Genomic DNA, 87,430 nt, shown 5'->3' on the forward strand with positions numbered 1-87,430 from the left:
GGCTGTTGAGGCTTTACCGGGAAGGCCTCTTGCCGAGCATGGCTCGGCACTACGCCTGGCTCCCTCCCTTTGGCCGCAGGCCAAGGGGAGGGCTGGGGAGGGGTTGGCTGTTGAGGCTTTACCGGGAAGGCCTCTTGCCGAGCATGGCTCGGCACTACGCTTTGCTCCCTCCCTTTGGCCGCAGGCCAAGGGGAGGGTTGGGGAGGGGTTGGCTGTTGAGGCTTGACCGGGAAGGCCTCTGCCGAGCATGGCTCGGCACTACAAGCCCCTCTCCCGTTTACGGGAGAGGGGTTGGGGTGAGGGCGGCTTTCGGGCTTTACCGGGAAGGCCTCTGCCGAGCATGGCTCGGCACTACAGGGGGATTTTCGCTTCGATGTTGCGCCGCAGAATGCGCTGGGCGAAATGCTCATGCTTTACTTGGATCGATCTAAATTTTCGGCAATGTGATGCGGGGGAAGCAGAAGGGGCTGCGAAGGGCGCGCCTTTGTCTGCCGCAACTCACTGAAAACATTGCTGCAAGCACGCTTTGCATGGCCCGTTGTTCGGTACTCGCACCCACCAGCCGCTGTCGTGACGGCTGTCGGGGCAGGTGCCGGGGCCGCCCGTTTTTGCTGATGCCTGGCATCTCTCCCCATCCCGTTCCCGGATGGGCTGGACATCAGCGGCCCGGCTGGTCCGGGCCACCCTATGCCGCAATGCCATCCACGCCACACCGACCGACCCAAGGATCCAACGCATGAGCCGATCGCCGACCTTCGCACCTCCCCGCCGCCTGCTGGCAACGGCAGCCTGCCTGCTGGCGCTGGGCGTCGCACCGCTGCTGCAGGCCGCACCCTCGGCTGCGCTGGAACGCGAGGTCAATACCTTCATCGGCAGCAAGGACGACGGCAACACCTTCCCGGGCGCATCGGCGCCGTTCGGCCTGATCCAGGTCAGCCCGATCGGCAGCCACTACTCCGGCTGGCGCTATGACGACGAGAAGATCCGCGGCTTCGGTCATTCCTTCATCTCCGGCGCAGGTTGCTGGGAGCAGGGCGGGCAGGTCTCGGTGTTGCCGGTCACCGGCAGCATCGGTCCCGGTGGTGATTTCGATACCAAGGACCCCAAGCGCTTCGACCACAAGAACTACGCCTCGGCGTACAGCCACGATGGCGAAGTCGGCCAGGCTGGCTACTACAAGGTCCGGCTGACCGATTACCGTGGCATCGACGTGGAAACCACCGCGCTGACCCGCGCCGCCGCCGAGCGCTATACCTTCAGCGCGGGCGTCAGCGAAGGCCAGGTGCTGGTCAATGTGGCCCAGGCCAACGAGCGCCATTCGGTGATCGGCAGCGTCATCGACGTGGTCGGCGACCGCGCGGTGGAAGGCAAGCTGGTCACCAAGAGTTTCTGTGGCGGCCACCAGTACACCACCTGGTTCCGCATCGAGTTCGATCGGCCGTTCAAGGCCCATGGCACCTGGGGTGAGGAAGGCGGCCTGCCCGGCGCACGCCACAGCATGGAAGGCGAAGCCAAGCCCAATGGCGCGTGGTTGAGCTTTGATCTGGCCGGCGGCCGCAGCGTCACCGCTACCAGTGCGATCTCGCATGTGGATGCCGAAGGCGCACGCAACAACCTGCGCAGCGATGGCATGCAGGGCGGCAAGCTGCTGAGCTTCGATCGCATGCGCGCGCTGTCGCAGGCGCAGTGGCGCGAACAACTGGGCAGCGTCAAGGTAGAAGGCGCAAGCGCCGATGATCGCACCGTGCTGTACACCGCGCTCTACCATGCGCTGCTGCAGCCGATGACCGGCAGTGATGCTGACGGTCGTTATCGCGGCTATGACGATGTCATCCATCGCGCCGATGGTTGGACCTACTACGAGTACTTCTCGCTGTGGGATACCTACCGCACGCAGAACCAGTGGCTGGCACTGACCCGCCCGGAAGTCGCGCGCGATATCGGCCGCAGCCTGCTGGCCATCAACGAACAGGGTGGCTGGTTGCCGCGCTGGGGCTATGCCAACTTCGAAACCAATGTGATGACCGGCGACCCGGTGACGCCGTTCATGGTCGACCTGTGGCGCTTCGGCGCGCTGAAGGGGCGCGAGGCGGAAGCCTGGGGCGCGCTGCGCCGCAATGCCTTCGAGATGCCGCCGATCAATTCGCGTATGGCCGGCCGTTCCGGCAATGCCAGCTATCTCGCCAATGGTTATGTGGCCTATGACCGTGCTTTCCCCTCCAAGGGCATGGACGTTGATCCGCACCACGGCGGCTCGGCAACGCTGGAATATGCCCTAGCCGATTGCGCGCTGGCGCAGATGGCCGATGGCCTCGGCCACGCCGACGATGCAGCGACGCTGCGCGCACGCGGTGGCAACTGGCACAAGGTATGGGATGCGGATGTACGCGATGCGGAAACCGGCTTCACCGGCTTCCCGCGTCCGCGTGACGAGAACGGCAAGTGGTATACGCCGGCCAACGGCCAGTACAGCCCGCGCTCGCAGCATGGCTTCCACGAAGGCACGGGTTGGCAATACCAGTGGCTGGTGCAGCAGGACGTGCCCGGCATGTTGCAGGCGATGCATGGTCGCGAGCAGGCCGGCAAGCGTCTGGATGCGTTCTTCGCCTATGACGCGCTGCTGCAGTCACCGCTGACCGCTGCCCGCAAGGAATGGGTGGTTGGTCCGTACAGCTATTACAACCAGTACCGCTACAACCCGAACAACGAGCCTGACCTGCATTCGCCGTGGATGTATACGCTGATCGGCCAGCCGTGGAAGACCGCCACCGTGGTCCGCGCCGCGCAGCAGCTGTTCACCAATGCGCCCAATGGCGTCACCGGCAATGATGACCTTGGCACGATGTCGGCCTGGTACCTGTTCAGTGCGCTGGGCCTGTACCCGGCAGTGCCGGGCAGTGGCCAGTTCCTGCTGCATGCGCCGCGCTACAGCAAGGCAGAGATCACCCTGGGCAATGGCCGCACGCTGCGCCTGCAGGCACCGGGCGCCGATCCGCGCAGCCTGCAGTACATCCAGAGCGTGCAGGTTGATGGCAAGCCGCAGCCGGCGGTGTGGCTGGACTGGCAGCGCCTGCAGCAGGGCGGCGATGTGCGCTTCACCCTGGGTGCGCAGGCACCGGAGCAGGGTTGGGGCACCGCACAGGCCGACCTGCCGGTGTCGTACTGCGCCACCCCGGGCAGCGCCCAGCCGTGAGCACGGGCAGCGCCAAGACCGGGAAGAAGGGCACGGGCAGCGCAAGCGCTGGCCGTGATCCTTTAGGCTTGGCGCATCCCGGAACCGCAGCGGAAATGATGAAAGACACTTCTACCGGCGCCAAGGGCGCACGCAAGGCCGGCCAACGCGCGGTCACCGTCACCGACATCGCACAGGCGGTGGGCGTGTCGCGGGCGACTGTGTCGCTGGTGCTGCGCGGCAGCCCCCTGGTCAATGTCGACACCCGCGCCAAGGTCGAGGCGGAACTGCGCAAGCAGCGTTATGTGTATAACCGCACCGCTGCAAACCTGCGCCGGCGTACCTCGTCGTCGATCGCGCTGGTGATCAATGATCTGTCCAACCCGTTCTTCGCCGAGTTTGCCTCCGGCGTGGACGAGGCCTTGGGTGGCAAGGGCTTCGTGACCCTGCTCGGCAGCACCGGCGAATCGCCGCAGCGCCAGCAGGCGGTGTTGAGCACGCTGATGGAGCACACGCCGACCGGCTTCATCCTGTCGCCGGCTGAAGGCAGCGATGCCGAAGAGCTGCGGCATGTATTGGGTGCGCATGCCAACGTGCTGTTGTTCAACCGTGAACTGGTCGGCGCAGACTGGGACTTCCTCACCTTGGACAACCAGCACGGCGCGTACATGGCGACCCGTCACCTGATCGAACGCGGTCATCGTGATATCGCGTTCTTTGGCGGGCATGGGGAATCCAGTTCCTGCGCGCAGCGCCGCCTCGGCTACCAGCAGGCCTTGAGCGAAGCCGGCTTGCCCTTCCATGCGGACTGGTTGATCGAGTCCGCACCCAATCGTCTGGAAGCGGCTGCACGTACCGGCGAATTGTTCGAAGGCGCACAGCGCCCCAGCGCGGCGGTCTGCTACAACGACACGGTTGCACTGGGCCTGATGCTGGGCCTGACTTCGCGTGGCATACGCCCGGGCGGCGACTTTGCCGTTACCGGCTTCGACGATATCTCCGAGGCCGCGGTCGCGGTACCGCCGTTGACCACGCTGACCGCTGATCCGCGCGAACGTGGCCGGCAGGCTGCAGCCCTGTTGCTGCAGCGCCTGGACAACCCGGATGCGGCACCGATGCGCACGGTCGCACCGGTGCACCTGCGGATCCGCGAGAGCAGTGCAGCAAGACCAAGCTGACTCCTCAACCCCATTTCCCGATTACCGTATCCAGGCAGCCCACATGCACATACCAACATCGCCGTCATCCACATCAAGCCAGTCGGCGCCCGTCGTCAATACACGTGTGGCCTTGGCGGTGGCGACCACCATCTTCTTCATGTGGGGCTTTCTTACCTGTCTCAATGACATCCTGATCCCGCACCTGAAATCGGTGTTCGAGCTGAACTACACCCAGGCGATGCTGGTGCAGTTCACCTTCTTTGGCGCCTACTTCCTGATGTCGCTGCCGGCCGGTCGTCTGGTGGCGAAACTGGGCTACAAGCAAGGCATTGTGGCGGGACTGGTGATCGCCGGCATCGGCGCACTCGGCTTCTGGCCGGCGGCGGAGCTGCGTGTTTACGGCGCCTTCCTTGCGGCTCTGTTCGTACTGGCGACCGGCATCACCGTGTTGCAGGTGGCCGCCAATCCCTATGTTGCGCTGCTTGGCCCGGAACGCACCAGCTCCAGCCGTCTGACGCTGGCGCAGGCCTTGAATTCACTGGGTACGGCGATCGCACCGATCTTCGGCGGCATGCTGATCCTCGGCAACACGGTCAAGAGCGCCGACGAGCTCAAGGCATTGCCGCTGGCCGAGCAGGTGGCCTACCGCGCGCAGGAAGCGCAGTCGGTACAGGGGCCGTATCTCGGCCTGGCAGTGGCCCTGTTCCTGCTGGCGCTTTTCGTGTTCCTGTTCCGTCTGCCGGCGCTGAGTGAGAACAGCGAGCAGGCCGACAGCGCACGCCACAGCTATGGCGATGCGCTGCGCCACAAGCACCTGCTGTTCGGCGTGCTGGGCATCTTCTTCTACGTGGGCGCCGAGGTCTCGATCGGCAGTTTCCTGGTCAACTACCTGTCGCTGCCCAATATCGGCGGCTTCAGTGAACAGCAGGCCACGCACTATGTGTCGCTGTACTGGACCATGGCGATGATCGGCCGCTTTGCCGGTTCGCTGCTGCTGGTACGCTTCTCGCCGCGCAAGTTGCTGGCGTTGTTTGCGCTGATCAACGTGGGCTTGCTGGCACTGACCATGGGCACCGAAGGTCACGTGGCCTTGTATTCGGTGGTGGCGATCGGCCTGTTCAACTCGATCATGTTCCCGACCATCTTCGCGCTCGGCATCGAGCGCCTGGGGCCGTTGACCAACAAGGCCTCCAGCCTGTTGATCATGGCCATTGTGGGCGGCGCGGTGGTGCCGTTCCTGCAGGGCGTGCTGGCCGACCGCATCGGTGTGCACCATTCATTCGTACTGCCGTTGCTGTGCTACGGCTACATCATTTTCTACGGGCTGGTCGGTTCGCGTACCAGCACCGGCGTTACCCAACAGGACTAAGGCCAGATGGGCAAGATTGTTTGTTTCGGCGAGATTTTGATCGATCTACTAGCGCAGCCGCCGGCCTCGGCGGACACCCCGCGCGCGTTCCTGCAGTACGCCGGCGGCGCCCCTGCCAACGTCGCCGTGGCTGCTGCCCAGCTGGGGGCGAGCAGCCATTTCGCCGGCATGCTGGGCCGCGACATGTTTGGCGACTTCCTGCTGGAGAGCCTGCAGCAGGCCGGGGTCGAGACCGACTGCATCGTGCGCACCGACGCAGCCAAGACCGCGCTGGCCTTTGTCGCGTTGGACGCACATGGCGAGCGCAGCTTCAGCTTCTACCGGCCGCCGGCGGCGGATCTGCTGTTCCGCGCCGAACACTACCTGCCGGCCTGCTTTGATGGCACGGCCTGCTTCCATGTCTGCTCCAACAGCCTGACCGAAGCGGATATTGCCGCGGCCACGTTCGAGGGCATGCAGCGTGCTCGCGCCGCTGGCGCCGTGGTCAGCCTGGATCTGAACCTGCGCCCTGCGCTGTGGCCGGCGGGTGTCGATCCCTCACCGCGGCTGTGGCAGGCGCTGGAACGCGCCGACCTCATCAAACTCTCGCGAGAGGAACTCGATTATCTCGCCGCGCCACTGGGCGCCGATGGCGATGCGCAGGTGCTGCGTCGTCTGCTGGCCGCGCAGGCGCGCTGGGTGATCGTCACCGACGGAGCGGGCGTCCTGCGCTGGTATACCCGGCATGGGGAGGGCGAGGTGCCGAGCTTCCGTGTGCATGCGGTGGATACCACCGCTGCGGGTGATGCGTTTGTCGGCGGCGTACTGGTCGGGCTGGTCGAGCGCGGTGGTGCAGGCGCGGGTTTCGCCGCGTTCTGCCAGACCCCGAACGCAATCAATGGCACGCTGCGCTTTGCCGCAGCGGTGGGCGCATTGGCGGTGACCCGCAAGGGCGCCTTTGCGGCAATGCCAAGCTTGAACGAAGTGCAGCATCTGCTGCAGCAACAGGAAGCCCTCGCATGACCACCACGCCCGATTTCCGCTCCCCAGCCTTCCTGCGCGCGCATATCGCCGACACGATGGCCTTCTACCATCCGCATTGCATCGATCCCGATGGCGGCTTCTTCCATTACTACCGCGACGACGGCAGCATCTACGACCGCAGCCATCGCCACCTGGTCAGCAGCACCCGCTTCGTCTTCAACTATGCGATGGCCTACCGCGAGTACGGCACCGCCGAGTATCTGGATGCGGTGAGGCATGGCGTGCGTTACCTGCGCGAGGTGCATCGCAATCCGGCCACCGGCGGCTACGCCTGGACCTTGCGCGATGGCAAGGTCGAGGACGACATGAACCACTGCTACGGCGTGGCCTTCGTGCTGCTGGCCTATAGCTGCGCGCTGAAGGCCGGCATCGAGCAGGGCCGTGAATGGATGGACGAGACCTGGCAGCTGCTGGAGCGCCACTTCTGGGAGCCGCAGCACGGCCTGTACCGCGACGAAGCCGACGCCAACTGGAACTTCACCGGTTACCGCGGCCAGAACGCCAACATGCATATGTGCGAAGCCATGCTGGCCGCGTTCGAGGCCAGCGGCGAACAACGCTACCTGCAACGCGCACTGCAGCTTGCCGACAACATGACCCGCCGGCAGGCGGCCAAGGCCGGCGGCCTGGTCTGGGAGCATTACGACACCGATTGGAACATCGATTGGGACTACAACCTGGACAATCCCAAGCACCTGTTCCGTCCCTGGGGTTTCCAGCCCGGTCATCAGACCGAGTGGGCCAAGCTGCTGATGATCCTCGACCGTCATGTCGATGCCGATTGGCTGGTGCCCACGGCAAAGCACCTGTTCGATACCGCGGTAACCCGTTCCTGGGATGCGCTGCGTGGCGGCCTGTATTACGGCTTTGCACCGGAATCGCGTCGCCAGCCCAACATGGACGGTGCGGCGATTGGCGGTGACAGCTTTGTCTGCGACGACGACAAGTACTTCTGGGTGCAGGCCGAGTCGCTGGCCGCCGCCGCGCTGCTGGCCAAGCGCACCGGCGATGCCGGCTACTGGGAGTGGTACGAGCGGCTGTGGGCGTACTCATGGCAGTACTTCGTTGATCATCGCTACGGCGCGTGGTTCCGCATCCTCGATGCCGACAACCGCAAGTACGACGACGAGAAGAGCCCGGCCGGCAAGACCGATTACCACACCATGGGTGCCTGCCACGAAGTGTTGAATGTGGTGCGCGAGGTCTGACGAATACTGTTCGTGCAGTGCTCGCAATAATCCAGTCGTCATCCCCGCGAAGGCGGGGATCGCTCTGGCTCCAGGCTCCAGTAGTTGAATTCAGAGCAAGAACAGCTTTTGTTTTTTGGTTTGTCGGCCGTTGCTACTCGGTTTAAAAAAGCGGAAGCAGCACCAGGGAGGAGATGGCATGCAGCAAGCGCATACGAAGTTTGGATCGATACAAATTCTCGCTCAACGCGCATGCCGTGGCCTGTTGCTGTGCGCGTTGTCGCTGGCGTCCAGCGCAGCCGTGGCCGCACCATTGCAGGCCCAATGGAGCTTCCGTCTGCTGCCCGGTGATGCGCAGCTGCAGGCGCATCCGGGCATGGATGCATGGAAACCGGCCACGGTGCCGGGCAGCGTGCATACCGACCTGATGGCGGCTGGCCTGATTGCAGATCCCTACGTGGGCGCTGCGGAAGCGGGGCTGCAATGGATTGGGCTGGGCGACTGGGAATACCGCGCCCGCTTCGACGTGGATGCCGCAACCCTGGCGCGTCCGCACGCGGAACTGCGCTTCGATGGCCTGGACACCTTCGCCGAGGTCCGCCTCAACGGCGAGCCGCTGCTGAAGGCCGACAATGCGCACCGCACCTGGCGTGCCCGCGTCGATGGCCGCCTGCGCGCGCAGGGCAATGAACTGCAGATCGTATTCCGCTCGCCGATCCGCACCTTGCTGCCGCAGGTACAGGCGATGCCGCACAAGATTGCCGGCAACTATCCTTCGCCCTACGGCGATGAGCCCAGGGACGCGATGGTCGGCAACTTCGTACGCAAGCCCGCCTACCACTTCGGTTGGGACTGGGGCCCGCGCTATGTCACCGCCGGTGTCTGGCGACAGGTGCACCTGGACAGTTGGGATCAGCAGCGCATCACCGATCTGGCCGTGCGCACCGAGGCGCTGGATGCGGACCAGGCCCGCTTGAATGTGATGTTGCAGGTGGAGCAGGCCGATAGCGCCGCCACCGGTCAGGTCGTCATTGATGTGCGTGACCCGGACGGCAAGCCGGTGGCGCAGATCACCCGCGCTATCGCCTTGAAGCCCGGTGAAAACAGGGTGTCGCTGCCGCTGCAGATCGACAAGCCGCGCCGCTGGTGGCCGGTGGGTTATGGCGCGCAGGATCGCTACACCGTGCAGGCGCGCCTGGGTGAGGGCAAGCAGGAGGCCTTGCAGTCCAGCATCCGTATCGGCCTGCGCAGCGTGCAGCTGCAGCGTGACGAGGACAAGGACGGTGGGCAGGGCTTCGGCTTCGTCATCAATGGCGTGCCGGTGTTCGCCAAGGGCGCAAACGTGATTCCGTTTGATGCCTTCCCGGCACGGGTCACGCGCGAGCGCCTGCGCCGCGACCTGCAGGCCGCACGCGATGCCAACATGAACATGCTGCGCAATTGGGGCGGCGGTTACTACGAAGACGATGACTTCTTCGACATCGCCGACGAACTCGGCCTGCTGGTCTGGCAGGACTTCATGTTCGGCGGCGGCATGCAGCCCGGCTATGACCCCGCGTTCCGCGCCAATGTGGTGGCCGAGGCACGAGACAACATCCGTCGCCTGCGCCACCACCCCAGCATCGTGCTGTGGTGTGGCAACAACGAGGAAGAAACCGCGTGGAAGGATTGGGGCCACGGCAAGACCTTGAAGGAGGCCGACCCGGTGTTTGCCGCGAAGGTCTGGCAGGGTTATGTGGACCTGTTCGGCACGGACCTGCGCAAGGTCGTTGCCGAGGAAAGCCTGGGCGTGCCGTACTGGTCCAGCTCGCCCAGCAATGACCTGGACAGCAAGGCCAACGACTCGCGCCGCGGTGACAAGCATTACTGGGAAGTCTGGGGCAACCCGGCGCTGCCGCCGACGGCTTACCTGAAGGAAACCCCGCGCTTCATGTCCGAGTACGGCCTGCAGGCCTGGCCGCAGCTGTCGACCATCAACGTTTTCGCCACGCCGGAAGAGCAGCAGGTGGATGGGCCGGTGATCCAGGCCCACCAGAAGTTCCTGGCTGGCAAGGGCAATGAGCGCTTGCTGCATTACATCGAGATGGAATTCGGTACGCCGCGGTCATTCCCCGACTTCGTTTACCTGAGCCAGATGATGCAGGCCGAGGGTATTGAGCTGGCGGCACTGCACCACCGTGCCTCGCGTCCGTACACGATGGGCTCGCTGTACTGGCAGCTCAACGATGTGTGGCCGGGCGCGTCCTGGTCCAGCCTGGATTACTACGGCAACTGGAAGGCGCTGAATTTCCACGCACGCCGCTTCTTCGCCGAGGTGGCGGTGGCGGCGCTGCGCGATGAAGGCAGTACCCGGTTCAGTCTGCTCAACGACGGTCGTGCAGAAGTGCAGGGGCAGTGGCGTGTGCGCGTGCTGGATTTCGATGGGCGGGAGTTGCAGCAGCAGCGCAGGCCGATCAGCTTGCCCGCACTGTCGGCCACCGAGGCTGCACGCTTCAGCGACGCCGAGCTGCTGCAGGGCGCAGACCCCAGTCGCAGCGTCGCCGTATTCGAACTGCTGCGCGGTGACGCAGTAGTGGCACAGCGCCTGGTCTACTTCGTTGCCGCCAAACAGCAAGCCTTGCAGCCGGCACAGCTGCACAGCGCGCTGCGTGCCGAAGGTGACCACTACGTGCTGGAGCTGCGCGCCGACACGCTGGTGCGTGGCATCTGGATCGGCTTTGACAAGGCCAACGCCAGCGTCGAGGACAACGCCTTCGATCTGCTGCCCGGCCAGACCCGCACGCTGCTCGTGCGCAGCACCGCACCGCTTTCCACCCTGCGCACAGCCCTGCACCTGCAGACGCTGGGCGACACCCTGCAGTCCCGTCCCGTTGCATCGCAAGACAACGCTTCCGTCGAGAGGATCCACTGATGACCCGTTCCCTGCGTACCGCCCCCCTGGTCGCCGCGCTGATGCTGGCGCTCTCCGCCTGCAGCCAGCAGGCCGCCGCTCCCGCCACCACTCCGGCTGCACCGGCCACAGCTGCTGCTCCGGCCGATGCCGCCCTGCCGGCTGTCGATGACGCCGAAGCCGCACGCATGGCCGAGCAGGTCCGTGAAGCCACCCGCCACGCCTGGCAGGGTTACATGCAGTACGCCAAGGGCCATGACGACCTGAAGCCGCTCAGCGGCCAGCCGCGTGACTGGTATCCCAAGCCGCTGCTGATGTCGCCGGTCGATGCCCTGGACACGCTCCTGCTGCTCGGCCTGGACAAGGAAGCCAACGAAGCGCGCGAGCTGATCGTCACCCAGCTGTCCTTCGACCAGGACATCGACGTGCAGAACTTCGAGGTCACCATCCGTCTGCTCGGTGGCCTGCTGTCGGCCTACCAGATGACCAACGATGAGCGCCTGCTCAAGCTCGCCGATGACCTGGGCACACGCCTGTCGCCGGTGTTCGACAGCCCGACCGGCCTGCCGTACACCCACGTCAACCTGCATACCGGCAAGACCAGCGGCAAGGTCAGCAACCCGGCCGAAACCGGCACGCTGCTGCTGGAGTTCGGCACCCTGGCCAAGCTCACCGGCAAGCAGGCGTACTACGACAAGGCCAAGCGTGCGCTGGTGGAAACCCACAAGCGCCGCTCCAAGATCGGCCTGGTCGGCCTGAACATCAACGTCGAAACCGGCGAGTGGACCAACAAGGACGCCTCGATTGCCGGTGGCATCGACTCGTACTACGAGTACCTGCTCAAGTGCTGGAAGCTGTTCGGCGACGAAGACTGCAAGAAGATGTGGGACGAGAGCATCGGCCCGATCAACCAGTACCTGGCCGATGAATCGCGCGAAGGCGAGCTGTGGTACGGCCACGCCGACATGGATACCGGCGCCCGCACCTCCACCACCTATGGCGCGCTGGATGCGTTCATGCCGGGCCTGCTGGCTCTGGGCGGTGACCTGGATCGCGCCAAGCGCCTGCAGGAATCCAACCTGAAGATGTGGCGCCTGCACGACATCGAACCGGAGTCGCTGGACTACGCCAAGATGGAAGTGCGCTCGCCGGGTTACGCCCTGCGCCCGGAGATCGTCGAGTCCGCGTACTACCTGCACCACTACACCGGTGACGCACGCTACCGCGGCATGGGCAAGCAATTCTTCGATGACTTCGTGCGCTACACCCGCACCGATCATGGCTTCGCCGCGCTGAAGGATGTTCGCAGCAAGGAGAAGGACGACTCGATGGAGAGCTTCCTGTTCGCCGAGACGTTCAAGTACTACTACCTGCTGTTCGCCCCGGCCAAGACCCTGGACTTCGACGGCATCGTCTTCAACACCGAAGCCCACCCGCTGCGTCGTACCTGGTAAAGCCAAGCAGTTGCAACGCTTGAGCCCCTCTCCCGCACGCGGGAGAGGGGTTGGGGTGAGGGCAGCTTGTGCCCTTGGACTTCCTCCCCTTGGTTGCCAATGTGGAAAGGCTGGGCGTTGCCAGACTGCCCTAACCAGCTTAAGCGCCTGCCCCCATCACAAGCCAACCGTAAGAGCACGCTAAACTCCGCCACAACGGAGACCATGGCGGGGGCCGATGGAGCTGTCTTCCATCCTGATCATCGACGACGACGCAGCTTCGCTGGCGAGGCTGGTCAGGCTCGTGTCCGAATTACTGACGGACCAACAGACACGCATTCACACCGCCGACAGCCTCGGCAGTGCCATTGCACTCCTGCAAGCCCATCAGTTCGACCTCGCCCTGGTCGACATGCAACTACCCGACGGCACCGGCATCGAACTTGTCGGTTGGATGCAGCAGCATGTGCCGCAACTGCAAGCAGTGATCGTGTCCGCGTTTGCGGAGGAAGAGAGCATCTTCGCCGCATTGCGCGCCGGCGCCGCAGGCTACCTGCTCAAGGACCGGGAGGACATCGAGCTGACGGTTGCACTGCGCAGCCTGCAACGCGGCGGCGCGCCGATCGACCCGATGATCGCGCGGCGCATTCTGTCCTTGCTGCCCGTTGTGCAGGCACCGGTTGCTGCACCAGCTACGCCAAGCGTGCACCTGTCCGAGCGCGAACTTGGCATTCTCAACCATGTCGCGCAAGGCTATGGCAATCGCGAGATCGCCGAGTTGCTGGGGCTCTCCCGGCTGACCATAGAGGCGCACACCCGCAATATCTATCGCAAGCTTGCGGTAGGTTCGCGGACCGCTGCGGTATACGAAGCCCGTGCGATGGGATTGCTGCCTTGATCCGCTGGCTGCTGCTGGTGCTGTTGTCGGCGTGCGCGGCCCTCGCCCATGCACAGGAAGCGGAGGTCATCCGCATTGCCCATGCAGAGGCGGTGCGCGCGGACTGGCAGTCGCCCGCAGCGCCCGTGCAAGGCTGGGTGCAGGTGCCATTGGCTGACCAGTGGCAGACCCGCTGGCCGGATCATGATGGCGTGGTCTGGTATCGACTGCGCTGGCAGCAGGGGGACGCGGACCAGCCCACTGGATTGCTGTTGGACTACACCTGCATGGCTGCCGCGGTCTACCTCAATGGCAGCCTGATTGATCGCGATCCCTCGCTGGTCGAACCGCTATCACGCAGCTGGCATGTGCCGCGCTATTTCCTGTTGCAGTCGCCGTTGCTGAAACAGGGCGAGAACGAACTGCTGGTGCGCGTGTCTGGCCTGGCGGCCTACCAACCTTCGCTGGGGGTGGTGGATGTAGGCGACCCGCAGGCCTTGCAGGCACGCTTCCGCAAGGAGGTTTTCGTCCGCCATGACCTGCAGGTGCTGGATAGTGCGATTGGTTTCGTGCTGGCGGCAGTGATCGGCATGTTCTGGCTGCTGCGGCGCAAGGAGTCGATGTATGGCTGGTATGCGTTGAGCGCGGTGTTCGGACGCCTGTACGACAGTAATTTTTTTGCCAGCAGCCCGTGGCCGTTCCCTACCACCGATGGCTGGCAAGCCTTCATTGGTGCCTGCTACGTGGCCGGCGCTGCTGCCCATACTGTCTTCCTGCTGCGGTTCTGCGAGCGGCGCTGGCCGCGTTTGGAGCGCGTGTTGCTGGCCATTGCAGTGCTGGTGATGGCGGGTGCCTTGCTGTGGCCGCAATGGATGGGGCCGAACCGCAACCTCTACCTGGTGCCGACCATTGCCTTCCTGTACGCGGTGTCGTTTACCTTCATGGGCTATGCGTTGCGCAGTGGCCGGCGTGATTACCAGGTGCTGGCGTTGTGCATCATCCTGCCGATCGCGGTCTCGCTGCATGACCTTGGCGTGTACATGGGTTGGTATGGTGGCGTCAGCTACCTGGGTTCGTTCACCTCACCGCTGATGCTGCTCGGCATGGGCTTCGTGCTGGCGTACCGCTTCGCCAACACCATGCAGCGGGTGGAAGGCTTCAATGCCGAGCTGCGCAATGAGGTGCAGCTGGCCACCACGCAGTTGGCGGACAACCTGCAACAGCAGCATGCCTTGGAACTGGCCCATAGCCGCGCCGGTGAGCGTCTGCAGCTGGTGCGTGACCTGCACGACGGTTTCGGCGGCACCTTGGTAGGCGCCATCGCCCGCCTGGAACAGGCGCCGGAGGACATGCCGCGGCAGGAGGTCATCGGCGTGCTACGCGAAATGCGAGATGACCTGCGCCTGGTGATCGACAGCACCGCCCGCGAACAGGCGGATCTGGCCGAGCTGCTGGCGCCGCTGCGCCACCGTACCAGTGGCTTGCTGGATGCGGTGGACATCCAGGCCCACTGGCACCTGCAGGACATCGATGGCATCGAGCTGGGTGCCAGCCGCAGCCTTGACCTGTTGCGGCTGCTGCAGGAAGGCCTGACCAATGTGTTCAAGCACAGCCACGCGCAGCGCGTGGACGTCTATCTGCGCAGGCAAGGCGACCAGCTGCAATTGCATATCGACGACGACGGCGTTGGTCTGGCGCAGGGCGCTGACGGCGTGGTTGCGGTGCGTACAGGGGCAGGGTTGGCCAGCATGCGGTTGCGCGCCCGTAGGCTCGGTGGTGAGCTGCAGGTATCACCTGCTGACAACGGCACGGGTACCCGGCTGGCACTGGTGCTGCCGCTGATGGCGTGACCGTCCTACGGTACGCCGACTACCTGATTTCGTGGATGCGCGATTGGCGGGCCCGGCATTAGCTTTCTCCCTTGCTGATTCGGGGGATTCCACAATGAACCGTCATGTCGTTACCAAGGCTGGGCCGCTGGCGGCGGCTGCCATGCTTGCTTTGCTGCCATTGTTGCCGGCGCAGGCCGCTGAAGTGGTTGGCGGCACGTCGCCGACGGCGCCCTGCACCCAGGACACCGCCACCGGTGCCATCGCCTGTCAGGACGGCAGCCGGGTGGGCAGCGACGGCCCTGCAGGCCCGAACATGCTGGGCTGGAGCACCTCCGCTGGCGGGCTGGGCAATGCCACTGGCAACACCGCTTTCGGGCAAGGCAGTTCCGCCGGCTTGGGCGGCCAGGGCTCAAATGGCACCGCCGGGGGGACCGGCGGAATCGGTGGCAATGGAGGGACCTACAACCTGGCGTTCGGCACCAACAGCAGTGCGGGCAACGGAGGCAGGGCCGGTCAGGGCAGCGCCGGTGGCACGGGTGGCAATGGTGGCGCCGGCGGCAATTACAACATCGCGTTGGGCAATGGCAGCCAGGCCGGCAATGGTGGCAACGGCAACGATATGTGCTGTGGTTTCCCGGCCCCCACGGGTGCTGCGGGCACGGACAACAACGTCGCCATTGGCAGGAACGCGGTAGCTGCCGGTGGTGGCTCGGTTGCGCTGGGCGCCGGCAGCAGCGATGAAGGTGCCGCCAACGTGGTCTCGGTGGGTTCGGCAAGCCTGAAAAGGCGCATAAGCAACGTGGCTGCTGGCATCAACGGCAGCGATGCGGTCAATCTCACCCAACTGGGTGCGTTGGCAGCTGCGCTTGGTGGTAACGCGAGCTACGTTGGCGGCACCTTCACCGCTCCAGGCTACATCGTCCAGAACATCAGTTATCAACAAGTAGGGGCCGCACTGGGAGCGTTGGACAGCGCGCTGTCCACGCAGAACAGCAGCTTGGCTGCGATCGCTGCCAGCGGTGATGCGGCGACCCTGGTCTCTGCAATGCAGTACACCGACCAGCAATTGGCCGGCGGCCAGGCCGTCGCCCTGCAAGCAGCACAAGCCCATGCCGATGCAGGTGATACGGCAACCCTGGCGGCAGCCTCGGGCTATACCGACACCCGCGTGGCTGCGGTGCGCGCGGAAGTGAATGCCGGCGACAGTGCAACCCTGGCATCGGCCAACCAGTACACCGATACGGCGACAGCGCAGTCGCTTGGCAGCGCGCGGGCGTATACCGATGCAGCCGTTGCTGCGTTCAGCGATGACTTCACCCGTTTCAACGATGGGGTGAATCGACGCCTGCATGATCAGGACCGGCGCATCGATCGGATGGGGGCGATGACATCGGCGATGACCAACATGGCAATGAATGCAGCCGGTGGGCAAAGCGCGCGTGGTCGGGTTGCGGTGGGTGCGGGTTTCCAGGGCGGCGAACAGGCGTTGTCGGTTGGCTATGGCGTGCGCTTGGGGGCGCGTGGTTCATTCTCGTTGGGCGGCGCCTTCGGTGGCGGGGAAAAATCCGCAGGCCTTGGTTTTGGCCTCGATCTTTGATGCCGGCGCAGGCGGATGGACGGCTGCGCCTCATCGCTTGTGCGCGACGCACGAGGCGGGGAAACCAGCGACCGGTCTGGCATGTCCCGGCAGGCCGTGACACGGCCTGCGACGAGAACCTGCTGCAGCCGATGGATTTTCCACGACGCCTGCATCCGCAACCTGATTGAAGGGACCGCCGGCAGCGAGGCGTGGTGTGTGACCGTGCGCGAACAACTGGCCATGCAGTCGCTATTGCAGCGTTGAGTAGACCGGTTCCAGCACAACTGGGGGCGGGGCCGGCCGCCGATTTAAACCTTTTCAATGCTTCCTGCATCCAAACCGGAAGTGGGAGTGCACAGCGCCCCGCTGCGACAAACTCCTGCCGCCCACAACCGGAACCAGACAATGCAATTTGCCGCACCACGCGTCCTGCTGTGCCTGCTAGCCGTGCTTCTCTTCCATTCTCCATCCGCACTCGCTGCAACGCGCGACGCTGCAGATGAGGCGGCGCGCCGCTTCATCGCGGTGACGATGAAGGAGCGCGGTATTCCCGGCATGCAGGTGGCGGTGGTCAAGGACGGCCGCGTGGTGTTCTCCGAAGCGCATGGCCTGGCCAACGTGGAGAACAAGGTGGTGGCGACATCGAGCACCCTGTTTCCGATCAACTCGGCGACAAAGGCGTTTACCGGGGTGGCGATCATGCAACTGGTCGAGGCGGGGAAGGTGGATCTCGATGCTCCGGTATCCACCTACCTGCAGCAGCTGCCGGCCGCATGGCAAGGCATCCGCGTACGCCAGTTGCTTGCGCACACCTCCGGCCTGCCGGACATCGTCGATGCGGATGGACTTGTAGGCGGTGGCTCCGAAGCACAGGCCTGGCAAGTGGTGGAGCAGCAGCCGATGCAGGCGCTGCCCGGCGCGCAGTTCGTCTACAACCAGACCAACTATGGCTTGCTGGCCAGGATCATCATCCAGCGCAGTGGCAAAGCCTACGAGGACTATCTGGCCGCTGGTCAGTTCGAGCCGTTGGGAATGCGCCACATCACGTTCGGCGACAGCTACGATCTGGTGCCGAATGCGGCAACGATCTACAGCTATTTCCCGCGCAGCAGCGATGCGGCCGATGCACCGCCACGGCTGTCGCACTGGTTTTATGACATGCCGCATGGTCTATGGGCCGGCGGCGGCATCCAGGCCAGCGCAGGTGATCTGGCGCAATGGTTGGCTGCCTTGCTGCAGTATCGCCTGTTGAGCGCGGACAGCCTTGCACGCATGTGGACGCCTGAGCGTTTGAACGATGGCAGTGTCGGTGCCTGGTCAGCAGGTTGGCCGGTGTCCGAAGCGCAGGGGCGGCGCCAGATCAGCAGCTTCGGAGGCGCACGCGCGGCGTTGCTGGTTTACCCGGATGAAGACTTGGCGGTCGTGGTGTTGACCAACCTGGTCGGTGCCAACCCACAGCAGTTCACCGCACAGATCGCCGATTTTTACAGATAGCAGCGTAGTGCCGAGCCATGCTCGGCAGGGGCCTTCCAAGCAAAACCAACGTAGTGCCGAGCCATGCTCGGCAGGTGCTTTCCAAGCAAAACCAACGTAGTGCCGAGCCATGCTCGGCAGGTGCTTTCCAAGCAAAACCAACGTAGTGCCGAGCCATGCTCGGCAGGGGCCTTCCAAGCAAAACCAACGTAGTGCCGAGCCATGCTCGGCAAGAGGCTTCACCGGTAATGCCTCAGCCGAACATGGTTCGGCTCTGCAGGCTCCTACAGCCCTCAGTACAGATCCATCGGGTCGACATCCAGCGACCAGCGCACACGCCGCGCCTGCGGCAAGCCATAGGCCTGCAACATCAGTCCGTCCAGCGCTGCATGCAGCGGTCGCCGCTGATCGGCCGACAGCAGCAACTGCGTGCGTTGGAAACCGGCGCGTCGCGGCATTGGTGCCGGCATGGGTCCAAAGCGTTCGACATCGTTTTGCTTTGGAAGCAGGTGCTTGAGCGCGGCAAGGAATTCATTGGCCTGCTCCACCTGTTTGGCTTCGGCCCGCAGCAGGGCCATGTGCGCGAACGGCGGAAATCCGGCCGCTTCGCGTTGCAGCAATTCGGCATCGGCAAAGGCGTGGTAGCCGCCGTTGACCAGGGTGTGCAGCAAGGCATTGTCCGGGTGATGGGTCTGCAGCCAGACCTCGCCGGGGCGTTCGGCGCGACCAGCGCGTCCGGCAACCTGGATCAACTGTTGTGCCAGCTTTTCGCTGGCGCGGAAGTCGGCAGAAAAAAGGCCTTCATCAATGCCAACCACAACCACCAGGGTCAGCTTCGGCAGGTCGTGTCCCTTGGCCAGGATCTGTGTGCCAACCAGGATACCGGGTTGGTCGCCCAGCGTTGCCAGCGTCTGTTCCAGTGCATCGCGGCGACTGGTGGTGCTGCGGTCGATGCGCAGCACCGGGTAGTCCGGGAACAACTGCAGCAGCCGTTCTTCCAGGCGCTCGGTGCCAATACCCTGCGGTTGCAGCGCCAGGCTGGCGCAGTCGGGGCAGGCCAATGGTACCGGTTGGCGGGCGCCGCAGTGGTGGCACTGCAGGCGGCGACCGCCCCCATGCACGGTCATCGGTGTCTTGTGCAGCGGCGTGCTGCAGCGTTTGCATGGCGCGGTCCAGCCGCAGTCATGGCAGAGCAGCACCGGCGCATAACCGCGACGGTTCTTGAACACCAACACCTGGCTGCCGGCCTTCAGGTGCTGCTCGATGCCGACCAGCACTTCCGGTGACAGACCATCCTGCAGCGGCCGCTTGCGCACGTCGAACACGCGTACGCCCGGCGGCTTGGCATCACCGGCACGCTGTTGCAGGCGCAGGTGCGTGTAGCGACCGCTGCGTGCGTTGTGCAGGGATTCCAATGATGGCGTTGCACTGCCCAGCACCACCGGCACGTTCAAGGCCTTGCCACGCACCATGGCGAAATCGCGTGCGTGGTAACGGATGCCATCCTGCTGTTTGTAGCTGCCGTCGTGCTCCTCGTCGATGACGATCAGGCCGGCCTGCGGCAGTGGTGTGAAAATCGCCGAGCGGGTGCCGACGATCACCTGTGCTTCGCCGCGTGAGGCAGCTGCCCAGACGCGTGCACGTTCGTTGTCGTTCAAACCCGAATGCAATGCATGCACCGGAATGCCCAGGCGGCTGCGGAAACGCTGCAGGGTCTGCGGGGTCAGGCCGATTTCAGGCACCAGCACCAGCGCCTGCTTGCCTTGCTGCAGGCAGTGGCAGATCGCCTGCAGGTAGACCTCGGTCTTGCCACTGCCGGTGACGCCATCGAGCAGGAAGGGCTGGAAGCCATCGGCCGCCTGCAAGGCGTCGATGGCCAGCTGCTGTTGCGGGTTGGGTTGCGGGCCGGGTTGGATCCGGGCCTGCGGGATTACCGCCGCGACTTCGATGCGCTGCGCATGTTCGCGCTTGAGCAGCGCGCGCGCGGCGCTGCGCCAGTCTTCCAGCTGTGCGTCGAGCAGGTCTTCATTGATCGCACCGCCGAGCAGCAGCGTGGCCAACCGGTGCGGACGGGTGCCGCTGCGCAGGCGCCCGTAGCCGGCGTGACCGGCTTCGGTCAGCTGCCAGGCCCAGCCATGGGTGTCGGGCAGTGGTTCGCCGCGGCGCAATGGGGCTGGCAGTGCGGTGGCGATCACCTCGCCCAGTGGCGCGTGGGTGTAGCGGGCCAGCCAGCGCAGCGACGTGCTGAGCTCGCCCTGCAGCACGGGGGCCTCATCCAGCCATTGCAGGGCCGGCCTCAGCGCAGCCGGATCATCGACCTGGCCAATGGCCTCGACCACCCCTATCAGTTCGCGCGGGCCGAACGGCACCCGCAACCGACGTCCCACATCGCTGGCCTGGGGCACAGCGCTGCCAACGGGCGGCAGGTAGTCGAACAGCTGCGGCAACGGGACCGGCAGGGCGAGGCGCAGGGTGGGGCAGGCAGGCATGGGCCAAGTTTAGCGGTAGCGGCGGGTTTGGCTGCCGCCATTCACCTGCATCCAGACCCTGTGAAGTCCTGCATAAATGCGGCGTAAACGCTGGCTGCGCATGAAGATTTATTGTTATCCACATTTCCTGTGGATAACTCTGTGGGTGAGCAATGTGCTCCACGCGTGCACGGCGATGGATCAAGCCTTTGGGTCAACTTGGTCAAAAAATAGCCACATCAATTATCTGTTTAAAATCAACAGGTTATCCGTGAAACAAAAAAGAAATACAGTCTCACGGCGGCTTGCATGCTGGCCTTGTCATGGCGTATTGACGCTGTGCACAAGTTGTTGCAGAGGCTTGCAAAATCGGTCCGGTAGTGCCTCGGGGCGTCGGCAGCCGGGTGTGCGCTGGGTATCATCACGGCATGACGGAGTTCACATGATGGCTGCACCAGCCCCTCTCTCGCCGGCCGCAGCCAATGCTCTGTCCGCCTTTTTACGCGGCGTGGAACGTCGTGCTCTGGTCGTTGCTGAATTGCAGGCCGGTGATGTCACCGTCGGAGAACGCGCGGTGGCAGTGGCCATGCGGGCCTTTGTCGGGCCTGCCTCGCAACTGTTGATGGTGGAATGGCCGGCCCGTTTCTGGGGCCTGCTGTGCAGCACCCCGCAATTGTTGAAGCCTGCCGGCCCAGGTAACTGGGCGCCGGAGGTGGCGCACCTGGCCACGCTGGCAGCGGGTGAGCGCCTGGCCTTGCTGCTGCGGATTGGTGCCGGTCTGGATGAAGCGGCGGCCTCGGCCGTGCTGGGTGTGGATGCGGAGGCTTACCGGCAAGCCCTGGCGGGAGCCTGCCCGCTGGATGCTGGTGGCCGTCCGGATGCCGCCAGCTGGCGCGCCTTGGCCGAGCAGGTGCAGGCACGGATCCGCGACCTGTCACCACCGCGCCTGCAGCAGCTGGAGCAGCTGCGCGAATCGGTCATTACCGGTGCAATGCCGTCGCCGTCGGTACCTGCCGCTGCGGCTGCCAGCACTGCGCGCAAGGAGGACGGGCGCCGTCGCAAACCCGCAGGGCGACGCAAGCAGGCCCGTCCGTGGACGCTGCGCACCTGGCTGCTGCTATGCCTGCCGCTGCTGTTGCTGGCGATGGTGGCATTGTGGTGGTGGCGTTCGCATACGGTGGTGGGCGCTGATCCGGGCAGTGGCGGTGGTCTTGTCGACAACGGCCCGGTGCAGGTGGAACCGCTGCCCGACGACAGCACCCCGGCGGGGCCGGGCGAGGATCCGCATGCCGCTGCCGATGCGGCGATGCTGGCCGATCCCGCCCTGGCGCTGGCCCGCGACGCGGATTTCTATGCCTGGTATGCCGCTGGTGGTCCGATGCCGGTGGATGAATCGCAGCCGCAGCCGAGCCGGCCGGAACCGGCCGGCGCAGCGTTGGAGACGAGCGATGCCGATGAATAAGTGGGGCTGGGCCGGTCTGCTCCTGGCCGTCGTATTGCCGCTGCATGCCGCCGCGCCGACCGCATTGCCGGGCCTGCCGGCGGGCACCAGTGCAGCCACGCCGCACAACAGCTGGGCAGCGATGAGCGTGGCGCAGAAGCGTGAGCTTCGTAGCCGCTACGCCGCCTGGCAGACGCTGCCGGCCGCCGAACAACAGCGCATCCGCCAGGCCGCGGCCGCGCTCGCTGCACAGCCGAATGCACAGCGGCAGGCGCTGCGTGCGCGCTACATGAGCATTGACCAGATGCATCGCGATGGCTGGTTGCTGGGACCGCAGCTGGGGGTGTTGTACCCACGCCTGCAGCCCTTGTTTGGCTACCTGCCCGCGGCCGAACGCGAGCCGGTGATCGCGCTGCTGCGAGAGCTTGATGCCTCACAGCTGGAGCAGTTGAGCCTGATCTCACAGCGCACCCCGCCGCAGCAGCGCGACGAACTGCGGACCCAACTGCTGGCATTGGCACCGGCGCAGCGCGATGCCTGGCTGCGCGAGAAGGTAGGCCGCTGACGCCCCCGCCGTGGCGCCTCGCATCCGCTGTTCATCCGCGGTGCGGGGCTGCAACACCGTTGCCACGCTAGAATGGGCGGCCCGCGACCCGGCATCTGTGCGCTTCCTGCGCCGGCCGCAGTCCGCGTCTGTTGCTCTTATGTCCATGTCTCCCGCTACGCCGCGCTTCCTGCAGGAAGTGCGGACGACCGGTCTGCTCGCCCTGCCGCTGGTGCTGGGCCACGTTTCCACCGGTCTGATCGCCTTTGTCGACAACACCATCGCCGGCCACCACGGCACCGATACCTTTGCTGCGGTCAGTATTGGTACGGCGCTGCTATGGCTGCCGATGCTGGTGCCGATCGGCACCTTGATCTCGCTCACCGCCTCGGTGTCGCAGCTGCACGGCGCTGGCCGTGACCGTGAGATCGGCCCCTTGTTCCGCCAGGCGCTGTGGTTGGGTGTAGGCCTGAGCGCGCTGATGTTTCTGTTCCTCAGCGTGGTGCCGGCCTTCCTGCCGGCATTCGGTATCGCCCCCGAGATCGTGCCGGGTGCCACCGACTTCCTGCATGCCATCCGCTGGGGCGTACCGGCGCTGACCCTGTACTTCTGCATGCGCTACCTCAGTGAAGGCATGCATTGGACCCTGCCGACCATGCTGATCGGCTTCGGTGGCCTGCTGGTGCTCGGGCCGCTGGGCTATGCGCTGTGCAACGGCAAGTTCGGCTTCCCCGAGCTGGGAGCCGCCGGCCTGGGTATCGCCTCCTCGGTGACCATGTGGGTGCAGGCGCTGGCCTTCGCCACCTACCTGTGGACCACCAAGCGCTTCGCCCACCTGCAGCTGTTCAGTCATTTCGAACTGCCGCGTCCGCGCGCGATCTGGGACCTGCTGCGTACCGGCCTGCCGATCGGCATCACCGTGCTGATGGAAGGCGGTCTGTTCATCATCACCGCGCTGTTGATTGGCCGTATCGGTGCCACCGAGGCCAGCGCCCACCAGATCGCGATCAACGTGGCGCAGCTGTGCTTCATGATCCCTATGGGCGTGGCCGAGGCCACTACCGTGCGCGTCGGCCATGCGGTCGGCAGCAATGATCCGCTCGGCGTGCGCCGCGCCACCTGGGCCGGCTACGCCATCGTGCTGGTGACCCAGCTGGTGTCGATCACCGCCTTGTTGCTGGGCCATGACGCGGTGGTGGGGCTGTATACCGATGACCTTGCGGTGGCCGCTTTGGCCTCCACCTTGTTGTTGTATGCGGCCACCTTCCAGATCCCCGATGGCATCCAGGTGCTGTCAGCGGGTGCCCTGCGCGGACTCAAGGACACCCGCGTGCCGATGTTCATCGCCATGTTCGCCTACTGGGGCGTGGGCATGCCGCTGGGCGCCGGACTGGGCCTTGGCCTGGGCTGGGGCCCGCAGGGCATGTGGATCGGCCTGATCATGGGCTTGACCGTGGCGGCGGTGCTGTTGGGCTGGCGGCTGCGGGTCAGCAGCGGCCGTCTGATCCGCCAGGCCGCCCCCTGACTTAAAGGCCATGCCGGCTGCGTCCGGTTATGCGTATCCTGACTTGCAACCAGCCCCAATCGGAGCGTCCATGAATCCCCCCCCTGTGCCACGCCGCAATCCCGTTGCCAGCTTCTTCATCGGCATCTGGGACGTGATGAACTTCACCCGTCGGTTGATCCTCAACCTGCTGTTCTTCGGCTTGCTGTTCCTGATCCTGATCGGCTTGATGGTTGCCGTGGGCAAGGGTGCTTCGTCGACGACGGTGCTGCAGGAAGGCACCACCCTAGTGATCGCGCCGGAAGGCCGTCTGGTCGAGCAGTACAGCACCGACCCGCTCAGCCGCGCGCTGGGCAAGGCACTGGGTGAAACCAATGCCGAAGAGCTGCAGCTGCGCGATCTGATCCGCGCCATCGAAGCGGCCAAGGACGACAAGAAGATCAACCGCGTGGTGCTGCAGCTGGACAAGCTGCAGCCCAGTGGTTTCGCTTCGATGCGTGAAGTGACCGCCGCGTTGCAGGATCTGCGTGCGGCCAACAAGCAGGTCGTGGCCTTCAGCGAAAACATGGGCCAGTCGCAGTACCTGCTGGCCGCGCAGGCCGATGAGGTCTACCTCGACCCGATGGGCGGCCTGTTGCTGGAAGGCCTGGGTCGCTATCGCCAGTACTTCCGCAGTGGCCTGCAGGACAAGCTGGGCGTGGACGTGCACCTGTTCAAGGTGGGCGAGTTCAAGTCCGCGGCTGAGCCCTATGTGCTCGACGCCGCCTCGCCGCAGGCCAAGGAAGCCGACCTGTTCTGGATGAACGACGTGTGGCAGCGCTACCTGGGCGACATCGCCAAGGCACGCAAGCTCGACGCCGCGCAGCTGGCCGCCGGCATCGACACCCTGCCCGAAGGCATTGCCGCCGCCGAAGGTGACCTGGCCCGCTTCGCCCTGCAGCAGAAGCTGGTGGACGGTCTGAAGACCCGCGAGGAAGTGGACGCACTGCTCACCGAGCGCGGCGTGGCCGATGGCGATGCTGACGGTGGCTACCGCCAGATTGGCCTGGGCGACTACCTGACCCAACTCGACGCACGCCGCTCGCCGATGGACTCGCGTCCGCAGGTAGCCGTGGTGGTGGCCGAAGGTGAGATCTCCGGTGGTGACCTGCCGGCTGGCCGTATCGGTGGCGTCTCGACCTCGGCGCTGCTGCGCGAGGCACGCGACGACGACGACGTGAAGGCGGTCGTGCTGCGCGTGGACTCGCCGGGTGGCGAAGTGTTCGCCTCCGAGCAGATCCGCCGTGAAGTGGACGCGCTCAAGGCCGTCGGCAAGCCGGTGGTGGTGTCGATGGGTGACATGGCTGCATCCGGTGGTTACTGGATCAGCATGAACGCCGACCGCATCTATGCCGACGAATCCACCATCACCGGCTCGATCGGCATCTTCGGCATGATCCCGAACTTTGCCCGCAGCCTGGACAAGATCGGCGTGCACACTGACGGTGTCGGCACCACCCGTTTTGCGGGTGCGTTCGACGTGACCCGGCCGATGGACCCCGCCGTTGGCCAGGTGATCCAGTCGGTGATCAACAAGGGCTATGCCGATTTCACCGGCAAGGTGGCAGCGGCACGCAACAAGCCGGTTGAAGCGGTGGATGAAGTCGCACGCGGCCGGGTGTGGAGCGGTGCGCAGGCCAAGGAGCGCGGTCTGGTGGATGCCTTCGGTGGTTTGAAGGCGGCCGTTGCCTTTGCGGCAGAGCGCGCCAAGCTTGGTGAAAGCGACAAGTTCCGCGTGCGCTACATCGAGAAGGCTGCGACCCCGTTCGCGCAGTTCATGACCGGCTTTGCCGGCAGCCGCGCAGGCGCCTGGATGTTGGCCGACTCGGGCATTGCGCGCATGCTGATTGCCAAGCAGATGCCGGAGCTGGACACCCAGCTGCGCTTCGTCGAGGACGCAGTGAAGGACCGCAATGGCGCACCGGTGAAGTCGCTGGCGTACTGCTTCTGCGGTTTGTAAGCGCGCCTGCGTGATGTGCAACAACAACGCCGCCCAAGGGCGGCGTTGTTGTTTGTCATGTAGTGCCGAGCCATGCTCGGCAGAGGCTTTCCCGGGAAGCCCCAATGCCGAGCATGGCTCGGCACTACAGGGATCTTTGCGGTAAAGCCCCTGCCGAGCATGGCTCGGCACTACAGGTGACGCGCGCTACTTGGCGGTCTCGGTGCCGCCAATTGCCGCATCCAACTCGGCCTGCTGCGCCTTGCTGGCCTGCTCGGCCGCTGCTGCGGTGGCTTTGGCCTGATCTAGGTCCTTCTTCATCGCATCACGCAGAGCGGTGGCCTGCGGGTCAGGACGGCGCTCGGTATCCGGCGCTTGTGGCTTGCACGCTGCCAGGGCAAGCAGCAATGGCAGGATCAACAGGGAAAAGCGCTTCATCGGCATGCTCCGCTGGGCTCAGGCAGCTATCCTAGCCCCATCTTCCCGCAGCGTCCTTTCATGGGCGCCGCCCCCGCATCGATGAGGAAACACAATGAACCCGCAGCGTTGGCGCCTGGATGGGCAAACCGCCTTGGTCACCGGTGCCAGTGCCGGCATTGGCCTGGCTATCGCAGGGGAACTGCTGGGTTTCGGTGCCGATGTGCTGATCGTCGGGCGCGACAGCGATGCGCTGGAAACCGCACGCGATGAGCTGGCTGATGCGTTTCCCGAGCGCGCCATCCACGCCCTGTCAGCCGATGTCAGCGATGACCAGGATCGGCAGGAGATCCTCGATTGGGTCGAAGACCACAGTGATGGCCTGAACATCCTGGTCAACAACGCCGGCGGCAACATCACCAAGCCGGCAATCGAATACTCCGAGGACGAGTGGCGCGGGATCTTCGAGACCAACCTGTTCTCGGCCTTCGAGCTGTGCCGCTATGCGCACCCGCTGCTCACCCGGCATGCCTCCTCGGCCATCGTCAACGTCGGCAGCGTCTCCGGCATCACCCACGTGCGCAGTGGCGTGGTCTACGGCATGACCAAGGCGGCGATGCAGCAGATGACCCGCAACCTGGCCTGCGAGTGGGCCGAGGATGGCATCCGCGTCAACGCGGTGGCGCCGTGGTACATCCGCACCCGGCGTACTTCCGGGCCGTTGTCCGATGCCGACTACTACGATGAAGTGATCGCGCGCACGCCGATGCGGCGCATCGGTGAACCGGAAGAGGTGGCCGCTGCGGTGGGCTTCCTGTGCCTGCCGGCATCGAGCTATGTCACCGGCGAATGCATCGCGGTGGACGGTGGTTTCCTGCGCTACGGCTTCTGAGTGCTGCAGTCGCTGCCTTCAAGCAGTGACTGCAGGCGTTGATGGTGCTTCTGCAACTGCTCGGCCTGGCTGGCGGCTGCAAAGCGCCATGCAGACTCCGCCTCGTTGACCCATTGTTGCCAGGTGGCGCAGCGCTGCGCCGGGTCGATCGCCGTGCAGGTGTCGCGCATGACCTCGCAGGCCTCACCGGCACCGGTGTTCGGGTTGCCATCCAGACCGGTGACCTGCATCGCCACACAGCGTGAGGGTGGCTCACTGCTTTCGCTGAAATAGGTCTGGCCTTCGCGGGTGCGACATTGGAACAGGTCGGGCAGCGGTACCGGTGGCGGGGCCACCACCACTGGCTTCGCCGGTTCCGGCGGCGCGACAACGGGCGCTGCCATCAATTGCGGCAGCGCTGGAGGGAGCGGGACTGCGAGCGGTGGCGGTGGAGGCGGGGTTTCCACGGCCTGCATGACTTTTCGGCTCTGTGTTTGCATGCCCTTCGGGCACGGCATGTTCTGCACGGTGAGTGCCCCGCTGGCATCGGTGCAGCGGTAGAACACGATCTCGCCGGCCTGCGCCGAGGCGCTGGCAAGCATCAACAATGCGACCAGGCAGCGCATCAGGTTCCCCCGCAATCCTGTTCAAGCCGCGCGTCGATGCCGCGTTGTTCGCGCATCAATTGCTGGCGCTCGCTCTGCAACGCGCTGTTGTAACGGCGGATCAGTTCCCAGCGCCGGTCGCGCAGCCGCGCGCAGACTTCCTGCGGTGGCAGCGCATGGCAGCTGTCGCGCACCAGCACCGAGCCCATCGGAACCGCGACGCCGGCTTGCCACGGGATGCCGCCGCCAGCGGGTGGTCGCGGCGGGTGTGGACCGCCGTGGCCGGGACCGTGGTGGCTCGGGTAAGCGTAGCCCCAGGTCGGTACCCAGCGCGGATTGCCGTCGTTGTTGTCGCTGGTATAGCGCTCGCCTTCGCTGGTGACGCATTCGTACATTGGCTGCGGCGGCTGCACCGTGACTACCCGCACTTCGCGCTGGATCACTGGTGCGGTTGTAGGTGTCGGTGCTGTGGTGGCCTGCCGCGGTGGTGGATCTTTCGGTCGCGTCATATCCAGCACCTGCTGCTGGGCGGCCTTGGTGCAGGGTGCATCCTGCAGCGACACCGCGCCGTTGCTGCCGACACAGCGGTAGATGCGGACATTGTCTGCCGGGCTGGCGGGAGGCGGGTCAACCGCCATGGCCGCACCGGGCAACCAGATCAGGCAACCGAGCAGGGGCAGGCGAGCGCGCATGCCGGCAGTGTGCCATGACGGCAGCGATGGTGTGGTTATGGGAGCGGCGTCAGCCGCCAAGCTGACAATGCGGGGTCTCGCTCCTGTAGCGCCGAGCCATGCTCGGCAGAGGCTTTGCCGGTGAGGCTCCTGCCGAGCATGGCTCGGCACTACGCTTTTGCTCTCTCCCTTTGGCGTAGCCAAGGGGAGGGTTGGGGAGGGTTGGGGAGGGGTAGGCTTTTCGGGTATTGCAGGTAGTGCCCTGTAGCGCCGAGCCATGCTCGGCTGTGGCTTTACCGGTGAGGCTCCTGCCGAGCATGGCTCGGCACTACGTTTTTGCTCCCTCCCTTTGGCGTAGCCAAGGGGAGGGTTGGGGAGGGGGAGGTTTTTCAGGTATTGCCGGTAGTGCCCTGTAGCGCCGAGCCATGCTCGGCTGAGGCTTTACCGATGAAGCCCCTGCCGAGCATGGCTCGGCACTACGTTTTTGCTCCCTCCCCTTGGCGTAGCCAAGGGGAGGGTTGGGGAGGGGTAGGCTTTTCAGGTATTGCGGGAAACGCCCGGTAGAGCCGAGCCATGCTCGGCTGTGGCTTTGCCGGTGAGGCTCCTGCCGAGCATGGCTCGGCACTACGTTTTTGCTCCCTCCCTTTGGCGTAGCCAAGGGGAGGGTTGGGGAGGGGGAGGTTTTTCAGGTATTGCCGGTAGTGCCCTGTAGCGCCGAGCCATGCTCGGCTGAGGCTTTACCGATGAAGCCCCTGCCGAGCATGGCTCGGCACTACAGGTGGCGCGCTTGGCGCTCAGTCGCGCAGGACCTCGCCAGTGGCGGCCACGCGGATGCGGGTCGGTTGGGCAAGGCCGCCGGTGGCGCCGTCCAGCAGGCCATCCAGCAGGACCAGCAGGGCCGGGTCCAACTGCTCACGGGAGCGCGCCGGGGGCTCGCCGGCGAGGTTGGCACTGGTTGATACCAGCGGGCCGTCCCAGGCCTTGCACAGGGCCTGTGCCAGCGGATGCGCGCTGACCCGTACGGCGATGCCGGTGTGCTCGCCAGTGATCCAGCGTGGGGCACGTGGGCCGGCTGGGACGATCCAGGTGTTGGCGCCGGGCCAGCTGTCCAGCACCGCTTGGCGGCGATCGGCAGGCAGGGCATCCAGCTGCACCCAGCCTTCCAACTGCGCTGGACTGGCGGCGATCAGGATCATGCCTTTCTCGACCGGGCGCTGTTTCAGCGCCAGCAGCTTCATCACTGCGGTTTCGTTGGAAGGATCACAGCCCAGGCCCCAGACCGCTTCGGTCGGGTAGGCGATCACGCCGCCGGCCTTGAGGGCCGGGACGACGCTGTGCAGGTCGAGTTCGAGCATGGTCAGCACCGTTGGAGGGCCAGCGCGTTCGATGGCGCTGGTCCGCGAAAGGACGCAAAGCAAAGGCCGCCCGGTGGGCGGCCTGCTGCGGGTGGCGCTGATTATCCGCTTGTTGGCGGGGGAGGGGAGATGAAAGCAGTAGCAGTGCTGGTTCCCACCCTCGGGAGCAAAGCCTACCCTCATCCGTCCTTCGGACACCTTCTCCCGGAGGGAGAAGGAAGTGCAGGTTCAGAACGGCGGTGCGTCGTCGGCGGCCGACTTCTTCACTGCCTTCTTGGCGACGGTCTTCTTGGTGGCCTTCTTCGCCGCGGTCTTTTTGGTTGCGGCTTTCTTGGTGGCCGCCTTCTTGGCCGGGGCCTTCTTCGCGGCGGCCTTCTTCGGTGCGGCTTCCTTCTTGACCGTGGTCTTCTTGGCGGCCTTCTTGCCGAAGCCCTTGCGCACCGGCTTGCCGGTTTCGGCCATCAGCTGCTCGACTTCGGCCAGGGTCAGCGAGGCCGGCTCGCGGTCCTTGGGAATCTTGCCGTTCATCTTGCCGTCGCTGATATAGGGGCCGAAGCGACCGTTCAACACCTGGATGTCCGAGCCCTCGAACTCCTTGATGATGCGGTTGCGGGCGATCTCTTCCTTCTCTTCGATCAGGAAGATGGCGCGGGCCAGGTCGATCTTGTAGGGATCGTCTTCCTTGGTCAGCGAGGCATAGGTACTGCCGCGCTTGGCGAACGGGCCGAAGCGGCCGATGCCGACGGTGACTTCCTCGCCATTGGCGTCGGCGCCAAGCTTGCGCGGCATGTCGAACAGCTTGAGTGCTTCTTCCAGGCTGATCGAGTAGATGCTCTGGCCCGGCTGCAGCGAGGCGAACTTGGGCTTTTCCTCATCATCGACGGTGCCGATCTGCACCATCGGGCCGAAGCGGCCGATACGAGCGGTGACGTCCTTGCCGCTGACCGGGTCCGGGCCGAGCACGCGCGCGCTGCCGGCATCGGTGCGGTCCAGTGATTCGCTCTTGTCGGTGACCAGTTCCTTGAACGGGCCCCAGAAGCGTTCCATCAGCGGCACCCACTCTTCCTCGCCGCGCGACACCGCATCCAGCTCGTCCTCGAGCTTGGCGGTGAAGTCGTAGTCGACGTACTGGGTGAAGTGGCTGGACAGGAACTTGCTGACCGCGCGGCCCACGTCGGTCGGCTTGAAGCTGCGGCCTTCCATCTCGGTGTATTTGCGGAACAGCAGGGTCTGGATGATCGAGGCGTAGGTGGACGGACGGCCGATGCCGTATTCCTCAAGCGCCTTGACCAGTGCTGCTTCGGTGTAGCGCGGCGGCGGCTGGGTGAAATGCTGGTCGGCGACGATACGGTCCAGCGGCACGCGGTCGCCGGGCTTCATCAGCGGCAGCTTGCGGCCTTCGTCCTCGTCCTCGGCGCTCTTGCTGTCCTTGCCTTCCTCGTACACGGCAAGGAAGCCGGGCACCACCACGGTGGTGCCGCTGGCGCGGAACACGTGCTCGCTGCCGGCCGACAGGTCGACGCTGACGGTGTTCAAGGTAGCCGGGATCATCTGGCAGGCGACGGCGCGCTTCCAGATCAGCTCGTACAGCTTGCGCTCGTCATCGGTGAGGTACTTGCCCACCTGCGCCGGGGTACGCAACGCGGAGGTCGGGCGCACGGCTTCGTGGGCTTCCTGCGCGTTCTTGGATTTGGTGGTGTATGTGTTGGGCTTGTCCGGCAGCGCGCTGATGCCGTAGTCGCGGGCAATCACGTCGCGGATCTCGGCCAGCGCGTCCTGCGACAGGCTCACCGAGTCGGTACGCATGTACGTGATCAGGCCAACGGTGCCTTCGTCGCCGATCGCCACGCCTTCGTACAGTTTCTGCGCCACCTGCATGGTCTTGCGGGTGGTGAAGCCGAGCTTGCGCGAGGCTTCCTGCTGCAGCGTGGAGGTGGTGAAGGGCGCGGCCGGGCGGCGCTTGCGCTCCTTGCTGGCCACATCGGTGACATGCAGCGCGCCCTGCGCCGCCTGCTGGATGCGCAGGCGCGCGGCCTCGGCGGTGTCGCCATTGGTAATGGTGAACTGCTCGAACTTCTGTCCGTCCAGCTTGATCAGGCGGGCATTGAAGTGCTGCGAAGGATGCGCACAGGCGGCCTCGATGCTCCAGTACTCGCGCGAGATGAAGGCTTCGATCTCTTCCTCGCGCTCGACGATCATGCGCAGCGCCGGGCTCTGCACGCGGCCGGCGGACAGGCCACGCTGCACCTTGCGCCACAGCACCGGCGACAGGTTGAAGCCGACCAGGTAGTCCAGCGCGCGCCGTGCCTGCTGGGCATCGACCAGGTCCGAGGCGATCTCGCGCGGCTGGGCAATGGCTTCCTTGATCGCACGCGGGGTGATTTCGGTGAACACCACGCGCTGCATCGGCTTGCCATCGGACAGGCCGCGCTGCTTCAGGATCTCGGCGATATGCCAGCTGATGGCTTCCCCCTCGCGATCCGGGTCGGTCGCCAGCAGGATGTCATCGGCGCCCTTTGCGGCTTTGGCGATGGCTTCGACGTGCTTCTCGTTCTTCTCGATCAGGTCATAACGCATGGCGAACCCGTTCTCGGGGTCGACCGCGCCTTCCTTGGGAACCAGGTCACGCACATGCCCATACGAGGCCAGGACCGTGTAGTCCTTGCCGAGGTATTTATTGATCGTCTTGGCCTTGGCCGGTGATTCGACGATGAGCAGGTGCTTGGGCATGTCAGTACATTCTTGGGGCGGAACGCCCGTGTGGGGGCGCTAGGGTGGCTTAAACCGGGACGATAGTGAAGCCGATGTTTGGGTTGTGCATAAGCCGACGCCCGGGTTGCGGCCCGGGCGTTCAGCTTGGTTCCTTATTAGAGGAATCATGCCGGAGGGGCTTGTGTCAAGCCGCCCCCGGCAATTTGTCAGTTGAAGCCAGCTGCGGCAATGCCAATGATCACCACAAGCCCGATCAGGCAAAGCATGCCCAGGCCAACCAGCGACAGGATCACGATGGTGACCGTGCCCAGGCCCTGCTGCTGCCACTCCGGATGTTCGGTGAAGGCGAACTTGTCCACCACCAGGGTGTCGCAGATGATGTCATGCAGGGCCTGCTTGCGCTCGGTGAAGGCGGCCATCACAAAACCGATGCACAAGGTGATGCTGCTCAGGAGGTAGGCGAAGAAGCGGCCCACCGCGCGACCGAGGGTCAGGCGCTCACCGTTGCTGCGCACTACCTTGATGCCCACGGCCATCTTGCCCAGCGTGGCCTGGTACTTGGACGAATGCATCCATGCCGGATACATCAGGTTGCCGGCGAAGATCAGCAGGTAACCGACGCCCATGGTCACGATCATGCCAATGGAGCCGGCGGCGGAGTCCGAGCTGCCGGCCACACCGCCGACAATCGCGCCGAGGATGCTCAGCGGGATCAGCACGATGTAGGTGAACATCGTCATGATCACATAGTCGATGAAATAGGCGGCGACACGCTTCCAGAAGCCTGCCTGCACCACCAACCCGCCCTGTACCGCCGCCGGGTCCACATCCTGCGGACGGCTGGCGGGCGCGGCATAGGGGGAATGCGCATCGGTGTCGGTCGACACCGGGGCTTCGGCCGCAGTGACCGGGGCTACCAGCGCCTCGCCGCTTTCGATGGCGGCATAGTCGTTGCGCAGGTCGATGCCGGTGTTGGCCTGCGCCAACAGCTGCAGTTCGTCGGTCACCGTTGAGAGCGACTGCCACTGCGGCATGCCTTCACGCCATACCAGGGTGTCCAGGTCGATCTCGCCCGCGCGGAATTTATCGCGGAGGGCGTCCGCTTCAATCGGACCATGCCGCTCGCGCTGGGCATCAGCGTAGTACCACTGACTCATCATTTTCCCCATGAAAGTTGTAGCCGTTGCCAATCAACCGCGACAGTTGCTTGGCAGGTATCGGTCTTCGACATCGGAGCTGCATTGCCACGTGCCGGTCTGCGTATCGTAGTCGAGCCAGATGCTTCTGCCGTCAAGCTGGGCCTGCTTGGGCGCGTGCAGGCGTGCTTCCAGCCCGCAATGCGCCTCTTCGAGACGGCCGATACGGACCTGGGCGATGTCGCCGTCGGCATAGCTTTCCGGGCTGCCGAAGCCTTCGTCGTCGTTGATCGGGCAGCGCTCGTTGGCGGCCACGAACGCGACCACCTGTTGTTTCAGGTCGAGCAGCTGGCCCTGCACCATGGTGGTCTTGGAGCGCAGCAGATACTCCTGGTAAGCCGGCACGGCAATGGCCGCGAGAATGCCGGCAACGGCCAGCAGGATGACCCCGACCACCGCCGCGATGATGCCGGCAATCGCGCAACCGGACATTCCCGGCCGCGGTGCCGCCGAGGCGGCGCTGTGGATTGCGTGCGGGCCCTGCGGCAATGCTGGCGGAACCGGCTGCGGGCTTGCCGGGGCAGTCCGTTCCAGTGTGAGCCCAAGCTCGCTGGCGAAACCGCGCAGCGGCTGCCAGTCGCTGGCGCCCTCGCGCCAGACCAGGGTGTCCTCGTCGATGCGACGGGAATGGAACAGCGCGACGATATCCTCGTCGCTGATCGGGCCGCGGCGTTCGCGGTTGCCCTCGGCGTAGAACCACTGGCTCACGTAGGTGTTGTCCTTATGCATCCCTGCACGCCGTTGCCGGGCTTAGTGCAGGGGTTCGGGTTCGTCGACGAACATCTGGGTTTCCATCCATGCATAGGCAGCTTCCGCGCCGGGCTGGTTGAACAGCACCATCAGCACCACCCACTTCAGGTCGTCCAGATCCAGTTCGTCCTGGTCCAGGGCCATGGCGCGATCCAGCACCAGTTCGCGCTGGTCGGCGTCAAGGATGCGCTGCTGTTCAAGAAACAGCAGGAAGCCGCGGCTTTCCACATCAAGCTTGTCCAGCTCCGGGCCATGGAATACGCGCACCGGCCCGTCAACGCGTGGCTGTGCCACCGCGGGGCGTTGTTCTGCCAAGGCATCGAGCCAGTCGAAGGCCTTGTTGATTTCGGCGGGACTGAAACCGGCCTGGATCAGGCCGTTCTGTAGCGAGTCGCGGTCTCGGATGAGATCAGCATCTTCGCTGAAATAGTGTTCAAACAGGTACAGCAGGACGTCCAGGATGCTCTCTTTCATTGCCCCTCGGCCTGCGCCATCGGCGCTGTGGAGGTGAAGAAACCTTCAGGTGCGGGTGTAACGGCCGTGCGCGGACGACACCCTCCCTTCCAATTCCATGAGCAGCAGCATGGAGGACAGGCTGGCGGCCGTCAATCCAGTGCGCTCGATCAGTAAATCCATACCGGTTGGGTCATAACCCAAGGCATCCCACAATCGCTGGTAGTCTGGGTCCGGTGGCGTGACGGCCGGGTGCTGGCCGGACGGTACAGGGGAGATGGGGGTCTGAAGCCGGGTTTGCAAGGCGCAGGCCAGTTCGCCGGCCAGATTGGCCACGCCTTCAAGAATGTCGTCGATGTGTGTCACCAAGGTTGCACCTTCGCGTATCAGCCGATGGCAGCCGCGCGCCATCGGGTTATGGATGGAGCCGGGCACGGCAAAGATCTCGCGCCCGGCTTCGCTGGCCAGGCGGGCGGTGATCAGCGCGCCGGAGCGTTCAGCGGCCTCGATCACCACGGTGCCCAGTGCCAGTGCCGCCAACAGCCGGTTGCGCGCAGGGAACTGGCCGCTGCGCGGCGGTGTGCCGGGCGGGTATTCGCTGATGACGGCACCTGCGGCGGCGATCTGCGCCTGCAATTGGCGGTGATGGCGGGGGTAAGCCAGGTCAGGGCCGGTGCCGATCACCGCATAGGTACTGCCGTTGCAGGCAAGTGCTGCCCGGTGCGCGGCGGCGTCGATGCCGGCGGCCAGGCCGCTGGCAATGGTGAGGCCGTGCCCCGCCAGGGCGGAGGCGAAGTCGCGGGCGATGTCGCGACCGCCGGCGCTGGGCATGCGGCTGCCGACGATGGCGATCGCCGGTTGCCAGAGACTCGTGGGGTTGCCGGCCAGGAACAATGCCAGTGGCGGATTGGGGCTGTCGCGCAGCAGGGATGGGTAATCCGGGTCACCCCAGCCGATCAGGTGGTGTGCATCGTCGGCCAGCCACGCGTTGGCGCGCGCCCAGTCGTCGGCAGCGGGCTTTGCCAGGGCTTGGCACTGGGCCGGTGTGCAGCCCGCCGCCTGCCAGCCTTCCTTGCCGGCGGCCATCGCGGCGCTGCCGGTGCCGTGCTGGTCGAGCAGTCTGCGCAACGCGGACAGGGGGCCGCCGGCCAGGGCCAGGGTCAACAGGTCGGGGCAACAGGGCGGGGCGGGGGGAGCGGTGATGATTGTTCGAGGCATGCCCCAGCCTGCCGCTGCAAACAACAACGGCGCCCTCGGGCGCCGTTGTCTTGAAGCGTAAGGCTAGCGCTTACTGCGCGTCCGGGTGCTTCAGCTCGTAGCCAAGGCGCGCCGGCTTGGTGCCTTCCATGATGAGTGCGTAGCTGACCTTGTCGAAGGTGCGGAACACCATCGCATGGGCCGCATACTCGTCCGGCAGGGCAACCCGGCCTGCGCCACCCTTCAGTGCGTCGTCGGCACGCGAAGAGCCCGGGTACTGCATGCGGTGGGCAACGTGGCTGCCGCTGCGCCAGATCGAGAACACCGTGCCGTTGTTGATGCCCTCGCGTGCGCCACCGGAGATGGCGATGACATCGCGCGGGCCGCCGCTGGTGAAGGTGTCGGTCACGGCAAGCACGCGCAGCTGGCCCGGTGCCGGGGCGGTGGCCGGGGCATGCGGGATGAACTGCAGGTCATACGGGTTGATCTGTACCGGCATCAGGCGGTCGCCCCGGCGCACTTCGCTGCCGCTGGCTTCCAACTGCAGGGTGGAGGCCTGCACATCGCCGCTGGCGACCTGGGTCAGGGTGCCGACATTGACCTGGGCCAGCTCGTAGCCGAGCACCTCGTTGCGGTCATTGGTGGCAATGAAGCTGCCCCAGAGGTTGCCGCTGCCCGGGGTGACCTTGCCGCGGTTGTCCAGGTCCTCGGTCGGCTTGGGTTGGGCAAAGCGCACGGTCGGACGCACCACCATGTAGCGCTGGCCGGCCTGTGCACCGTCCAGGCCCATGACATAGGCCTTCTGCCCGGCGCTGGCGCGCAGGCGGTTGTCTTCCAGGCCGACCACATAGGGCAGGTCTTCGAAGCTGTCGACGACGTTCAGGTTCTTAAGGAAAGGCTCAACGTCCGACAGCGGTACGCCGGTGATCGGGGCTTCCTGGCGCGGGCCGGGCTGGGCCGTCACGCGGTCCAGATAGGCCAGGCTCAGAACGTCGCCCGGATAGATCAGGTGCGGATTCTTGACCTGCGGGTTGGCCTGCCAGATTTCCGGCCAAAGCCACGGCTTCTTCAGGAAACGTGCCGATATGTCCCACAAAGTATCGCCCTTGCGCACCACGTAGGTGTCAGGGTGAGTGCCGTTCATTTCGACGGCCACGGCATAGGTCGTGACGGTCAGCATCGCCACGGCGGCGACCGTACGTAATTGTTTCAACATGGTTGCGATCTGCCTGATTCCCCAACAGGTTGTCGCACTATATTGCAGAAACGGGCGCGCCGGGCAAGCGCAAGCGGTAGAATTGGGACATCTTGCCGAAATAAGCGGCATCCCAGATTGGTATCGCCATGGCCCTCCTGCCCATTCTTGAGTTCCCAGACCCGCGCCTGCGCACCAAGGCGGCCCTTGTCGAGGCTGCCGAAGTGACCACGCCGGCCTTCCAGCAGTTGATCGACGACATGCTGCAGACCATGTACGACGCTCCCGGCATCGGCCTGGCCGCCAGCCAGGTGGACGTCCATAAGCGCTTCATGGTCATCGACGTCAGCGAAGAGCACAACGCGCCGCAGGTATTCATCAATCCGCAAATCGTCAGCGCCAGCGAAGGCGGCCGCGTCTATCAGGAAGGCTGCCTGTCGGTACCGGGCATCTATGCCGATGTCACCCGTGCCGATTCCATCGTGGTGCGCTTCCTCGACCGTGAGGGCAAGCCGCAGGAGCTGGCCGCCGATGAGCTGTTGGCCACCTGCATCCAGCACGAGATGGATCACCTGGACGGCAAGCTGTTCATCGACTACCTGTCGCCGCTCAAGCGCGAAATGGTGCGCAAGAAGCTGGCCAAGTCGCGCAAGCACGTAGCCTGATTCAAGGGTGGGATCGGGGCGTCGGGATTGGGGATTGGCAAGAGCAGGTTGTGCCGCGCCTCCCGGATGTCCTGGCGCTCTGTTCTATCTCCTTGACCTGCACGCTCCTTTTTTGATTCGCGATTGTTGGCAGCTGCCGCTGCGTTGTTCTTGCCAATCCCGGATCCCGAATAGCGAATCCCCGCCCAATGAAAATCATCTTCGCCGGTACGCCGGAATTCGCCGTTGCCTCGTTGGCTGCCGCTGCGCGCCAGCATGAAGTGGTAGCGGTCTACACCCAACCGGATCGCCCGGCTGGGCGTGGTCGCGGGCTGATGCCCTCGCCGGTGAAGCTGGACGCCATCGCGCGCGGCATCCCGGTGTTCCAGCCGGAGAGCCTGAAGACCGCCGAAGCCCAGCAGCAGCTGCGTGACCTGCAGCCGGACCTGATGATCGTGGTGGCCTACGGCCTGATCCTGCCCAAGGCGGTGCTGGCCATTCCGACCCATGGTTGCTGGAACGTACATGCCTCGCTGTTGCCGCGTTGGCGCGGTGCGGCGCCCATCCAGCGCGCGATCGAGGCCGGCGACGCCGAGACTGGCGTCTGCCTGATGCAGATGGAAGCAGGGCTGGATACCGGCCCGGTGTTGTTGCGCCAGCACACCCCGATCAGCGACACCGATACCGGTGGCCAGTTGCATGACCGCCTGGCACAGTTGGGCGCGCAGGTGCTGTCCGACGGTCTTGGGCTGTTGCGTGCTGGCCTCAAGCCGGTGCCGCAGCGCCAACCGGAAGCGGGCGTCACCTATGCGCACAAGCTGGACAAGGCTGAAGCCAGGCTCGATTGGGCGGAGCCGGCAGCTGCGCTGGCGCGCCGCGTGCGCGCCTTCAATCCTTGGCCGGTGGCCGAGGCCATGCTGGCCGGCGAGCGGGTACGCATCCACGGCGCGGTCGCCATTGACGACAATCATGGCCAGGCCCCGGGCACGGTGATCGGCGCCACGCGCGAGGGTATCGACATCGCCTGCGGGCAGGGCGCGTTGCGCCTGCGTGTGGTGCAGCGCGAAGGCGGCAAGGCGATCACCGCGGCGGACTACCTCAACGCGCGCCGCGATCTGCGGGTCGAGGGCTGAGGCGATGACGGTGGTGAGTTCTTCGCCGTGGGGAAAATCCGCGGCGGCACAGCCCGGCGTGCAGACCCGCGCGCTGGCGGCCAAGGTGCTGGCGGCCGTCATCGGCAAAGGCCGCTCGTTGAAAGCCGAACTCGGTGCGGCCCTGCCCAGGCTCGACGATGGTCGTGACCGGGCACTGCTGGAAGCCATCTGTTTTGCCGTGTTGCGTCGGCGCGCGGTCTACGATCAGGCGCTGCGGCAGTGGTTGCAGAAGCCGCTGGGCGCACGCGACAGCGATCTGCGCGCATTGCTGATGGCGGGCTTCGCACAGTTGGATGTTCTGCAGCTGCCCGCCCACGCCGCGCTGTCGGCGACGGTGGACGCGGCGCGCGCGCTGGGCCGTGAGCGGCAGGCCGGCATGGTCAACGCGCTGCTGCGCCGCGCGCAGCGCGAAGGCTTTGCCGAGGCACGCGCCGAGGATGCGTGGCCGGCATGGTTGTTGGCACAGGTGCGTCGTGATTGGCCGCAGCAGGCGTCTGAAATCATCACGCAAAGCCTGCAGCCGGCACCGATGTGGCTGCGGGTGAATCGGCAGCAATATGCGCGCGATGCCTATCTGGTGCTGTTGGCCGAGGCCGGCATCGACGCCGTGGCCGAGCCCTTGTCCGCCGACGCGGTGCGCCTGCCGGTTGCCGTGCCGGTGGCAAGTCTGCCGGGTTTCGCACAGGGGGCGGTATCGGTGCAGGATCTGTCCGCGCAACAGGTGGCCGATGCCTTGCAGGCGCCGTCCGCGGCGCGTGTGCTCGATGCCTGCGCCGCGCCGGGCGGCAAGTCCGCGCATCTGCTTGAACGCGATCCCTCGTTGCGGTTGCTGGCGCTGGATGTGGATGCACGACGCCTGCAGCGCATCCGCGAAACCTTCGCCCGTACCGGCGTCGGTGCGCAGGCGCAGGTACTGGCGGTGGATGCCGTCGATACCGCCGCCTGGTGGGATGGCGTGGCATTCGATGCGGTATTGCTGGATGCGCCCTGTTCGGCCACTGGCATCATCCGTCGCCAACCCGATGTGCTGCTGCATCGTCGCGCCGAGGACATCAGTGCGCTGGCTGCATTGCAGGCGCGGCTGCTGGACGCACTCTGGACGGTGCTGCGCCCGGGTGGCGTGCTGCTCTATTCGACCTGCTCGATCCTGCGCCAGGAGAACGGCCAGCAGGTGGCCGAGTTCCTCGCCCGTACCCCTGATGCACGGGTGCAGGCCTTGCCTGATGCCTTCGGGCACGACGTTGCCGGCAGCCGTCAACGGCTGCCGGGCGAGCAGGGTGGTGACGGCTTCTTCTATGCGCGTTTGTTGAAAGCGGACTAGACGGCAGAACCTGGATTTCGTCGAAATCCGATCAAGCCCGCGGCGCCGCTGCCGATGAAAGGAAAGCCCCGTCGCACTGCGCTGGCGGGCAGGTATGAACGAGGGATGGACGCTTGCTGATCAGGTACTATCATGGCTCGCAGCTGTGCTCAGGATGGCTCCTGAAGCGTCGGGAGCCTGTGTTGATTCTTCTCCAGGATCGCTTCGCGCAATGACCCGGCCGTCCGCTGATATCCCCTTGTATGTCATCAACCTGCCGGCATCGGTCGATCGTCGTGCCTCGATCCTGCAGCAGGCGGCGGCGCTGGGCCTCGAGGTGACGGTACGGGATGCCGTCAATGGCAGTGAGCCGCACCCGCTGTTTGCGAAAGTGGACGAGAAGCGTCGGCTGGCCTGCAAGGGTCGCCCGTTCCGTCCCGGCGAGATCGGCTGCTGGGCCAGCCACTATCTGTTGTGGCAACAGTGCGTGGACAGCGGCCGGCCGATGATCGTGCTGGAAGACGATATCGTCATTGATCCGCGTTTCGTCGACGTCCTGCGTGACCTGCCGTCACTCCCGGACTCGGTAGGTTATTTCCGCCTGCATGCGGCGGCCCGGCCCAGTTCGCCCTGGGTGCAGTTCGGTGACTTCGTATTGCATCGTTACTGGCGCAGTCCCTTGTGCACCTTCGGTTACTACCTGGCACCGTCGGCGGCGGAAAAGCTGCTTCGTCATGCCGATCGCTGGGTGTTGCCGGTCGACGACTACATGGACCTGGCCTGGTTGCACGGCGTGGAATGCCTGGGGCTCAAGCCCGGCGTGGTGCGTAGCGGTGACCTGTTTGCATCCGTGATCCAGGTCGGGCGCAAGGCCAAGCCGGGTGTCAGTTTCTCCGGATGGTTGAGCCGCGAAGCCTACCGCGCCGGCCTGAGCGTGCGCTGGTTTGCCTATAACCTCGCATCGCGGCTGCGTTGGCGTGCACGTGCGAGCAATGGCTGATCGACCGGGCGCGGCTTTGGGCGCCGCTCAGCGGCGCCGGGCGGCACGTCCGAGCAGGATGCTGATCGCCCGTTCGTAGCGCTTCCACCATGGTGCATCCCCGCGCAGTGCGATGTTGGCGTAGCGTTGCCGTTCCTTGCGGCTTGGTTGTGGTTTGGTGCGGTACTCGCGTTTGGCCAGGCTGCAGCACCCTGGGTCCAATCCGCTGCGCGCCGCGTATACGCGGACGATGCCGTAGTTGCGCAAGCCGTCGCGGTACAGGCTGATGGGTTCGCGGCGGCTGGCCCACCAGCCGTTGTTGCCATGGGTGCGGTACTCCACGCAGGCGGTGGGCAGGTAGTACTTGCGCGCCCCCAGGATGCTGGCGCCGTGCACCACACAGGCATCGGCGCACAGTTTCCATTGGCGACGGAAGCTGTGCGGCAGGTCCAGTACGTTCTCGGCCCAGCCGCGGCGCAGCGATAGTGCCGAGGTCGGTGCGCCATACCAGGGCACCAGGAAGTAGGTGCTTATCGCGGTATAGCCCAGATCGATGGGCGTGGTGCTGTGCTCATAGCGGATATCCAGCGTATCGACACCGAAGGTCTGCAGGTCGCTGAAGACGAAGTCGATGTCGCGACGGGCATCGTAGAGCGCACCGATCTTCTCCAGGTAGCCAGGCTTCCAGCGATCATCGGCATCGAGGAAACAGATCACGTCGGCGGTGGCGGCGGCCACGCCGCGCTGGAATGCGGCCAGCTGTCCTTCGTTCTCGCCGAACAGCAAGGTGACCCGCGCATCGTCGCCATAGCGCTGGCGCAGCAACGCCGGCGAGCCATCGCGGGAACCATCATCCACCACCAGGATCTGTGTTGCAGCACGGCTCTGTGCCAAGGCGCTGTCTATCGCCTCGCAGACGAAGGCGGCGTAGTTGTAGTTGGTGATGACGACGGCGAAGGTGGTCATGCGTTGTCTCCGGCCAGCAGTTTGCGGAAGTAGGCGATGGTTTCCTTCAGGCCGTCTTCCAGTGCGACCCTGGGTTGCCAATCCAGCTTTTCACGGGCCAGCGCGATGTCGGGCTGGCGCTGGCGCGGATCATCCGAGGGCAGTGGCCGATACACCAGGCGCGAACGGCTGCCGACCAGGCGCACGACCGTCTCGGCCAGTTCCAGCATGCTGAACTCGCCGGGATTGCCGATGTTGATTGGACCGGTGAAGCCGCGCTCGGTATCCATCATCCGCAGCATCGCCTCGATCAGGTCATCCACATAGCAGAAGCTGCGGGTCTGGGTGCCGTCGCCGAACAGGGTGATGTCCTCGCCGCGCAGTGCCTGCACGATGAAGTTGCTCACCACGCGGCCATCGTTGGGATGCATGCGTGGGCCGTAGGTGTTGAAGATGCGCACGACCTTGATGTCCAGTGCGTGCTGGCGGTGGTAGTCGAAGAACAGCGTTTCGGCACAGCGCTTGCCCTCGTCATAGCAGCTGCGCACGCCGATCGGATTGACCCGGCCCCAATAGGCTTCCTGCTGCGGATGCACCTCCGGGTCGCCGTAGACCTCGCTGGTGGAGGCTTGCAGGATGCGCGCATCCAGGCGTTTGGCCAGGCCCAGCATGTTGATCGCGCCATGCACCGAGGTCTTGGTGGTCTGCACCGGATCATGCTGGTAGTGCACCGGCGACGCCGGGCAGGCCAGGTTGAAGATGCGCTGCACCTCGACATACAGCGGGAAGGTGACGTCGTGGCGCAGCAGCTCGAAGTCGGGATTGCCCAGCAGATGGGCGACGTTGCGCTTGCTGCCGGTGAAGTAATTGTCCACGCACAGGACGTCATGGCCTTGCTGGATCAGCCTGTCGCATAAATGAGAGCCAAGAAATCCCGCACCACCTGTGACCAGGACGCGTTCCATGAAAGGCTCTCTGCATGTGGAGGGATGCCGGTGCTGTGTTCAGCCCCTCGCCGGCAAGGTCATTCTGCCATGGTCCGCATCCAGCGGCGGAGAGGAACGCATGAAAGCGTTTGTCAGGTGCTGCTGGCGGGGCTGACAGGGCTGCCCCGCCCCGGCATCAGGTCCAGGCCCAGCGCCGCGGAAAATGCCGCCGAGCCCCAGGCCGCCCATTTGACCGCGTCACGGCGGCGCAGCAACAGGCTGTAGACCACCACGGCCGGGACTGCTGCGACCATCAGCTTGGCCAGGTGCATGCGGCCGGCGGCGTCGCCGACATAGCGGCGGATCGCGATCTGGCGCGAGCGTGCATAGTGGAAGCGTTTGATGAAATCGGTGCGCAGGCTGGGGGTGGAAGACGCACCGCCCTTGTGGAAAGCACGTGCGGCAGGCTGCAGCAGGCATTGGTAGCCGGCCTGGGCCAGGCGCAGGCAGAGGTCATCGTCCTCGTAGTACAGGAAAAATACCTCATCAAATCCGCCGATGTCGCGGAATGCGCGGGTTCGCAACAGCTGGCAACAGCCGTGGATCCAGTCGGCGCTGATGACCTTGTCCGGCACGGTGCATGTGCTGTCGACATCAGGCTTGAAGAACGCCTCGCGATGCGAGATCTGCGGGACCGTCTCGCTGCGCCAGTTCTGCGGACCGACCACGCCAGCCTGCGGGTGCGCCTGCATGCAGTCCAGCAGGCACTGCAGGTCCTGCGGGGCGATGACGCAATCAGGATTCAGCAACAATGCAAAAGGGGTCTGCACCGTTGACATCGCCTGGTTGTTGGCGCTGCCATAGCCGGCGTTGGCGCCACGGCTGATCAGACGTGCGTGCGGGATATGCCGGGTGATGCGCGCCACGGTATCGTCGCTGCTGCCGTTGTCGATGATGACGACATGCGGGAACGCGGCCAGGGTTGCGCCCATTGCCTCCGCAAGAGTCGAACTGTTGTAGGTGACGCAGACGATGGTCACCTCATCAAACGACGGGCTGGGCTTCATGAGGTGGGGTCGCGCTCTCTGCCGATACCTTGCCAGGGGAAGCTGCCCAGCGGGACGCATGCCATCAGCAGGACGAAGACGTGGCGATGGGTGAAGTTGCTCCATAACCCATTGGCCAAGCCTGCCGCGACATAGATGATGAGGATGCTGGCAAAGATACCCTTTTGTGGGTCGCGCAGCTTGTTCACGTGGCCGGCAAAACAGCACAACAGCACGGCGAAGATCAGCAGGCCTGCGGCGCCCTCCTCGGCGAGGATGAGCAGTGCCTCCTGGTGCGGGTGGCCGGTGATGAACGGTGCCGAGCCGGGGATGTCGCGCATCTGCTCCAGATAGAGCGGCTCCCATTGGTTCAGGCCGTGCCCGAGCACCGGTGCGTCGGCGATGATCGGCAGGGTCTGCTGCCACAACCACAGGCGGATGCCGCTGGAGGTGGCCTCACGGGCGATGAGGTAACCATCCACCTCTTCGGTGACCGAACTCAGCATGCGTTCGCGGATGCTGGGAGTCGACCATAGCGTGCCGATGATGAGGATGACCAGGCCGCCGCTGATCAACAGCGTGCGCCAACCATTGAAACGGTGTGCGACCAGGCGGTAGATCCAATATCCCAGCAAGGGCAGCAGCACGATGTAGGTGGTGCGGCTTTGGATCAGCACGACCACATTGAACAGCACCAGGGCGGCACCGGCCAGGGCGGCAATCCGCCAACGCCGGTCAGTGCTGTTCAGGCCCACGGCGACCAGCATCGACATCAGGATCAGGCTGGCCAGCCCCTGCTGGGTGTACTCCTTGAATACCGTGTTGCGCATCGAGGAGTGGACCTCGGCAATCGCTCGCTGCGGCACCAGCCCGAACTGCATCAGGTAGGAGATGACCACCACCAGGCCGGCGGCAACGGCGAAGGCAGCCAGTGCGCGCCAGCGCCAGCGCGAATCGCGCAGCAAGCTGGCGATCAGCGCCGGGTAGATGCAGCCCCACATGGCAGCGTCGCGAAAGGCCGGGTCGCCACGGCTGATCCATGCATGCAGCGCGCTGGCGAACAGCACCCCGAACCAGACCAGGAAGCCGATCACCACCGGTTCGCGCAGGGCGGCGCGCCAGCGCGGCAGCAGTTCGGCACCGGCCAGCGAACACAGCAGGCTCAGGCCCAGCAGGATGTTGGTGGCCGGCTTGTTGATGGGCGCGGCAAACACGCTGAGCACCGCGCACCACTGCCCGACCGTCAGCAGCCGTGTACGGAACGCCTGTAGCAGGGAAGGGGGTCGGACCGCAGACAAATGATTCACGTAGGGGATCACACCGGTTGGGCGTGGGGACGCCGCGGGGGAAAGTGGCAGTGACAGCGGGACGGCCACCGGGCAACCAGTCTGATTCTCAGTCGGCAGAACTTACAATTCTAGCGATGGGCACCTGCATCTTCAACGAACCGCAAACCATGTTCAGGAGGTATGCGGGCCGGGGTTCAGCAAGTGCCCGAGGGCCCCACAGCCACGCTATTTATGGGTGTTGCCATCGGCCGGTGGGGTCACCAGCGGCTGCCCGTTCTGCAACAACCACAGCATGATGGTCTTCTGTCTTACGTAGTTGGCGCTGACGAAGGCCTCGATCAGCCCCGGCCAGCCATCCAGGAAGCCGCGCTTCACCACATAGCTGCGGATGAAGCGCCAGCTCGGGGCGATGATCAGCTTGCCCAGGCTGGCGCGCTTGCCCTTGCCAAACTCATGTTCGGCCATCATCCGTGCGTACTTCTGCTTCTTGTCCAGCAGTTGCAGGAAGCTGCGGTAGGGGTGGTGCAGCAGGTCGCCCTTGAGCAGCGCGGCCGGGCCATCCAGGGTGACCGCTTCGTGGATCTCGCGATCGCCGCGCCAGCCACCATGGCGGCGGTCGAACAGGCGCAGCACCCGGTCCGGATAGGCGGTGCCATGGCGCAGGAAGCGGCCGAAGTACTCCGAGCAGCGCGCGAAGCGGTAGCCGACGGCGCGGTTGAAGCCGGCATCGCGTTCGGCCTCGATGGCGGCGCGCAGTTCCAGGTTGACCCGCTCATCGGCGTCCAGGCACAGCACCCAGTCGTGGCTGGCCTGCTCCACGCAGAATGCCTTCTGGCTGCGGAAGCCGGTGAACGCCCGCTGCACCACGCGCGCACCCGCAGCTTCGGCCACGGCGACGGTGGCGTCGCTGGAGAAGGAGTCCACCACCACGATCTCGTCGCAGAACGCCAGCGAGGCCAGGCAGTCGCCAATGCGGTCGGCTTCGTTGAAGGCGATGATGCAGGCCGACAGGCGCGGGCGCTGGGCGGGCAGGGTGGTGCTTGGGCTGGGCATGCGGGGGCTGGCATTGGGGAACGGGCCAAAGCCTAGCAGCGACGGCTTCCACTGGCGATGCGATAATCGCCGCATCCCGCGAAATCCAGGAGCCCCCCTCCGTGCCACGTCACTATCTGCTGTACGGCTCCGAGCGCTACGCGCTGGCCATCCTCCGCCCGCTGCAGGCGGCGATCCGCGCGCGTGGTGATGAGGCGGCATGGTTCTTCGATGGCCCCGGCGCCAGTGACCTGACCGCCGATGAGACCTTGCTGACGGTAGAGCAGGTGCGTGCATGGAACCCCTGTGCGGTGATCACCTCGTCCAACGCGGTGCCGCACTTCTTCCCCGGGGTGAAGGTCGAAACCTTCCACGGCTTTGACGCCGGCAAGCCGCGCCATATCTATATCCGCGGCTTCTTCGACCTGTACTGCACCACCGGCCCGCGCGATACCGCTGCGTTCTCGGAGCTGGCACAAAAGGCCGGACATTTTTCGGTGGTGGAAACCGGCTTCCCGAAGATCGACCCGTTCATGAGCCAACTCAAGGACGAGCCCGATCCCGTGCGCGAGCCGCCGGTGATCCTGTACCACTCGACGTTCTCGCCGTCCTGGAGCGCCGCGGGCATCCTGTACGACGAGATCAAGCGGCTGTCGCAGACGGGTGAATGGCGCTGGATCGTTACTTTCCATCCGAAGATGGACCCGGAAATCACCGCCAAGTACCGCGCGCTGGAAGGCCCCTACCTGCGTTTTGCCGATGACGACAACATCCTGGACCTGTTCCCGCAGGTGGACATGATGTGCTCGGACACCTCCTCGGCACTCAACGAATTCCTGCTGACCTACAAGCCAGTGGTCACGTTCAAAAACCGTCGCCCGGGCCCGCAGTTGCTGGACATTGATGACCCGGCACAATTTGAACCTGCGATTCGCACCGCCTTGTCGCGGCCGCCGGAGTTGATGGCGGCGGTGCGCCAGTTTGCCGATCAGCTGCACCCTTACCGCGATGGCCAGTCCAGCGAGCGCATCCTGCAGGCCATTGATGACTTCATCGCCAAGGGCGGGCGCAACCGCAAGCCCAAGCCGCGCAACTGGTGGCGCAAGATCAAGCTGCGCAAGCGTATTGGTTACTGGGGCCCTGCGCGGGTTTGAGAACCAGCAACTTCGCTTTGCCACGATGCCGAGGGCGAAGTCGGGGTGTGGCGACACGGTTGTAGCCCGGGTAAGCGCAGCGCACCCGGGAAGAGCGCTCAATTCGGTAACTCGGCTTGACGCCTGATGCGGGTTCTGGAGAAGCAGGTTTTCCGTTGCGAGACTTTGGCGTGCCTCCCGGGTGCGCTGCGCTTACCCGGGCTACGGAACTTTCCCCTCTCCCGCCCCTTCGGGGCACCCTCTCCCGCAAGGGGAGAGGGGATACGGCTGCAATTGCAGGCATTGCCTCAACTCGCAGTGGCCTCTCCCTCTCCCCTTGCGGGAGAGGGTGCCCCGAAGGGACGGGAGAGGGGGAGCCTCACCAGCGCAGCTTGCGTCGCACCATCTCCCGTTCCAGCTGCGCCATCAACGTGCGCGCCTGCGCTTCCTCCAGGAAACGCAGCTGCAACGCCGGGGCTCCGCCCGCGCCAGCGGTATCCAGCGTCAGCGTCGCGGTACCAAAACGCCGGTCCAACGGGGAACGGTCCAGCCGCAATGCCTGCAGCTTGTCCAGCTCGGCCACCCGCCACCAGCGATTCCACCAGCCGCCGCGGATGGCCACACGCTGCGCGTCGATGTTGTAGCCGATGCGGCTTACCTGGCGATGCGCCTTCAGTGCCGACCAGGGCAGCCACAGCAGCGGCAACAAGCCCCATGCGCTGCGGGTCTCGTACACCAGCAGCGCCGACAGGACGCCCATCAGAAACAAGGCTGGCAGGCAGAGCCGCCACCAGCCGCGGGTGCTTACCGGCAGCCATTGTCCGGGCGGCCATTGCACTTGCGGCAGCAGGTGCTGCAGCAGGCCGTCGCAGACGGCCGGGGTCGCCAGTGGCGCCAGTTCCTTCAGTGCGCGGCCGTCCTGTTCCTGCTGTTGGCCGCCGCTGGCGATGTCCACCCGCAGTTGACGACGCTTGAACAACCGATGCAAGGCGCCTTCGCGCAGGGTCCAGGCCTGGATACGACGCCGCGCGACGCTGCTGCGCACGCGGGTGAAAAGACCACGTTCGACGGTGAGGCGACGGTCGGCTTCGCTGAGGCGGAAGCCGTAGTACTGCACGATCGCCAGGCCTACCGACAGCAGCCGCATCAACACCAGGGCGAATGCGAGCAGCAGGATGCCGGTAGCGATCATGGTCAACGTGCCCAGCTGCAGCTGGCTGGCATAGCCAAAGGCGTGGCGGCCCTGTTCCTCGATGAAATCGGAGGTGGCACGACGTGGGAACAGCTGGTAGGCCGCACCGATTGCCGCCGCCACAACGACCATTGCGCGATTGGAGATCAAGCCCTGCCGTATCAGTTCGGGCAAGTCCAGGCTCAGCAGCACGCCATCGGCGGCAGCATCGCTCCGTTGGTCGGTAGTCGCCGCTTCGCTGCCGCCCTGGCGGATCAGTCGTTCCAGCTCAAGCGCCTGTGCCAGCTTGAGCACGCGCATTTCCGCTTCGGGCTTGTCGCCGCCAGCCGATTCCAGGCGCAGCTCGGCCACGCCGAACATGCGGTGCAACAGGTTCTGGTGCACCACCACGTTGTGGATGCGCGCGAACGGAATCTCGCGGCGGGTGCGTTCGAAGATGCCGCTGCGGATGCTCAGCGCATCATTGCCGATGCGGTAGCGGTAGCTCAGGTATTGCAGCACCGCCGTGGCGACCAGGGCCACCACGATCGCGGCGCTGATCCAGTGGTGGTAGGGCAGGTCATCGTCGCGGCGACTGCCAAACACCAGCAGGGCAACCAGTGGCAGCAGGAACTGCTGCACCTGCTGTTGCAGGGCGAACAGCCACGACCACGGATGCAGTCGCTGCTCGTTGCTGGGGATGGGGGGCGGCAGTTCGCTCACAGCGCGTCGTCGTCGTGGTCGAGCTGCCGCGCCAGGCGATCACGCAGGCGTTCGGCATCGGCGTGTGCCAGCCCGGCCACGGCGACGGTGTTCATGCGGGTACCGGCGGTATGCACGATCAGGGTCGCCAGGCCGGCCATGCGCTCCAGTGGGCCGCGGCGCAGGTCCAGGTGCTGCACGCGCGAGACCGGGACATGGCTTTCGCTCTGCCACATATGACCGCGGCGCACGCCCAGCGATTGTGCATCCAGCCGCCAGAAGGTGAGTCGATGCCGACGCCAGCCGAACCAGGCGCCAAGCAGGGCGCCGACGCCTGCGGACGCCGGCGGGCCCAGCAGCCAGTTGGATTGATCGGTAGCCAGCATCAGCACCACGCAGGCGGCGCCGAACAGCAAAGCCATGCTCAGTGCCGCACCCGCGGCGGCGAACAGCGCGCCGCGCGGTGGCAGTGGCTGCCATTGATGGTGTTCCGGCGGGGGCGTATCGAAGGCAGCAGGTTCAGTCATGCGCAGACGATATAACGGCGGGGCCGTACAACGGTAGGTGCGATGGCGGTTTTGGGAGCGGCGTAAGCCGCGAAGCCGATGACGCGGCAGGCCCAGGAAAGCCTGCGTTCGATATTTCAAGGTTGGGCGCCAATGCTGGCGCCGGATGCGGCAATGGCTTCGCGGCTTACGCCGCTCCCACAAATGCCGCGAAAAGCGAGGCGCTTACTGCGCCGCCATGATCAGCGCATCCACATCCAGGTGGTGGCCGGCACGTGAGGCCTTGGTGCGCAGGTACTGCTCGTTCTCGTGGGTGATCTCGCCGGTCACCGGCACGCAGCCAACGACTTCGATGCCGGCCTTGCGCAGGTGCTGCACCTTGGTCGGGTTATTGGTCAGCAGCTGGATGCGCTGCACGCCCAGCGCGCGCAGCATCGCCACGGCGCTGCCGTAGCGGCGTTCGTCGGCGCCAAAGCCGAGTTGCGCATCGGCATCGATGGTGTCGAGGCCTTCGTGCTGGTAGCCATAGGCACGCATCTTGGCGGCGATGCCGGTGCCACGGCCTTCCTGGTCCAGGTACAACAGGATGCCGCCGCCCAGCTCCTTGAGCGTGCGCAGGCCGCGCCGCAGCTGGTCGCCACAATCGCATTTGAGCGAGCCGAACAGGTCGCCGGTGAGGCAGGACGAATGCACGCGCACCGGCACGATGCCGCCCATGTCCGGATTGCCGACGATCACCGCCACCTGGTCACGCTGTGCCACGCCGCCACGGAACACGGCGAACTCGCTCATGCCGACGTCACGCAGCGGCACGGGCGAGCGCGTTACCAGTTCGTAGTCCTGGCCTGCCTGGCCAGCACCTTCGTACAGCGCGGTGGTGTCCAGCTGCAGGCAGTCATCAAACGGACTGCCTGCCGCATCCAGTTCCACCGAGATCATGGCCGGCAACAGCAAGCCCAACCGCGCCACTTCCACCGTCGCTGCATCCAGCGCATTGCCATTGGCTTGCGCATCGGCCGGCGCGACTGCATCGCGCAGATAGGCCAGCGCTGGCAGCTCGGCAAACGCGCGATCAGCCAGTGGCAGGTGGATGCCGTTGGCGGCGTTGATGCCCAGGGTCTGCGCGCGCGCCGCGCTCAGGAACAGGTAATGGCGCCCTTGCGCGGCCTCGGCGAAGGCGGCGTAGCCTTCCGGCGAGCTGCTGTCCAAGGCAATGCTGGCCAGTCGCTGCCGGCCATCGCTGATCACCACCGGGCGGCCCGCACGGAGTTCGGCGGCGGCGCGTTCGCAGCGGATGGCGGCGGTCTGGCCGAAGTAGGACGGGCTGGCGGAAACGGGGCTGTTCATTTGAAACCTTATGGGGGCCGTTGGCTGTCGAATCAATCGAGCGGCACGGGTGACGCAGTGTTGCAGCAGCAGGTTCAGTGCGGATGACGGGCAGTGGCGTAGGGGTCGTGTTCACCGCTGCCCGGTGGCCGTAGCGTGTAACGCTTGTAGGTCCACTGGTACTGGGTGGGATCGCGACGCGCGATGCGTTCGATGCCCGCGCTTAGCGTGGCGACCGCGCGTGGCAGGTCAGGATCGGCGATCCCGGCTTCGGCCGGCTCGATGTGCAGGGCGAAGTCAAGATTCGGCCCGGTGCGTTCGCACCAGCCATACAGCAGCGTGGCGCCGGTGCGCTCGGCCAGGCGGTTGACCAGGGTCATGGTCAATGCCTGGATGCCGAAGAACGGGACGAACACACCGTCGCCGTTCTTGGGCTGCTGGTCGGGCAGGATGCCGGTGGCGCCGCCTTCCTTGAGTACCTTGAACAACTGCCGCACAGCGGGGCCTTCGGCGCGTACCTGACGCACGTTGTCGCCGCCCCGGCACAGCTGCAGGAATTCATCACCGACCGGGTTCTCCGGCGGTGCATAGACGATGGCGATCGGGCCACGCGAGGCCAGCCACTGGTTCAGCAGCTCCCAGTTGCCGTAATGCGGGGCAATGACGATCACGCCCTTGCCCGACGCCAGCGCGGCGTCGTAAAGCGCCTCGCCGTGGCGTTCGCGCAGGTGCCGGGACAGGTTGCGGGCCGGGTCATGAGTCCACAGGTACAGGGTTTCCAATGCCTGGCGGGCGGTGGTGCGCAATACCTCGCGGTGCAGGCGCGCGCGCTGGGCGGCGTCCAGTTCCGGGTAGACCAGCTCCAGGTTGCGCCGGGTTACCCGGCTTTCGCGGGCATTGATGCTGCGCCACAGCCAGGCCACGGTGTCGGCCAGGGTCCGCTGCCAGGACCAGGGCAGGTGAGTCAGGGCGCAGGCGAGGCGGTAATAGAGCTTGGCGGTGGATTGCGGTTTCATTCCCCCAAGTTTAGCCGCTGGCGCGCGGTGCTATGGTGCGCGGCCCCCTGCAGGAGTTGCCGATGCTTTGCCTGATCCAGCGTGTTACCCAGGCCTCGGTCACCGTCGATGATGCGGTGGTCGGGCAGATTGGTCCGGGCCTGTTGGCGCTGGTCGGGGTGGAGCCGGGCGACGATGAGGCGATGCTGTCGCGGATGGCGGACAGGCTGCTCGGTTACCGGGTTTTCGCCGACGATGCCGGCAAGATGAACCGTTCCTTGCGCGATACCGGTGGTGGCTTGCTGCTGGTCAGCCAGTTCACCCTGGCCGCCGATACCCGTTCAGGCATGCGCCCGAGCTTCACCAGCGCCGCGCCGCCGGCCGAGGCTGAACGGCTTTTCAACCGATTGGTGGCTATCTGCCGTGAAAAACACAGCCCAGGGGTGGAAATTGGCCGCTTTGGTGCCCATATGGTTGTCAGCCTGATCAACGATGGGCCCGTAACCTTTCTGCTCAGACCGTAGCGCGCCGCGAACCCACCGCCCCGGCAAGCGCTATGCTGCGCTGGTATAATGCTAGGTTCCCATCTTCACAATCGCCGGTGGCGCGAGCATTACATGGCCAACGAACGTCCTGCCCAGCAAAACGACATCAAGCTTCTGATCAGCAAGGGCCTGGAACAGGGCTACCTGACCTACGCCGAAGTTAACGATCATCTGCCCGACGACATGGTCGATCCGGAGCAGATCGAAGACATCATCGGCCTGATCACCGGCATGGGCATCGATGTCCACGAAGTTGCCCCCGACGCCGACACGCTGATGCTCAGCGACGGCAACACCGGCAACCGTGAAGTCGATGATACCGCCGCTGAAGAAGCGGCTGCTGCACTGACCGCACTCGACACCGAAGGTGGCCGCACCACCGACCCGGTGCGCATGTACATGCGCGAAATGGGTACGGTCGAGCTGCTGACCCGCGAAGGCGAAATCGCCATCGCCAAGCGCATCGAAGAAGGCCTGGGCCAGGTGCAGGCTGCCCTGGGTACCTTCCCGCTGGCCGTTGAATCGGTGCTGGCCGATTACGAAGCACACAAGGAAGGCAAGAAGCGCCTGGCCGAAGTGATCGTCGGCTTCAACGACCTGGTCGAGGAAGCGCCGGCACCAGCTGTTGCCGAAGACACCAGCGAAGACGCCGATGCCGACGGCGATGAAGACGACGACGGCGACGACGTCGAGGAAGAAGCCGGCCCGACCGGTCCGGATCCGGTGGAAGTGGCTGCCCGCATGGAGCAGCTGGCCGCCGACATGGCCAAGTTCAAGAAGGCCCATGCCAAGGGCGATGTAAAGGCCCAGGCCAAGCTGCGCGAGGAGATCTCGGCCACCTTCGTGACCCTGAAGCTGCCGCTGCCGCTGACCGACGTGCTGGTGCGCCTGCTGCGCGACACCATGGCCCAGGTCAAGTCGCAGGAGCGCCGCGTGCTGCACCTGGCCACCATCACCGCCCGCATGCCGCGTAAGGATTTCATCCGTTCGTGGGAAGGCAACCAGACGAACCTGGAGTGGGTGGAAGACGCCATCAAGCGTAAGCAGAAGTGGTCGTCGGCGCTGCGTGACGTCAAGGACCAGATCGTTGCCGAACAGCAGGCCACCATCGACCTTGAGAAGGACACCCAGCTGAGCCTGGACGAGCTGAAGGAAATCAGCCGCGTCATGGCCTACGGCGAAGCCAAGGCGCGCAAGGCCAAGAAGGAAATGGTCGAGGCCAACCTGCGTCTGGTCATCTCCATTGCCAAGAAGTACACCAACCGCGGCCTGCAGTTCCTGGACCTGATCCAGGAGGGCAACATCGGCCTGATGAAGGCCGTCGACAAGTTCGAATACCGTCGCGGTTACAAGTTCTCGACCTATGCCACCTGGTGGATCCGCCAGGCGATCACCCGTTCGATCGCCGACCAGGCCCGCACCATCCGTATCCCGGTGCACATGATCGAGACGATCAACAAGTTGAACCGCATTTCCCGCCAGATGCTCCAGCAGTACGGCCGCGAGGCCACGCCGGAGGAACTGGCCAAGGAAATGGACATGCCGGAAGACAAGATCCGCAAGGTGATGAAGATCGCCAAGGAGCCGATCTCGATGGAAACCCCGATCGGCGACGACGAGGATTCGCATCTGGGCGACTTCATCGAGGACACCAACGTGGAGTCCCCGATCGAGAACACCACCAACATCAACTTGTCCGAAACCGTGCGTGACGTGCTGGCTGGCCTCACCCCGAGGGAAGCCAAGGTGCTGCGCATGCGCTTCGGTATCGACATGAACACCGATCACACGCTGGAAGAAGTGGGCAAGCAGTTCGACGTGACCCGCGAGCGCATCCGCCAGATCGAGGCCAAGGCGCTGCGCAAGCTGCGTCACCCGAGCCGTTCGGAACAGCTGCGCAGCTTCCTCGACATCGAGTAATCGATATCGCTGGATGGCAACGAAAAACCCCGCTTCGGCGGGGTTTTTTGTTGTGCCGCATGCGCCCGGGATACGGGATACGGGATACGGGATACGGGATACGGGATACGGCATACGGAAGCGGTGGCTCCGGTGATGCAGGTGTCATCGCACCCGCGTCCGGGCGGCGCAGCGCGTTGCACGCCGGTGCGCAGCGGCCGGCGGGGGTGGCCCGTGGCCGCGACCGAACCGGCAGGCGGGCCATGCAGAAAACAGGAGAGCGGCCATTTGGCCGCTCTCCTGTCGAGACAGCGTCCCGAACAGCGCCGGCACCATAATGCCGACGCTGACCGGAACGGGTTGCGGATCAGAACGAGTAGCGCGCACCCACGTAGAAGCGGCGTGGCTCGTTCCAGGCGGAGGCCTCACCGAAGCCATAGGTACCGCCGGAGACCAAGCCGGAGGCCGCCGTTGCCGACTGCTTGTCGAGGATGTTGAAGATGTCCAGGAAGAACTCCAGCTTTCCGAACGGCAACGCCCAGTTGTACTTGGCGCGTACGTCCAGGGTGTAGTTCGAGGGACCTTCATTGGCGCCGACCGAGCCCGGCAGCACCCAGGTGTCATAGACGCCGCGATCGATGTATTCCTCGCCCATGACCGGCAGGTAGCGTGAGCTCACCAACTGTGCGGTGGTATAGAGCTCGCCACTGTTCCAGTTGAACACGCCGCTGACTTCCAGGCCGTTGTCCCAGGCGTAGGAAGCCCATGCCTTGAACTGGTGCTTGATGTTGCCGGCCTGCGGACCCCACATGTTCGGGGCACGCGGATCCAGCGCGATCCAGTCGCCCTGGTAGTCGGCGTTGCTGTCGGAGTTGGTGTTGCCCTTGGCATCGTTGTAGGTATACGACACCGAGCCCTGCCAGTTGTCCTTCCTGAACTTCTGCAGGGTGATTTCGTAGCCCATGTACTCGCGCTTGCCGCCGGCCAGCGTGCCGATCACGTAGTTCGAATTCGGCGCACTGTCATAGCCGAAATAGGAAAGCGGCAGGTAGTAGAACGAGCCGGGTGCGGCCAGTCCGTAGTTGCCGATCGGATCGGAGGGGTCGAGCGAGGCGTCGGAGTACAACGCCAGATCGTAGTCCTCGAGGATGTCGCGGGTGACGCGCTTGGTGGCGGTGACGGTCAGGCTCAAGTCGTCGCGGAACGTGGTCGAGAAGCCCAGCATCATTTCGTCGGTATACGGCGTCTTGGTGGAAGGCGAGAACAGTGCATCGGGTTCCTTCTCACCGCCGCGTGTGCGGAAGGTCAGCCACTGGTCGCCCAGGAAGATCTGCTCGGCGTAGCTGGGGCCGGTCAGGTTGCCGGCGAAATCGGACATGTTGTTGCGGATCGGATCGTAGTAACGGCCATAGAAGCCCCAGACCTTGCTGCGTCCATCGCCAAACAGGTCATACACCACGCTCAGGCGCGGCGCGAACTCCCAATCGAACTTGGCCGATTCGCCGCGCTTGGAGTCGTAGTGCTTCCACTGCTCGGCACGCACGCCGGCATTGACGGTCCACTGGTTCAGCGTCCACGTGTCCTGCAGGTAAAACGTCTTGCCCTTGGATTTGACCGTGTAAGGGGCGGTCTGGGTTTCGGCGATGCGGTAGTTGTTGAGGAAGCCACCGGGATTGCCCGCGGTGCTGGTGAGCTTGTACGCGCCCAGTTCCGCCGTGGACACCGCGCCGTCGCCATTGGTATCTAGCAGCCCGAGAAAATACGCCTTGTTGCTGCTGTCATTGATGCCGTTGATGATGCGGCCATAGTCCGTTGCGGCGATGGGGCGCGTGGTCCAGGCATTGCCGGTGGCATTGTTGACCGCCTGGTCCAGCGTCAGCCCGCTGTACTGGTTGTCGATGGAGGTATAGCGCGCCTTGTCACCGGTATAGACGGTGTCTTCGAAGTATTCGTTCTCGGTGCTGGTAAGGCCCAGCTTGAAGCTGTGCGAGCCATAGGCGGTGTCCAGCCAATATTCGACGCTGGCACCGAACTCATCGCGGTTGCGCTCGGTGATGACATCGAAGCCGAGGCCACCCAGGTTGCGCTGTGCCAACGACGCCTGCGCCGAGGAGCGGAAAGCGATGGTGTTGGTTGCCGAGGGATCGGCCGCCGAGTCCGACAGTTCGCCTTCATGGCGGAAGCCATAGGCGGTCAGTCGGAGGTTGTCCCAGTCATGGCTGTACTCGAGCTTGTAGTTGTCGCCGCCCTGCTTGCGCGAGTAGTCGCGGTTGTTCAGGGTGCTGGAGGCGGTGGTGCCGGTGATGTCGGTCGGATCGTTGAAGAAGGTGCCGGTCAGGCGATCGTTCTCGGTGATCTGCCAGGTGGCCTTGAAGAAGCCGTATTCCGCGTCGCTCTTCACGGTGCGCATGTAGTCGCCGGTCTGCGCGTTGACCACATCGGTCTCGCGGTACTTCTTCTGGTAGGAGGTGAAGAACCAGAGCTTGTCCTGCAGGATCGGGCCGCCCAGGGTGAAGGCGGTGTCATAGGTCGAGAAGCCCGACGCGGTGTTGTGCTTGTTGTCGGCGACGAGGCTGTCGTTCTGGAAGTAATAGTTCAACGAGCCGTGCCAGTCGTTGGAGCCCGACTTGGTGACGACCCTGGCCACCAGGCCGGAACCGCCGGCATATTCGGCTGGGACACCGCCGGTGATGACCTGCTGTTCCTGGATGATTTCGGAATTGAAGTTGGCGCCGAAAGTACCGGTCGACGGGTCGGTGACGTCCACGCCGTCGAGCATGTAGACGTTGTCGGTGGAGCTGCCGGTAGCACCGCCGATGTCCGAGTAGTTGACGCCGGACTTGGAAGAGGGGTTGCCGGTGGCACTGGGCTTCACGCCCGGGACCAACTGCAGGTAGCTCTGGTAGCTGCGACCGGTCGGCAGTGATTCCACCTGCTCCAGCGTCAGCACGCTGCTGACGGTTGCGGAGGTGGTGTCGATGGCCGCCAGGGCCGCGCCGGTGACCGTCACTGTGTTCAGTGTGGTGGCGTCGCCGGAGGAGGCGGTCGCTGCATTGTTCAACTTGTAACCCAGGTTCAGCTCCTTGCCACTTACGACGGCGACATTGGCCGCGGTGAAGTCGCTATAGCCCGGTGCTTCGATCTGGATCGTGTAATTGGTTGCCGGGTCCAGGCCGCTGAGGCGGACGCGACCAGCGGCATCGGTGACGCCGGTTTTGGATACCAGGCTGTCAGGGGAGCTGACCTTCACCGTGGCGCCGGCCAGTGGCTGTCCGCTGCCGTCATTGATGGCGATGCGCAACCCGCCGGTGTCGGCCCAGGCGGCCCCGACGAAACACATGCCGAGTGCAACACTGAGTGCTTTATGCCGGAACTGATGCAAGTGATTTCGTTTCAAGAATTTTACTCCCCGGAGAAATGGAGGGCCTGTGGATGACCCTGCGCGGGCATGACGAAAGTCATGCCGGGTCGATCTTAAGGCAGCATTCAGGAAACTTCGCCGGGTTGCACGGGTAATTAATGCGATATTGGTCACAAATTGAAACTTAATGCATGCTTAATCGCCAGATTCTGGCAAGTCTGTGTCGGGAAATTGAGGTAGCGATGTCTTTTCCTGTCCCGAAGTGCGCTGTCGGGACTGGCTTCTGTCCCGACGAGCGTGCCTCGCCGCGTCTTCTGGCGAACAGGCGAAGGACTACCGTGATGCGTTGAGTCCCGACGCGTCGGGATACGCTGGCGTTGAATGACGCTTGCCGGGGCGGCGTGCCCCCGGGGGCACCGGGGGATGCCGAGAGCACATGCCATGTGAGCCGATCGCGCAATGATTCCGGCAGCTCGGCGACAGCGGGGGATGGGCAGCCACCGTTGTGGCCAAGCGGTTCCGTCCAGCTGGTGCTCCTGGTTCAACGACATCCGTCCTCGGCGCGACGGCGTCAGAACATCAGCCGCATTGATGTCCGACGGATCTCGCTCTCAGCGCTTTGAGGCGATTCCGAAGATGGATCGGGTGTGAACAGTCATTGCGGGATGCATGACATGTCCGCTGTACCGGTGAACATCGTTTGCCGCACCCAGACCTGCCTCGAAATGATGGTGGATGGAAGACAAGACCAATGGGGGAACGGTACACTCACGCCGCTTCAATGCACGACGTGATGGATGCCTACCAAGGCGGGCACATCAGCAACAGGGTTGCACGGAACAGCACCGGCCCTCGAATAGTCGACTTGAAAGTCCTGCAGGGCCTATAGCTCAACGGTTAGAGCAGAGGACTCATAATCCTTTGGTTCCAGGTTCGAATCCTGGTGGGCCCACCATTTCATAGTCCGGCGAAGTCCAGTGAAGCCCGGAAAGTGACTGAAATATAGGGTTTTATAGGGGTTTTTCGTCCGATCTAGTTCGATGTCGTCCGGCGGCATCCGATTGGATTGTGAGTAACGGTGTGAGTAAGATTGCGGGGCTGGCCTCCGTTACTCACAATTGCGTTACTCACACACATGCTGACTGACACCAAGCTCCGTAGTCTCAGGCCTCAGAACAAGGTTTTTCGACTCGCAGATGCCAATGGGCTTTGCATCGAAGTGCGGACGACGGGCGCCAAGATCTGGCGCTACCGCTACCGATTTGGCGACAAGGCCAACATGCTGACTATCGGGGAGTATCCGCTTGTCTCTCTGGCGGAGGCGCGCGCTGAGCGTGATCGCGCCCGAACATTGGTAAAAAAAGGTGTGGATCCGAGTCTGGTGGCGAAAGTGGAGCGTGCTGCTAAGCAAGAAGAAGCAGGCAACACGTTCGGTAGCCTCGCCGAAGAGTTGATGCTTCAACGTGCGAAGACGCTCAGTCCTGGTTCGGTTGTTCGCGAGCGTCGGATGCTTGAGAGAGATCTCGGAGGCATCGCTGAGTTGCCGATCCGCAGTATCACTGCGCCGATGCTGTTGAAGGCACTCAGGAAGATTGAAACGCGCGGAGCGGTGGAGACGGCGCACCGCACCAGGGCTGCCGCAGGCCTTGTTTTCCGCTACGCCATTGCTACGGGGCGCGCTGAGAACAACCCTGCGCTTAGCCTTGTGGGTGCTTTGTCTCCAGCGAAGACGACGCATTTCTCGAGCCTGACCGAGCCTGAAGAGGTCGCCAAGTTGCTCATAGCCATTTATGGCTACCAGGGATCCCCTATTGTTTCTGCGGCCTTGAAGCTATCTGCGCTCCTGTTTGTTCGCCCCGGGGAGCTCCGAGCAGCGCGTTGGTCAGACATCGATCTGCAAGCTGCTGAGTGGCGCTACACCACCAGTAAGACCCATACGGCGCACATCGTCCCTCTGGCACGTCAGGCCATCGAAGTTCTGGAGGAGGTCCGCCCGTACTCGAGGCGCAGTGAGTACGTGCTTCCCAGTGTCCGGAGTATTTCGAAGTCGATCAGCGAGAACACGATCAATGCTGCCCTGCGAAATCTGGGCTTCGACGGCACGATGATGACTGCTCACGGTTTCCGAGCCATGGCTCGAACGTTGTTAGACGAGGTTCTTGGGTTTAGGCCAGACTTCATCGAGCATCAGCTCGCCCATGCGGTTCGAGACCCTCTTGGCCGAGCGTACAATCGTACGACGCACCTAAAAGAGCGTAGGAAGATGATGCAGGGATGGGCTGACTATCTGGATAATCTGCGAGGTCAGAAAACTGACTAGTGGACCTCGGTCTGTCTCATTTACAGCGGCGCTCCCAACTGCTCAAACACGGTCCCTCTCCACGCCCTAGTTCCCGACAAAGTGTTGGTGCGCATCGGCTCGGACGCACGAGCGACGCATACAACAACGAAGGTGGCACGGATGTAGATTGCTCAAACCCTTCCAGGTCCGCGCCGCCAAACAATTCGCCGACCGCTACGCCTACGTTGCTGGGCACGTCTACCGTCCCACGCCGAAGGGTTCGTTGCCGCGGCCTTTTTAAAGCGCTAGGCGTTGGAGTTTGGGCATGCTTAGTTTCAGGAAGAACAGGAACAGCATTCCTGGCTTCTCTAGGTCAGATCGATTTGGGCCTGTTGCCAGAACTAAGCAGGCAAATCACCGGGGGTAAGCTCCTGCGCGGCGGGAGATCTATCGCGCCGGGCGGGGGGGGACTGTCAATCCTCGGCGACGCGCGGGCTGTCGTCCGCTTTGTAGGAAGGGCGGGGAGCCGGCGGCAAAGCGCGATGGATTGCACTGGCAGCAATGGCGGCATGGCCGAACGCTACAGCAATCTGGTTAAGGTCGGTGACCACGTCTCCAATGGCGTAAAGGCCTGCGCGAGAGGTTTCCATGTGCTCATTGGTCAGCACGGCACCTTCGTCGTTAAACTCGACCCCTGCTTGCCGCGCCAACTCCCCGCGCGCGGGGGCTCCCATGGCCGCGTAAACGAAATCGAAGCGGTGCGTGTCTCCGTTGGCGTCGATAAGGTCCCACCCTTCATCCCGGCAAGCCAAGGACCGAAGGGTGGGAAGAACGAGCAGGCCCTCGGTTTCGGTCTGGGAGTTGCTGTCGCCTTGGTCTGGAATCGGGACGACGCTGACGTCGCCGGAGAACGTACGCATGTAACGGGCGTGGGCAATTGCCCTGATGAGTGGCCCCACCACGGCTAGGCGGCGATCAGTAGCCTCGAAGCCGTCGCACAGCGCGCACGAGCGCAGCAGGCCGCTCCTCAAGGCTTCTTCCGCGTCCCCAGACGTGAGCTCCGGGAGCCGATCGACCACGCCCGTGGCCAACAGCACAACGGGTGCCGCGAACCGCCCGTCGTCCGATTCAGCTTCCCATCCTCCATTGACCTGGTGCAAGGATGTGACCCGAGTGGGGTGGAAGGTAGCTCCGTAGTTGGCCGCTTGGTCCCGTAGGCGTTGGAGGAGTTCAGTCCCCGAGACGCCCAGTGGGAAGCCAGGGCAGTTGTGGCTCTCTGGGATCCAACGTGCCCGGCTTCGGCGGTCGTCGAACACGACGACGCGCCGGTGCAGGCGCCGAAGATAGGTGGCGGCCGTCAAGCCCGCTGGGCCGCCTCCGACGATGATGCAATCCAAGTCCATGGGTTGGTTGAAGAGGAATGTCAACAAAGGTTGCCACGAACGTTGGCTCTGCGCACTGACGCCGCCATCACGGAATCCGTGTCGTCATTAGGCAAGGCAGGCCGGAGTGCGAGCCACCGACTAGGAGTGCTTATGGGACATTTCGATTCTGACCACTTCCACCGGCTGGTGGCCCTTCTCAACCGGTCGGGTGGCGTAGGCGAGTGCCTGCCGTACCCAGACATGACTCCGGTTCCGGCTGGGTTCGACGAGTTCGCCCATCGCGATTCACAGTCGGAATTGGATTGGTCGGACGTGTGCCCTGCTTACGCCTTGGCCTTGGTGACCGCAGGCAGCTACGCGCTGCCTCAGCACGAATCAGACATGGAGGTGCTCTGGGACGAGTTGGGCGGCAACTCCACCCGCCTGTGGTCCGACGTGCACGAAATCGTTAAGCGGGCATGGGCATGGTTGGACGCACACCACGTGGCCTCAGCGACACAGCGCTAATCGTCTCTGGAATTTCGCTTGCGCCACATAACCCACTGGCCTACCAAGGCGGTGAGCAGGATGAGACTGTTGGTGGTGATGAACGCCCAATTGTGCAGCAACCAGCTGTAGAGAATGAAGCCCACGGATGCGGCCATTTGGCCGAGGAAGAGCCATTTTGAGTGCCGGCCGCGTTGTCCTCCGTGGCCAGTTGGCCCGTTACTCGGAGCTTGACCCGAAAGCCGCGGTCCTGCAGTTCGGTGGAGACTATGACCTCGGCTGGGTCAACCAAGGGTGGCGCCGAGCGCGGTCACCTTCAGTGCCCTAAGCCATGTGGTGTGACATCGATTTCACACCCGCGGCGCTATAAGAAAAATTCGCATCCGCTGGAGCCTGTAATGGCCCGCCCGATCTGGACCGGATCGCTGTCGTTCGGTCTGCTCAACATCCCCGTGTCCCTTATGTCCGGAGAGCGCCGAACGGACCTGAGCTTTCGCATGCTCGATTCACGGGACAAGAAGCCCATCCGGTTCGAGCGGGTGAATGCCGATACCGGTGAGGAGGTGCCGTGGAAGGACATCGTCAAGGCCTTCGAGTATGACAAGGGCAACTACGTCGTCATCGAGAAAGAGGATATCGCCGCCGCCGCGCCCGAATCCCATGAATCAGTGGATGTAGAAACGTTCGTGGATGCCTCCAGCATCAATCTTCGTTATTTCGAGAAGCCCTATGTTCTTGTTCCCGGAAAAAAAGCCGAGAAAGGCTACGTGCTGCTGCGCGAGACCTTGAAGAAGTCGGGGAAGGTCGGCATCGCCCGGGTCGTCATTCGCACGCGGGAGTATATGTGCGCAGTCATGCCCGACGGTGACGCGCTGGTGCTGATTCTGCTGCGCTACCCGCAAGAGCTCGTCGAATTCGATGAATACAAGCTTCCCGAGGGCAAGCCGGCGGACTACCGCCTCGCGCCGAAGGAACTGGAGATGGCTGAGCAGCTCATCGACTCCATGACCTCCGAGTGGAACCCGGCCGACTACCACGACGAGTTCCGCGCGCGCCTGTCCGACATCATCAAGAAACGCATCAAGTTGGCCGGCGCCACCACCAAGTTCGAAGAGCCCGTGCCACGCGAGGACGCCGCCACCAACGTGGTGGACTTCATGTCGCTGCTCCAGCAAAGCCTGGACACGAAGAAACGCACGCCGGCCAAGGGGGCGGCGAAGAAGGCGCCAGCCAAGGCAGCGAAGGCCCCCGCAAAGAAAGCCAGCAAGGCTGCGAAGAAATCCACAGCCCGAAAGGCCTCTTGAGTCAACCCAGAAAAGGAGCACTGCACATGTCCGACGACAAGAGCAAGACCGGTTCGCCCGACCGAGATCGCATCAACCTCAGCGAAGACTACGAGGTCCAATACTGGACGAAGGAACTTGGCGTGTCGGAGCAGGAGCTGCGAGACGTCGTGAACGCTGTGGGCGACACGTCCAGGGCCGTGCGCGAGCGGTTGGGCAAGTAACGCCGCACCATGAGCCTGACGGACTACCGCCGCAAGCGCAGCTTCGACAAGACGCGCGAACCGGAACCGGGCAAGGCGGTCCCGAAAGGGCGGCGGGCCATCTTCGTGGTCCAGCTCCACCACGCCAGCCGGCGGCACTACGACTTCCGGCTGCAAGTGGGCGACGCCCTCAAGAGCTGGGCGGTCCCCAAGGGCCCCAGCTACGACCCCAGCGTGAAGCGTATGGCGGTGGAGGTGGAAGACCACCCCGTGGACTACGCCACCTTCGAGGGCGAGATCCCCAAGGGCCAATACGGCGGCGGGCATGTGGCCCAGTTCGATCACGGCGTGTGGGCAACCGACGGCGATCCAGAGGAGCAGTTGGCCAAAGGCCACCTGCGATTCGAGCTGTTCGGCACGAAGCTCAAGGGCGGCTGGCACCTGGTGCGCTCGGGCAAACTGGCCAAGCAACCCCAGTGGTTGCTTTTCAAGGACAAGGACGACTACGCCGGCAAGCTGGAAGCCGACGATCTGCTCGCCGACGTGACCAAGGCCCCGGCCGAGGACCTCAAGCGGGCGGGCTCGGGCAAGACGAACAAGAAGAAGCTCACCGCTGTCCCTGTGAAGAAGGGACGCAAGAAGGACTGGGCGAAGAAGGCAGCTGCCCTGCCCAAAGCCAAGAAGACCGCAGCGCCGACCGGACCGTTCGAACCCCAGCTCGCCAAACTTGGGGAAAGCCCTCCGCAAGGCGAGCAGTGGATCCACGAACTGAAATGGGACGGCTACCGGATCCTGGCCACCATCGCGAAGGGCGAGGTCAGGCTGTGGTCACGCAACGCACTGGAGTGGACGGACAAGATCCCCGACATCCGCGACGCGGTGGAGGCGCTGGGCCTGGAGTCCGGTGCGCTGGACGGTGAACTCATCGCCGGCACCGGCACGAAGCGGGACTTCAACCTGCTCCAATCCACGTTGTCCGGCGAACACTTGGGCAAGCTGTCTTACGCGTTGTTCGACATCCTCCACCTCAATGGTGTGGACGTGTCGGATGCGCCCCTCTTGGAGCGCAAAGCGCTGCTGCAGGAGCTCTTGGAAGACGCGCCCGCCCACTTGGCCTTCAGCTCCCACATCAACGGCGACGGGCAAGCGGCCTTCGAGCTCGCCGGCAAACAGCACTTTGAAGGGATTATCTCCAAGCGTGGCGATCAGCCCTACCAAGGTGGGCGCAGCGAGGACTGGCGCAAGACTAAGCAACTGGCCAGCGATGAGTTCGCCGTCGTGGGATACACGCAGCCGAAAGGCAGCCGCACCGGGTTTGGATCGCTGCTGCTGGCCAAGCCGGACCCTGAGTGCGGCTGGCGCTACGTGGGTCGGGTGGGTACCGGATTCAACGACCAGTTGATGCGCGAGCTCACCAAGAAGCTGACCAAGGGTGGTGGCAAGAAACCCACGGCTCATGTGGGCACGACGGACACCGATCTGCGCACTGCCACTTGGTTCCCTCCGCGCTTCGTGGTGGAGGTGTTCTTCCGCGGCATGGGACGGCAGGACCTACTGCGTCAGCCCTCGCTCAAGACCATACGCGAGGACAAGGATGTGAAAGATCTGGCCGACAGCGACCGTGCTAAGAATCCGTCTAGAGCGGCAAGCTTGGCCAAGTCCCGCAAGAAAGTCACCAAGAGGGGCAAGAGGGGTGCTGCAACCACCGAGCTTCCCAAGCTCTCCAGCCCCACGAAGATCCTGTTCCCCGACAGTCGCGTCACCAAGCGGGATGTGTGGGACTACTACCTGGCGGTGGCCGATCACCTCCTGCCGGAAATCGCTGGGAGGCCGCTGTCCATCATTCGCTGCCCCGCCGGCATTGAGCACCCCTGCTTCTTCCAGAAACATCTGACCGCGGGGCTGGAGAGGGTGAACACCGTGAAGCTCAAGGAAGAATCGGGCACCAACGCCAACTACCTGGTCGTCGAAGACCTGCCGGGGCTGATGGAGTTGGTCCAGTTCAACGCGTTGGAGTTCCACCCGTGGGGCTCGCACGCCAAAGAACCCGATAGGGCTGACCGGGTGGTGTTCGACTTGGACCCGGGCGAAGGCGTCCCCTTTTCGGAGATCACGAAGGCGGCCAAGGACATCCGCAAGTTGCTGGAGCAATTGGAGCTGGAATCGTTCCTGCGCGTGTCGGGAGGTAAGGGGCTCCACGTGGTGGTGCCGTTGAATCCCGGCTGCGACTGGGACCTGACCAAGCGCTTCGCCCACGGGTTCGCCGACGCGCTCGCCCGTTCGGAGCCGGAGCGCTTCCTGTCCACCGCCACCAAGAGCAAGCGTAACAAGCGAATCTTCGTGGACTACCTGCGCAATGGACGCGGCGCCACCGCAGTGGCCTCTTATTCCATGCGTGGGCGTGCCGGGGCGCCTGTGGCGATGCCCTTGGCTTGGAGCGAGCTCTCCAAGCTCACTAAGGCCAATGCCTTCACGATCAAGGACGTGCCGGCCAAGTTGAAGCGTCGCAGGAAGGATCCGTGGGACGGGATCGACAGGGTGAAGCAGAACCTGGCGCGTTGGGCGCAGGGTGAGTAAGAGCGCCTCTGGCGAAGACCTCTCATTGGGCAATTACATCCATGGTCGTCTGCTTGGTGGTCGTTGTAGAGGCGACGAGACGGAGTCAGGTGTCGAGTCGCCCGGTGCGGACGAGATCACCAAGACCCAGGTGCCGATGCCTGGGCCGCGGTCCTTCACGGCAAGCCGCCATTCGTCACGTTAAACGCCCCCCTAGATGGCTTCCACTTCTACAACGGGAACTGGCTGCGCGCACCGTTAGTGCTCGGTCCTCAACGACGACGTCATCTAGTGCGTGATTTCCGCCGGCAGCGTGCGCGAAGAGAGATCATGGGTGTGGAATACATCGTCAGTGTTGAGCTGTTCGCTGGGCTCTCAGAAGACGAAAAAGCGGTCTGGCTCAACCACGTCCATGAGGTGAAGTCTGGAACTTTGGTCGCACCGGGCCTGCCCGAGGTCGCCCAGCATGAGCTGATGACCGAGTTGGTAAGCACTAACGGCAAGACGGGCACACCTGACACACGGACCAGGGTCTCAAGCTGCCCCTCTGGCCGGCCTGCGGGCCAGGGTGGGCTTGACTGGCACCGTTCGAGTAGACGCCAGCTTTCCAAGGCGACGCTCTTGGCTGGGGCCTTCCAAATACATCGCTACCGATCCCATGGCTGCATCCATATTGGTTAGGTTGGTAGATCCCGCGTTGGGGCGCGGGATTGGGATTCTTTTCTCATCAGGAGGAAATCCTTGTGCAGGCGCGAAGCGCGCCGCGCAGTTAAACGAAGATCGCTTGCGCTGTGACCCCCAAGCGCTCGCCAATCCGAGCCATCTCGTTCGCAACCTTGATGCACGAATCACCAGTACGCTTCTGTGCTGCAACCTGCAACTCTTGGTACACCTGCCAGAAGCCAGGCCCATTTCCATGAGCTTTGTAGGCGGCGTGCAGCTTCATCCATTCATCGTTAGACAGGTACTGTGCGCTGTATCCCATTTCAATCTCCTTCGCGTCCTGCCCCTGTTCCCTGAACATAAGCAGTGCAACCTTGCTGAATCGTTAAAGCGGCCGCTAATTCGCCGCATGTGTGATGGGCAGCTCAGTCTCCGATCACCGGACGTGGAATCACCAGCATTCATATTGGGCCACGCACCCAGACCGACCATTTGCCTGGACAGCCCCGATACACAGGGCAGTTCGTCACGCAGTGTGCGCTCCGCTTACCCTTCAGCGAAGGCTCCTTGGTCGTGCGCTTGGCGGACTCGCGGTACGGTGGACCCTGCGAACTCTACACGCTGATCCTGCACCAATCAGAGTCGTGCAGCTTCACGCTGGTAAGCCTAGGCCTAGTCCCGCCAATGAATGCGTAGTCGCGCTATTCGTTGGAAATGACACCATGCCCAAGATCGAGCGCTGGCGTGATGCAGTTAGGAGCAGCCTGGAAGAGGGAGGAATATGTGGGCGACCCGGATGTTACCGCCCTTCCAGGCCTGTTCAGCAGGTCGCATGTGCTGAGTGTCGAACTCGGCCTTCCCACCAAATAGCTCAGAAGGGGTGCAGACGTGCTTGCCACCAGTGCCGGCAATCATTGATAGCGTCTTCTGGGTAGCAGGCTTGCCCAGGTCGGTGGTCAGCCCTGAAATGCAGCTATCCCGATCATTGATCACCATTCCGACCATCGCAGCGATTGGTTGGTTCGTGGCGTATTGCCCGTTCACGAATCGGCCCAATCCCTCCGGACCTCGGTACTTTCCCCGACTACTTGATGCTGACGTGAGTTTCTTGAACTCGTATATCAGATCCAATTGCGGCAGCTTGGCGTTGGAGAAGTACGTGATGTCCATACGCATGCGCTTCACCAGCTTCTTCGTGGCCGGATCAAGCACCATTCGATGGCGCTCGTAGTTCCATTGCCCCGTGAGCCTGCCCTCCGGCTCGCTGGCGCGATCCAGGTACCACCAGAAATTCTCCGTCAACTTGGGCTCGAGAAGCTTTGGCTCCAAATGGTCCGGATACTCCTCGATGATGCGATGCCAGGTGTCCACCAGAAATGCGGTCGCTTGGCGTGCCTCATCCAGTGGAAACATCGCCTGCCAGGGATCGGTAGATGTGCTGTCCATAGCGTTCCTTAGTGCTCCAAGGCCCTGGTGTACCGCACGATTCGTTCGGCGTCCCGCTGGGCTGAGCCTGTCATCCAGAATCGGCTGATGAAAGGTTTGACCAGGTAGATGGTATTGCCGCGGCGAACAATCACATCACCCATTACGTACAGTGACTCACCCCAGCCAGCAGGCAGGAGATCGTTATTACGGAGCTCTTCGACTAGCGCCAGAACGGCGCTGTCAGACTCAATAGTGTCCACTCGCGACTGGGTGCTCAGATCAGGCGTCATGCGGACAACGCCGATGGGTCCGCGTGCACCGGACACATTGAACACCAGGTCGGAGTCAATGGAGCCCACTCCACCGGAGGCCTGCTGCCACTCCTTAAGTTCAGAGCTGAGCGCAGAGCCGTAGTTCTGGACGTCTTGTCCGGTTGGGCGGCGGTGCAGAGCAGTATTGAGGTCTGAGATCGTACCCGGCTGCACGCTGTCGATCACAAGCGTGCTGATCTCCTCAATTCGAGCGCGTTGCTTGGAGGTGAGTTCGAAATAGTCTGCCAGCAGGCCTTCGGCCTCCTGCTGCTTTGCTTGGTACATGCTCTCATGGAGAACGGAAGAGCGAGACTCAATTGCGCCCAACAGCACGGTGAGCTTCTTGATGATCGCGCGGGCCAGCTTTGGATCCCTGTGCTTGTCCGGTGCGACGAAGGGCAGTGACTTCAAATCGCTCAGGCTGACACGCTCGCGCTCGAACGCGACCTGATAGGCCGTCATGAGGAGGAAGTACCTGGCCAGATCAGACTGAAGGTAGAAAGCCATGAACCGCAGCAGGCCGTCCTCTCCTGCAGGAGCAGTGATCGTGCCAATGCTGCTGGTGAAGCAGAAGCGCTCACTTGAGTATGCTGCGCAGACCCGCCTGTCGGTGCTCATGCCATCGGTCAGAACGATTCGCGGGACCGAGAACGCCTGAAGCAACGTCGCTGGAATCCGGGCCACGGTGGGCCACTTCGCTGCCGGGAATGGAGTCAATACCTCTGGTGCTAGGATCGAGCCGACGCTGCTGAAGGAGTTTGCATCGAGGAACTTCATCCCCGCAAGCGGCTCGGAGGAAGCCGGCGCTTCCACGGAAGAGTCCTTGACGTGGAATCCCTTCATGCTTGACCAGCCGTCATTGCGCAGCAGGGCACCCAAGGTCCCTTTCATTCGCAGTTGACTGATCATGGAGGCATCATGGCTGTTGCCCCAGAACAGGGTGGTCAGCAGTTCGTTGCTATAGGCAATCGATTGCGCGCGAATGCGGCTGCGATCGGCACCGTGAATGGTAAGGCGGCCAAAGGCCAGGCTGACGTCTGCCTTCGGGGTCCAGTAGTCGATCTGTTCGTCCCTTGCCGGGGCCAATTGGTCGGGCGAACGTGGCGTGGCAACCATCACTAGCGTTGGTTGTCGCGCAGAGGAGAACAGAAGCTTGCGGACGTCGCCGAAGTTGATCAGCTTTTCCACTCTATACCGATCGAGGAGATCGCGGACAAAGTTCTTGCTGCTTGGCGCTGCGAGCAGGCTTACGGGCAGGATGAAGCAAACCTTGCCTGACGGAACCAGGCAGTGCTTAGCCCTGAATACGAAGGCGGCCGCAGTGTTGCGGCGAGGCAGGTCGACGCGCTCCGCTTTGGCCCACGTATCGCTAGTCAGCGTGATCTTCTTCGGAGGCTCAACCCAAGGAGGATTGGAGAGGAAGATCGTGCAGGTTGGATGCCTTGCGTGCGGATTAGCCTTGTCGAAGAAGTCGCCGGCAACTTCGCCGCCACGAAGATTCTTCCCAACCAGCTTCGGCAGCTTGGCCTTGCCCTGGGCCGCCAGCGTTGCCAGATCTGCCGGGGCAAGCCCTTCCAGGACAGAAAGATAGAGACTGAAGGCGGTAACTCGGCACGCAGAGAGGTTCAGGTCCGAGCCGAACATCGAGCGCTCAAGAAGCTCTACGCGCTCGCTGAAGGACAGGGCCTTCCCCTTGCGTCCCTGGGCATAGCCGACCAGGCGGCGGAAAGCCGTGGTCAGCAGAATGCCGGATCCGCAGGCCCCATCGTAGACGCGCTCGCTCAAGGGATCAGCGGAACCCTCAAAAGCCAAGTCCACGGCCAGCATGGCCAGATGGCGCGGCGTGTAGAACGCACCCACTTCCTTCTTGTCTTCGGACAGGAAGGATTCGTAAATGCCGGAGATCAGTTCCACTGGAATGAAGCGGAAGTTGTACTGCCAGAAGCTCTTCTGCCCACTTTGCAGGTCATCGTGCTTCAAGAAGCCGTGCAGACTATCCAGCGTAGCTGTCGTGAGGCCCTTCCAGAAACGATCCAGACGCTCGCCGGGTTCCAGCAGGTCGCCATTGAAGTCTTGCTTGAGCTGGCGGAGCAGCTTGACGATGCCCGGCAGGTCCTTGCACTCAACGAGTGCATTGAGCTGGCCCACCTCGTGGTCAGCACGGTACTGGTCGCCAATGATTCCGCGATGTTCCAGATAGGAGACGAACATGACCTGGGCCATCAGCAACTGCGCGTCGGTCTTGGACAGGCCTTGTTTCTGGAGGATGTCGACCATCGCCTTCAAGGACCGCAGCAGCACTTGGTCCACCCGGTTCTCCGCGGCGAACCATTCGGGGCGATCGTTGAACACCGTCCCGGACTGGACATCTGCGCTGGAGAAGGGCGTGAGCGCCCCGGCATGCTGGCGCGAAAGATCCACCGGCTGAGCCAAGCGTGCGCTCACCGGCAGAGCGCTTGCACTGCCCTTGTCGATAATTAATACGATCGAGATCAGGTTCTGGTTCCAGATACGCTCGCGAATTCCGTCGAGGATCGCGTGCTTCTGGAGGCGGGCATTGTTGGAGAGGAAGCAGACAGTGGGCACACCGTCTACGTCAAAGACCGCCCGCGCCTGGATGTCCCCCTTGGGGTCCAGTAGGTCGTCGATCTCCCGCGCATAAGGATGATCCCCAGGAACCTTGCCGGGGCGATGAAGGCTGTCAGCGTCCTGCAGGTATCCCCACGCATCAAGCCAGTTGTCGAGAGAGCCAGCTTTCACGGCAAGCCTTTGCCCTGATTAACAGCCCAATGGTAGCATAACAGTGGAGGCAATCAAGTTGTGTGATAGCATTCAGACGAGGGCACCACTCGTCCTGATGGGAACGCCGACTGTCGATGAACGAACTCTCTCCAGCGCAGGTCCAGCGATTCAGGTTCATCGAAGCCCGGCTGCTCTGGGAGGGGGCACTTCAGCGCAAGGATCTTTGCACCGCATTCGCGCTCACCCTCAATCATGTAACGCGAGAAATTACCAACTATCGAGACCGCTACCCTGGCAATCTGACCTACGATCCGGGAAGCAGGACCTGGCGGGCGGCTGGCGGGTTTGTGCCCCACCATGCTTCCGGTGCCGCCGAGGAGTACCTCGAGTTGCTGTTGGCCTTCTCGCTCAGTGGCGATCCGTCAATCATGGCCGGTACCGGTCCTGCAGTGCCCGTCCAGACGCTGCCCGCCTTAGGCGGGGTCATTGGTGCCGATGTGCTTAGGCCATTGGTTGCAGCCATCGGACACCAGCAGGGTCTGGACATTGTGTATCAGTCCTTCTCGGAGCCTGAGCCGCGACGCCGCACGATCTGGCCACATTCCTTGGTGTACGCGCTGTCGCGCTGGCATGTGCGCGCCTACGACAAACAGAAAGAGCGATTTGCGGATTTCGTCCTAAGTCGAGTTCTGGACTGCTCACAGCCGGCCGCGCCTGACGGAGGCAATGCCGCGCCGGCCAAGGACCTTGAATGGCATCAGATGGTCGTCGTTGACGTCCAGCCCGCCACACACCTGTCTACCACACAGCAGGCTGTCATCGCCAAGCAGTACGGAATGAACAAGGCCAAGCAAGGCTGGAAACGGTCCGCCAAGATTCGGCGTTGCCTGGTGAAGTACTTCTTGCACCAGCACCGGCTGGATGTCCGTGCCGGCGATACAGGGATCGCCCGCATCGCGCTATGCGATCCCACTTTGATCGAGAAGCATAGCTTTCAGGATGACTGAGGCTTATCGGTCCCGCTCGCCATCGCATGGCTGTGCCAGCGCTAGGTGCTGTGCTTGGTCGAAGACGATTGACCAAGTGCATCTTTCGAAGATTGATCCGCTCTCTGCTCCTTGATCTTTTCGCTCAGCGGCTTACTCAAACTTTCCTGAAGAGCCGCCCGCGCCTCCCACGCGTCTCTCTGTTCCTTGATCTTGGCCTCGATGGTATGGCGCCTGTCCTCGGGTATCCTTGTCAGCCGTGCTCCCAGATCCGTGAGTTCTGTAGGATTGTGCTCGCGCGATGCGAGATCGGCCTCGATCTCATCCGCTTCGCGCTCTTGGGCATCCATGAAAGCGCGATGTAGCTGCGCTGCGCGAGTCGGCTGGTAGCCCCCCTGCAACAACCACGCATCGTGCGCGTCGGCAATAGCTGTTTCGGCGAATTGCAGGTGCGGCCACGGTCTGAAGAATCTGGAGATCAATTCGCTGAACCCAATATCCTTATCAAGTGACTCCGCCAGCCGCTCGAAGTCGGTATCGGTAGGAAATTCCGTCGCGCGTTGGTCCTTCATCCTCTTGCTCCTTCACATGGGCACATGTTGATTGTCGCGTGGCACAACAGCGTGTAGCAGCCAAAATCCATGGCTCAGACACACGTCCGGTAGTGAAGTCTTGCGTCGCTCCAAAGGCCATGCATGGTTAACTCCACAATGGGAAGCAGTCGAACCAGAAAAAGGCGTAGCTTGAGATCGTGGCTACCCTGGCGTCAATGCGGGCAGCCTGTCCATTGCTACATCGCGATGGGCAGAAGCTCTCGCCCCCCCATGCCGGCCGCGGATCGGGGTAATCGAATTGCTCCAAGGAGACAATAACACCACTGCTAGGTGATCCCTGCCGCATAGACCTTGCCATATCGAGGGCCAGCAATGTTGCAGCACCTTTTGTTCTTCTTGAGTGAGCCGCAGGGGCATGGCTCATTGCGAGAATAGCGACGGGACAACTCGGGCTGAAGCCGCCCTTTGCGCGTCATCTGCGTCAGCATGTCCGCCAGGATCCCTTCAGATTCCATCAGCTCGTGGGCCTCGGCGATGTGCTCTGCGTCAAGAGGGCCGTCGTACCTTGCATAGATCATGGTTTCAGAGCGGCCCCCTGTAGCATCATGAGTCTGCGCGCCGAGGATGACGAACTCGGTGGCATCTTCAAACTTGAGAGGCGCAACGATTGCGTAAGCTCTCATCACCGAAAGGCGATACGAGCGGTACTCTTCATAGGTCGCCTGGTGCGGAATCCAAGGAACAAAGACGAAAAGATAAACCCGCCCGGGGTGGCATGACGAAGACACTGCCCTTGAGCTCCGCGCTCCGGGAGGTACTCTCCGGTACTTCTCGGAGAACGCGGTTCCGAGCCGCGAGCGCGACGCAAGGTTCTCCGAGGCTGCAATGCGGAGCGTGACTTCATGCATGTCCAAAGGGGTGTCGTTGGCCTCGCCAGTATCAGCGGCCAGGACCGCCGTGCTGAAGGGGTCGATGAGGTCATGCCACTCCCGCGCAAGCTGCCTCATGCGCGTACGCACGCTGTAGGCGGGTGAGCTTTCGTAAGCCCGCCACTCCCCCTCCGGAATCCTGATCCAGTCGTGAGGACTAAGCTTCTGATGGGCAAAGGGCAGGCAACCGTATCCATTGGGGAGCGCTTCCTGGAGGTAGAAGGCCAGCAGGTCCTCCTCACCGTCGTACATCCGCAGTTGTCCGCTTCGGACAGCTGCTTCCTTCTCGGTGAGATAGTGAACAAAGTCACCGATGGTGCCTAGTTCGCTCAGCACCCGGTCGAGGCACTCTTCGTCTAGGATATGGATGTAGGGCTTTTTGACGTCCAGGTCGCCCACTACGAAAGGTCGCTTTCCGTCCACTATGTCGGGCAAGCCGAAGGCATGAACCAGCGTGCCGCTACTTCCGGGACCGCCGATCTTACTGAAGTAGTCGCGAGCCGGCACGGTGCTATTGGCTGCCACTGCGACTAGATGAATCCGCGTCCGACTTGACAGGGCGGGCAACGGGAATGGCAATTGGCAGCTAGCATCAAGGTAGATGTCTGGATTCGGTCCGCGGAGGTACTTCGCAGCGCCCCAGAGCTGCGTGGCAGAAGCCAGGATGGATTCGCGATACCAACGGCTCCATGCGACCTGTATGTCTGGGTGCGGCGGCCATGCAATGTCCTTGTCCGAGAACAGGATGATGTCGTCGCCGAAGATCACTGTTAGGTCGGACAGCTCCTTGTTGACGCCCTTCTTTGCCGGGCGCGTCAGCCCAGGATAAGACCACAACCCAAAGAACTGGTCAGATGCGAGTCTGGCTAGATGGCGTTCTCGGGCGGTTGTGCCCTCGTTCTGGATGATCGGCTCGAGCACTGGCAGTCCCCTGTTCTACTGGATTACGACGGCAACGTCGGTTCGTGGTTTCAGCTACAAGTACCCCGGAGTATGCGCGCTGATGGGGCCGGCTGGGATGGACCTTGCGCACCCAATCTGGCCTATCTCGCTTCCAGCTGACGTGCCGTGTATGTGCGGATACCCGATCGCAGGATTCACGGACGGCAGCGGCGGGTAGCCTCGCCAGCGTGGTATGCGGAAGGCCGCCCCTCAGCATTACTTCATTGCGCACCGCAGGCGCGTGTATGCCGATGCGGGCGCGGCTGTGCACCAGCGCGAGGTTCATGCGGACAATCCAGGTTGCGGATGGAACGATCAACATGCGCAGGCAACCGAGCCCGTTGAATCAGCCAAAAGATGAAGTCGATGTCAGGCTATGCCGCTGATTCGAGTCTCGCACCCTCATCGATGCCGGTTGCCAAGGCGATAGGATGTTTGCCGCTATGACCCGTGTATCGGCTTGCTGATCCCTCTGGAAGCGCCCCCCGCGCGTCAGTTCGTGAACGCGCGTTGATCTCGGTAAGTGTCCGCTTTTTGGCCGGGAGCTGCCGTTCGGCGTGTCGAGCTTAAGTGTTTGGCCTCATCGAGATGCTGTCTTTGATTGAAACTTGTTTCAGACCCTTAGTACTACGTTGAAGCGGGATCCTCCTGCTTTGCGTGTGCGTCGCGCATCGGCGTATCGCTTCGAGTACTAGGTATGAAAGATAAGTCCGAGTTCCTCTACTGTGTCTTCATTGTGGCTGCAGCCATCTTGTCGGCCGTAGCCCGTTGTTCGTTTACCCGCCCCGACCAGTTCGGTCGCGATTCCTACGACTAAACCAACAATTCAGATAGACGCACAAGGCCCGGCACTGTCCGGGCCTTGTGCGTTATGCCGTCTATGAAAGGAGACCGAGATGCATCACGTTGAAACCATGGCCTATGCAGGCCAAGTCCCATGGCATGGCATCGGAAGCCAGTTGGCTCCAGGGCAGTCCATTGAAGTATGGCGCGAGCGCGCCGGCATGAACTGGTCCTTGGAGGAGGCTGAAGTGCGATTCGCAGCCGAGGCCGAAGATGAGTATCCCGTTCGGGCGTTCCCCGGGCAGAAGGTGCTTTATCGCTCTGACACCAAGCGACCGTTGGCCGTGGTGTCCAAGCGCTATCAAGTAGTCCAGCCGCGGGAGATACTTGAGTTCTACCGCGACCTGACGCGGTACAGCGGCTTTGAGCTGGAAACGGCAGGCGTTCTTCGTGGAGGGCGGAAGTTCTGGGCATTGGCCCGTACTGGCCAGGGTGTGGCCCTAAAGGGCCAGGACCAGGTCAATGGCTACCTTCTTCTGGCTACGGCCTGCGACGGAACACTGGCGACCACTGCTCAGTTCACCTCAGTTCGGGTGGTTTGCAACAACACCCTGCAGATCGCTGTTGGGGATCGAACCGGAGCCATCAAGGTCCCGCACCGCAGTGCCTTCGATGCTGACAGGGTCAAGAGCCAGTTGGGTATTGCAGTCGAGGGCTGGCACGGCTTCGTGGAGCGGATGCGCATCCTCTGTGAGACATCAGTGGACCCTGACTCGGTCGATGGCGTGCTGCGGAACTTGCTCACGTATCCAGCGGCTCAGAATGGAAAAGTTATCGTGAACGAGCAGGCTGTAGCCAAGGTGCGGGCGCTATACGGCGGGGAGGGGAGAGGCTCAAGCCTAAGAACCAGCAAGGGCACAGCCTTCGGCCTCCTCAACAGCATCACCGAGTTCGTGGACCACCATCGGCGGGCGCAGAGTACGGAGAACCGCTTGGATGCAGCCTGGTTTGGTCAGGGGGCATTGCTCAAGCAGAAGGCTTGGAGGGAACTGTTGGGGGAAGCCGCATGAACGTCTCGCTGCAGAAGCAACGCCTGGAAGAGCTACTTGGTGGTTTGAACGAACGTGACAGCACCATCCTCTCTCAGGCATTGGAAATTCTTGAGAGCAGAGCAATGGTGAGTGGCCGTTTATTGGGAGATCCGGATGTTGCCGGCAGGTTCTTCCGCCTGCGTTTAGGGCATGAGATCCGCGAGCACTTCGAGGTGGCGTTCCTCGATGCCCGCAACCGTCTGATCGCCGTAGAGCGGCTGTTCTCAGGTTCCATAGATGGTGCTGAGATCCATCCTCGGATCGTCGTTCAACGTGCCTTGGCCCTGAACGCAGCAGCGGTCCTACTGGCTCACAACCACCCCAGCGGGCATTGCGAGCCGTCAGAAGCAGATCGAGCCATCACCAAGCGGTTGAAGGAAGTATTGGCGATGGTGGAGGTGAGGGTCGTCGACCACCTTGTGGTGTCGGCAAGCCAAGGGACCTCGATGGCTCAGCTCGGGCAGATCTAAGGCCCGGATACTAGGAGAACAGCATGAAGGAAACGGAGACGTCCTGGTCATCGACCAGGGTGGCAATGGCTCGTGCCAAAGCAGCTGATCTCGACCGACAGGCCCGGGAGGTAGAGCGCTCAGCTGCCGACGGAAACTGGCGCATGAAGGCTCGGGCTAGAGAGGCCGCTACCGGGCTTAGATTGCGAGCTGGGAGGTACTTGGTGGAGGCTCAAAGTCACGAAGAGCAGGATCTCCCACTCTTCCCCTAGCCCGCAGGAGGGGACTTGCCTTCTGCGTAGCCCTTGATCAAGTTCAGAACGGCTTGTTGTCTTGATGCTGGAAGACGTGCGACCAGAAGGATGACTTCTGCCAAGACGTCGGATGTGGCGTGGAAGTAAGCAACAGGAACGCCGAGCGCCTTGGCCAATGCTTCAGCGGTCTCGGGATCAGGATCTCGTAACCCCAGCTCGTAGCGCGAGATACGTGGTGCGGCGCTATTGGAATCTTCCAAGCCCAAGACGGCCCCCAAGTCAGCTTGACTCAACCCAGCTTCCAGTCGGGCCGCGCGCAGGCGACGACCAAAGACGGATTTTGGAATGGACGGAGCAGGCATGGAAACGACACGAAGCAAGCGGTGTCCAAGTCTGCCTGTTTCATCATCGCATCACATTTGCCATTATGGCAAATAGTGGGGCGGTGGTCTTGTCCAGCCGATCCCGTAGCAACCAATCAGACCTTTCAAGAGGCGCGTGCGCCTAAGGATTGACAGATATCCAAATGTCACAAGAGGACCACTACGAAGTCCTCGGGGTACGCCCCGAGGCACCCCTCTGGGAAATTGAGCTGGCCTATAGGGGCCGGCGAAGCCAGTACCACCCTGACCGCTACGTCGCGGGAGACGCTTCGTCCGTGGCATGGGCAACGGCCAAGATGCAAGCGGTCAACAAGGCTTACGCCGTCCTCAAAGACCCGGACCAGCGCGAACGCTTCGACCGTACCCAAGCGTCGCCTAGCCCGAGTCCACAGCCGCAACCGGAGCGAGCCAAGGCCCCAGAGCCTCCACCGCTCCGCTCACTCCGAGAAGCACTAGAAGGGCTGGAGTTCAGTAATGAGCCCTTCGAGCGCGTGTTCGTGGCTCCGCACATCCCAAGGAAAAAGCTCCAGGGAGCCCTGGACAGCTACGGGGAGAGGCTGCGTGCCCAAGACGTTGTCGTGCTCATCGACGACACCGTGTTCGGCGGTGCCAGGGAGGGCGTACTGATCACCGAAACCCAGATTCGGTGCAAAACCAAGTTCGAGCAGGCTGAGATCCGGTTACTGGGTTGTCTGACCGAGATTACCGCCCAGGGTGCGCACATCCGGATCCATGGCGAGCCCTTCATCACATTGAGTGTTCCCAACGCCGATGACCTGCGACGGCTGTTCAGAGCCGTCAGCCACTACTTGCAAGAAACCAACTGATCTCAACCAACAGGGGAATTACATGAAGTACCTGATAGGCCTATACGGCGTGACCGTGCTGATCGCGGCCATATGTTTCGATATCTGGGGGCGCTATGCCTACAAGGGGTTCTTCTACAACCTCGGGCAGGGCCTGGTCTGGCCCGTAGTGGTCTTCCCGTCATTCGGAAAGCTGATCGGCGGTGTGGTCTGGATCGTGGTGATCTTCGCCCTGCTTGTCCTGGTGAAGAGGCGATAGACATGACTCTTCGGAAACGAGCACTTCTCCCAATGGTGATCGTCGTGCTGGCACTCAGTGCCTGCAGCAGCGAGCTGGACAAGGTCCGAGGCCAGTTCATAGACAACTGCATGAGCAGCGGCGCACCGAAGTCCAACTGCAAGTGCGCCATCGACAAGCTGCAGAACCACTACGGCGAGCAGGGCCTGGTGGCCATAAACAGACAGGGTTACCCACCGTCCGACTTCGCCGAGCAGCTGTTCGTTGCTGCGGGCCAGTGTCGGAACCCGTGATAGCGCCTGACGTCCTGGCTTCGAAGTAGGGCGCCGACCGTGTCACTCGTTACCTCTGACGACCGAATGTCGGCCGCCCGAACATACAGACAAGGAATTCCATGAAAAGTATCAACTACGTTGCAGCCATGCTGGCTGCGCTTCTTCTTGGTGGATGCAGCAAACCAGTCCTGGACTGGCGCAACGCAGAGCTGAGTAACGGCAAAATCTACGAATCCGGCTCCAATGAACCCTTCGATGGACGGGTGACCGGTGTACCGCACAAGCAGCTCGAACCGCTCCTGGGCTCTCTGAGAACCATCCTTCAGAACCTCAATACCAATCAGACCACCAGCATGACCGCACTGCTGGGCAACTTGAACTATGTCTGCGATGTGGAGGTGGAAGAAGGGTTGGTAGGTGGCCAGTACACCTGCCGCTATCCGCAGTCACAGGTCATCGCCTACGAAGGTAAGCGGACCGACGGCGGTCTGGATGGGGAGACCGTGTTCCACACAAAGACGGGCAGTCCTGGCGTCATCCTGACGATGCAGAACGGGCGCGTGGAAGGACCGATCAAGATCTACTTCGCCGAGAAGCCCGGGCAGCTCTCTTATCAAGCCACGGCTGTGAACAACGGTCTGGAAGGAGAAGCGATCAGCTACTACCTGAATGGTCAGGTCAAGGTAAAAGCCAACTTCAAAGGCAGCGTGCCTGTAGGGCTGTGGGAAGCCTACTGGGAGGAGAACGGAGCCGTCTCGGAGCGGGGCCTGTACGAGGGTGGAAAGCTGGTCTCACAGACCCACTATCTGCAAGACGGTACGGAATACCTGACGGAACCGGAGATGTGGGCACTCCACCGTTCAATTTCGCAAAGCGATGATTTCGCTCTGACGCCCAAGCAGGAAGTTCTGCTTACAGAGGCGGAGAAGCGATACAACGCAGTACGCCTGCTGACGCCGGCCCAGCGCGAAGCGAAGTACCAGGCGGAGCAGGAGAGTATCCGGGCCGACAAGATCGCTCGCGGACTCGATCCGGACTGCTGGGTATGTGACGGATCGGACAAAAGGAACTGACGGGTAAAGAGGGTAGATAGCGGGCGTGCCGATGCACGCCCGCTGCGTGCGCGTGCTTTGATTTTTGCCAAAGGATCTCAGGAGAGACGATGAGGAAGGTAGGTATGTTGGTAGGCGCCGCGTGGGCCGTACTGGCGTTAGCGGGTTGCAAGAACGAATCGGCGCTCACCCAGGCAGGTGACATCAACCTTGCTGGATGCGAAGTGCCGGCGGGTTTGACGCCGGTGCAGGCAGAAGCGGTTAGCTGCGCACCTGCGCAAGCTGAGCCGCAGATCACAGCAGAGCCCTCTGCAGCTGCTCCGGTGGAGAGTGTCATCAATGAAGCACTGGCTCGAGATGCTTTCATCTTCAATCAGTCAGAGGAAGACGTAGAAGCTAGGCGCTTCGCAGAGGGTGACCTCAATGGCGACGGTGTCAGTGACAAGGCCGTGCTGTTCGTACTGCAGGCCACTGATGGCGGTAATGCTTATGCCACGCACCTGGCCGTCTTCCTCAAAGAAGGTAATGGTTTGACGTATGCAGACTCACTGCCTGTGTCGGGTTATGGGGAGGGAGTTCAGGAGTTCGCAGTGCAGGGCGGGATGGTTGTCATGAAGATCCTGGTCCAAGGACCGGGTGATGCCACCTGCTGTCCCTCGGTGGAGAAGAATGTCAGCTACGTTCTTCATAACGGGAAGTTGATTGAGGCTAAGCCTGTCAGTGCGGCGTACTGATTGAACTACTGCTCGGAGCAGGGTGAGTAGTTTCTTACTCTTGGGCGCATAAGGTATGAGAGAAGCCGGCTGCTAGTACTTACATGACTACCCCCAATGACGTGCACTACATGCAATAGAAGGGAGGGGGGAATGCAGAGCGCGCACTTGCCGTTTCTCCAAACTCATCAGGCTAAGTAGCTTTCTAGCCACCCCATAGAGGCCAGTGACCAACGTCACTGGCCTTTTTCATTCCCGACATAGAGGTTAACCATGAAGATCTTCCATTTGCAGCTAAAGACTGGCGCCAAAGGCAAAGCGGTAGGGCATAGTGACTACATACGCCGCGAAGGAAGGTATCGGTCACGGGAGGATCTGGTCGACGTTGGGTGCGGGAACCTACCTTCTTGGGCAGAGGGTAATGCTCGAGCGTTCTGGGCCGCAGCGGATGCATACGAGCGCATGAATGGTGCCGCGTACAGGGAGTTCATCATTGCACTCCCAAATGAGCTTGTTGGCACCAGGTCGACGGACCTAGTGCACGATCTTATTTGTTACCTGGCAGGTACGAAGCCCTATCAGTTCGCGGTCCATGCACCCGAGGCGTCCCTCGAAGGGGGGATCAACTTGCACCTGCACTTGATGATCTCAGATCGCATGCCGGATGGGATCGATCGACCGGCGTCGCAGATGTTCCGCAGGTACAACCCTGACAGACCCGAAGCGGGCGGACGCAGGAAGGATGCGTGCGGAAGAACTAACGAGCAGGTCAGTGAGAGCGTGATTGAAAGCCGTTACATGGTTGCGAAGATCATCAACGAGCACTTGGAACGCAATGGCATTGCGGAGCGTGTTGATCACCGGACACTGAAAGAGCAGGGCATCGAACGTCAGGCTGAGCGTCACTTGGGAGCATTCCGGATTCGGGGGATGTCCGAAGACGAGCGGCTAGCCTACGTGACGGCCAGGCAAGCTATGCGCGGGCGAGGGGAGCTTTGAGAATGGTGGGGCGGGAGCCCGGAAAACCGTGCGACTTTGCCCCAGCTGGGGCAAAGTCGCATCGTGTGCATGCCCATTTTGTGTGAAAGTCCGAGGCCGCTCCGCCCTGGTGGTCACCAGAATAAAGAAAGGCCGCCCCTCATGGGGCGGCCTTTACTGTGCGGACGACTGAGGTCAGAGCGCCCCGGGGCGGTCAAAGAAGTCGGGGTTGAACTCAATCACGAGCTTGCCACGTCCGTAGCGGCGTTCAGGTACTACGCGGATGACATCCTCCTCCTCCAGTAGGTCAAGTGCGGCGACAAAGCGTGACTGATGGCGAACAGGGCCATCCTTGCGAATGTCATTGCGGTGGGCCCACTTACGACAGCGGACCCAGTACTTCGTGCGCATGTACTCCATCAAGGCCCGGGCGTCCTTCTCGTCCTGCGGAAGATCATTGTGGTCGCCGAACTTCTCGCGGAACTCATCGTGATAGAAGCCCGTGACGTTGATGGCGCGCTGCAGCGTCGCACGCTCGATCACCTCACCTTCGATACCCTCAAAGTGGTGGAAGATGCCGGCGATACGGCTGGCGATCTCCATGGTCTTGGAGGCTGCATCACGGATGCTGTGGTAGGCGCGGCCCTTTGCGAGCTGCGGTTCGATCATGTCGTAGGTCTCCTTCCACAGTGCCTTGGCATCGGTCGAGAAGCGCAGCACCTTCTTGCTGTAGTTGCCATTGGCATGGCGCTGGTCTCGGGCTTCCAAGAGCGCGGTCATGCGCTTGTGGAAGGCCAGGATGTTAGCGCCGTGCACCGGCTCTTCGCCGGTCAGCTCCGTGGCAGCACGGTAGCCCTGGGTCGACTCGGGATGGCAGAACACGAAGCGGGCGAGGAAGCCTGATGCACGCGCCGTGCTGTTCTTCGTCTTCAGAAAGTCCTGGAACAGATCCTCCTGGATCATGAAGCTGAGCGTCAAGCGCGGATCCGTGACCTGGACCACCTCGTCGGCGCGGTCAAGCATGATCATCGAGGGGGCATCCCACAGCTTGTTCAGGGTTGCCGAGTTGCGGAACGCACCGCTCTTCAGGAGCGTTGCCCCCTCATCGCTGAGCATGGCAATGGACTTGCCATCTCCCTGCACCGCATTGATCAGGCCGCGCTCGGTGGCGTCCTGCACAATCATGCGATTGCATGCAGGTTTCACCGGTTCGGCTGCCTTGTGCATCGCAAAGCGCTGACGCAACTCGGTCGTGTCATTACCCTTTGCGAGGGTGCTGGTAATCAGGCGATTGATCGCCTTGCTCTCGATCTCCCAGAAGCCGTGTTCAACTTCGTACTGCTCCGTCGCAGCCTTGTACGCATTGGCATACGAGCGCTCGTAGTCGTAGATCGGCTTCATGACAAGCTTGTCCGTGGCCGTCTTGCGCTCGCCGGAGTCGGCAACCGTTGCCAGATACAGAGCACAGGGCGTCGTGGTGGCATGCGGAAGCATGACATCGACGTCGGACTGGCATGCGATCGACATGCCAGTCAGGAACGAAGTGGCAACCAGGGCATCCGGTGCCTGGATGGCCTCCATGGTCTCCTCAATGGCCAGGGCCACGGACTTATAAAACTCGTTCACCGGGAACGGATAGGTGGGGATACGCTTGTTCATTAGAGTGCCTTGTCGGTGCTGGAGGTATGGGTGGTGCCGGCCTGCGCTGCCATGAGTTCCTTGAAACGGGCGGGGTGCAGCTTCAGGCCCTGGGTTTCCAGCACCTCCAGGATCGCCTTCTGGCTCACCTGCTTGTTCAGCAGTTCCACGATGGTCGGGTACAGCAGTGCGAACAGCTGCGCCTTCTGGTGCTGCTGCTTGGGCTGCAGTGCTTTCAGTGCATCGGTGCAGCGGCCGGCCTGCTCCAGCAGGCGGTCATCGGCATGCGTGACGGGGTTGTTGTCCGAATTCATCTGCCTTCCCCTCAGTGCGCCGGCTGCGCGGCAGCGCAGGCCAGGACGTAGGCCATCACTTCCGAGCGCCACCAAGCGGTGGGCGAACGGTTGGAGGTACCGAGCTTGAAAGGCTTCGGAGCGCGGGCGTCGTATCCCGGCAGGCGCGCATTGAGGCGGGCATACCAGGTGCTCTTGGACAGGCCGACGATCGACAGCACCTCGGGCAGGCGGATTGCCTCGTCCAGCACAGGGCTGCGCTGAAACGTCTGGAGGATGGCCTCCAGACGTTCCAGATACGGAGTGATGTTCTGCGGCGCTAGGTGGACCTCGTGCGCGGCGAGACGAGTATTGATTTCGATGTGGCCTGCCATGTCTGTTCCTTGAATTTCCCAAGCGCACCGTGCGCCTGGGTCCTAGCAAGGCTGAAGCAAGTTTGGAATAAGTCCAAAAGAACGGCTAGTTGATACATTTACAATGTTCTATCGCTGTGATAGCTGGCTGACAGCTCGGCGCGCTAGCTTCTGGAAAGCGTTGCGAAACTCAAGATAGTCGCTGTCCTTAGTGCCCCAATTAAGGATGGTGTTTGCCAGTCGAAGCGCCACTTCGCTTTGAGCGTTGCCTGCTCTATTCGACCAAGAGTCGTAAGCCATGACTGCCTCAGCGTGAATCGGCTCCTTGCATATGCGATTGGAGATTTCTGCGGCGAGATCGTAAGGGTGCTTGAACTTCTTATCTGCTGGCAGCGTGGCAAGAGTTTGTATCGCTATACGTGCAATCGCATCTCGCTTGTGCGTATTTGCTCCGATCGATCCAAGATCACTCGCTCTTTCCGAAGCAGTTCTGGGGCCGGATGCTATGCCTACATAGAAGGTACATTCCATGAGCGCATATAGAGCGCGCTCGGGATCATTGGAGTTGTGTGCGTTCCGTGCCTCGATCCAGAATGCGACTGCAATTCCGAGTACTTGCTCTGTCTTCGGCGTTGCCTCTGGGCGAAGTGCCTTTAGCTCTTCCTGCCGTTCGCTGACCTTGCCGGGAGCGCCGGATACAGAAATTCCAGGGCGGTCGGGGCGTTCTATGTTGTTAGAGAAAGCTTCAACAAGCTGCTGTTGCAGTGCTGCTTTCTTCTTGAATCTTCTGCTCAATCGTAGGTTAACTTTGTGCAGGTAGATGGAAGCGTTCCCTTCCTTCTGAAGCTCCCTGCAGATTTTTAGCCAGAAGACCTCAAATGGCTTGGGGTGCTTTGGTCTTTCGTTATGAATAGACCTGATGGTGTTGAGCAATCTATCGAAAACTAGCTCTATGTCCGGGAGTATCGGGCCGCTGTCATAGCGCGAGGGTACTCCGCGAGATGGCCTGCCAATGGCTGTAGGAACCAGCTCGCGGCTCCTTGAGGACAATTTGGAGCCGGGAAGTATAGTGTCACCATTCTTTAGTCGTTTCATGACCAGGTCGAAGATCCATGTCGCAGTTTTTTAGCAGCCACTGACAATTTTTGCGCTCAATCCGTGGCGGTGTTTCTTGTATCTAACTGTGTCACAACACCACCCTCGGAATCGAACGTGTCAAGCCTTGAGGATGCCAATCCTTCATCGCTGCAATGAGTTGCCTAAGTTGTGGGTGCGTATCGCAACCTACCTAGGATCCGGTACTCGCTGGGTTAGTGGCTTTCCCTATCCACTAGCGTCCGCGATAGGTCTAATTTAAGCTTGGGCCCTTATGTTCCTGCTCCCTCGCAATCAGTTCATATTGCCGTCGTCGAGGATGAAGACGGGCTGAGGGAGTTGCTCGTCGATGATCCGCGCAGTCGTGGGCATGCGATCGAGGGGCTTGCTAGTGCCGAAGCCTTGTGCCTGCATCTGAGTTTGCATCCAATAGATATCGTAATCTTGGATGTTGGTTTACCGGGTGAGGATGGCTTCAGCGTAGCCTCTCACCTGCGGCAGCTTGTGGCAGTGGGCATTATCCTGTTGACCGCACGTACCGGGGCAAAGTCGATGCAGCGTGGCTTTTTGGAAGGTGCTGACATATACCTGACCAAGCCAGTCGATTACGACGTGCTGGAAACTGCAACGGTCAACCTGCACAGAAGGTTGAGTTCCTCTGCCGCTGCCGAAGGAGCGTATGCGGATTTTTGTGTAAACACTGTTCTGGATCTCCCTCGATCTCGTACGAGGCAGGCATTCGGATGTCGGCTCTTGGCCGGAAGTGGACGGATGTGGGGCAGGGATTAGGGGGCGTTATCGGGGGTAAAGGTTGCGTTCTCGTTTTGTGAAGAGCTGCGGCTTCATGTCAGGGATAGTGATTTCTGTCGGCCTTTTCAAGAGCCGCTGAGGTAGGTGAATTCAGAGCTTTTTACTTGTCTTCACAGAAAATTTAGGTCGACTTGGCCAGCGTGGTGACTCACCTTCATCGGCAGGTCGCCATGGCACGCCCTATCTGGACTGGAACCCTGTCATTTGGCTTGTTGAACATTCCTGTTTCGTTGATGTCCGGCGAGCGGCGTGTGGATTTGAGTTTCCGCATGCTGGATTCCCGCGACAAGAAGCCCATCCGTTTCGAACGGGTGAATGCAGATACCGGTGAAGAGGTGCCCTGGAAGGATATCGTCAAGGCGTTCGAGTACGACAAGGGCAGCTACGTGGTGGTCGAGAAAGAGGATATCGCCTCTGCTGCGCCACAGACGCATGAGTCGGTTGATGTGGAAGCCTTCGTCGACCGCGACGAGATTGGCATGCGGTTCTTTGAGAAGCCCTACATCCTGGTGCCTGGCAAGAAGGCGGAAAAGGGGTATGTGCTGCTGCGTGAGACGCTGAAAAGCACCGGCAAAGTCGGCGTCGCGCGGGTAGTGATCCGGACGCGGGAGTATCTGTGTGCCGTTGTTCCCGAGGATGATGCGCTGGTGTTGATGATGCTGCGTTACCCGCAGGAGCTGGTGGAACCGGACGACTACAAGCTACCCACCGGCAAACCCAGCGACTATCGTATCGCGCCGAAGGAAATGCAGATGGCCAAGGACCTCATCACATCCATGGAAGCGCATTGGAAGCCGGAGACGTATCACGACGAGTTCCGTACACGCTCGGAGGCAATCATCAAGAAGCGGATCAAAGCGAAGGGTGCAACCACGAAGATCGTGGAGCACGAAGCGGAGAGTCACGAAGACGCCGCTACCAATGTCGTTGACTTCATGGCGCTGCTGCAGAAGAGCCTGGAGAGCAATCGCCGTACACCAGCCAAAAAGAAGTCGGCAGCCAAGAAACCGGCCGCGAAGGTAGCGAAGAAGGCTGCGAAGAAGGCGGTACGCAAGACCTCCTGACAGCGCTATGAGCAGGCGAATCGTGCCACTGGAGGGACTGGGTACGGGCCCGCGGGGACAGACGTTTCTCTACATGTTTCCGGTTGCTGGTGAGGATTTTG

71 protein-coding genes, 1 tRNA gene and 1 pseudogene are annotated in these 87,430 nt (G+C 63.0%); 40 read left to right on the top strand and 33 right to left on the bottom strand.

Going from position 1 to position 87,430, the window contains the following annotated elements:
• Positions 1-793: 793 nt before the first annotated feature.
• The 11 genes from RT131_RS15190 to RT131_RS15240 all read left to right on the top strand — a co-directional run bounded on the left by RT131_RS15190 (position 794) and on the right by RT131_RS15240 (position 18,016).
• A complete protein-coding gene (locus RT131_RS15190) occupies positions 794-3,193 on the top strand; it encodes a GH92 family glycosyl hydrolase (protein WP_313173693.1) in 2,400 nt (799 codons plus the stop codon).
• A 98-nt stretch (positions 3,194-3,291) separates the two neighbouring features.
• Positions 3,292-4,350 carry a LacI family DNA-binding transcriptional regulator gene (locus tag RT131_RS15195; RefSeq protein ID WP_313173631.1) on the top strand — a complete coding sequence of 353 codons (1,059 nt, stop codon included), beginning with the start codon at positions 3,292-3,294 and terminating at the stop codon, positions 4,348-4,350.
• A 43-nt stretch (positions 4,351-4,393) separates the two neighbouring features.
• A complete protein-coding gene (gene fucP / locus RT131_RS15200) occupies positions 4,394-5,701 on the top strand; it encodes an L-fucose:H+ symporter permease (protein ID WP_313173632.1) in 1,308 nt (435 codons plus the stop codon).
• A gap of 6 nt (positions 5,702-5,707) precedes the next feature.
• Positions 5,708-6,703: a carbohydrate kinase gene (locus tag RT131_RS15205; protein WP_313173633.1), complete on the top strand. Its 996-nt coding sequence runs from the start codon at positions 5,708-5,710 to the stop codon at positions 6,701-6,703.
• Positions 6,700-7,932 (top strand): AGE family epimerase/isomerase, encoded by a 1,233-nt coding sequence (locus RT131_RS15210; protein ID WP_313173634.1) that lies wholly within the window; start codon positions 6,700-6,702, stop codon positions 7,930-7,932. Before RT131_RS15205 ends, RT131_RS15210 begins: the two co-directional genes overlap by 4 nt.
• 280 nt (positions 7,933-8,212) lie before the next feature.
• Positions 8,213-10,822 carry a glycoside hydrolase family 2 protein gene (locus RT131_RS15215; protein ID WP_313173635.1) on the top strand — a complete coding sequence of 870 codons (2,610 nt, stop codon included), beginning with the start codon at positions 8,213-8,215 and terminating at the stop codon, positions 10,820-10,822.
• Complete coding sequence (locus tag RT131_RS15220) at positions 10,822-12,255, top strand: glycoside hydrolase family 47 protein (RefSeq protein ID WP_313173636.1); 1,434 nt, start codon at positions 10,822-10,824, stop codon at positions 12,253-12,255. Before RT131_RS15215 ends, RT131_RS15220 begins: the two co-directional genes overlap by 1 nt.
• Positions 12,256-12,472: 217 nt before the next feature.
• Positions 12,473-13,132 (top strand): response regulator transcription factor, encoded by a 660-nt coding sequence (locus tag RT131_RS15225; RefSeq protein WP_313173637.1) that lies wholly within the window; start codon positions 12,473-12,475, stop codon positions 13,130-13,132.
• Positions 13,129-14,961: an ATP-binding protein gene (locus tag RT131_RS15230; RefSeq protein ID WP_313173638.1), complete on the top strand. Its 1,833-nt coding sequence runs from the start codon at positions 13,129-13,131 to the stop codon at positions 14,959-14,961. Before RT131_RS15225 ends, RT131_RS15230 begins: the two co-directional genes overlap by 4 nt.
• A gap of 94 nt (positions 14,962-15,055) precedes the next feature.
• The gene (locus RT131_RS15235; RefSeq protein ID WP_313173639.1) at positions 15,056-16,540 is read left to right on the top strand and encodes an adhesin; all 1,485 of its coding nucleotides are present in this window, start codon (positions 15,056-15,058) and stop codon (positions 16,538-16,540) included.
• 387 nt (positions 16,541-16,927) lie between these two features.
• Complete coding sequence (locus tag RT131_RS15240; protein WP_313173640.1) at positions 16,928-18,016, top strand: serine hydrolase domain-containing protein; 1,089 nt, start codon at positions 16,928-16,930, stop codon at positions 18,014-18,016.
• A 272-nt stretch (positions 18,017-18,288) separates the two neighbouring features.
• Here the strand turns inward: RT131_RS15240 and RT131_RS15245 are convergent, their stop codons facing one another.
• Entirely contained in the window at positions 18,289-20,484 is a 2,196-nt protein-coding gene (locus RT131_RS15245; protein WP_313173641.1) for a primosomal protein N', read from the bottom strand.
• Positions 20,485-20,971: 487 nt separating this feature from the next.
• On the opposite strand from RT131_RS15245, the gene RT131_RS15250 reads away from it, so the two are divergent.
• The 4 genes from RT131_RS15250 (at position 20,972) to sppA (ending at position 25,951) form a co-directional block, all read left to right on the top strand.
• Entirely contained in the window at positions 20,972-21,925 is a 954-nt protein-coding gene (locus tag RT131_RS15250; protein ID WP_313173642.1) for a hypothetical protein, read from the top strand.
• The gene (locus RT131_RS15255; protein ID WP_313173643.1) at positions 21,912-22,469 is read left to right on the top strand and encodes a DUF3106 domain-containing protein; all 558 of its coding nucleotides are present in this window, start codon (positions 21,912-21,914) and stop codon (positions 22,467-22,469) included. Before RT131_RS15250 ends, RT131_RS15255 begins: the two co-directional genes overlap by 14 nt.
• A 139-nt stretch (positions 22,470-22,608) precedes the next feature.
• Positions 22,609-23,973 (top strand): MATE family efflux transporter, encoded by a 1,365-nt coding sequence (locus RT131_RS15260; protein WP_313173644.1) that lies wholly within the window; start codon positions 22,609-22,611, stop codon positions 23,971-23,973.
• A gap of 70 nt (positions 23,974-24,043) precedes the next feature.
• Positions 24,044-25,951: a signal peptide peptidase SppA gene (gene sppA, locus RT131_RS15265; protein WP_313173645.1), complete on the top strand. Its 1,908-nt coding sequence runs from the start codon at positions 24,044-24,046 to the stop codon at positions 25,949-25,951.
• Positions 25,952-26,137: 186 nt separating this feature from the next.
• Here the strand turns inward: sppA and RT131_RS15270 are convergent, their stop codons facing one another.
• Positions 26,138-26,368, bottom strand: coding sequence for a hypothetical protein (locus tag RT131_RS15270; RefSeq protein WP_313173646.1), 231 nt, complete (start codon positions 26,366-26,368; stop codon positions 26,138-26,140).
• Between the two features lie 94 nt (positions 26,369-26,462).
• On the opposite strand from RT131_RS15270, the gene RT131_RS15275 reads away from it, so the two are divergent.
• Positions 26,463-27,239, top strand: coding sequence for an SDR family oxidoreductase (locus RT131_RS15275; RefSeq protein ID WP_313173647.1), 777 nt, complete (start codon positions 26,463-26,465; stop codon positions 27,237-27,239).
• Here RT131_RS15275 and RT131_RS15280 read toward each other — a convergent pair.
• From RT131_RS15280 to RT131_RS15320, 9 genes are all read right to left on the bottom strand, one after another.
• On the bottom strand, positions 27,227-27,844 hold the full coding sequence (locus RT131_RS15280; RefSeq protein ID WP_313173648.1) for a DUF4124 domain-containing protein: 618 nt from the start codon (positions 27,842-27,844) through the stop codon (positions 27,227-27,229). The two genes, RT131_RS15275 and RT131_RS15280, sit on opposite strands and share 13 nt — an antisense overlap.
• On the bottom strand, positions 27,844-28,461 hold the full coding sequence (locus RT131_RS15285) for a DUF4124 domain-containing protein (protein WP_313173694.1): 618 nt from the start codon (positions 28,459-28,461) through the stop codon (positions 27,844-27,846). The genes RT131_RS15280 and RT131_RS15285 overlap by 1 nt, the downstream gene beginning before the upstream one ends.
• Positions 28,462-29,288: 827 nt before the next feature.
• The gene (locus tag RT131_RS15290; RefSeq protein ID WP_313173649.1) at positions 29,289-29,849 is read right to left on the bottom strand and encodes a Sua5/YciO/YrdC/YwlC family protein; all 561 of its coding nucleotides are present in this window, start codon (positions 29,847-29,849) and stop codon (positions 29,289-29,291) included.
• A 228-nt stretch (positions 29,850-30,077) separates the two neighbouring features.
• Positions 30,078-32,579 (bottom strand): DNA topoisomerase I, encoded by a 2,502-nt coding sequence (locus RT131_RS15295; RefSeq protein ID WP_313173650.1) that lies wholly within the window; start codon positions 32,577-32,579, stop codon positions 30,078-30,080.
• A gap of 188 nt (positions 32,580-32,767) precedes the next feature.
• Positions 32,768-33,718 (bottom strand): RDD family protein, encoded by a 951-nt coding sequence (locus RT131_RS15300; RefSeq protein ID WP_313173651.1) that lies wholly within the window; start codon positions 33,716-33,718, stop codon positions 32,768-32,770.
• Between the two features lie 33 nt (positions 33,719-33,751).
• The gene (locus RT131_RS15305) at positions 33,752-34,486 is read right to left on the bottom strand and encodes a GYF domain-containing protein (protein WP_313173652.1); all 735 of its coding nucleotides are present in this window, start codon (positions 34,484-34,486) and stop codon (positions 33,752-33,754) included.
• Between the two features lie 21 nt (positions 34,487-34,507).
• Positions 34,508-34,981 (bottom strand): DUF494 family protein, encoded by a 474-nt coding sequence (locus tag RT131_RS15310; protein ID WP_313173653.1) that lies wholly within the window; start codon positions 34,979-34,981, stop codon positions 34,508-34,510.
• A gap of 45 nt (positions 34,982-35,026) precedes the next feature.
• Positions 35,027-36,178, bottom strand: coding sequence for a DNA-processing protein DprA (dprA, locus tag RT131_RS15315; RefSeq protein WP_313173654.1), 1,152 nt, complete (start codon positions 36,176-36,178; stop codon positions 35,027-35,029).
• Positions 36,179-36,248: 70 nt separating this feature from the next.
• The gene (locus RT131_RS15320; protein WP_313173655.1) at positions 36,249-37,373 is read right to left on the bottom strand and encodes a LysM domain-containing protein; all 1,125 of its coding nucleotides are present in this window, start codon (positions 37,371-37,373) and stop codon (positions 36,249-36,251) included.
• 128 nt (positions 37,374-37,501) lie between these two features.
• Between RT131_RS15320 and def the strand changes: the two genes are divergently transcribed.
• From def to RT131_RS15340, 4 genes are all read left to right on the top strand, one after another.
• Positions 37,502-38,017 carry a peptide deformylase gene (gene def, locus RT131_RS15325; RefSeq protein ID WP_313173656.1) on the top strand — a complete coding sequence of 172 codons (516 nt, stop codon included), beginning with the start codon at positions 37,502-37,504 and terminating at the stop codon, positions 38,015-38,017.
• 188 nt (positions 38,018-38,205) lie between these two features.
• The gene (fmt, locus tag RT131_RS15330; RefSeq protein WP_313173657.1) at positions 38,206-39,129 is read left to right on the top strand and encodes a methionyl-tRNA formyltransferase; all 924 of its coding nucleotides are present in this window, start codon (positions 38,206-38,208) and stop codon (positions 39,127-39,129) included.
• 4 nt (positions 39,130-39,133) lie between these two features.
• On the top strand, positions 39,134-40,471 hold the full coding sequence (gene rsmB / locus RT131_RS15335) for a 16S rRNA (cytosine(967)-C(5))-methyltransferase RsmB (RefSeq protein ID WP_313173658.1): 1,338 nt from the start codon (positions 39,134-39,136) through the stop codon (positions 40,469-40,471).
• Between the two features lie 211 nt (positions 40,472-40,682).
• Positions 40,683-41,450: a glycosyltransferase family 25 protein gene (locus RT131_RS15340; RefSeq protein ID WP_313173659.1), complete on the top strand. Its 768-nt coding sequence runs from the start codon at positions 40,683-40,685 to the stop codon at positions 41,448-41,450.
• Positions 41,451-41,477: 27 nt separating this feature from the next.
• On the opposite strand, the gene RT131_RS15345 is transcribed toward RT131_RS15340, so the two are convergent.
• The 5 genes from RT131_RS15345 to RT131_RS15365 all read right to left on the bottom strand — a co-directional run bounded on the left by RT131_RS15345 (position 41,478) and on the right by RT131_RS15365 (position 46,688).
• Positions 41,478-42,395 (bottom strand): glycosyltransferase family 2 protein, encoded by a 918-nt coding sequence (locus RT131_RS15345; protein ID WP_313173660.1) that lies wholly within the window; start codon positions 42,393-42,395, stop codon positions 41,478-41,480.
• Complete coding sequence (locus tag RT131_RS15350) at positions 42,392-43,339, bottom strand: UDP-glucuronic acid decarboxylase family protein (protein WP_313173661.1); 948 nt, start codon at positions 43,337-43,339, stop codon at positions 42,392-42,394. Before RT131_RS15350 ends, RT131_RS15345 begins: the two co-directional genes overlap by 4 nt.
• Before the next feature lie 113 nt (positions 43,340-43,452).
• The gene (locus RT131_RS15355) at positions 43,453-44,367 is read right to left on the bottom strand and encodes a glycosyltransferase family 2 protein (RefSeq protein WP_313173662.1); all 915 of its coding nucleotides are present in this window, start codon (positions 44,365-44,367) and stop codon (positions 43,453-43,455) included.
• Positions 44,364-45,653: an O-antigen ligase family protein gene (locus RT131_RS15360; RefSeq protein ID WP_313173663.1), complete on the bottom strand. Its 1,290-nt coding sequence runs from the start codon at positions 45,651-45,653 to the stop codon at positions 44,364-44,366. Before RT131_RS15360 ends, RT131_RS15355 begins: the two co-directional genes overlap by 4 nt.
• Before the next feature lie 207 nt (positions 45,654-45,860).
• Complete coding sequence (locus tag RT131_RS15365; RefSeq protein ID WP_313173664.1) at positions 45,861-46,688, bottom strand: glycosyltransferase family 2 protein; 828 nt, start codon at positions 46,686-46,688, stop codon at positions 45,861-45,863.
• A 101-nt stretch (positions 46,689-46,789) separates the two neighbouring features.
• Between RT131_RS15365 and RT131_RS15370 the strand changes: the two genes are divergently transcribed.
• Entirely contained in the window at positions 46,790-47,821 is a 1,032-nt protein-coding gene (locus RT131_RS15370; RefSeq protein ID WP_313173665.1) for a CDP-glycerol glycerophosphotransferase family protein, read from the top strand.
• 358 nt (positions 47,822-48,179) lie between these two features.
• Here RT131_RS15370 and RT131_RS15375 read toward each other — a convergent pair whose 3' ends face one another.
• From RT131_RS15375 to RT131_RS15390, 4 genes are all read right to left on the bottom strand, one after another.
• Entirely contained in the window at positions 48,180-49,685 is a 1,506-nt protein-coding gene (locus RT131_RS15375; RefSeq protein WP_313173695.1) for a PH domain-containing protein, read from the bottom strand.
• A gap of 5 nt (positions 49,686-49,690) precedes the next feature.
• Positions 49,691-50,200 (bottom strand): PH domain-containing protein, encoded by a 510-nt coding sequence (locus RT131_RS15380; RefSeq protein WP_313173666.1) that lies wholly within the window; start codon positions 50,198-50,200, stop codon positions 49,691-49,693.
• Between the two features lie 204 nt (positions 50,201-50,404).
• Positions 50,405-51,526, bottom strand: coding sequence for a GTP cyclohydrolase II RibA (gene ribA, locus RT131_RS15385; RefSeq protein ID WP_313173667.1), 1,122 nt, complete (start codon positions 51,524-51,526; stop codon positions 50,405-50,407).
• A 74-nt stretch (positions 51,527-51,600) separates the two neighbouring features.
• Complete coding sequence (locus tag RT131_RS15390; protein ID WP_313173668.1) at positions 51,601-52,521, bottom strand: lauroyl acyltransferase; 921 nt, start codon at positions 52,519-52,521, stop codon at positions 51,601-51,603.
• A gap of 62 nt (positions 52,522-52,583) precedes the next feature.
• Between RT131_RS15390 and dtd the strand changes: the two genes are divergently transcribed.
• Together dtd and rpoD are read left to right on the top strand one after the other, a co-directional pair.
• On the top strand, positions 52,584-53,024 hold the full coding sequence (dtd, locus tag RT131_RS15395; protein WP_282268068.1) for a D-aminoacyl-tRNA deacylase: 441 nt from the start codon (positions 52,584-52,586) through the stop codon (positions 53,022-53,024).
• A 93-nt stretch (positions 53,025-53,117) separates the two neighbouring features.
• Positions 53,118-54,965: an RNA polymerase sigma factor RpoD gene (rpoD, locus tag RT131_RS15400; protein WP_313173669.1), complete on the top strand. Its 1,848-nt coding sequence runs from the start codon at positions 53,118-53,120 to the stop codon at positions 54,963-54,965.
• Between the two features lie 346 nt (positions 54,966-55,311).
• Here the strand turns inward: rpoD and RT131_RS15405 are convergent, their stop codons facing one another.
• The gene (locus RT131_RS15405) at positions 55,312-58,284 is read right to left on the bottom strand and encodes a TonB-dependent receptor (protein ID WP_313173670.1); all 2,973 of its coding nucleotides are present in this window, start codon (positions 58,282-58,284) and stop codon (positions 55,312-55,314) included.
• 900 nt (positions 58,285-59,184) lie between these two features.
• Between RT131_RS15405 and RT131_RS15410 the strand changes: the two genes are divergently transcribed.
• Positions 59,185-59,260: transfer RNA gene (locus RT131_RS15410), tRNA-Ile, on the top strand.
• Positions 59,261-59,440: 180 nt separating this feature from the next.
• Complete coding sequence (locus RT131_RS15415; protein ID WP_303747751.1) at positions 59,441-60,625, top strand: integrase arm-type DNA-binding domain-containing protein; 1,185 nt, start codon at positions 59,441-59,443, stop codon at positions 60,623-60,625.
• Positions 60,626-61,059: 434 nt separating this feature from the next.
• On the opposite strand, the gene RT131_RS15420 is transcribed toward RT131_RS15415, so the two are convergent.
• On the bottom strand, positions 61,060-61,989 hold the full coding sequence (locus tag RT131_RS15420) for an NAD(P)/FAD-dependent oxidoreductase (protein WP_313173696.1): 930 nt from the start codon (positions 61,987-61,989) through the stop codon (positions 61,060-61,062).
• Positions 61,990-62,211: 222 nt separating this feature from the next.
• Between RT131_RS15420 and RT131_RS15425 the strand changes: the two genes are divergently transcribed.
• The 4 genes from RT131_RS15425 (at position 62,212) to ligD (ending at position 66,520) form a co-directional block, all read left to right on the top strand.
• The gene (locus RT131_RS15425) at positions 62,212-62,478 is read left to right on the top strand and encodes a hypothetical protein (RefSeq protein WP_313173671.1); all 267 of its coding nucleotides are present in this window, start codon (positions 62,212-62,214) and stop codon (positions 62,476-62,478) included.
• Positions 62,479-62,855: 377 nt separating this feature from the next.
• Positions 62,856-63,761: a Ku protein gene (locus RT131_RS15430; RefSeq protein WP_313173672.1), complete on the top strand. Its 906-nt coding sequence runs from the start codon at positions 62,856-62,858 to the stop codon at positions 63,759-63,761.
• Positions 63,762-63,787: 26 nt separating this feature from the next.
• Positions 63,788-63,964: a DUF3606 domain-containing protein gene (locus tag RT131_RS15435; protein ID WP_312366889.1), complete on the top strand. Its 177-nt coding sequence runs from the start codon at positions 63,788-63,790 to the stop codon at positions 63,962-63,964.
• A gap of 9 nt (positions 63,965-63,973) precedes the next feature.
• Positions 63,974-66,520 carry a DNA ligase D gene (gene ligD, locus RT131_RS15440; protein ID WP_313173673.1) on the top strand — a complete coding sequence of 849 codons (2,547 nt, stop codon included), beginning with the start codon at positions 63,974-63,976 and terminating at the stop codon, positions 66,518-66,520.
• A gap of 748 nt (positions 66,521-67,268) precedes the next feature.
• Here the strand turns inward: ligD and RT131_RS15445 are convergent.
• From RT131_RS15445 to RT131_RS15455, 3 genes are all read right to left on the bottom strand, one after another.
• Positions 67,269-67,523: a hypothetical protein gene (locus RT131_RS15445; RefSeq protein WP_313173674.1), complete on the bottom strand. Its 255-nt coding sequence runs from the start codon at positions 67,521-67,523 to the stop codon at positions 67,269-67,271.
• Between the two features lie 392 nt (positions 67,524-67,915).
• Positions 67,916-68,608: a hypothetical protein gene (locus tag RT131_RS15450; protein ID WP_313173675.1), complete on the bottom strand. Its 693-nt coding sequence runs from the start codon at positions 68,606-68,608 to the stop codon at positions 67,916-67,918.
• 8 nt (positions 68,609-68,616) lie between these two features.
• The gene (locus RT131_RS15455) at positions 68,617-71,661 is read right to left on the bottom strand and encodes an N-6 DNA methylase (protein WP_313173676.1); all 3,045 of its coding nucleotides are present in this window, start codon (positions 71,659-71,661) and stop codon (positions 68,617-68,619) included.
• Between the two features lie 116 nt (positions 71,662-71,777).
• Here RT131_RS15455 and RT131_RS15460 point away from each other — a divergent pair, with 116 nt between their 5' ends.
• A complete protein-coding gene (locus RT131_RS15460) occupies positions 71,778-72,650 on the top strand; it encodes a WYL domain-containing protein (RefSeq protein WP_313173677.1) in 873 nt (290 codons plus the stop codon).
• 41 nt (positions 72,651-72,691) lie between these two features.
• Here RT131_RS15460 and RT131_RS15465 read toward each other — a convergent pair whose 3' ends face one another.
• The 3 genes and pseudogenes from RT131_RS15465 to RT131_RS15475 all read right to left on the bottom strand — a co-directional run.
• Positions 72,692-73,201, bottom strand: a complete 510-nt coding sequence (locus RT131_RS15465) for a hypothetical protein (protein ID WP_313173678.1) — start codon at positions 73,199-73,201, stop codon at positions 72,692-72,694.
• A gap of 308 nt (positions 73,202-73,509) precedes the next feature.
• Positions 73,510-75,033 carry an SEC-C domain-containing protein gene (locus RT131_RS15470; protein ID WP_313173679.1) on the bottom strand — a complete coding sequence of 508 codons (1,524 nt, stop codon included), beginning with the start codon at positions 75,031-75,033 and terminating at the stop codon, positions 73,510-73,512.
• 154 nt (positions 75,034-75,187) lie between these two features.
• Positions 75,188-75,340: pseudogene (locus tag RT131_RS15475) on the bottom strand (ATP-dependent protease); the annotation flags it as partial.
• A 610-nt stretch (positions 75,341-75,950) separates the two neighbouring features.
• Between RT131_RS15475 and RT131_RS15480 the strand changes: the two are divergent.
• Both RT131_RS15480 and RT131_RS15485 read left to right on the top strand, forming a co-directional pair.
• Positions 75,951-76,907 (top strand): DUF932 domain-containing protein, encoded by a 957-nt coding sequence (locus RT131_RS15480; protein WP_313173680.1) that lies wholly within the window; start codon positions 75,951-75,953, stop codon positions 76,905-76,907.
• Entirely contained in the window at positions 76,904-77,398 is a 495-nt protein-coding gene (locus RT131_RS15485) for a JAB domain-containing protein (RefSeq protein ID WP_313173681.1), read from the top strand. The genes RT131_RS15480 and RT131_RS15485 overlap by 4 nt, the downstream gene beginning before the upstream one ends.
• 247 nt (positions 77,399-77,645) lie before the next feature.
• On the opposite strand, the gene RT131_RS15490 is transcribed toward RT131_RS15485, so the two are convergent.
• Positions 77,646-77,993, bottom strand: coding sequence for a helix-turn-helix transcriptional regulator (locus RT131_RS15490; RefSeq protein WP_082746590.1), 348 nt, complete (start codon positions 77,991-77,993; stop codon positions 77,646-77,648).
• Between the two features lie 164 nt (positions 77,994-78,157).
• Here RT131_RS15490 and RT131_RS15495 point away from each other — a divergent pair, with 164 nt between their 5' ends.
• From RT131_RS15495 to RT131_RS15520, 6 genes are all read left to right on the top strand, one after another.
• Positions 78,158-78,841, top strand: coding sequence for a J domain-containing protein (locus RT131_RS15495; protein WP_313173682.1), 684 nt, complete (start codon positions 78,158-78,160; stop codon positions 78,839-78,841).
• A gap of 22 nt (positions 78,842-78,863) precedes the next feature.
• Positions 78,864-79,079, top strand: coding sequence for a hypothetical protein (locus tag RT131_RS15500; RefSeq protein ID WP_062168854.1), 216 nt, complete (start codon positions 78,864-78,866; stop codon positions 79,077-79,079).
• A 32-nt stretch (positions 79,080-79,111) separates the two neighbouring features.
• A complete protein-coding gene (locus tag RT131_RS15505) occupies positions 79,112-79,351 on the top strand; it encodes a hypothetical protein (RefSeq protein ID WP_313173683.1) in 240 nt (79 codons plus the stop codon).
• 101 nt (positions 79,352-79,452) lie between these two features.
• Complete coding sequence (locus tag RT131_RS15510; protein WP_313173684.1) at positions 79,453-80,406, top strand: hypothetical protein; 954 nt, start codon at positions 79,453-79,455, stop codon at positions 80,404-80,406.
• A gap of 89 nt (positions 80,407-80,495) precedes the next feature.
• Positions 80,496-81,119, top strand: a complete 624-nt coding sequence (locus RT131_RS15515; RefSeq protein ID WP_313173685.1) for a hypothetical protein — start codon at positions 80,496-80,498, stop codon at positions 81,117-81,119.
• Positions 81,120-81,371: 252 nt separating this feature from the next.
• Positions 81,372-82,097, top strand: a complete 726-nt coding sequence (locus RT131_RS15520; RefSeq protein WP_313173686.1) for a MobA/MobL family protein — start codon at positions 81,372-81,374, stop codon at positions 82,095-82,097.
• Between the two features lie 174 nt (positions 82,098-82,271).
• Here RT131_RS15520 and RT131_RS15525 read toward each other — a convergent pair whose 3' ends face one another.
• The 4 genes from RT131_RS15525 to RT131_RS15540 form a co-directional block, all read right to left on the bottom strand.
• On the bottom strand, positions 82,272-83,735 hold the full coding sequence (locus RT131_RS15525; protein WP_313173687.1) for a YfjI family protein: 1,464 nt from the start codon (positions 83,733-83,735) through the stop codon (positions 82,272-82,274).
• Positions 83,735-84,028, bottom strand: coding sequence for a hypothetical protein (locus tag RT131_RS15530; protein ID WP_313173688.1), 294 nt, complete (start codon positions 84,026-84,028; stop codon positions 83,735-83,737). The genes RT131_RS15525 and RT131_RS15530 overlap by 1 nt, the downstream gene beginning before the upstream one ends.
• Before the next feature lie 11 nt (positions 84,029-84,039).
• Positions 84,040-84,381, bottom strand: a complete 342-nt coding sequence (locus tag RT131_RS15535; protein ID WP_313173689.1) for an AlpA family phage regulatory protein — start codon at positions 84,379-84,381, stop codon at positions 84,040-84,042.
• Positions 84,382-84,489: 108 nt separating this feature from the next.
• Positions 84,490-85,293, bottom strand: coding sequence for a hypothetical protein (locus tag RT131_RS15540; protein WP_313173690.1), 804 nt, complete (start codon positions 85,291-85,293; stop codon positions 84,490-84,492).
• A 426-nt stretch (positions 85,294-85,719) separates the two neighbouring features.
• Between RT131_RS15540 and RT131_RS15545 the strand changes: the two genes are divergently transcribed.
• On the top strand, positions 85,720-86,244 hold the full coding sequence (locus RT131_RS15545) for a response regulator (protein WP_313173691.1): 525 nt from the start codon (positions 85,720-85,722) through the stop codon (positions 86,242-86,244).
• A gap of 191 nt (positions 86,245-86,435) precedes the next feature.
• Entirely contained in the window at positions 86,436-87,329 is an 894-nt protein-coding gene (locus RT131_RS15550) for a Ku protein (RefSeq protein ID WP_313173692.1), read from the top strand.
• The last annotated feature ends 101 nt before the right edge of the window (positions 87,330-87,430 follow it).

Origin of the sequence: Stenotrophomonas sp. (assembly GCF_032066555.1) — a bacterium.
GTDB lineage: Bacteria > Pseudomonadota > Gammaproteobacteria > Xanthomonadales > Xanthomonadaceae > Stenotrophomonas.

Excerpts from the sequence above, each read along its gene's own strand:
- rsmB (WP_313173658.1), top strand. The coding sequence starts at position 39,134 with ATGACGGTGGTGAGTTCTTCGCCGTGGGGAAAATCCGCGGCGGCACAG.
- RT131_RS15295 (WP_313173650.1), bottom strand. The coding sequence starts at position 32,579 with ATGCCCAAGCACCTGCTCATCGTCGAATCACCGGCCAAGGCCAAGACG.
- RT131_RS15245 (WP_313173641.1), bottom strand. The coding sequence starts at position 20,484 with ATGCCTGCCTGCCCCACCCTGCGCCTCGCCCTGCCGGTCCCGTTGCCG.
- RT131_RS15505 (WP_313173683.1), top strand. The coding sequence starts at position 79,112 with ATGGTGATCGTCGTGCTGGCACTCAGTGCCTGCAGCAGCGAGCTGGAC.
- RT131_RS15430 (WP_313173672.1), top strand. The coding sequence starts at position 62,856 with ATGGCCCGCCCGATCTGGACCGGATCGCTGTCGTTCGGTCTGCTCAAC.
- RT131_RS15355 (WP_313173662.1), bottom strand. The coding sequence starts at position 44,367 with ATGAAGCCCAGCCCGTCGTTTGATGAGGTGACCATCGTCTGCGTCACC.
- rpoD (WP_313173669.1), top strand. The coding sequence starts at position 53,118 with ATGGCCAACGAACGTCCTGCCCAGCAAAACGACATCAAGCTTCTGATC.
- RT131_RS15445 (WP_313173674.1), bottom strand. The coding sequence starts at position 67,523 with ATGTTCAGGGAACAGGGGCAGGACGCGAAGGAGATTGAAATGGGATAC.
- RT131_RS15310 (WP_313173653.1), bottom strand. The coding sequence starts at position 34,981 with ATGAAAGAGAGCATCCTGGACGTCCTGCTGTACCTGTTTGAACACTAT.
- RT131_RS15390 (WP_313173668.1), bottom strand. The coding sequence starts at position 52,521 with ATGAAACCGCAATCCACCGCCAAGCTCTATTACCGCCTCGCCTGCGCC.
- RT131_RS15225 (WP_313173637.1), top strand. The coding sequence starts at position 12,473 with ATGGAGCTGTCTTCCATCCTGATCATCGACGACGACGCAGCTTCGCTG.
- RT131_RS15205 (WP_313173633.1), top strand. The coding sequence starts at position 5,708 with ATGGGCAAGATTGTTTGTTTCGGCGAGATTTTGATCGATCTACTAGCG.
- RT131_RS15260 (WP_313173644.1), top strand. The coding sequence starts at position 22,609 with ATGTCCATGTCTCCCGCTACGCCGCGCTTCCTGCAGGAAGTGCGGACG.
- fmt (WP_313173657.1), top strand. The coding sequence starts at position 38,206 with ATGAAAATCATCTTCGCCGGTACGCCGGAATTCGCCGTTGCCTCGTTG.
- RT131_RS15405 (WP_313173670.1), bottom strand. The coding sequence starts at position 58,284 with ATGTGTTTCGTCGGGGCCGCCTGGGCCGACACCGGCGGGTTGCGCATC.
- RT131_RS15235 (WP_313173639.1), top strand. The coding sequence starts at position 15,056 with ATGAACCGTCATGTCGTTACCAAGGCTGGGCCGCTGGCGGCGGCTGCC.
- ligD (WP_313173673.1), top strand. The coding sequence starts at position 63,974 with ATGAGCCTGACGGACTACCGCCGCAAGCGCAGCTTCGACAAGACGCGC.
- ribA (WP_313173667.1), bottom strand. The coding sequence starts at position 51,526 with ATGAACAGCCCCGTTTCCGCCAGCCCGTCCTACTTCGGCCAGACCGCC.
- RT131_RS15340 (WP_313173659.1), top strand. The coding sequence starts at position 40,683 with ATGACCCGGCCGTCCGCTGATATCCCCTTGTATGTCATCAACCTGCCG.
- RT131_RS15515 (WP_313173685.1), top strand. The coding sequence starts at position 80,496 with ATGAGGAAGGTAGGTATGTTGGTAGGCGCCGCGTGGGCCGTACTGGCG.
- fucP (WP_313173632.1), top strand. The coding sequence starts at position 4,394 with ATGCACATACCAACATCGCCGTCATCCACATCAAGCCAGTCGGCGCCC.
- RT131_RS15275 (WP_313173647.1), top strand. The coding sequence starts at position 26,463 with ATGAACCCGCAGCGTTGGCGCCTGGATGGGCAAACCGCCTTGGTCACC.
- RT131_RS15280 (WP_313173648.1), bottom strand. The coding sequence starts at position 27,844 with ATGCGCTGCCTGGTCGCATTGTTGATGCTTGCCAGCGCCTCGGCGCAG.
- RT131_RS15530 (WP_313173688.1), bottom strand. The coding sequence starts at position 84,028 with ATGAATTCGGACAACAACCCCGTCACGCATGCCGATGACCGCCTGCTG.
- RT131_RS15460 (WP_313173677.1), top strand. The coding sequence starts at position 71,778 with ATGAACGAACTCTCTCCAGCGCAGGTCCAGCGATTCAGGTTCATCGAA.
- RT131_RS15520 (WP_313173686.1), top strand. The coding sequence starts at position 81,372 with ATGAAGATCTTCCATTTGCAGCTAAAGACTGGCGCCAAAGGCAAAGCG.
- sppA (WP_313173645.1), top strand. The coding sequence starts at position 24,044 with ATGAATCCCCCCCCTGTGCCACGCCGCAATCCCGTTGCCAGCTTCTTC.
- RT131_RS15270 (WP_313173646.1), bottom strand. The coding sequence starts at position 26,368 with ATGAAGCGCTTTTCCCTGTTGATCCTGCCATTGCTGCTTGCCCTGGCA.
- RT131_RS15550 (WP_313173692.1), top strand. The coding sequence starts at position 86,436 with ATGGCACGCCCTATCTGGACTGGAACCCTGTCATTTGGCTTGTTGAAC.
- dprA (WP_313173654.1), bottom strand. The coding sequence starts at position 36,178 with ATGCCTCGAACAATCATCACCGCTCCCCCCGCCCCGCCCTGTTGCCCC.
- RT131_RS15420 (WP_313173696.1), bottom strand. The coding sequence starts at position 61,989 with ATGGACTTGGATTGCATCATCGTCGGAGGCGGCCCAGCGGGCTTGACG.
- RT131_RS15210 (WP_313173634.1), top strand. The coding sequence starts at position 6,700 with ATGACCACCACGCCCGATTTCCGCTCCCCAGCCTTCCTGCGCGCGCAT.
- RT131_RS15480 (WP_313173680.1), top strand. The coding sequence starts at position 75,951 with ATGCATCACGTTGAAACCATGGCCTATGCAGGCCAAGTCCCATGGCAT.
- RT131_RS15415 (WP_303747751.1), top strand. The coding sequence starts at position 59,441 with ATGCTGACTGACACCAAGCTCCGTAGTCTCAGGCCTCAGAACAAGGTT.
- RT131_RS15240 (WP_313173640.1), top strand. The coding sequence starts at position 16,928 with ATGCAATTTGCCGCACCACGCGTCCTGCTGTGCCTGCTAGCCGTGCTT.
- RT131_RS15510 (WP_313173684.1), top strand. The coding sequence starts at position 79,453 with ATGAAAAGTATCAACTACGTTGCAGCCATGCTGGCTGCGCTTCTTCTT.
- RT131_RS15285 (WP_313173694.1), bottom strand. The coding sequence starts at position 28,461 with ATGGCGGTTGACCCGCCTCCCGCCAGCCCGGCAGACAATGTCCGCATC.
- def (WP_313173656.1), top strand. The coding sequence starts at position 37,502 with ATGGCCCTCCTGCCCATTCTTGAGTTCCCAGACCCGCGCCTGCGCACC.
- RT131_RS15220 (WP_313173636.1), top strand. The coding sequence starts at position 10,822 with ATGACCCGTTCCCTGCGTACCGCCCCCCTGGTCGCCGCGCTGATGCTG.
- RT131_RS15500 (WP_062168854.1), top strand. The coding sequence starts at position 78,864 with ATGAAGTACCTGATAGGCCTATACGGCGTGACCGTGCTGATCGCGGCC.
- dtd (WP_282268068.1), top strand. The coding sequence starts at position 52,584 with ATGCTTTGCCTGATCCAGCGTGTTACCCAGGCCTCGGTCACCGTCGAT.
- RT131_RS15535 (WP_313173689.1), bottom strand. The coding sequence starts at position 84,381 with ATGGCAGGCCACATCGAAATCAATACTCGTCTCGCCGCGCACGAGGTC.
- RT131_RS15425 (WP_313173671.1), top strand. The coding sequence starts at position 62,212 with ATGACTCCGGTTCCGGCTGGGTTCGACGAGTTCGCCCATCGCGATTCA.
- RT131_RS15350 (WP_313173661.1), bottom strand. The coding sequence starts at position 43,339 with ATGGAACGCGTCCTGGTCACAGGTGGTGCGGGATTTCTTGGCTCTCAT.
- RT131_RS15485 (WP_313173681.1), top strand. The coding sequence starts at position 76,904 with ATGAACGTCTCGCTGCAGAAGCAACGCCTGGAAGAGCTACTTGGTGGT.
- RT131_RS15380 (WP_313173666.1), bottom strand. The coding sequence starts at position 50,200 with ATGACTGAACCTGCTGCCTTCGATACGCCCCCGCCGGAACACCATCAA.
- RT131_RS15450 (WP_313173675.1), bottom strand. The coding sequence starts at position 68,608 with ATGGACAGCACATCTACCGATCCCTGGCAGGCGATGTTTCCACTGGAT.
- RT131_RS15495 (WP_313173682.1), top strand. The coding sequence starts at position 78,158 with ATGTCACAAGAGGACCACTACGAAGTCCTCGGGGTACGCCCCGAGGCA.
- RT131_RS15365 (WP_313173664.1), bottom strand. The coding sequence starts at position 46,688 with ATGCCCAGCCCAAGCACCACCCTGCCCGCCCAGCGCCCGCGCCTGTCG.
- RT131_RS15435 (WP_312366889.1), top strand. The coding sequence starts at position 63,788 with ATGTCCGACGACAAGAGCAAGACCGGTTCGCCCGACCGAGATCGCATC.
- RT131_RS15320 (WP_313173655.1), bottom strand. The coding sequence starts at position 37,373 with ATGTTGAAACAATTACGTACGGTCGCCGCCGTGGCGATGCTGACCGTC.
- RT131_RS15490 (WP_082746590.1), bottom strand. The coding sequence starts at position 77,993 with ATGCCTGCTCCGTCCATTCCAAAATCCGTCTTTGGTCGTCGCCTGCGC.
- RT131_RS15300 (WP_313173651.1), bottom strand. The coding sequence starts at position 33,718 with ATGAGTCAGTGGTACTACGCTGATGCCCAGCGCGAGCGGCATGGTCCG.
- RT131_RS15290 (WP_313173649.1), bottom strand. The coding sequence starts at position 29,849 with ATGCTCGAACTCGACCTGCACAGCGTCGTCCCGGCCCTCAAGGCCGGC.
- RT131_RS15465 (WP_313173678.1), bottom strand. The coding sequence starts at position 73,201 with ATGAAGGACCAACGCGCGACGGAATTTCCTACCGATACCGACTTCGAG.
- RT131_RS15345 (WP_313173660.1), bottom strand. The coding sequence starts at position 42,395 with ATGACCACCTTCGCCGTCGTCATCACCAACTACAACTACGCCGCCTTC.
- RT131_RS15255 (WP_313173643.1), top strand. The coding sequence starts at position 21,912 with ATGCCGATGAATAAGTGGGGCTGGGCCGGTCTGCTCCTGGCCGTCGTA.
- RT131_RS15195 (WP_313173631.1), top strand. The coding sequence starts at position 3,292 with ATGAAAGACACTTCTACCGGCGCCAAGGGCGCACGCAAGGCCGGCCAA.
- RT131_RS15525 (WP_313173687.1), bottom strand. The coding sequence starts at position 83,735 with ATGAACAAGCGTATCCCCACCTATCCGTTCCCGGTGAACGAGTTTTAT.
- RT131_RS15305 (WP_313173652.1), bottom strand. The coding sequence starts at position 34,486 with ATGCATAAGGACAACACCTACGTGAGCCAGTGGTTCTACGCCGAGGGC.